The sequence below is a fragment of the Streptosporangium roseum DSM 43021 genome (genome assembly GCF_000024865.1).
Classification (GTDB): Bacteria; Actinomycetota; Actinomycetes; order Streptosporangiales; family Streptosporangiaceae; genus Streptosporangium; species Streptosporangium roseum.
In genome coordinates this window covers 6,628,173-6,743,515 of sequence record NC_013595.1, presented here as the reverse complement: position 1 = coordinate 6,743,515, position 115,343 = coordinate 6,628,173, and the positions used below count along the sequence as shown (strand labels likewise).

Genomic DNA, 115,343 nt, shown 5'->3' with positions numbered 1-115,343 from the left:
GGCAGAGCACCCGGCTGACCGCGGTGGGCTTGGCAGGGTCGGACACGTCGAACACGCTGAAGCCGTCGTAGTTGCCGACGAACGCGTGGTCGCCCTGGAAGGCCAGGTCGGTGCCCCAGGCCTGGGGGCCGTCGAGCGGGGCCTGCGGCGGCACGTTGGCCACGTGCGTGACGTTGGCGCTGTGCGTGACGTCCCCGGAGGCCGTCGCGCCCGCCGAGGCGGCCGCGGCCGGCGCGGTGGCCGTGGTGGAGGCGGCCCGGGGGACGGCGGGTTCGGCGTCCGCGCCGCATCCGGCCACAACGAGTAACGCCACCAATCCGAATGCCACGCTTGATCGCACAGTGCCCCCATTACACCGATTACCTTGCCCCATTATTGAAGGTATGCGGGGAATGCGTTGGTTGTATGGGGTTATCGTCACGATCTCGATGACATCGGTCCTCGCCGGCTGCGCGGCGGGCGGGACCGGAGAACGGGCCCCGCTGGTCGCGGGCACCGGAGCCCCGGTGATCATTCCGGGAGGGCCGGGCGACGCGGGCCGTACGGCGGAGCCGGGGGAGCGGCTCGGGGCGTCGGAGGCCCGCGTGTCGGCGGCCGACGTGCGGTTCGCCGAGGGGATGATCCCGCACCACCGGCAGGCGCTGGAGATGGCGGCGCTGGTCGCGCCCCGGTCGTCGTCGGCGGTCCTGCGGACGCTCGCCGGCAGGATCACCGCCGCGCAACGGCCCGAGATCGCGGCACTGTCCTCATGGCTGAAGGCCGTGGGCAGGCCTCCGGAGGGGCACGCCGATCACACGGTCACCCTGGAGCAGATGAACCGGCTCAGGGCGGCCAGGGGCGCGGCCTTCGACGAGCTCTTCCTGAACCTGATGATCGCCCACCACGAGGAGGCGATGACCATGGCCAGGCGGCAGCTCAAGGACGGCACCGACCGGGCGATGCTGGCCACGGCCAAGGACGTGCTGTCCGGGCAGGGGGTCGAGATCGCCCGGATGAGGAGGCTGCTCCGGGGCTAGGTGCAGCCAGGTCCCGGAGCCGGGGGCGCGGACACCGGGGCGCCGGCGTGGACCGGCCGCCCTGCGGGCCGCGCGCGTGGGGTCAGGAGCTCCAGAGCATGTTGCTGAGCTCGGCGTCGAGGTCCATGAAGTCGGTCTCGCGACCGGCGGGGACCAGCTCGTAGGTGCGGTGCAGGAACTCCGTGAGCGGAGCCAGAGGCACCTCGAACAGGGCCTGTCCGAACGGTGACGTGAGACTGATGTGCAGGGTGCGCTCGCCGTCGGCGCGCGCGGGCCACACCTGGACGTCTCCGTCGCCGACCCGTCGCACGATGCCGACTGTCAGCAGTTCGCGGGCAAAGATCCACTCGACCGGTTCGTCGTTCCCCACATGGAAGGCCATTCTGATCGCGTAAGGATCATCGGCCGTGTAGCTGAGTCCGGCGAGCAGGGGGACGGTGGTACGGTCGGGGACCACAAGCCGAAGGCCAAGCTCGGCAGAGACGGTGGCGCTGTTCATCGTCAGCCAAACCTTTTTCGTCGTCGGTCCCCTCTTCGGGGCTTTCACTGCTCTGACGGACTCTGTCCCGAGCTATGACGCGGAACAAAGAAACCTGTAGGAAAGATTCCGCCTCCAGGCCCTTCTGTAACACACATCACAGCGCGACATTTGGGCATCTACCTGGCTAAACATCGCCAACAGGGCCTTATTTGCAAGGGTTTTGCGTATCGTTTTGGTCACCGTCGACTCCCCTGTAGGGGCGTCTCGGGCGATAGAGGTCCAGCTTGGGTCGTTCGGTGCTTCTGCGGATCAGGACGATGCTATGACACCGTAGCCCCCCGCCGGACGCATCCCCAGACCTTTGGTTCATGACCGTGTCGCCCCTCGTGATCATCTCTGGTCCCGGCGCCGCTTCGCCAGCGCTCCCGGATTGCGGTATGGTTTTCCACGTCGGCACCGCGAGGAGCCAGACGGGGCGGGCGATTAGCTCAGCGGGAGAGCGCTTCGTTCACACCGAAGAGGTCACTGGTTCGATCCCAGTATCGCCCACAGGTAGTAGACGCAGGTAGAGGCCCGGAGGTTGCCAACAATCTCCGGGCTTTTTGCTTTCCGGGGCCGATCGATGTCCGATTTTGGGAGCCTTGCGGGGGTAGATCTCGAAAACCCGCCCTCAGCGGTACGGCTCCTCTCGTCATGGTCATCCTTCCGCCTCCGCCGGAGGCGGACCCCGGCCGGCCGCGGTCACCCCGCGCCACCGAGGGCGTCGGCCACGGCGCCGCCGAGTGGGTGACCGGCGAGCGGGCATCCCTCACACCGAACGTCGCCGAGGAAACAGGACACAGGACACCGTCGGCTTGCGTGCTTTTGCGTTAGCGTGTCCTCCCTCAGCTGGGGACTCACGGGGAGAAGACGACCGTTGGCTGGCAGAGGAAACGATCCCGTCGTGGTGGTCGGGCTCGGCAGGTTCGGCAGCTCGCTCGCCGTGGAGCTCGCCCGCAGGGGCACCGAGGTGCTGGCCATCGACAGCCGCCCCAAGGTGGTGCAGAGCCTGGCGGGCAAGCTCACCCATGTCGTCGCCGCGGACTCCACCGACCTGGAGGCCCTGCGCCAGCTCGGCGTGCCCGACTACTATCGGGCGGTGGTCGCCATCGGCACCGACATCGAGTCCAGCATTCTCACCACGTCCCTGCTGGTCGAGCTGGAGATCGAGGACGTCTGGGCCAAGGCGGTCAGCCGCGATCACGGGCGCATCCTGGAGCGCGTGGGCGCCCACCACGTGATCCTTCCCGAGCACGACATGGGGGAACGCCTGGCCCGCCTGCTGAACGGGCGGATGCTCGACTACATGGGGGTGGACGGCAACTACGCGCTGGTCAAGACCAAGCCTCCCCGGGAGTTCGTCGGCGTCCCCCTCGCGCGGTCCGGCCTGCGCCGCAAATACGGGGTGACCGTGGTCTGCGTCAAGGGCCAGCACGACGAGTTCACCTACGCCGCGGCGGACACCGTCCTGAGCTACGGGGACGTGATCATCATCGCGGGCACGGTCGAGCAGGTGGAGCGGTTCACCGAGCTGCCGTGACCGGCCGCCCGCGGCCGCGGACCACGCGGTTCCACCGTGAAACACGCGTTCCCGGGCTGGAGACCGTCCACTCCTGGCCGTGAACCGGGATCCGGCCGCCGGCCACGCACTCCCGGCCGCGCGGGGAGGGGCGACTCTGTCCCCCCGTCACATCGCGCGCTCCCCGTTTTTGGCGGGAGGCCATAGATCGGGGCCGGTGAACGCGATCACAATCGCCTCCTGACCGCTGTGGCACCGGCCTGCCGGGAGGGACCATGCCCGACCTCCGTCACGTTCCCCGAGCGCTCGCGGTGGCCGCGGTCCTGGCGGCCGCGCTGCTGCGTCCCCCCGCGACGGCCGCCGGCGAAGGCCCCGGCCACCCCTGGCTGGACCCCGCCAGGCCCGTCGCAGAGCGCGTGGAGCTCCTGCTCGGCGCGATGACGCAGGACGAGAAGCTGAACATGGTCCGCGGGCACGGCCTCGGGCTGATCCCCCGGGGACGGGTGGCGCCCGTTCCCCGCCTGGGCATCCCCGAGCTCCGCATGCACGACGGCCCGCACGGCGTGAGCGACGTGAGCGGTGTGACCGCCTTCCCCGCGCCGGTCACCCTGGCCGCCACCTGGGACACCTCCCTCGCCCGCCGGTTCGGGGCCGCGCTCGGCGCCGAGGCGAGGGGCAAGGGCGTCAACGTCCACCTCGCCCCCGCCGTGGACATCCTGCGGGTGCCGCAGTCGGGAAGGGCCTGGGAGAGCTTCGGGGAGGACCCCTATCTCGCCTCCGCGATGGCGGGGGAGGAGGTCGCCGGGATCCGGGGGCAGAACGTCATCGCCGCCGTCAAGCACTACGTCGGCAACAACCAGGAGACCGACCGCATGCGGGTCGACGCCGTGATCGACGAGCGGACGCTGCGGGAGATCTACTACCCGCCCTTCGAGGCCGCCGTCACCGCCGGGGCCGGCGCGGTCATGTGCGCCTACAACAGGGTCAACGGCCCGTTCGCCTGCGAGAACCCCCAGACGCTCACCGCCGCTCTGAAGGACTCCATGGGCTTCGGGGGCTGGGTCATGTCCGACTGGCTGGCCACCCGGAGCGGGCAGAAGGCCGCCCTGGCCGGCCTGGACCAGGCGATGCCGGACGACCCGCTGTTCGCCGCGAACCTCAAGGTGGGGATCGCCCTGGGGACGTTCCCCGCCGCGCGGCTCGACGACATGGCCCGGCGCGTGCTCACGCCGATGTTCGCCGACGGGCTCTTCGAGACCGGGTACGGCGCGCCGGACCGGGACGTCCGCACCCCCGAGCACACCGCCCTGGCCCGCGACATCGCGGTCTCCGGCACCGTCCTGCTCAAGAACCGAGACGGGATCCTGCCGCTCACCGGCGGCCGGATCGCCGTCATCGGGACCGCCGCGCACGACAACGTCGAGATCACCTCCGCCGGCTCCGGCCGGGTGCTGCCGCCCTACGTGGTCACGCCGTACCAGGGCCTCGACGCCAGGGCCGGAGGCACCGCGACCTACTCGCCGGGAGACGCGGAGGGGGCGCTGCCCTGGGATGTCGACAAGCGGCTGCGCGACGCCGCCGACGCGGCCCGGCGGGCCGACGTCGCCGTGGTCGTGGTGGGCCTGTCCTCCCAGGAGGGGGAGGACAGGCCGGACCTCGGGCTGCCGGGCAACATGGAGACGCTGATCGAGACCGTCGCCGCGGCCAATCCGCGTACGGTCGTCGTGCTGACCTCCCCCGCGCAGGTCCTCATGCCCTGGGCCGGCCGGGTCAAGGGCGTGGTCTCGGCCTTCATCGGGGGGCAGGAGCTCGGCAACGCGCTCGCGGCCGTGCTGTACGGCGACGCCGACCCCGGCGGTCGCCTGCCGATGACGTTCGCCGCCCGTGCCGCCGACTACCCGGCGAGCACTCCCGAGCAGTTTCCCGGGGTCGGTCACCGGCAGGTCTACAGCGAGCGGCTGCGGGTCGGCTACCGGCACTTCGACGCGACCGGCCTCACGCCGCTGTTCCCCTTCGGGCACGGCCTGTCCTACACGAGCTTCTCCTACGACTCCCTGTCGATCTCCGGGGCCACGGTGCGGGCCAGGGTGACCAACACGGGCTCACGCGCGGGCGTCGCCGTACCGCAGCTGTATCTCGGGTTCCCGCCGGAGGCGGGAGAGCCGCCCCGGCAGCTCCGCGGGTTCGCCAGGCTCCGGCTCGCGCCGGGGGAGTCGGCGACCGTCGCCTTCCGGCTCCCGGAGCGGGCCTTTCAGGTCTGGACGTCCCAGGGGTGGAGTACCGTGCGCGGCGACCACACCGTCCAGGTGGGCGCCTCCTCGCGGGATCTCCCCCTCAGCGGGACGTTGACCCGCTGAACAGCCGATGCCGCCGGGGGCGCGCCCTAGACTGGGCGCAACTACTAGAATGGAGTTCGGTAGTCATGCGGATCGGACTGTTGATCGACGAGCCCCAGGGGCAGGACGTGCTGGGCAGGCTCCGGGGGCGGATCGCCCGCGCCGCCGACGACGGCTTCTCCTCGGCGTGGATGTCCAACATCTTCGGCCTCGACGCGCTGACCGCGCTGGCCGTGGCCGGCAGCCAGGTGCCGGGGATCGAACTCGGCACCGGCGTCGTCCCCACCTACCCGCGCCACCCGGCGGTGCTCGCCCAGCAGGCGCTCACGGCCAACGCCGCCCTGGACGGGCGGCTCGCGCTCGGCATCGGCCTGTCACACCAGATCGTCATCGAGGGCGTGTACGGCTACAGCTTCGACAGGCCCGCCCGGCACATGCGCGAATACCTGTCGGTCCTGGTGCCGCTCGTGCGCGGGGAGCAGGTGGCGTTCGAGGGGGAGACCCTCAAGGCGCAGCTCGGGCTGACCACGCCGGGCTCCGGGGACATGCCCGTGCTCATCGCCGCGCTGGCCCCGCGCATGCTCGGGCTGGCCGGCGAGCTGGCCGACGGCACCGTGCTGTGGATGACCGGTCCCAAGACCGTGGCCGAACACGTGGTGCCCGCCGTCACCGAGGCCGCCCGCGCCGCCGGGCGGCCCGCGCCGAGGATCGTCTGCACGCTCCCGATCTGCGTCACCGGCGACGTGGAGGCCGCCAGGGCGCGCGCGGGCGAGGTGTTCGAGATCTACGGCCAGCTGCCGTCCTACCGGGCGGTGCTCGACAGGGAGGGGGCCGCGGGCCCGGCCGACGTGGCGATCGTCGGCGACGAGGACGCGGTGGCCGCCCAGATCGAGTCGCTCGCCCAGGCGGGGGTCACCGACTTCGTGGCCGCCGAATACACCTCGGACCGCCGGACCCGGGAGTTCCTCAGAACCCTGCTCTAGGAGCTCGCCCCGGAGGGCCCCGCCCCGCCCGCGCGGGATCGCGGGGCCCGCCTCCCGGACCACCAGGACATGACGGCCCAGCGGGTGAGCGCCGACAGGGTCGAGCCGACCGACAGCGCCGAGCCGATGGAGAAGGCCGACGTGGCCGAGCCGATCGACCCGACCGACAGCGCCGATCCGATCGAGAAGGCGGAGGCGACCGAGCCGATCGACCCGACCGACAGCGCCGAGCCGGCGGATCCCAGGGATCCGACGGACAGGATCGAGCCCGCGGACCCGACGGACAGGATCGAGCCCGTCGACCCGACGGACAGGATCGAGTTCTTGGAGCCGATGGACCACAGCGAGTTCTGATTTTCCGGCATGGAGGCAATCATGCTCCATCCGCGGCCGGTCGTGATCTACAGGCGGCCCGTGATCCGCGGACGGTCCGCGTCACGCGGGTGATCGGCGGTCTACGGGCCGTCCGTGGCCCGCAGGTGGTCGCGGACGAGGGCCCCGAACTCGGCCTCGAACAGGTCGTAGCGGTGCCTGAGGCCGTCGCCGGGCCAGTCGCCGGGCAGCAGGCCGGCCGGCAGCAGGGGGTCGGCCAGCAGGTGACGCAGCGCGGCGGCGGCCAGGGCGAACCGGCCGGAGATGGTGGCCGCCGCGTCGAAGGCGCTCTGCAGCGCCCGCGCGTGCCGGGCCCAGGCGGGCAGGTCCCACAGGGATCCCGCCAGCCGGGCGGGGTCCTCCTCCGGGACCGCCCGCAGGAAGGCGCACTGGCCGGCGACGACGGCGGGCCGGTCCCTGCTCAGGTTGTCCGGCCGCATCCACACGCCCTCGCGGATCTCGGCCAGGCGCAGCGCCGCCATGGCCTCCCGGAGCGCGGCCCGTTCGGCGGCGGGCCGCCGCTCGGCGGTCACGATCGCGACCTCCCACGCGCCGTCCCAGGCGCGGGTGCTGGGCGAGCGGCTCTCGTCCTGGCGGGCCTGCCGCAGGCGGAGGCGCTCGCTGAGCTCGTAGAAGCCGTCCGGCTGGCCGAGGTCGCCCGCGGCGACCATGCGTGACAGCGCGACCCGGACCGTGCCCTCGGAGATGCCGAACAGGGCGCCCACGCGGACCAGGCGGCCTGCCCTCAGCCGCGGGGGGTGGGTGCCCAGCAGCGTGCTGAGGATGACCGAGCGCGCGGTCAGCGGCCGGAGCCCGAGCGGGTCGTCTTCGTTCGTCATCGCTAGCCGCCGAGTTTAGTCGTCCATCCGGGGATTACATCTTTTCTCCATGTGTCGGAGAAGCGTAATGTCCAGGCATGGCTTCCTACCTCATAGAGCCGGTCGACCGGCTGCCCTTCGGCGGCCCGGACAAGGCCCGGCGTTACGCCACCGAGCGCTACCGGGGCGCGGCCGGCCTCAACTGGTACGGCTCCGACCCCACGCTGCGCTTCCTGATGCACCGCCACCTCGGCGCCGGCGCCCTGGAATGGGCGGCCCCCCACCTGGAACGGGCGGGTGCGCTGATGGGCGGCCCCATCCTCGAACACGCCGAGGAGACCGACCGGAACCCGCCCCGGCTGGAGAGGTACGACCGGTGGGGCCACGACGTCAGCCGGATCGTCATGCCGCCCTCCTTCGAGGCGGCCCGCCGCGAGCTGGTCGCGGGCTCCTTCACCCGCCCGGAGTTCGCGCGGGAGGCCAAGGCCGCCGGCGCCGACCCGGTGACCATGGGGCTGGCCTGGAACTACCTGCTCTACCAGGCCGACATCGGGATGGGCTGCGCGCTCGGCACCGGTGGCGACATGGTGGTGCTCATGGCCGAGGCCTTCGCCCCCCAGGACGTCAAGGAACGGGTCCGGGAGATCTTCGCGGACGGGATGTTCTCCGGCGAGGCCGCGCAGATGTTCACCGAGCGCACCGGCGGCTCCGACCTCGCCGCCCTGGAGTCCACGGCCACCCCGGCGGGGGACGCCTGGCGGCTGAACGGCCTGAAGTGGTTCGCTTCCAACGCCAACGGCTCCGCCTTCGTGGTGCTGGCCAAGGCCGAGGGCGGCCCCGACGGCAGCCGGGGCGTCGCGCCCTTCCTCGTGCTGCGCGAGCGCCGCGACGGCGGCCACAACGGCATCCGGGTCCGCAGGCTCAAGGACAAGCTGGGCACCAGGTCGGTGGCCTCGGCGGAGATCGAGTTCACCGATGCCGAGGCGTTCCTGCTGGCACCGGAGAGCACCGGCACCGGCGACGGCAAGGGCCTGGGCCGGATGATGGAGCTGACCAACGGCGCCCGGCTCGGGATCGCCACGATGGGCCTGAGCTGTGCCCGGCGCGCCCTGGTCGAGTCGCTCTGCTACGCCCGCAGCCGCGAGGCCTTCGGCGCCGCCCTCATCGACCAGCCGCTCATGCGCCGCAAACTGGCCGAGCTGATCGTCGAGGTCGAGGCGGCCCAGGCGCTGGTGTTCGACGGGTTCCACACCAGGCTGCGGCTCGGCCCGGCCCTGATCAAGCTCAGGGCCGCCCGCCTGGGCGTCACCGCGGCCAGCGACGCGATCGAGGTGCACGGCGGCAACGGCTACATCGAGCAGTGGCCGGTCGCCCGCATCCTGCGCGACGCCCAGGTCAACCCGATCTGGGAGGGCGGGGACAACATCCTCTGCCTGGACGTGCGCCGGGCCGTCAAGAAGGACCAGCACCTGCCGTTCTTCGACCGGCTGGCGGAGGCCGTACGGCATGCGCCGCCCGGTGACGACCCCACCGCGCTGCTGGTGTCGGACCGGATCGACCGGCTGCGCGAGGCCCTGGGCCGGTGGCGCGGCCTCGACCCGGTCACCGCCGAGGCCAGGCTCTTCCCGCTGGCGCAGTTCATGGCCGACGTCTACGCCGCCGCGCTGCTGCTGGAGCAGGCCGGATGGGAGCGCCGCGAGCTCGGCGCCGACCGCAAGGCACTGGTCGCCCGCCTCTACGCCCGCGCCCACCTCGCCGACCAGGGCCCGTTGCGCGGCATCGACCACGCCGCCGAGGACCTCGAACGGTTCAAGGACCTCGCCGACGGCGCCTTCGCCGACGACCGGCCCTGACCCGGCCCCCACGGACGCCCGCGCCCCGCCGTGACCGGCGCGAGGGAGCCCGCGCCCCGCCGCCTCAGCCGTCATCATGGGCCGGGCCGGGAGCGGGCCGGTCGCCGATACCCCGGCGGGACTCCCTCCGGCACCGCCGTCGCCGGTCCGGATCACCGATAACGTCGGACCGTGCACCACCCCCGCAACGCCCTGCAGGCCCTCGCCGGGCGGCCGCTGCGCTTCCTGCGGTCGGCGTGGCCGTGGCGCTCGCTGGCGTACCTGCTGTCGGGCGCGGTGTTCGGCGTCGTCGCGTCCCTGGTGGTCTACGTCGCGCTCACCGCCGGAGTGATGGCCGCCGTGGCGCTGGCGGCGGTCGCCGCCGTGCCCGGCGGGCTGGTGGCGGGCCGCTTCGAGCGGTGGCGGCTGCGGCTGGTCGACGGGGTGCCTGCCGCCGACCCGCACGAACGGCCCGGCGCTCCCGGCCCTCGCGGCTGGCTGCGCACCCGGCTGCGGGAGCAGGCCACCTGGCGCGAGGCCGGCTACGCACTGCTCTCGGTCCTCGCGCTGTGGTGGGTCGACCTGGGGGCGATCGGCGTCGGCGGCGTGCTCCCGGGCGTGCTGCTCACCGCGCCGCTCCAGCCGGACACGCCCCTGTCCCTCAGCCTGCCCCTGGCCCTGGCCGGAGCGGTGATCATGCCGACCGCCGCCTACCCGATCACCGCCTGGGCCGGGGCCCGCGCCACCATGGCCAGGGCGCTCCTCGGGTCTCCCGACCCCGAGCTGGCCGAGGTCGTCCGGTCCCGGGCCCGACTGGTCGACGCCTTCGAGATCGAACGGCGCAGGATCGAGCGGGACCTGCACGACGGCGCCCAGCAGCGGCTGGTCGCGCTGACGCTGAAGCTCGGCATGGCCCAGCTCGACCTGGAGCCCGGTTCCCCGGCCGCGGAGCGGGTCGCCGAGGCGCACGAGGAGGCCATGCGGGCCCTGGCCGAGCTGCGGGAGCTGATCCGCGGGGTGCACCCGCGGATCCTCACCGACCTCGGGCTGCCCGAGGCGGTGCTTGACGTGGCCGGGCGCTCACCGGTCCCGGTGGAGGTGGACATCGTGCTCGCGCGGCGGCTGCCCGCGGCGACCGAGACGACCGCCTACTTCGTGGTCAGCGAGGCGCTCGCCAACGTGGCGAAGCACAGCCGAGCCGCCCGCTGCCTGATACGCGGCCGCCTCACGCGGGAGAGCCTGGTGATGGAGATCAGCGACGACGGCGAGGGCGGAGCCGATCCGGTCTCGGGCACCGGGTTGGCCGGGCTGGCCGACCGGGTCGCGGTGCTCAGCGGCACGATGTCACTGTCCAGTCCGGCCGGAGGGCCGACCACACTGAGGGTGGAGATCCCATGTGCGTAGTCCCGGCCGGCGGCTCGTCGCCGTGGTGGGTGGAGGTCCCGTGCGGGTAGTCCTGGCCGAGGACGCGGTCCTGCTCCGGGAGGGGCTGGTCGGCCTGCTGGAGCGCTTCGGCCACACCGTGGCCGCCGCCGTCGGCGACGCGCCCTCGCTGATCGCCGCCGTCGAGGAACACGCGCCCGACATCGTGGTCACCGACGTGCGGATGCCGCCCGGATTCACCGACGAGGGACTGCGCGCCGCCGTCACCCTGCGTGCCAGGCGGCCCGGCCTGCCGGTGCTGGTCCTCAGCCACTACGTCCAGCAGGCCTATGTCGCCGAGCTCATGGACGCCGGCGTCGGCTACCTGCTCAAGGACCGGATCGGCCATGTCAAGGAGTTCGCCGACGCCCTGGACCGGGTGGCCGCCGGCGGCACCGTCGTCGATCCCGAGGTGGTCAGGCAGCTGCTGACGCGCCGTCGCGACCCGCTGCTGCGCCTCACCCCCAGGGAGCGCGAGGTGCTCGCCCTCATCGCCGAAGGCCGCTCGAACGCCGCCATCGCCCGGACCCTCGTGGTCACCGAGGCCGCGGTGGCCAAGCACATCGCGAGCATCCTCGCCAAACTCGACCTCCCTCCGGCCGGGGACGACCACCGCCGGGTCCTCGCCGTCCTCGCCTATCTCCGCGGATGAGCCGGCCTCCGGCTCCATGGCGGCCAGGCGGGCCCTCGCGGGCCTTCCGCGGCCCCCGGGGGAGATCAGAGGCCGAAGGCGCTCAGGGCCGCCCAGGCCGAGCCGGCGCCGACGACGGCCCCGGCGGCGACCTGGGCGGGTGTGTGGTGCCTGAGCCGCACCCGGGCCCAGCACACCGTCGCCACGATCAGCATGCCCGCCACGAGGGTCGGGGCGGCGGGCAGCACCTGGGCCAGCACCACCACGGTGCCCGCCGACACCGCCGCGTGGAAGGAGATCTTCCATCTGAGGGTGATCGGGACCGTCAGCGCGAGCGCGGCCAGCATCGCTGTCACCGTGGCGACCAACAGCCGGGGCGCGCCCAGGGAGGCCAGCAGCACCAGCGTGACGAGCACCGCCATGACCGCCACCAGCAGCGGCTTCGTCCGGCTCGCCCGGTCGACCAGGTGATGGGAGTCCAGCCGCCCGGAGCGGACGCCGGCCAGGATCACCCCGGCGGGGATCCCGCCGCACAGCGCCGACGCCACCAGCCCCCACCCGGCGCCCGGCCAGCCGTCCGCCACCAGCCCGACGGCCGGAGGCAGCGCGATGACCAGCACCTGGGGCGCGAACAGTCCGGTGACCCACCGCGCGAGCGCCGTCGTGTCCCTCTCGCCGTGCGCCGCATCCCGACCGGTCATTCCACTCCCATCGCCACAGGGTCCGTGGCACAAGCCTGTCAGGTGCGCGGCTCCGAGATGAACTTCCGGAAGTCGTCGATCCTGGCGGGTTGGGGCGGCTGCCCCTCGGTGCCGGGCCGGGGGAGGCGGTCCAGCATCTGGGTGCCGACGATGTGCCGGCCCACCACGGCGTGCAGGCGCACGACGCCGCCGGACAGGTTGCGGAAGCCGTGCGGGGTCCCCGCGGGAACGAAGATCACCGTACCGGGGCCGACGACACGCCGCTCATCGCCCAGGCGGGCCTCGGCCTCGCCCTCGTCGATGATCAGCAGTTCCTCGGTGGTGTGGATGTGGAGCGGGATGCCCTCGCCGGAGGCGAGCCGCTCGAAGCCGACGACGAGATCCTTGACGTAGTCCCCGTCGGGGGAGACGGGGTCCATCACGGCCCACATGGACGACCCCGGCTTGTAGTTGTCCGGATCGCTCTCGGGAAAGGGCAGGTAGTCGGGCGTGTCGATGATTGCCATGAGCATCAGCCTCCCCGCCGGGAGGCGATGGCGGAAGAACGCACTTCCGTGTGCGCCGGTGACGCGCGGATAACCGTCCAGCTCACCGTGCCGGGGCGCCGGAGAACGGCGCGCGGTCAGGACGCGCGGCCCCGGCGGGCTCAGTCGTTGGCGTGCAGGGCGCTGTTGAGCTCCACGCCGGTGCCCTGGCGGGACACGACCTCGACGGCGCCGGTGGTGGAGTTGCGGCGGAACAGCAGACCGGAGGCGCCGGAGAGCTCGGCGGCCTTGACGGTCCGGCCGTCGGGGAGGGCGACCTTGGTCCCGGCGGTGACGTAGAGGCCGGCCTCCACGACGCAGTCGTCGCCGAGGGAGATGCCGACGCCGCTGTTGGCGCCCAGCAGGCAGCGACTGCCGATGGAGATGACCTGCTTGCCGCCGCCGGACAGGGTGCCCATGATCGAGGCGCCGCCGCCCACGTCGGAGCCGTCGCCCACCACCACGCCCGCCGAGATGCGCCCCTCGACCATGGAGGCGCCGAGCGTGCCGGCGTTGAAGTTGACGAAGCCCTCGTGCATCACGGTCGTGCCGGTGGCCAGGTGCGCGCCGAGGCGGACGCGGTCGGCCTCGGCGATCCGGACGCCGGAGGGCACCACGTAGTCGACCATCCGGGGGAACTTGTCCACGCCGTAGACGGTCACCTGGCCGCGGGCCCGCAGGCGCAGCCGTACCGACTCGAAGCCCTCGACCGGGCACGGGCCGTGGTTGGTCCACACCACGTTGCTCAGCACGCCGAACAGCCCGTCCAGGCTCTGGCCGTGCGGCTGGACGAGGCGGGCCGACAGCAGGTGGAGGCGGAGGTAGGCGTCGTGGGCGTCGGCGGGCGGCTCCGACAGCTTGGCGATCCCGGTGTGGACCGCGACCACCTCCACACCGCGGTCCTCGTCCGGGCCCAGCAGGGCGGCGACCGCGGAGCCGAGCGCCTCGACGGCCTCCTCCGGGGTCAGCCGCCTGGTGCCCGGAGTGGAGGGCTCACCCAGTCGGGGGGAGGGGAACCAGGTGTCGAGCACCGTCCCGTCCGGAGTGATGGTCGCGATGCCGGCACCGTGGGCGCCTGATGTCTGTGCTGCTGCGTTCACGCCGACCAAGCCTAGTCAAAGCCGGTGCAATGGCAGTACGCCGAGGGAGGGTTGGACGTGTGCGCGTGTCGCCGGGGTCATTAGCGTGGCCGCCATGTTGCGTGGCATCGATGTGTCGAACTGGCAGGGCGCCGTCGACTGGGACCGCCATGCCAACAACGGGGTCTCCTTCGCTTTCGCCAAGGCGACGGAGGGAAGCACCTTCACCGACAGGTGGTTCGGCAGGAACTGGACCGGCATGCGGGAGAACTGGATGGTCTGCGGGGCCTACCACTTCGCCCGCCCCGCCGGCGATCCCGAGTCGCAGGCGGGGCACTTCCTGCGGGCCGTGGAGCGGGCGGGCGGCATGCGCCGCGGCGACCTGCTCGCCCTCGACCTGGAGACCAACGACCACCTGCCCGCCCGCCGGGTGGCCGGCTTCGCCCGCCGCTGGTGCCAGGCGGTCACCGCCCAGGCCGGGGTGCGTCCGGTGATCTACACCTTCCTGACGTTCGCGCTGAACGGCAACTGCGCCGGGCTGGAGGAATACCCCCTCTGGATCGCCGCGCCCGACGACCCGCGGGGCAGGCCGGATGTGCCGGGGCCGTGGGACAGGTGGACCATCCACCAGCACTCCAACGTCCCCGTGGACCGCAACGTCTTCCGGGGCACCCGGGCCGATCTCACCTCGCTCGGCTACCGCCGGCGCCGCAACCTCAGAGATATCCTGTAGCGGACACCGGTAGCATCGATGGCCAGACCTAAATGTCGCCGTCTTTCAGGGAGTCATCGTGTCCGCCGTGCCAGAACTTCGTATCACCCTCGCCGGAGCCGAGCGTGTGGTGGCGGAGGGCACGACGTACGGCGAAGCGCTCCAGGCCGACGGCCGCTCCGTGGTCGCCGCCCGCGCGAACGGCGAGCTGAGGGACCTGGCGGCCCGCGTGGCCGAGGGGGACGAGGTCGAGCCGGTCGAGGTCGGCAGCCCCGACGGCCGGGCGATCGTGCGCCACTCCACCGCCCACGTGATGGCCCAGGCCGTCCAGGAGCTGTTCCCCGAGGCGAAGCTGGGCATCGGCCCGCCGGTCGACAACGGCTTCTACTACGACTTCGACGTCAAGAACCCGTTCACCCCCGAGGATCTCAAGCGCGTCGAGAAGCGCATGCGCGAGATCGTCAAGCAGGGGCAGATCTTCTCCCGCCGGCCCGTCTCCGACGAGGACGCGCTCGAGGAGCTGGCGGCCGAGCCGTACAAGCTGGAGCTCATCGGCCTCAAGGGCGGTGCCGGCGCGCAGGCGGACGGGGCCGACGTCGAGGTGGGCGGCGCCGAGCTGACCATCTACGACAACCTCGACCCGAAGACCGGCGACCTGTGCTGGAAGGACCTGTGCCGCGGCCCGCACGTGCCGACCACCCGGTCCATCCCGGCCTTCAAGCTGATGCGCTCCGGCGGCGCCTACTGGCGGGGCAGCGAGAAGAACCCGCAGCTCCAGCGGATCTACGGCACCGCCTGGGAGTCGCGCGACAAGCAGGACGAATACCTCCACATGCTGGAGGAGGCCGAGAAGCGCGACCACCGCAGGCTGGGCGCCGAGCTGGACCTGTTCAGCTTCCCGTCCGAGCTGGGCAGCGGCCTGCCGGTCTTCCATCCCAAGGGCGGGATCATCCGCAAGGAGATGGAAGACTACATGCGCAGGCGGCAGGGCGAGGCGGGCTACGAGTTCGTCAACACCCCGCACATCACCAAGTCGCAGCTGTTCGAGACCTCCGGTCACCTGCCCTGGTACGCCGAGGACATGTTCCCGCCCTTCGAGCTGGAGGGGGTCGAATACCGCGTCAAGCCGATGAACTGCCCGATGCACAATCTGATCTTCCGGGCGCGCGGGCGGTCCTACCGTGAGCTGCCGCTGCGGCTGTGCGAGTTCGGCTCCGTCTACCGCTACGAGAAGTCGGGCGTCGTCCACGGCCTGACCCGGGTGCGCGGCATGACGCAGGACGACTCGCACATCTACTGCACCCGGGAGCAGATGGTCGGCGAGATCAAGAGTCTGCTCACCTTCGTGCTCAGCGTGCTGCGCGACTTCGGCCTGTCGGAGTTCTACCTGGAGCTGTCCACCCGCGACGACTCCGACAAGTTCATCGGTGATCCGGCCGACTGGGACGAGGCCACCGACGCGCTGCGCCAGACGGCCCTGGAGTCGGGGCTCGAACTGGTCGACGACCCGGGCGGCGCGGCCTTCTACGGCCCCAAGATCTCGGTGCAGGCCAAGGACGCGATCGGCCGTACCTGGCAGCTGTCCACCATCCAGCTCGACCTCAACCAGCCCAAGCGGTTCGAGCTCGAATACCAGGCCGCCGACGGCAGCCGGCAGACGCCCGTCATGATCCACCGGGCGCTGTTCGGGTCGATCGAGCGCTTCCTCGGCGTCCTCACCGAGCACTACGCCGGCGCCTTCCCCCCCTGGCTCGCCCCGGTCCAGGTCGTCGGCATCCCGATCGCCGAGGCTCACGCGTCCTACCTGCAGGACGTGGCCAAGAGGGCTCGCGAGCGGGGCATCCGGATCGAGGTGGACGCCTCCGACGACCGGATGCAGAAGAAGATCCGCAACGCGCAGAAGTCGAAGGTGCCGTTCATGCTCCTGGCGGGCGACGAGGACATCGCCAACGGCGCGGTCTCCTTCCGTTTCCGCAACGGTGAGCAGAAGAACGGCGTGCCGGTCGACGAGGCGATCAACGAGATCGTCGACGCGATCGAGCGTCGCATCCAGGTCTGACCCGGGCCGATCCGGTCTGATCTGTCACGGGGAGTACGGCGGGCCGCCGCGGCGGCCCGCCGTACCGCTGTCCGGAGGTCCGCTCCGGGGTGGGCGGGTCCGGCCGGGACGGTCCGCCGTAGGCCCGTCTGAGGCCGCCGCCGGGGCGGCGGGCCTGAACGCGGCGGCCCGCCGTACCGGGTGGCCTGGGCTCTCTCAGGGCTCGGCAGGCGCCTCCGGGTGGTCCTCGCCGGGCAGGCGCACGTCGTCCACGTTGACGTTGACCTCGACGACCCGCATGCCCAGCATCCGGCTGACCGTGCGGGCCACGTTCGTCTTGACCTCGTTGGCCACGTCCATGACCACGTGGCCGTACTCCGCCACGATCGCCACGTCCACCGCGACCGTGCGGTCCTGGACGTGGGCGCTCACGCCCCGGGGGCCGCGCCTGGCGCCGGCGCGCTCGCGGATCGGCACCACCGCGTCCGTGAGACCCGAGCCCAGGTCGGCGACGCCGGCCACCTCGAGGGCGGCGAGGGCGGCGACCTTCTCCACGACCTCGTCGGCCACCTTGATCCGTCCCTTGACCACGGCCGCGGCGACCGCCTCGGCGACCGGCTCCGGATCGGCCGCGGAGGCCACAGGCGCCACGGGGGGCACCGAGGGGATGGTGATGGGAGGCGTGGAGGGGATGGAGGAGGTGGACAGGCTCAGGGAGAACGGGCGGGCGGCGGTGGTCGTCTCAGCGGGAGAGTCGGTCTCCTCGGTGATGTCCTCGACGGAGACGTCGGTCATGGGGTGCTCCTCGGCTGTTGATGGTCACGCTCGCTGGGATTCTGCCGGAAATCTGCACCTTTTGTTCGCCGCGGCCGCCCGCGGGCACCCCGGGCACTCTGACAGGAGTCGCCAAACCGAACAAATCCGCTTGGCAATATGCTGATCGCCATGAACGAAGAGCCAGAGGCGCAGCAGGGGGCAGGGACGCCGGACGCGTTCGAAAGACTCTGGACTCCTCACCGGATGGCCTACATCAAGGGGACGAACAAGCCGACGGGGCCGGGCCCGGACGACGGCTGCCCCTTCTGCGAGATCCCCGCGATGAGCGACGAGGACGGGTTGATCATCGCCCGGGGCCGCTCGGTCTTCGCGGTGCTCAACCTCTACCCGTACAACTCCGGCCACCTGATGGTCTGCCCCTACCGGCACGTCGCGGACTACGCGGACCTGGACGACGGCGAGACCGCCGAGCTCGCCGACTTCACCAAGCGGGCGCTGGCCGCCCTGCGCAAGGCCAGCGGCGCGCAGGGCTTCAACGTGGGAATGAACCTCGGCGGCGTGGCGGGCGCGGGCATCGCCGCCCACCTGCACCAGCACGTGGTGCCCCGCTGGGGCGGGGACACCAACTTCATGCCGGTGGTCGGCCACACCAGGGTGCTGCCTCAGCTGCTCCGCGACACCAGGGAGCTGCTCGCCGATTCCTGGCCCGCGTCGCCGTAGCGGCCCGCGCCGTCGCGGAGGACCCTGACGCCCACCGACAGCGTGAGCGGCACCCCCAGGGCGAGCGCCATGGACAGCACGGCCGCGCCCGAGTCGTTGACCAGCATGCCGACGACCCCGCTGACCAGGGTGCCGATCAGGCCGGCCCGCAGCGCGGGGGAGTGGCCGAACGCGGCAGGGAGGACCCCGGCGCTGGCCGCCCCCGGCCGCAGCAGCGCGTAGACCAGGAACGCGGCCGCGGCGATCACGATCGGCATCAGGTTGGGGCTGAGCAGCGTGCCCAGCATCGCCCCCAGCTTGCGGCCGATCACCTCCATCGCCTCGCCGGTGAACACCTGGCCGACGAAGCGGCCCAGATGCGTCTGGGAGCCCGGCGGGCGCATGTAGTCGAGGTAGGCGATGGCCATCACGGTGACGCCGCCCGCCACGCAGAACGCGCCCAGCTTGACCACCGAGACCCGCCTGCCCGCGATCAGCAGGGCGGTGACCGCGATGCCCGGCACGAACGCGATCACGCCGCCGAAGTCGCTGCCCACCCCCGGCCAGCCGCCCAGGATCATCGCCGAGCACCCCAGCACGGCCACGACGGCGACCGCCGCAGTCCTGCGGCCCCGGCCCGCCAGCCGGTGCGCGATCGCGGTGGCCAGCAGCAGCACCGAGGTGGCGAACAGCGCGAACGGGATGTTGCCCAGCCCGTAGTAGCGGGCACCGACCACGGCGGTGTATCCCATCACGCTGTTGAGCTGCAGGGTCGTGCCTGTCAGCAGGTCGCCGGCGAGCACCGCCGCGGTGACCCCCGCCACGAGGGCCAGCGGCCCGAGCGGGTTGCGCCGCCACGGGCCGGCCAGCGCCACCGCGGCCAGCAGCAGCGCCGCACCGGCGATCCCGCCGATCAGGGCGAGCACCGGTGTCCCGCTGTGGTGCCAGGGAAGGAGGTTGACCAGGTAGGTCGACACGGGAACGGACGCCAGCGCCAGCGCCGCCACCCGGATCTCGGCGAGCCCGCGCCCGCGGCGTAGCAGCAGGAACGCGGTGAGGTAGAAGAGGACCTGGAGCGCGGCGACGGTGGTGAAGAAGATCCCGCCCACGTTCCTGATCGTCTGCCCGGCCACGTCGGCGTTCATCAGCGCGGTCCGCGCCGCCTCCGTGCCGCCGGTGCGGCTCCCGCCCGCCTGCCAGGGCGCCCCGATCACGGTCACCGGCGTGGGGATGCCCGTCACCGCGAGCATCGTGGCGGTGATGTCGGGCAGGATCGTGACGTCCTCGCGGTGGGTGGAGGCCGCCCCCAGGAACCGGCCCGAGGTGTCCGCGGCGCGCATCATGGCGGCGCGCAGGTGCGGAACGGCCCCGTGGTCGGCCAGGCCCGCCAGCAGCACGGTGACGTCCTGGGGCAGGGCGTCCAGCACCGCCCCCGCCTTGGCGTCGGCCAGCCGCAGCGCCGCCGCCCGCTGCGGCGGGGTGAGGCTCTCCTCCACCGCGGGCAGCCGCCCGTCCGTCACGTAGGGCCTGATCAGGTCGTCCACGTCCACGGCGATCACCCGGCACGCGGTGAGCGCGCCGGGGCCGATCCGTTCGGGGGAGGGGGCGTAGCGGTCCACCTTCCCCGTCCGGTCGGCCAGTGCCAGCGCCGCGCCGGGGCCGACAGCGGAGGTGCACTCCCCGGCGGCGTGCACGGCCTCGCCGAGCGTCCCGGCGTTCTTCTGCCGGGCGACCTGGTGCAGGTAGGCGTAGTCGGGGATGACCGCGCCGGCCGTGCCGGGGACGGGCTCCGGTGGGAGCCCGCAGCCGTAGCCGACCGCGGACCTGGTCCCGGCCGACACCGTCAGCCATCCGTCGTAGGGGCACGTCACCCGGCCGACCGCGCGCACCGACAGCGAGCCGACCGCGCTCTGCCCGGCCAGCCGCCACAGGTTGGGCGTGCTCTCGGGGCTGAGATCGCTCCACTGCAGTCCGGGAACCCCGATCAGCGCCACCCGCCCGCCCGCGGGCGCGGCGGCCTGCGCCGCCGTCGGCCACAGAACGCTCAGGACCAGCGCTAACGCGGCAAGCGTCTGCCTCACCGGTGACCTCCCCGACCTCGCCAAATGTTGGCACCGTAGGGGAACATTGTCCCCCCGTCCAGCGGATCCGTTGATCGGCTTCCGTGTCGGGTGGGGCGGTTCGGTGCCCCCGGCGCCCGGCCGGCACAGGGGGCGCGGATGTCGGCTCAGCTCAGCGGCGCCCCCGGGATGCGGCGGCTCGGAGGGAGGCAGGTGTCAGCGCTGTTCCCCCGGGATCCGGCGGCCCGGGGGAGGCGGGTGTCAGCGCTGTCCCCCGGGGTCCGGGAGCCCCGGGGGAGCCGGCTCAGGGCGCGGCCTTGGCGGGGGCGCTCTCGTTGTGCAGGCGGTCCAGGGCGCTGACGAGGTAGGCGCCGCCGCCCGAGGCGGGGAAGGACTGCCGGTCGCCGCCCGCCGCGGGGACGACCGCGACGAGGTTGCGGGCATCGGCGGTGGCGCACTCGCCGACCTTGCCGGAGGGGATCTGGTAGACGGCGTAGGAGGCGGCGCCGGGAGAGCCCTTCCAGCTGAGCGCCGTGCCCTGGATCTTCACGTCGGCGGGCTGGGCGGGCGCCTGGCCGCCGCGGTCCTTCATCAGGGGCAGCAGCGCGGGGTGGGAGTAGTGGTCCTTGATGATCAGGTCCAGCACGCCCAGCGGGTTGGTCAGCAGCTGCTTGGCGTTGAAGTAGACGTCGCCCTTGACCTGCTTGTGCTTGCGGTTCTTGGTGAGGTGCGAGGGCAGCTCGCCGGGCCTGGTCCAGGCGGGGGTGTCGGTGCTGCCGACCCGGTAGAGGGCCTGTCCGATGTAGAGGTGCACGTCGGTGCCCTTGACCTCCTTCGCCCACCACGGCATCAGCACGTCGTAGTCGGCGGCCTTGAAACCGCTCGGCCAGTAGAGCTGCGGCGCGACGTAGTCGACCGTGCCCTTGCGGATCCAGTGACGGGCGTCGGCGTAGATGGAGTCGTAGGCCGACATGCCCGCGGTGGCCGAGCCGGTGGGGTCCTGGGCCTTGTTGCGCCAGATCCCGAAGGGGCTGATGCCGAACTTCACGTGCTGCTTCGTTCCGTGCACGGCCTCGTCGACCTGCGCGATCAGCTTGTCGACGTTGGAGCGGCGCCAGTCGGCCAGCTTCTCGCCCTTGCCGTACTTCCTGAAGGCGGCGCCGTCGGCGAACTGCGCGCTCCCGCCCGGGTAGGGGTAGAAGTAGTCGTCGAAGTGGACCCCGTCGACGTCGTAGCGCTTGACCACGTCCGTGATGACCGAGGTGACGTGGTCGCGGACCGCGGGCAGGCCCGGGTTGTAGTAGACCAGGCCCTCGTGCTTGACGATCCAGTCGGGGTGGACCCGGGCCGGGTGGTCGGCCGGGAGCTTGCTCACGTCGCCGTCGTAGGAGGCGCGGTAGGGGTTGAACCAGGCGTGGAACTCCAGCCCGCGCTTGTGGGCCTCGGCGACCAGGAAGGGCAGCGGGTCCCAGCCCGGGTCCTTGCCGGCCGTACCGGTCAGGAACTTCGACCAGGGCTCCAGCGACGACTTGTAGAGGGCGTCGGAGGCGGGCCGGACCTGGACGAACACCGCGTTGAGGCGGCGCTTGACCGCGTTGTCGAGGATCCTGACGTATTCGGCCTGCTGCTTGGCGGCGGAGAGCCCGGTCCGCGAGGGCCAGTCGATGTTCTTCACCGTGGCGATCCAGACGCCGCGCAGCTGCCGCTTGGGATACCTCACGTCGGTGGTGCACGACGTCGTCCGGGAGGCCGCGGTCGTCTCGGAGGTCGTGGTGGTGGTGGCGCCGGGCGCGCGCTTGAGTGCCGTGGGCTTGGTCACCTGGGCATCCGGGCCGAAGGCGTAGGCGGCGCCGGTGGTGGCGACGGCGAGGGCGGCGGCGGCGAGCAAAGGGCGTCCGGTTCGCATGGTTCCTCAGTGTGGCATCGGGACCGGCGTGCTTTGGCCGGAAAAAAGAAATCGTTTCGTGACGTCACCGTTACGTGGGGAACTTTTTGGGAGGCGTGAGCCGGATGCTTCACGCCTCCCCGGGGCGATCAACCGGCGACCTTGTCCACCAGGTGGGCCGGGAGCGGCTCATAACGCAGGAAGGTGCGCTGGAACGTCCCCGTGCCGTGTGACATCGATCTCAGATCGATGGCGTAGCGGGTGATCTCCAGCTCGGGCACCTCGGCCCGGACGAGGGTACGGCCGATGCCGACCTGCTCGGTGCCGAGGACCCGGCCGCGGCGGGAGGACAGGTCGGACATCACGGCGCCGACGTGGTCGTCGGAGACCAGCACGGCCACCTCGTCGACCGGTTCCAGCAGCAGGGTCGGCACCTTGGCCGCGGCCTCCTTCAGCGCGAGGGCCCCGGCGATCTGGAAAGCCATGTCGGAGGAGTCGACCGAGTGGGCCTTGCCGTCGTACAGCGTCACCCGCACGTCCACCATGGGATAGCCGGCCACCACGCCGCGCTGCATCTGGGTGCGGACGCCCTTCTCCACCGAGGGGATGAACTGGCGCGGGACCACACCACCGACGATCTTGTCCACGAACTCGAAGCCCTCGCCGGAGGGCAGGGGCTCGACCTCCAGATGGCAGATGGCGAACTGCCCGTGACCGCCGGTCTGTTTGACGTTGCGTCCCAGCGCCTGGCACCTGCCGCCGAAGGTCTCCCGGAGCGGGACCCGCAGCTCGATCTTCTCCACCTCGACGCCGTGCCGCTTGCTCAGCCGGTCCAGCAGCACGTCGGCGTGGGCCTCGCCCATGCACCACAGCACGAGCTGCCGGGTCTCGGCGTTGTTCTCCAGCCGGAGCGTGGGGTCCTCGGCGACCAGCCGCTGCAGCGCCTGGCCCAGTTTGTCGTCGTCCGCCTTGGACCTGGCCTGGATCGCCACCGGCAGCAGCGGATCGGGCATCGTCCAGGAGGTCATCAGCAGCGGCCGGTCCTTGTCGGAAAGGGTGTCGCCGGTCTCCGCGCGCGACAGCTTGGCCACCGCCACGATGTCGCCGGCCACGCATTTGCCGGTCGTCCGCTGCAGCTTGCCCAGGGGCGAGGACAGCGCGCCGATGCGCTCGTCCACGTCGTGGTCCTCGTGGCCGCGGTCGGCCATGCCGTGCCCGGAGACGTGGACGGTCATGTCCGGGCGCAGCGTCCCGGAGAACACCCGCACCAGGCTGATCCGGCCCACGTAGGGGTCGCTGGTGGTCTTGACGACCTCGGCCACCAGCGGTCCGTCGGGGTCGCAGGTGATGCCGGCGACCGGCGCGCCGCCGATCTCGGTGATCTCCGGCATCGGGTGCTCCAGGGGGGAGGGGAAGCCCTGGGTGATGAGTTCGAGGACCTCCGTCGCGCCCACGCCGGTCCCGGTGGCGAGCACCGGGTAGAAGCCGCCGCGCGCGACCGCCTTCTCCAGGTCGTCGATGAGGACCTTGGTGTCGATCTCCTCCCCGGAGAGGTAACGGTCCATCAGGGACTCGTCCTCGCTCTCCTGGATGATCCCCTCGATCAGGGCGCCGCGGTACTGCTCGATCTGGTCCTCGTAGGAGGGCCCCGGGGCGTTCTCGGTCCGGGTCCCGGTGGCGTAGTTGTAGAACTTCTGGGTCAGCAGCCCGATCAGGCCGTTCATCCGGCCGTTGGTGACCACCGGCAGGTACAGCGGGGCCACTCCCTCGCCGAAGAGGTCCTGGCAGGCGGTGAGGGCCTCCTCGAAGTCGGCCCGCTGGTGGTCGATCTTCGTGATCACGACCGCCCGCGGCATCCCGACCGTCGCGCACTCCTCCCACAGCATCCGCGTCAGGCCGTCCACGCCCTCGGACGCCGAGACCACGAACAGCGCCGCGTCGGCCGCGCGCAGCCCGGCGCGCAGGTCGCCGACGAAGTCGGCGTAGCCGGGGGTGTCCAGTAGGTTGATCTTGATGTCGTTGTGGACCATCGGGGCGACGGTCAGGTTCACCGAGCGCTGCTGGCGCACCTCGACCTCGTCGAAGTCGCTGACCGTGGTGCCGTCCTCGACCCGGCCGGGCCGCTGGACGGTCCGGGTAGCGGCCAGAAGCGCCTCCACGAGCGTCGTCTTCCCCGCGCCGGAATGGCCGACCAGCACGACATTCCTGACCATGTCCGGCCGGTCGGCCGCAGGTGCCCTCCCCGCGGCTCCCGCTGCCCCGCCGGTTGCTTTCTCTGCCACGTCGCCTCCCGCGTCGTTGCCGGAGCGCGGCCAGGTGCGGCCACACCCTCGGGTCCGCTGCCGCGTCCGTCCACTGCGAGGACGCGGTCTGTTCACCAAATACCCATGTGGCGAATATCACAAGAGCTCCGGGCCAAACCGCTTGCGGAGCGTTGGATGCACGCTCACAAGCGGATTGGCCTACGATCAGAGCGCGATGCTGAAACTTCTGCGCCCCGCCGTAACCCGAGTCTTGACCCCCCTGGGCAGGGCACTCGCCCGCCGAGGGATCAGCCCCAACGTGGTCACCGCGGTCGGCACGCTCGGCACCGTCGCCGCAGCCCTCTTCTTCTACCCCCGGGGAGAGTTGTTCCCCGGCACGGTGGTGATCACGTTTTTCGTGCTGGCCGACCTTCTCGACGGGGTCATGGCCAGGATGGTCGGGCAGGGAAGCGTCTGGGGCGCCTTCCTCGACTCCACCCTCGACCGGGTGGGCGACGCCGGGATCTTCTCCGGGCTGGTGATCTGGTTCATGGTGAGCGACCAGCCGGTGCTGGCCGGGGTCGCGCTGTTCTGCCTCGTGGCGGGCGCGGTGGTGTCCTACGTCAAGGCCAGGGCCGAGGGGCTGGGCCTGACGTGCGACGTCGGCCTCGCGGAACGGCCCGAGCGCCTGGTCGTCGGCCTGGTCTCCGCCGGTCTCGGCGGCCTCGGCGTGCCCTACATCCTGGCCGCCGGGCTCTGGCTGCTCGCCGCCGCCAGCGCGGTCACCGTCGCTCAGCGCCTGCTGCACGTCCACCGCCAGGCCGTCTCCGTCCCGCCCCAGACCCTCCGCTGATCGGGAGAGCGATGACCGACAAGCCGTCCTTGCAGGATCGTCTCGTCGCCGCCGGGTTCGGCGCCGGCTGGACGCTCGTGCCCCGCCTCCCCGAACGGCTCACCGCCTGGGCCTTCCGCAAGGCCGCCGACCGGCTCTGGAAGCGCCACGGCGGCTCGGTCCGCCGCCTGGAGTCCAACCTCGCCCGGGTCAGGGGCACCTCGCCGGACGATCCGGCGATCCGGGAGCTGAGCCGCGAGGGCATGCGCTCCTACTTCCGCTACTTCCACGAGGTGTTCCGGCTGCCCTCCATGCCCGCCGAGGAGATCCTCTCCCGGATGAAGGTCGTCGGCGACGAGCAGGTCTACGACAACCTGGCCAAGGGGCGGGGCGTGGTGCTGGCCCTGCCGCACATGGGAAACTGGGACCAGGCGGGCGCCTGGTTCGTCGCCAAGGGGCACCCGTTCACCACCGTCGCCGAGCGGCTCAGGCCAGAGTCGCTGTTCCACCGCTACACCGCCTTCCGCCAGGGGCTGGGCATGGAGGTGCTGCCGCTCACCGGCGGGGAGAGCCACACCTTCGGCACCCTGGCGCAGCGGCTGCGGGCCGGCCGCCCGGTAGCCCTGCCCGCCGAGCGCGACCTGACCGCCAAGGGCGTCGAGGTGCAGTTCTTCGGCTCGGCCACGCGCATGCCCGCCGGTCCCGGACTGCTGGCGGTGCACACCGGAGCCGCCCTGATCCCGGCGATCCTCTACTTCGAGGGGCGCGACTGGGGCCTGCAGTTCCACCAGGAGATCGCGGTCCCCGCCGAGGGCACCCGCAAGGAGAAGGTGGCCGCCGTCATGCAGGACCTGGCCACGGTCTTCGAGAAGGGCATCACCGAGCACCCGGAAGACTGGCACATGCTCCAGCGGCTCTGGCTTGAGGATCTGGAGCCCCGCGGATGAGCAGGCGCGGCCGGGCCCGGCACGGTGAGCGGAGGGGGCACGACGGAGCAGGCTCTCCGCGAGGCGGACGAGGGACGGTGGAAGAGCAATGAGGGTCGGCATCGTCTGTCCCTACATGTGGGACGTGCCGGGCGGGGTGCAGGTGCACATCCGCGACCTCGCCGAGGCGCTGATGGAGGACGGTCACCAGGTTCAGGTGATCGCGCCGGCGGGCGACGACGCGTCGCTGCCGCCGTACGTGACCTCGGTCGGCCGTGCGGTCCCCGTCCCCTTCAACGGGTCGGTGGCCAGGATGTCGTTCGGGTTCCTGTCGGCCAACCGGGTGCGCCGCTGGGTGCGCGAGGGCCGCTTCGACGTGCTGCACGTGCACGAACCGTTCATCCCCTCGGTGGGCCTGCTCGCCTGCTGGGTGGCCAGAGGGCCGATCGTGGGCACCTTCCACGCCTCCTACGGCCGTTCCCGCGCGTTCTCGGTCGCGTCGCCCGTGATCACGAGCGCGCTGGAGAAGATCACCGCCCGGATCGCGGTGTCGGACGCGGCCAGGAAGACCCTGGTCGAGTTCATCGGCGGCGACGCCGTGCTCATCCCGAACGGGGTGACGGTCAGCCGCTACAGCGAGGCGGAGCCGCTGCCGGGCTGGGACGAGGGTGAGGTGATCGGCTTCCTCGGCCGGATGGACGAGCCCCGCAAGGGCCTGCCGGTGCTACTGGAGGCGTTCACCCTGCTGGCGGCCGAGCGGCCCGGGCTGCGCCTGCTCATCGCCGGGCCCGGCGACGCCGGCGAGGTGCTGGAGAAGGTCCCGGCCCGCTTCCACGACAGGATCGGCCTGCTCGGCATGGTCAGCGAGGAGGACAAGGTCCGCGCCTACCACTCGGTCGACGTGTTCTGCGCGCCCAACCTGGGCGGTGAGAGCTTCGGCATCGTGCTCACCGAGGCGATGTCGGCCGGGGCCGCGATCCTGGCCAGCGACATCCCGGCCTTCCGCAAGGTGCTCGACGACGGCCAGGCCGGGGCGCTGTTCGAGACCGGCGACGCCGGGTCGCTCGCCCGCGAGGCCGCCGCCCTGCTCGACGCCCCCGAACGCCGGGCCAAGCTGTCGCAGGAGGCCCGCCAGGCCGTCCGGAAGTACGACTGGTCCACGGTCGCCCGCGACGTCCTGCGCGTATACGAGACCGTGGCCAGCACGGCCGGGGTGGAGGAGGACGACACGCCGTGACCACCACGCTGATCCTGGTGGTGGGTGCGATCGTGCTGCTCACCGCCGTCTACATCTCCTGGCGGGCGGGCCGGCTGGACCGGCTCCACATCCGGCTGGAGCTGGCCCGCGAGTCCCTGGACGCCGCCCTGGTACGGCGGACCGCCGTCTGCCTGGAACTGGCGGCGTCCCGCGTCCTGGACCCGGCGACGAGCCTGGTGCTGGCCGCGGCGGCCCACGAGGCCCGTACGGCGGGGCCCGAGGAGCGCGAGCACGCCGAGAGCGACCTGTCGCGCACCCTGCGGGCGGTGGTCGACCAGGAGCGCTTCCGCGACCGGGTGGCCGCCACCCCGGCGGGCCCCGACCTGCTGGAGGAGCTCGGCGCCGCGGTGGCCAAGGTGCTCTACTCGCGCCGCTTCTACAACAACGCGGTCGGCGTGACCCGCGCGGCCCAGCGCCGCTGGCTCGCGCGCACGCTGCGACTGGCCGGGCACACGGAGTATCCGGACTTCTTCGAGATCGACGACACGCCCCCGCAGGCCCTCGCCGCCGAATAGGGCGCGCAGACGGCCAGATATCGGTCGGGTGAATAGGACGCACACAAAGGGGGGTATCCGGCAAGTCGGGCACAGGTAAGCTCTTGGGCGTTTCATGGCCGATTTGAGGAGATGAGCCGTGCGGGTGCCCCGGATGATCGCCGTCACGCTGGCGGGAGTCGCCGTTCTGGCTCCGGCCGCGGCCTGTTCCTCCGATGAGCCGGCCCCAGGGAAGAACCCGCAGGCGGCCACCGCTCCGCCCGCGGAGGCGACCCCGACCCCCGAGCCGGCCCATCCCTTCACCGGCCTGCCCGGGGCCGCCCGCAGGGCCGTGCTCGCGGCGAAGATCGAGAACACCTCGGCGGGCAAGCCGCAGCTCGGCCTCAAGAGCGCCGACATCGTCTACGTCGAACAGGTCGAGGCGGGTCTGACGCGCCTGATGGCGATCTTCTCCTCGAAGATCCCGCCCAAGATCGGCCCGGTCCGCAGCGCCCGGATCTCCGACCTGCACATCGTGCCGCAGTTCGGCAAGCCCGCCTTCGCCTACTCGGGCGCGCAGACCAAGATGCTTCCGATCATCGCGCAGTCGTCGCTGTTCGACGTCTCCGACAGCCGGGCGCCGGGCGCCTACTTCCGCCAGCCCGGCCGTTACGCGCCCTACAACCTGTTCGCCAACACCAAGGAACTGCTCGCCCAGGCACCCAAGGCGACCAAGGCCAAGGACGTCGGCTTCACCTTCGGCGACGCCCCCGAGGGGGGCGTGCCCAAGAAGATGTTCAGCGTGAAATATCCGGCCGCCCGCTTCACCTTCGGCTGGTCGGAGGCCGCCGGCAAGTGGCTGATCTGGCAGGACGGCGAGAAGGACATGGCGGCCGAAGGCGGCCAGCTCGGCGCGCCGACGATCGTCGTGCAGTACACCAAGACCGAGCGCTCGGAGTTCCACGACAAGAACCAGAGCTACACGCCCCTGGTGCACAGCACCGGCAAGGGCAGCGCGATCGTGCTCCGCGACGGCAAGGCCTTCAAGGCCAGGTGGTCGCGTGAGACGGAGGAGGACGGCACCGTCTTCACCACCGACGCGGGGGAGCCGATGAACTTCGCCCCCGGGCAGGTGTGGGTCGTCCTGGCCGCCCGCAAACCCGTCATCCCCTGACCTCCGGGCCCGCCGCCGCCGGCCTGCCGGCGCTCCCGCCGTACACGATGTCCAAGAAGATCGCCCGATGGCGACAAGTTGTCGTGTAAGGGGACAGGCGGATCAGCGCCTACCATGGAGACGTGGTGGCCGTCCCCGCGGACGGCCCATGTTCCGCAACCAGCCGTCGTGAGGTAGAGACCGTGTCCAGCAGCACGCCCGAAGTCACCGAGACCGCCGTCACCGGAACCGCCCGGGTGAAGCGCGGCATGGCAGAGATGCTCAAGGGCGGCGTCATCATGGACGTCGTCAACGCCGAGCAGGCCAAGATCGCCGAGGACGCCGGAGCCGTCGCCGTCATGGCGCTCGAGCGGGTCCCCGCCGACATCCGCGCCCAGGGCGGTGTCTCCCGGATGAGCGACCCCGACATGATCGACGGCATCATCGCCGCCGTCTCGATCCCGGTCATGGCCAAGGCCCGCATCGGTCACTTCGTCGAGGCCCAGGTGCTCCAGTCGCTCGGCGTCGACTACGTCGACGAGTCCGAGGTGCTGACCCCCGCCGACTTCGCCAACCACATCGACAAGTGGCAGTTCACCGTGCCCTTCGTCTGCGGGGCGACCAACCTGGGCGAGGCGCTGCGCCGCATCACCGAGGGCGCGGCGATGATCCGCTCCAAGGGCGAGGCGGGCACCGGCGACGTCTCCAACGCCACCACCCACATGCGCAAGATCCGGGGTGAGCTCAAGCGCCTGTCCTCGCTGCCCGAGGACGAGCTGTTCGTCGCGGCCAAGGAGCTGCAGGCGCCGTACGAGCTGGTCGCCGAGGTCGCCAAGACCGGCAAGCTGCCGGTCGTGCTCTTCACCGCCGGCGGCATCGCCACCCCGGCCGACGCCGCGATGATGATGCAGCTCGGCGCCGAGGGCGTGTTCGTCGGGTCGGGCATCTTCAAGTCCGGCAACCCGGCCCAGCGCGCCGCCGCGATCGTCAAGGCCACCACGTTCTACGACGACCCGGACGTCATCGCCAAGGTCTCCCGCGGCCTGGGCGAGGCCATGGTCGGCATCAACGTCGACGACATCCCGGCCCCGCACCGCCTCGCCGAGCGCGGCTGGTAGGAAGTTTCGAAAAAGGCGACATCCGTGAAGGATGTCGCCTTTTTCATGTCCGGGGGAGTTCACTCCGCCGTCATGATCCTCCGCGAGGCTGACGGGCGTCCGTGCCCGATCATCCTGGGAGGCCCCCATGTCCCGGCTCACCCGACGTTCCTTCCTTGTCACCGGCATCGCGGCGGGAGCGGTGGCGAGCGTCCCCGCCGCCGCGAACGCCGACCCCGAGCCCGCCTCCGAGAGCGCCGCGTCCCTGGCCTCCCGCGGCCTGCGCGCCGACCCCTTCACCCTCGGCGTCGCCTCCGGGGACCCCGACTCCGACGGCTTCGTGATCTGGACCCGGCTGGCGCCCCAGCCCCTGGCCGAGGACGGCCTGGGCGGCATGCCCGACCGGCCCTTCCCGGTCCAGTGGCAGGTCTACGGCGACGCGGCCGGCCGCCGCGTCCTGCGGCGGGGCGTGGCCCTGGCGACCCCGGAGTGGGGGCACAGCGTCCACGTCGAGCTGGACGGGCTCCCCTCCGACCGGGAGTACTGGTACCGCTTCAAGGTGGGCCCCTACCTCTCGCCGACGGGCCGGGCCAGGACCGCCCCCCACGCGCTCTCCTACGGCTCCGGCCTGGCGATGGCGTTCGTCTCCTGCGCCCAGTACGAGCACGGCTACTTCACCGCCTACCGGCGCCTGGCCGAGGAGCACCCCGACCTGGTCCTGCACCTGGGCGACTACCAGTACGAGTACCGGCGCGACACCTACACCATCCCCGGCGGCAACATCCGCCACCACGAGGGGCCCGAGACCGAGAGCCTGGCGAACTACCGCCAGCGGCACGCCCAGTACAAGACCGACCCGGACCTGCAGGCGGCGCACGCCGCCGCGCCCTGGCTGGTCGTCTGGGACGACCACGAGCTGGACAACAACTGGGCCGACGAGGTGCCGGAGAAGCCGGAGGTGCCCCAGCCGGACTTCCTCGCCCGGCGCGAGGCGGCCTTCCGGGCGTACTACGAGAACATGCCCCTGCGCCGCGGGTCCATCCCGCGGGGCGTCGACATGCAGCTCTACCGGCGGGTCCGGTGGGGCAGGCTGGCCACCTTCCACATGCTCGACACCCGGCAGTACCGCAGCGACCAGGGCTGCGGCGACGGCTACCGCGACTGCCCGGCCGCGGTGGACCCCGCGCGCTCGATCACCGGCGACGCGCAGGAGCGCTGGCTGCTGGACGGCTTCCACCACTCGCGGGCGCAGTGGGACATCCTCGGCCAGCAGGTCTTCTTCGCCCAGCGTGACAACAACGCCGGACCGGCCAAGATCACCAGCCAGGACGCCTGGGACGGCTACGTCGCCTCGCGGCAGCGGATCACCCAGGGCTGGCTGGACGCCGGGGTGCGCAATCCCGTCGTGCTCACCGGCGACGTGCACGCCCACTGGGCCAGTGACCTCAAGCTCGACTACGACGACCCCACCACGCGCACGGTCGGCTCGGAGCTGGTCGCCTCCTCCATCACCACGGGCGGCGACGGCCGCGACTCCGATCCGAAGACCCACCCCTACCTGACGATCAACCCGCACCTGCGGTTCTACAACAACCAGCGCGGCTACGTGGTCACCCGGATCGAGCGCGAGCTGCTCACCGCGGACTTCAAGGTGCTGCCGCAGGTCACCCAGGCGGGCGCGGCGGCGCACACCAAGGCGACCTTCGTGATCGAGGACGGGGTCCCCGGCGTCCAGCAGACCTACCTGCGCCCGCTCGACCCGTCGGCCGGCAGGGCGCCCGAGGTGCCGGCGGCCGAGCAGATCCAGGAGACCGTGGACTGGGAGACCAGGCGTCCCTGACCGTCCGAGGGCGGCGTCCCGCGGGGCGCCGCCCTCTGTCCGGGGCAATAGTTAGCCAGACTAAGTTAGACTGGCTAACTATGACGACGGACGATCTGGCGCAGAGGCTTTCGAGGGAGCTGCGGCACCTGGTGCTGCTGCTCCGCCGCGTGGCGGCCGGGCAACCCATCACCAGCCAGCAGTACGCCGTGCTGGGCTCGCTGGAGAGCGGCCCCCGCCGGATGACCGGGCTGGCCGAGGAGCACGGCGTCCAGCTGCCCACCATGACCGTGCAGATCAACCGGCTGGAGGAGCCCGGCCTGGTGGCGCGCGGCACCGACCCGTCCGACGCCCGGGTCCGCACGGTCGAGCTCACCGAGGAGGGACGCGCCCGCCTGGTGGCCGTCCGCCGTGCCCGCGTCGCCTACCTGGCCGAGCAGCTGGAGGCGCTGACGGCCGAGGAGCGCGCCGCCATCGGCGCCGCGCTCCCGGCCCTCGCCAAGCTCGGCGACGTCTGACCCGGGGCGCCGCCGCCGCTCCCGCCGCCGGCCGCGCCCCGCGACCCACCGGAGAAGACCGCACGATCGGACCGCCCGGCCCCCGCGCCCGCCCCGTCCGAGAAGGAGTTCACCCCCATGTCAGCACAGAGCGGCGGCAGCATCCTGCGCCAGCCGATGTCCGTCTGGGCCACCGCGTTCGCCGCGGTCGTCGCCTTCATGGGCATCGGCCTGGTCGACCCGATCCTGCCCTCCATCGCCCAGGGGCTGCACGCCGGCCCGAGCCAGGTCTCCCTGCTGTTCACCAGCTACTTCCTGGTCACCGCCGTGGCCATGCTCGTCACCGGGTGGGTCTCCAGCCGGATCGGCGGCAAGCGCACCCTGCTGCTCGGCCTGGCCCTGGTCGTGGTCTTCGCCGCCCTGGCCGGAACCTCCGGCAGCGTCGGCGAGCTGATCGGCTTCCGGGCCGGCTGGGGCCTGGGCAACGCCCTGTTCGTGGCCACCGCCCTGGCGGTCATCGTCGGCGCGGCCAGCGGCGGCGCCGAATCCGCCATCATCCTCTACGAGGCGGCCCTCGGCCTGGGCATCTCCATGGGCCCGCTGGTCGGCGCCGCCCTCGGCGACTGGAACTGGCGCGCGCCCTTCTTCGGCACAGCCTCCCTCATGGCCGTCGGCTTCGTCCTCATCGCCACCCTGCTGAGGACCACCCCCACGCCGGCCGTGAAGATCCGCCTGGGCGACCCGCTCCGCGCCCTGGCCCACGGCGGCCTGTCGACCACCGCCTTCACCGCGTTCTTCTACAACTTCGCCTTCTTCACGATCCTGGCCTTCACCCCCTTCATCCTGGGCATGTCGCCCTACGGCATCGGCGCGGTCTTCTTCGGATGGGGCGCCTGCGTCGCGCTCGCCTCGGTCTTCGGCGCTCCCGCCCTGCAGCGGCGGCTCGGCTCGGTCAAGGTGCTCCACCTGTCCCTGGGGGTGCTGGCCGCCCTGCAGGTCGGCATCGCGCTGTCGGGCCACGCCGGCATCGTCGTCTTCGTCATCCTGTCGGGCATCCCGATCGGCCTGAACAACACCGTGTTCACCGAGGCGGCCATGGAGGTCTCCGACGCGCCGCGGCCGGTCGCCTCCGCCGGATACAACTTCGTGCGCTGGATGGGCGGGGCCCTCGCGCCGTTCATCGCCACCAAGCTGGGGGAGGACGTCGCCCCCGCCCTGCCGTACGTCCTCGGCGCGCTCTGCTGCCTGGCGGGCATGGCCGTCCTGTACGGCAGGCGCCACCACATGCGGAGCCTGGAGCGCGTCGACGCCGACCACGCCTTCCGGGACGCCCCCGTGGCGGCCTGACCGGTTTGGGGAGACCTGCGCAGTGGCCATACGCTGAGAGGGCATTCCGAGCACCTTGAAAGGACCACTGGTGACCATCGCCCCGACGATCGGTGTGTTCGCTCTGCAGGGAGATGTGCGCGAGCACGCCCGCTCCCTGGAGACGGCGGGCGCCAAGGCGGTAGCCGTACGGCGGCCCGGTGAGCTGGAGGCGGTCGACGCCCTGGTCATCCCCGGCGGGGAGTCCACCACGATGTGGAAGCTCGCCGAGACCTTCGACCTGCTCGAACCGCTCAGGCTCAGGATCAAGAACGGCATGCCCGCCTACGGCTCCTGCGCCGGCATGATCATGCTGGCCGACCGGATCGAGGGCGGCATCGAGGGCCAGCAGACGATCGGCGGCATCGACATGGTGGTCCGCCGCAACGCCTTCGGCCGCCAGGTCGACTCCTTCGAGGCCGACGTCGACTTCGCCGGCCGCGGCCCGCTGCGCGCGGTTTTCATCCGCGCCCCGTGGGTGGAATCCGTCGGTTCCGACGTCGAAGTGCTGGCTCGGGCCGAAGCTGGGGATAGGATCGTCGCGGTCCGCCAAGGACCGCTGCTCGCCACGTCCTTCCATCCGGAACTTACCGGGGATGTCGGTGTGCATTCATACTTTGTTGAGATGGTGAGGGAGCTCTAGGCGATGTCCGGCCACTCCAAATGGGCGACGACGAAGCACAAGAAGGCCGCGCTCGACTCCAAGCGCGGCAAGCTGTTCGCCAAGCTCATCAAGAACATCGAGGTCGCGGCCCGGACCGGCGGCCCGGACCCGGACGGCAACCCGACGCTGTACGACGCCATCACCAAGGCGCGCAAGAGCTCGGTCCCGATCGACAACATCGAGCGCGCCCGCAAGCGCGGCGGTGGCCTGGAGGCCGGCGGCGCCGACTGGCAGACCATCATGTACGAGGGCTACGCCCCGGGCGGCGTGGCGGTGCTGATCGAGTGCCTCACCGACAACCGCAACCGTGCGGCCTCCGAGGTCCGCGTCGCCCTGACCCGCAACGGCGGCTCCCTGGCCGACCCCGGCTCGGTCTCCTACATGTTCAACCGCAAGGGCGTCGTGCTCGTCCCCAAGGGTGAGCTGTCCGAGGACGACGTGCTGACCGCGGTCCTCGACGCGGGCGCCGAGGAGGTCAACGACCTGGGCGACCAGTTCGAGGTCGTCTCCGAGGCCACCGACCTCGTCCCGGTCCGCAAGGCCCTGCAGGAGGCCGGGATCGACTACGACTCGGCCGAGTCCAGCTTCCTGCCGACGATGAACGTCCCGCTCGACGAGGACGGCGCCCGCAAGGTCTTCCGGCTGATCGACGCCCTTGAGGACAGCGACGACGTCCAGAACGTCTGGGCCAACTTCGACGTGTCCGACGAGGTTCTGGAGAAGCTCGACGCCTGACGGCACCCGGAGCGCCCGCCTCCCCGGCGAGGCGGGCGCTCTGCCGTCTGATGCGCATTTCGAGTTGTCTGCGAGGTTTGCCCCCTGGGGCGGGGGCAGCTCAGGCGGACGATGGGGAATCCTGATCTGATCTTCGCGCTGGCAGGCGCCGGAGCCCTGCTCGCGGCCGTCCTGCCCCGGCTGCTCAACCGGCGGCCCTTCTCGCTGCCGCTGGCCTGCCTGCTCGGCGGGATCCTGCTCTACCTCCTGCCACTGGACCTGCCCAGGCCCGACCCCGTGGCCCACCGGGCCCTCGTCGAGCACGCCACCGAGATCTGCGTGCTGATCTCGCTCATGGGCGCCGGGCTCGCGATCAACCGGCCCTTCGGGCTGCGCGGCTGGGCCTCCACCTGGCGTCTGCTGGGATGGACGCTCCCGCTGACCGTCGTAGGAGTGGCCGGCGCCGCCTGCCTCCTGCTGGGCTGGCCCCCGGCCGCGGCACTGCTGCTGGGCGCAGTGCTCGCCCCGACCGACCCGGTGCTCGCCTCCGACGTGCAGGTCGGCGAGCCCGTCGACTCCGAGAAGGCGGACGACGAGGTCAGGTTCACCCTCACCTCCGAGGCGGGGCTCAACGACGGCCTGGCCTTCCCCCTGGTGTTCGCCGCCATCGCGATGGCGGCCGCCGGCGGCTTCGGCTGGGCCGGGGAGTGGGTCCTGGTGGACCTGCTCTACAGGTGCGGGGCGGGACTGCTCTGCGGCCTGCTGGCCGGAAAGCTGCTGGGCCGGCTGTTCTTCCGCGCCCAGGTGTCCGACCTGCGGCTCGCCGAGCACAGGGACGGCTTCGTCGCGCTGGCCGCGACGTTCCTGGCGTACGGCCTCACCGAGCTGGTGCACGGATACGGCTTCATCGCGGTGTTCGTGACCGCGTGCACCATCAGGGCCGCCGAGCGCAGCCACGGCTACAACGGTGTGCTGCACGGCTTCATCGAGCAGATCGAGCGGCTGTTCACCGCCTGGCTGATCCTGCTGCTCGGCGGGTTCGTGGCGGTCGGCGGCCTGGCCGCGCTCACCTGGCGGGGCGCGGCCGTCAGCCTGCTCCTGCTGCTGGTGATCCGGCCGCTGACCGGCTGGGTCGCCCAGCTCGGCGGGCGGGCGGGGCCGCGCGAGCGCGGCGTGACGGCGGTCTTCGGCATCCGCGGCATCGGCTCGCTGTTCTACCTCGCCTACGCCCTCGGGCACGCCGACTTCGGCGTGCCCGCCGAGGAGCTCTGGGCGGTGGTCGCCTTCACCGTGCTGGCCTCCCTGGTCCTGCACGGGGTCACCGCGACGCCGATCATGACGCGGCTGGACCGCCTGCGTGACAGGGCGGGGGACGCGGAGACCGAGCCCGCCGCCCGCCACCTGTAGGGGCCGATTCGCCTTTCCGGACCCGCCCTGCCTAGGTTGGGGGCTTGTGGAGCTACGTGATCTGACCATCGACGACCTCGACGCGGTGCTGGACAACCGCAAGCGCGCCTTCGGGCCCATCTCGGGAGGGGCTCTGGAGACCTGGCGCAAGCTGGTCACCCCGGCGCTCGAAAAGGGAAGATATCTCGGGATCGTCGACGGCTCCCGGCTGGTCGCGACCAGCCGGGTCAACGACTTCACCCAGTGGTGGCACGGCAGGCCGATCTCCATGGGCGGCGTGGCGTCGGTGACCGTCGCCCCCGAGGAGCGTGGACGCGGCGTCGGCCGGACGCTGATGCGGGCCACCGTCGACCGCTGCGCGGAGCTGGGCCATCCGGTCTCGGCGCTCTACCCGGCCACCACCCACATCTACCGGTCGCTCGGCTGGGAGCACGCCGGCGCCATGCACCGGGCCACCCTGCCGGCCGAGGCCCTGCGCGCGATCAGGACCACCGGGCGGGTCGAGATCCGCCGGATGGGCCCCGCCGACGCCCCCGAGGTGGTCGCCGTCCTCGGCCGCGTCCACGCCGCCACCCGCGCCTCCGGCCCCGTCTGCTGGGACGAGGGGACCTGGCGCCTGCACCTGGAGGAGAAGGACGACTTCCTCTACCTGGCCGACGACGGCTTCGTGATCTACCGCTGGCACGGCGGCGACATCGAGGTCTCCAACCTCGTCGCGGGCTCGGAGGCCACGGCGCGGGCGCTGTGGGCGATGGTCGGCTCGTCGGCCTCCATCGCCAAGTCGGTCCGGGCGGTCGTCGCCCCCGACGACCCGGTGTTCTGGCTGATCGGGGACCGTCCCAGAGACGAGGTCGGCCAGACCCGCTGGATGTTCCGCGTCGTCGACCTCGCCCGGGCCGTCGCCGGACGCGGCTTCCCCGCGGGCGTCACCCTTGATGCCGTCGTCCGGGTCGACGATCCCCAGCGCCCCGCGAACTCCGGTCCGTGGCACCTGTCGGTCTCCGGCGGATCCGGTACGGCCGAGCCCGCCGGCACCCTGCCGGAGTCCACCCCCACCTTCACCGCTGGCGGCTTCTCCGCCCTGTTCGCCGGAGTCCCGGCGGCCACCCTGCGCCGCTCGGGCCTCCTCACCGGCCCGGCGGACGGAGACGACGCCCTCGACGCCGCCTTCCAGGCCAGACCCCACATGCTCGACTACTTCTGAGCGGCGGTCAGGTAGCCGTGCGTGGCGCGCTCCCACGCGGTAGAGTCGGGCACCGAACAGGTGTTCGGCGAGCGGAGGCGTGTCGGTGCGGTTGCCCGAGCTGCGGGTGATGGGGGTCGATCCGGGGCTGACCCGGTGCGGGCTCGGGGCGGTCGAGGGACGGCCCGGAGCGCCGCTCAGCCTCGTCAAGGTCGGAGTCGTCCGGACTCCGGCCGACGACGAGATCGGGGCCAGGCTGGTGGCGATCGAAGCGGGCATCGAGCAGTGGCTCGACGAGATCCGGCCCGACGCGGTCGCCGTGGAGCGGGTCTTCGCCCAGCACAACCTCAGGACCGTGATGGGCACCGCGCAGGCGTCCGCCGTGGCGATCCTGTGCGCCTCCCGCCGGGGGCTGCCGGTGGCGATGCACACGCCGTCCGAGGTCAAGGCCGCGATCACCGGCAGCGGCACGGCCGACAAGCAGCAGGTGGGGACGATGGTGACCCGGCTGCTGCGGCTGGACGCGATGCCCAAGCCCGCCGACGCCGCCGACGCGCTGGCGCTCGCGATCTGCCACGTCTGGCGGGGCGGGGCGCAGAACCGGCTGGCCGAGGCCGTGGCCAGGACCAAGACCGGGCCGGGGACGACCGCCGCCGCCTACTTCCGGGGGCGGGGCCGGGCCGGATATTCGAGAGGAACCACGCAGTGATCGCCTCGGTACGGGGACGGGTGGCCGCGATCGCGCCCGACGGCGCGGTGGTCGAGGTCGGCGGGGTGGGCATGCTGGTCCACTGCACGCCGGGCACGCTGGCCACGCTCAGGGTGGGCGAGGAGGCCCGGCTGGCCACCTCGCTGGTGGTCCGGGAGGAGTCGCTGACGCTGTTCGGCTTCGGAAGCGACGACGAGCGCGGCGTCTTCGAGATGCTGCAGACGGCCAACGGGGTCGGACCCAAGGTCGCTCTGGCGATGCTGGCCGTCCACACCCCCAACGCGCTCCGGATGGCCGTGGCGAGCGCCGACGTCAAGGCGCTGACCAGGGTTCCCGGGGTGGGGCCCAAGGGGGCCCAGCGGATCATCGTCGACCTCAAGGACAAGCTCGGCACGCCCGATCAGGCCGTCAACGCCGCCCTCAACGGCGGTGCGGCCGCGCCCGCCTGGCGGGACCAGGTGCACTCCGGGCTGGTGGGCCTCGGCTACTCGGCCCGGGACGCCGACGAGGCCGTCGCGGCCGTCACCCCCCAGGCCGACATCGAGGTGGCGGAGGGCCGCTCCCCGCAGGTGGCGACGTTGCTCAAGGCCGCGCTCCGCGCCCTGAGCGTGCGGTGAGCACGGGGTCTGCGATGCGGATCCCGGAGGGACACGGCGGGCTCGGCGGGACAGCGGTCGTCCGCGCGGGCCGGGACGGCAGGGGCGGTTCAGGTGAGACGGGGAAGACCCGCGTGAGTGAAGGTGGACCGGCGTGAGCTTCGATCGGGATCTGGTGGCGCCGGACGCCGAGGGCGACGAGCGGCTGATCGAGGCGGCGCTGCGGCCCAAGCGGCTGGAGGAGTTCATCGGCCAGGCACGGGTGCGCGAGCAGCTGTCGCTGGTGCTGCAGAGCGCGCTGCGGCGCAACCGGCCGCCGGACCATGTGCTGATGAGCGGTGGTCCCGGCCTGGGCAAGACGACCCTCTCCATGATCATCGCCACGGAGCTCTCCGTGCCGCTCCGGATCACCTCCGGGCCCGCGCTGGAGCGGGCGGGTGACCTCGCGGCGATCCTGTCGACCCTCTCGGAGGGAGAGGTCCTCTTCATCGACGAGATCCACCGGATGGCCCGTCCGGCGGAGGAGATGCTCTATCTCGCGATGGAGGACTTCCGCGTCGACATCGTGGTGGGCAAGGGGCCCGGGGCGACCGCGATCCCGCTGGAGGTCGCGCCGTTCACCCTGGTCGGGGCGACCACGCGGGCCGGGCTGCTGCCCGCTCCGCTGCGCGACCGGTTCGGCTTCGTCGCGCACATGGAGTTCTACGACGTGGCCGAGCTGGAGCAGGTGCTGCACCGCTCCTCACGGCTGCTCGGCCTGCAGCTCCCCGGTGACGCGGCGCACGAGATCGCCGGCCGGTCGCGGGGCACGCCCCGCATCGCCAACCGGCTGCTGCGCCGGGTCCGCGACTTCGCCGAGGTGCGGGCCGACGGGGTGGTCACCCGGGACGTCGCCTCGGCGGCGCTGAACCTCTACGAGGTCGACGCCGAGGGGCTGGACCGGCTGGACCGGGCGGTGCTCGGGGCGCTGCTGCGGAAGTTCGGGGGCGGCCCGGTGGGACTTTCCACACTGGCGGTCGCGGTGGGGGAGGAGCCGGAGACGGTCGAGGTGGTCGCGGAGCCGTTCCTGGTCCGCCAGGGTCTGCTGGCGCGCACTCCCCGGGGCCGGGTCGCCACCGCCGCGGCCTGGGTCCATCTGGGGCTGACGCCGCCGCCGGACGCATTCGGCGCCTCGATGGTCGTTGATCTTGAGGATGATCTGGGGCACGCCTGACGTTGGGTTTTGATGGGGAAACCGTACAGAGTTGATCACAGATCGGTGACAACGGTATCGAAATGGGAACTTCCCTGCGCGCCTGTCCGTGACTTCGTTGCCGCGCTCTAACAGCTCGCCTAAACTCCGTGCCTTGGCTGGCTGTGTAGGCTGACGTGCTGAGCGGCGTGGCCGCATACGACGTCCGGCCCCAGGCCGGTCATTCTTAAGCCTAAGGAGCGGCCCTATGGGCGACTATTCAAGCCTTATCATGATCGCTCTGATGGTCGTGGTGTTCTACTTCCTGCTTATCCGGCCGCAGCGCAAGCGGCAGCAGGAGCAGGCTCAGATGCAGAACTCCCTGACCTCCGGAACCCGCATCATGACCACGACGGGGCTTTTCGCGACCGTGGTGGCGATCGACGCCGACGACGTGATCCTGGAGATCGCCCCCGGTGTCGAGACCCGCTGGGTCAAGGCCGCGATCGGCCGTGTGCTGACCCCGGTCGACGACGTCGATCAGGAAGAAGATGTCAAGGCCGTCGACGTCGTGGACGACAATGTGGTGGACACCGTGAAGCCGCACGACGACCAGGACTCGCCGAAGAAGTGATGACCAGGCTCACCGACCATCCCCTATAGCCGAAAGAACTGACGACCAGTGGCCCGACCGACCAGCGGCCAGAGCAGACCGGGGCGCATGCTCCTGGCGCTTCTGGTGATTATTCTCGCCATGGGCGGGGTGATGTTCTTCAACAAGGCATACGCCCCGGAATATGGCCTCGACCTCGCCGGCGGCACGACAGTGACGCTGCAGCCCGTGACCCCGAACGGCACTCCTCCCACCGAGGAGAGCCTCAACCTCGCCGTGGGCATCATCCGGAACCGGGTGAACGGCAGCGGAATCTCCGACGCCGAGGTCGCCAAGTCCGGTGACAACATTGTCATCTCCGTCCCCGGAGCCGGGCAGGAGGAAGTCGTCAAGCTGGTCGGCACCACCGCGGAGCTGCGATTCCGCCAGGTGATGGCGGTCGCGGCCGGGTCGCCGCCGCCCCCCGGTCAGATGCCCACCCAGGCGCCGACACCGGCGCCGTCCGCCTCTCCCACGGCCACCGGCAAGCAGAACTCCAGGGCTCCCAAGCCGGGGCAGACGGCCACGCCGAGCCCGACCGGCTCGCCCGCCGGCCGCGCCCTGTCCTCGGCGCTCACCAACCCGAGCCCGGGGGCCACGCAGGCCCCGTCGGACAAGAAGCCGGCCAAGAACGCGTCTCCGTCCGCGGAGCCGAGTCAGAGCGCCGCCCCGACGGCGCAGCCGACGGCCCCGGCGATGGACCCGAACGACCCGATGGCGGGCGTGGACCCGGCCGGGATCGACCCGGCGGTGCTCAAGCAGTTCCAGGAGCTCGACTGCGCCAAGGACAACGGCCAGGGCGCCCAGGACGACCCCAACAAGCAGTTCGTCGGCTGCAGCCAGGACAGCAGCACCAAGTACGTGCTCGACAAGGCGGCCGTGACCGGCACCTCGATCGACACCGCGACGGCCGGGGTGGACCAGACCACCGGCGAGTGGCTCGTCCAGCTCTCCTTCAAGGGCGAGGGCCCGACCCAGTGGTCGAAGGTCACCACCACCGCCTTCAACTCGCAGCCGCCGCGCAACCAGGTCGCCATGGTCCTGGACGGCGTGGTGATCTCCGCGCCGGTCATCCAGGAGCCGATCACCGGCGGCCGGGCGCAGATCTCCGGCAGCTTCACCCAGGTGACGGCCGACGAGCTGGCCGGTCAGCTCAAGTTCGGCGCGCTGCCGCTGAAGTTCAAGAAGGGCTCCATCGAGGAGGTCTCCTCCACCCTGGGCGCCGACCAGCTCCGCGGCGGCCTGATCGCCGGTGCGATCGGCCTCGGCCTGGTGCTCGTCTACTCGATGCTCTACTACCGGGGCCTGGGCATCGTCTCGGTGCTGAGCCTCGTGGTCGCCTCGGTCCTGACCTACCAGGCGGTGGTGATCCTCGGTACGTTCGCGGGCTTCCGCCTGTCGCTGCCGCACATCATCGGCCTGATCGTCTCGATCGGTATCACCGCGGACTCGTTCATCGTCTACTTCGAACGCATCCGTGACGAGATGAAGGAGGGGCGCCGCTCGCTGCGGACGGCCGTCGAGGTCGCCTGGGTCCGTGCCCGCCGCACGATCCTGATCGCGGACGCGGTCATGTTCATCGCCGCCGTGGTCCTGTACTTCCTGGCGGTCGGCGGCGTGGCCGGATTCGCGTTCGCGATGGGCCTGACCACCCTGATCGACATCGCCGTGGTGTTCATGTTCACCAAGCCGTTCGTCGCGCTGCTCGCCAAGAGGAAGTTCTTCGCCAGGGGCCACAAGCTCTCCGGTCTCGACGCCGAGCGCATGAGCGTCCAGACGTCCGTCGGCTCCAAGCCCACCCCGCAGGAGGCCTGATGTCCGGCATCGCGCGCCGGCTGTACCGAGGCGAGGTCAATGTCGACTTCGTCGGGCGCAAGAAGCTCTGGTACGGCCTCTCCGCCGTCCTCCTGCTGATCTCCATCGCCGGCCTGGTCGTCAACGGCCTGAACCTGGGCGTGGAGTTCAAGGGCGGGTCGGTGTTCTCCTTCAAGGCCCCGGCCGCCGACATCCAGGAGGTGCGTACCACCTTCAACGACGCGGGCGTCCACCAGGTCATCGCGCAGACGACGAACAACGGCTGGCGGGTCACCACCGAGAGCCTCCCCGAGGAGGAGGTGACCACGGTTCAGAAGGCGGTCGCCAAGGAGTTCGGCCTGCAGCAGAACCAGGTCAACCTCCAGGTGATCGGCGCCTCGTGGGGCGGCCAGGTGGCCGACAAGGCGATCATCGGCCTGATCGTCTTCATGCTGGCGATCATCCTGTACCTCACGCTCGCCTTCGAGTGGAAGATGGCGCTGGCCGCCGTCGTGGCGCTGCTCCACGACCTGGTGATCACCGCCGGTGTCTACGCGTGGTCCGGATTCGAGGTCACGCCGGCGACCCTGCTGGGCTTCCTGACGATCCTCGGATACTCGCTGTACGACGCGGTCGTCGTGTTCGACATGATCAAGGAGGTCACCGCCAAGCTCGGCACGACCTCCAAGATGACCTACACGCAGGCCGCCAACAACGCGCTGAACCACACGCTGATCCGGTCGCTGAACACCACCCTGGTGGCGATCCTGCCGGTGGCCGCGATCCTGTTCATCGGCACCACGCTGTTCGGCGCCGGCACGCTGAAGGACCTGTCGCTGGCCCTGTTCGTCGGCATGATCGTCGGCACGTACTCCTCGCTGTGCGTGGCGACGCCGCTGCTGGTCACGTTGAAGGAGCGGGAGTCGCGCTACCAGGCGATCGCCCGCAGGCTCGCCGCCCACGGCGGCGCGGCCGGGACGGCGGCCAAGAGCGCCCGCCAGCCGGTCACGGCGGGGGCCGCCAACGGCTCCGTGCCGGACGCCGAGAAGCGCAAGAAGAAATAGGCGGAACAGATCACGCCTCCGCTCCCTCCCGGGGGGCGGAGGCGTTTTCGTAAGGGATGTGATCATGAGTGACCTGCAGCAGCTGATCCTCGACAGGATCCGCGACGTACCCGACTACCCCCAGGCGGGAGTGCTGTTCAAGGACATCACCCCACTGCTCGCAGACCCGCCCGCCTTCGCCGAGGTGGTGAACGAGTTCGCCGGGCTCCACCGGGTCGACAAGATCGTCGGCATCGAGGCGCGGGGCTTCATCCTGGCCGCCCCGGCCGCCTACAAGGCGGGCGCCGGGTTCGTCCCGGTACGCAAGAAAGGCAAACTGCCCTCCGAGACGCTTGAGGCGTCCTACGATCTGGAGTACGGCTCCGCCACCATCGAGGTCCACCGGGACGCCTTCGCCCCAGGAGACCGCGTCCTGATCGTCGATGACGTGCTCGCCACCGGAGGTACGGCGTGCGCGGCGGTGGAGCTGGTCCGCAGGGCGGGCGCCGACGTCGTCGCCATCGCCGTGCTCATGGAATTGGCCTCCCTCAAGGGGCGCGAGCGGTTGGACGGCGTCGAGCTGCACTCCCTCGTGATCGTCTGATTCCACCCCACCGGGGTAAGCATTGAAGCCGGTCTGGATACACTTGGGGGATCTGGACTCGAATGTGAGGAGTCTGAGTGCCCCGTGATGTGGTCGTCCCCGACGTGACCGCCGACGGCGGCGGTCCCGTGACGGCCGTCCCGGCCGGCGATGCCGGTTCCGCCATGTCCGGAGCCACCGAAGAGAAGCCTGCGGTGAGGCGCAGACTCGCGCGCTTTGGGGGGCAATGGGGTGGCGCCATGAACCCGGTGCTGGAGCCGCTGTTCCGGACGGTCCGTGCGACCCATCCGAAGGCAGACCTGCGGCTGATCGAGCGTGCCTACGATGTGGCCGCCTACCACCATCGCGATCAGAAGCGCAAGAGCGGCGACCCCTACATCACCCACCCCCTGGCGGTGGCGACGATCCTGGCCGAGCTCGGCACCGACGACGAGACGCTGTGCGCCGCGCTGCTGCACGACACCGTCGAGGACACCGCCTACGGCCTGGACGAGCTGCGCTCGGACTTCGGCGACAACATCGCGCTGCTGGTCGACGGCGTCACCAAGCTCGACAAGGTCAAGTTCGGTGACGCCGCGCAGGCCGAGACCGTGCGCAAGATGGTCGTGGCGATGTCCCGCGACATCCGGGTGCTGGTGATCAAGCTCGCCGACCGGCTGCACAACATGCGCACCATGCGCTACCTCCCCGAGCACAAGCGGCAGCAGAAGTCCCGCGAGACGCTGGAGATCTTCGCGCCGCTCGCCCACCGGCTGGGCATGAACACCATCAAGTGGGAGCTGGAGGACCTCGCGTTCGCCATGCTCTACCCCAAGCGCTACGACGAGATCGCCAGGATGGTGTCGGAGCGGGCCCCGCGCAGGGACCTGTTCCTGCAGGAGGTCATCGAGAAGGTCTCCGGCGACCTGCGCGAGGCCAAGATCCGCGCGGTGGTCAAGGGACGCCCCAAGCACTACTACTCGGTCTACCAGAAGATGATCGCCAGGGACGTCGCCTTCGACGACATCTACGACCTGGTCGGCATCCGGGTGCTGGTCGACACGGTCCGCGACTGCTATGCCGCCCTCGGAACGATCCACGCGCGATGGAACCCGGTGCCCGGCCGGTTCAAGGACTACATCGCGATGCCCAAGTTCAACATGTACCAGTCGCTGCACACCACGGTGATCGGCCCCGAGGGCAAGCCGGTGGAGCTGCAGATCCGCACCCACGCCATGCACCACAGGTCCGAGTACGGCGTGGCCGCGCACTGGAAGTACAAGGAGGACATGACGGCCGCCGGTCCTCCCGGAGCGAAGCTGAAGCCCGGCAACGACATGGCGTGGCTCCGCCAGCTCCTGGACTGGCAGAAGGAGACCGCCGACCCGGGGGAGTTCCTGGAGTCGCTCAGGTTCGACCTGTCGGTCTCGGAGGTGTACGTCTTCACCCCGCGGGGCCAGGTGATCGCCCTCCCCGAGGGTGCGACGTCGGTCGACTTCGCCTACGCCGTCCACACCGAGGTCGGGCACCGCTGCATCGGGGCCCGGGTCAACGGCCGCCTGGTGCCGCTGGAGTCGCGGCTGGGCAACGGCGACACCGTCGAGATCTTCACCTCCAAGTCGCCCGACGCGGGCCCGTCGCGTGACTGGCTCAAGTTCGTCAAGTCCGGCCGGGCCCGCAACAAGATCCGTCAGTGGTTCTCCAAGGAGCGCCGCGAGACCGCGATCGAGGCGGGCAAGGAGGCCATCGGCCGGGCCATGCGCAAGCAGGGCCTGCCGCTGCAGCGCATGATGTCCGGAGAGTCCCTCCTGACCCTCGCCAGGGACCTGCGCTATCCCGACGTCTCCGCGCTCTACGCGGCCGTTGGAGAGGGCCACATCGCCGCCCAGGCGGTCGTGCAGAAGCTGGTGCACTCCCTCGGCGGGGTGGACGGCGCGGAGGAGGACATCGCCGAGGCCTCGGTGCCCACGAAGGTGCGGGGCCGGCCCCGCGGCAGCGGCGGCGCGGGCGTGGTGGTGGCGGGTGACTCGGACGTGTGGGTACGGCTGTCGCGCTGCTGCACCCCCGTGCCCGGTGACGAGATCATCGGCTTCGTCACCCGTGGGCACGGCGTGTCGGTGCACCGCACCAACTGTCCCAACGTGGAGCAGCTGAAGTCCCAGCCGGACCGGCTGGTCGAGGTGGCCTGGTCGGCCGCGGACGACTCGGTGTTCCTGGTCGCCCTGCAGGTCGAGGCGCTCGACCGGCCACGTCTGCTGTCGGATGTGACCCGGACCCTGTCGGACCAGCACGTGAACATCCTGTCGGCGTCGGTGACGACGTCCAGGGACCGGGTGGCGATCAGCAAGTTCACCTTCGAGATGGGCGACCCCAAGCACCTGGGGCACGTCCTGAAGGCCGTGCGCAACATCCCCGGTGTCTACGACGTCTACCGGGTGAGCGGCGCCGGAGCCTGACCCGCCGCCCCCGCCGGGGCGAGACGAGGTCCCCGCACCCACCGCGGGTGCCGCTGCCCCGTCCCCCGGCCGGGCGAGGTCCACGTACCCGCCGCGGGTGCCGCTGCCTCCGGCGCCGTGCCGCCGCGTGGCGCCCTGGGGGCGCCGGCTGCGCCGTACGGGGGAAAGCCGGAGGGCGTGTCCCCGCAAGCGGGGACACGCCCTCCAGGGTCTCTCAGCGCGTCAGGAGAACTCGGCGAGCGTGCGCTCGGCCTCCTCCAGCCAGGAACGACGGGCGATCAGGGCCTCCTGGGCGTCCTTCACGTCCTTGTCCTTGCCGGCCGCCTCCGCCTTGGCCAGGCGGGTCTCCAGCTGCTCGATCGACTTGTGGAGCTGGTCGACCGTGTTCTGGGCACGCGCGCGGGCCTCGGGGTTGGAGCGCTTCCACTCCGCCTCCTCGGCCTTGCGGACCGCTTCGTCGATCTTGCGCAGCCCGCCCTCAAGGCGGTCGCGCTGCTCGCGCGGGACCTGACCGGCGGCCTCCCACCGCTCCAGGATGCCGCGCAGCGCGGCCCTGGCGGAGCGGGCGTCGGAGACCGGGACGATCTTCTCGGCCTCGGCGAGGAGCTGCTCCTTGACCTCGGCGTTGGCCGCCAGCGAGGCGTCACGCTCGGCGAAGACCGCGGAACGGGCCTGGAAGAACTGGTCCTGGGCGCCCTTGAAACGGCCCCAGAGCTCGTCCTCGACCTCACGGGAGGCCCGGCCCGCCGTCTTCCACTGCTGCATCAGGTCGCGGTAGGCGGAGGCCGTGGCGCCCCAGTCGGTGGAGGAGGCCAGCGCCTCGGCCTCGGCGACGATGCGCTCCTTGGATGAGCGCACGCCCTCACGCTGCTCGTCCAGCCCGGCGAAGTAGGCCTTGCGCCGCTTGGCGAAGGCCGTACGGGCCGCGGACAGCCGCTTCCAGAGCGCCGCCTCGGTGACGCGGTCGATGCGCTCGGCCGCCTTCCACTCCTCGACGAGCTGGCGCAGCCGCTCGCCGCCGGTCTTCCAGTGGGTGGTGTCGTCGGCGATGCGCTCGGCCTCGGCGACGATCCGCTCCTTGATGCCCTTGGCCTCCGCGCGGGCCACGTCACGAGCGGCCTTGACCTCCTCGCGGCGCTGGGCGACCAGCTCCGTGAGGACGCCCAGCCGGTTCAGCAGCGCGTCGAGATCGCCGACCGCATGCGCGCCGGTGATCGCTTCGCGGAGCTTGACGATGGTCGCCTCGGCCTGGGCGGGTGGCAGGTCGGTGCCGCGGACCCGCTGTTCCAGCAGCGTCACCTGCCCGGCCAGCTCGTCGAACTTGCGATGGAAGTAGGCAAGTGCCTCCTCCGGCTCGCCGGCCTGCCAGGACCCGACGGCCCGCTCTCCCTCAGCCGTACGCACGTAGACGGTGCCGTCGTCGTCTACCCGGCCCCACGGGTCGGTGCTCACCGTGTCCTCCCGCACTTTCATCAGCCTTTCGAGGCTAACCGCCCCTTGGTTGTATTACGTCAGCTCTTGTTGGACATTGTCACGTTTTTGATTTCGACGGTTTCCTTCGGGGCTCCGGTCCCGTCCGGCCCGGGGGTGATGACACCGCCCTTGTTGACCTTGTCGATGATCTCCAGTCCCTTGGTGACCGTACCGAACGGGGTGTACTGCGCCGGCAGCTGGGTGTCGCCGTAGACGATGAAGAACTGGCTGCCGTTGGTGTCGGGGCCGCTGTTGGCCATGGCCACGACGCCGCGGGTGTACTTCGCGCCTTCGAGGTTCTCGTTGACGAAACGGTAGCCGGGGCCGCCCTGGCCGTCGGTCTGGCTCTTGCCGTCGGCCTTGGCCAGCGGGTCGCCGCACTGCAGCATCGGGAACTGGTCGGAGCCGAGGCGGTGACACTTGGAGCCGTTGAAGAACTTCTTCTCCGCCAGGAAGGCGAAGGAGTTGACCGTGCAGGGCGTCTTCCCGGCGTCCACCGCGATCACGATGTCGCCCTGGTTGGTCTTCAGGGTCATCGTCTTGGGCTTGGTGTCCACCTTGGCCGGAGGGGTGCCCACGCTCTTCGCGGGGCTGCCGTCGGCGTCGGCGACATAGCCGCAGGTGCCGCTGGCGGGGTCGAAGGCCGTCGGCTTGGCGGCGGTGCCCGTCTCCGACGGGTTCGCCGAGGCCTCGGCGCTCACCGACGTCTCCGGGCTGGCCGTGGCCGGTGAGTCACCGCCCCCGAGCAGGGTCGTCGCGGCGACGACACCGCCGATGACCACCACGACGCCCACGCTGGTACCGATGATCGCGTTGCGCTTGGCCCGGGCCTCCCGCTCGATGCGCCGCTGATTCTGCCGCTCGTAGTGCTCGCGCGCCAGCTGCTTCTGGCGGTCCTTGCCGCTCACCGCTTCGCCCTCCCGAGTGCCGGAGTATTACTTAATGAGGTGGGCGAATCGTATCGGCCAAAGGGTAATGGTTCGCAGCCCGCCGACCCGCACCGGTACCCTTCGGTTACATTCCCATCCGTATTCTTGACGAGATCAGCTGAGGCAGATGCTCATCGCCGGCTTTCCCGCAGGGTCGTTTCAGACCAACTGTTACGTCGTCGCGCCCGCCGCGGGCGAGGAGTGCGTCATCGTCGACCCTGGGCAGAACGCCGTCGGCGACCTGGACGACGTGCTGCGCGAGCATCGGCTCAAGCCGGTCGCGGTGCTGGTCACCCACGGTCACATCGACCACATGTGGTCGGTCGCCCCGGTCTGCGGCGCGCGTGACGTTCCCGCGTGGATCCACCCGGAGGACCGTGATCTGCTCTCCGATCCGGGTAAGGGACTGTCGTTGGCGACCAAGCAGCAGCTGTTCGGCGGGCTGACCTTCACCGAGCCCGACGACGTGCGCGAGCTGGCCGACGGCGAGGTGCTGCGGCTGGCGGGCATGGAGCTCACGGTCGACCACACCCCGGGCCATACCAGGGGGTCGGTGACGTTCAGGCTGCCCAGCACCGAGGAGATTCCGGACGTGCTGTTCTCGGGCGACCTGTTGTTCGCCGGCTCCATCGGACGCACAGACCTCCCGGGCGGCGACTACCCGACCATCCTGCGCAGCCTGGCGACCAAATGCCTGCCGCTGCCGGAGGACACGGTGGTCCTGCCCGGCCACGGACCACAGACCACGATCGGCCACGAGCGCGCGACCAACCCGTATCTCGCGGAAGCCGCGCCGTACGCCGGTCCCACCAGGGGAATCTGAAGATGACTTTGCAGGCGCCGAAGGGCACCTTTGACTGGCTCCCGCCGCGTTCGGAGCAGGCGCTCGCCGTGCGGGAGGCGCTGACCGCCCCGGTCCGCCGCGCGGGGTACGGCTACATCGAGACGCCGGTCTTCGAGGACACCGCGCTGTTCGTCCGCGGTGTCGGCGAGTCGACCGACATCGTCTCCAAGGAGATGTACACCTTCGAGGACAAGGGCGGGCGCTCGCTCACGCTGCGCCCCGAGGGCACCGCGTCGGTCGTGCGCTCGGTCCTCCAGCACGGCCTGCACAACGGCCAGCTCCCGGTGAAGCTCTGGTACTCCGGCAGCCAGTTCCGCTACGAGCGCGCGCAGAAGGGCCGCTACCGCCACTTCTGGCAGATCGGCGCCGAGGCCCTGGGAGCCGAGGACCCCGCGCTGGACGCCGAGCTGATCGTGCTGGCCGCCGACGGCTACGCCGGGCTGGGCCTCACCGGCGTGCGGCTGCTGCTCAACACGCTGGGCGACAAGGAGTGCCGTCCCGGCTACCGGACGGCGCTGCAGGACTTCCTGCGCGCCCTCGACCTCGACGAGCCCACCCGGCAGCGGATCGAGATCAATCCGTTGCGCGTCCTCGACGACAAGCGCCCCGAGGTGCAGGCCCAGCTCGCCGGCGCCCCGCTGGTCGTCGACCACCTGTGCGAGGCCTGCAAGGCCTACCACGAGGAGGTCCGCTCGCTGCTGACCGCCGCCGGCGTGGCCTACACCGACGACCCCCGGCTGGTCCGCGGTCTCGACTACTACACGCGCACCACCTTCGAGTTCGTCCACGACGGGCTGGGCTCGCAGTCGGCGGTCGGCGGCGGCGGCCGCTACGACGGGCTGAGCGAGATGCTCGGCGGCCCCGCCCTGCCCAGCGTCGGCTGGGCGCTCGGCGTCGACCGGACGCTCCTGGCAATGGAGGCCGAGGGGCTGGCCGGTGCCGAGACCGCCGAGTCGCGTGTCCAGGTGTACGGTGTGCCGCTGGGTGAGGAGGCGCGCCGCCGGATGTTCCTGCTCATGACCGAGCTGCGCCGGGCCGGTCTCGACGCCGACATGTCGTTCGGCGGCAAGGGCGTCAAGGGTGCCATGAAGGGCGCCGACCGGTCGGGTGCGAGCTATGCCGTGATCCTCGGCGAGCGAGATATCGCCGCCGGGTCCGCGCAGGTCAAGGACCTGGCCAGCGGTGACCAGACCGCCGTACCGCTCGCTGAGATCGTCACGACCTTGAAGGAGAGACTGAAGAAATGATCCGCACGCACGAAGCGGGATCACTGCGCAAGGAACACGCCGGGCAGCAGGTGACGCTGGCCGGTTGGGTGGCGCGCCGCCGCGACCACGGCGGTGTGGTCTTCATCGACCTGCGTGACGCCTCCGGCTCCTCCCAGGTGGTCTTCCGCGAGGAGGACGACGCGCACGGCCTGCGCGCGGAGTACTGCGTCAAGGTCGTCGGAGAGGTGCGGGTCCGTCCGGAGGGCAACGAGAACCCCGAGCTGCCGACCGGTGCGATCGAGGTCGTCGCCTCCGAGGTCGAGGTGCTCAGCGAGTCCGCGCCGCTGCCGTTCCCGATCGAGGGCAACGCGGGGGTGTCGGAGGAGGCCCGGCTCAAGTACCGCTACCTCGACATCCGCCGGCAGCAGGTCGCCAACGCCATGCGGATCCGCTCCAAGGCCACCTACCTGGCCCACGAGGTGATGAACGAGCACGGGTTCAACTACATCGAGACCCCGACGCTGACCCGTTCCACCCCCGAGGGCGCCCGCGACTTCCTGGTCCCGGTCCGGCTGCAGCCCGGCAGCTGGTACGCCCTGCCGCAGTCGCCGCAGCTGTTCAAGCAGCTGCTCATGGTCGCCGGCATGGAGCGCTACTACCAGCTCGCCCGCTGCTTCCGCGACGAGGACCTGCGCGCCGACCGGCAGCCGGAGTTCACCCAGATCGACGTCGAGATGTCCTTCGTGGACCAGGACGACGTCATCGCCCTGGGCGAGGCCCTGGTCGGCCGCATCTGGAAGGAGACGATCGGCTACGAGCTGCCGACGCCGCTGCCCCGGATGACCTACTGGGACGCCATGTCCCGCTACGGCTCCGACAAGCCGGACCTGCGGTTCGGCCAGGAGCTCGTCGAGATGACCGAGTACTTCGCCGACACCACCTTCCGCGTGTTTCAGGCGCCGTACGTGGGCGCCGTGGTCATGCCGGGCGGCGCCTCCCAGAGCCGCAAGGAGCTGGACGGCTGGCAGGACTGGGCCAAGTCGCGCGGCGCCAGGGGCCTGGCCTACGTGCTCGTCGGCGAGGACGGCGCGCTCGGCGGCCCGGTCGCCAAGAACCTCTCCGAGACCGAGGCCGCGGGCCTGGCCGCCAAGACGGGTGCCAAGCCCGGTGACGCGATCTTCTTCGCGGCCGGTACGGCCGCCGCCTCGCGTGACCTGCTCGGCGCGGCACGCCTGGAGATCGGCCGCCGCTGCGGTCTGATCGACGAGTCGGCGTGGAACTTCCTCTGGATCGTCGACGCCCCCATGTTCGAGGAGGACGGCGAGGGCGGCTGGACCGCGGTCCACCACCCGTTCACCGGGCCCAAGCCCGAGTGGGCCGACAACTTCCAGGACCACCCCGGCGAGGCCCTGGCCTACGCCTACGACATGGTCTGCAACGGCATGGAGATCGGCGGCGGCTCGATCCGTATCCACCGGGCCGAGATGCAGCAGCGCGTCTTCGACGTGCTCGGCATCTCCAAGGAGGAGGCGGAGAACAAGTTCGGCTTCCTGCTGGAGGCGTTCAAGTACGGCCCGCCGCCGCACGGGGGCATCGCCTACGGCTGGGACCGGATCTGCATGCTCCTGGCGGGCGGCGACTCCATCCGCGACGTCATCGCCTTCCCGAAGACGGCGTCCGGCTTCGACCCGCTGACCGGCGCGCCCACTCCCATCACGGGTGAGCAGCGCAAGGAGGCGGGCGTGGACGCCAAGCCGAAGGCGGAGGCCTAGGTCCGAGCGGTGCGGGCCCCCGGAACGACCCGTTCCGGGGGCCCGCACCGTACCGGCGGCTAGAAGCGGACCGGCAGTGCCCGCAGCCCGCGGATCAGCGAGCCGTCCTGGCGCCAGGAGAGCTCGTCCGGCGGGCAGCCGAGGGCGATGTCCGGCAGGCGCCGCAGAAGCGTCCCGAAGGCGACCTGGGCCTCCAGGCGGGCCAGCGGAGCCCCCAGGCAGAAGTGGATGCCGTGCCCGAAGGCCACGTGACGGTTGTCGGCCCGGGTGATGTCGAGGGTGTCCGGATCGTCGAACGCCCCGGGGTCGCGGTCGGCGGCGCCGAGGGAGACGTGGACCAGGCTGCGCTTGGGGATGTGGACGCCCGCGATCTCCATGTCGGCGGTGGAGAAGCGGAAGGTGGCCCGCTCCACCGGGCCCTCGTAGCGCAGGAACTCCTCGATCGCCGAGGGCAGCAGCTCGGGCTGCTCCCGCAGCAGCCGGAGCTGGCCGGGGTCGGAGAGCAGGGCCAGCATGCCGTTGCCGATCAGGTTGACCGTGGTCTCGTGCCCGGCGATGAGCAGCAGGGTGAGCGTGGAGACCAGCTCCTCCTCGCTGAGCAGCTCCTCCTCGTCGCGGGCGAGGACCAGCGCGCTGATCATGTCGTCGCGGGGTTCGGCCCGGCGCCCGGCGATGGTCCGGAGGAAGTAGGCGCGGATGGCGGCGTTCGCCTCGACGCGGAGCAGGATCTGCTCGTCGTCGAACGGCGGGGTGATCAGGGCGGTCGACCACCGGCGGAAGTCGTCGCGGTCCTCGACGGGGACGCCCAGAAGCTCGCAGATCACCGTGATCGGCAGCGGGAAGGCGAAGTCGTCGAGCAGCTCGGCGTGGCCCTTGACGGCCATCGCGTCGATGAGACGGTCGGTGATCTCCTGGACCCGGGGGCGCAGGCTCTCGGTCCGCCGCGGGGTGAAGGCCTTGGCGACCAGGCGGCGCAGCCGGGTGTGGTCCGGCGGGTCGCTGTTGAGCATGTTGTGGGCCAGGACCGGGTTGCCCTGGCCCAGGATCGCGCGGAACGCCTCGGGCCCCTCGAACGGGTTCTTGCTCAGGCGCGGGTCGTTGAGGGCCCGGCGGCCGTGCTCGTAGTCGACCACCAGGAAGGCCTCGACGCCCGGCGGGAACTCGATCGGGTGGACCGGCCCCTTCTTCCGGAGCGCGGCGTAGGCGGCGTAGGGGTCCCTGCCGAATTCGGGATTCCACACGAACTCGACGGGCAGCTTCTCCGGCATCCGGTCCCCCTCGGTGAGATGGATCACACTCCCTCTGCTCCAAGTGTGGCTCCGGAGACCCGGGGATCGCCCGACTGTGATCGGGATCACAGCCCGCGAGGGGTCGTTCCGCCCGGAAAGACGGAACGCCCCGGCGGCCGACCGGCCACCGGGGCGTCCAGCCCGCACTCCGCTAGGCGAGCTTCACGTCCTTGATGATCACCGGGATCTTGGGGGCGTTGGAGCCGCCGTCGCCGGTGATGTCGTCGGGGTTGGTGATCCACCCGCCCTTGTAGACCTTGTCGAGGATGTCCGCGCCCTTGGAGACGACGCCGAAGGGGGTGTACTCCGGGCCCAGCTGGGCGGTCTCGTCGCCGAGCGAGATCCAGAACTGGCTGCCGTTCTGGTTGACCGCCTCGGCGGGCTGGGCCATCGCGACCGTGCCCTTGGTGAAGGGGATGCCGCCGAGGTTCTCGTCGTCGAAGACGTAACCCGAGCTGCCCTGGCCGTCGGTGGGGTTCTTGCCGTCGGCCTTGGCCTGAGGGTCACCGCACTGGAGCAGGGCCAGGCCGGAGTTCTCCGGGGTGGCCAGGCGGTGGCACTTGGTGTTGTCGAAGAAGTTCTTCTTGGCGAGGAAGGCGAAGGAGTTCACCGAGCAGGGCGCCTGCGCCGTCGCCAGGTCGATCACGATGTCACCGTGGTTGGTGGCGATCGTCATGGTCTTCAGCTTCAGGTTGGGCTTGCCCGGTGGCATGCCCACCTTCTTGGCCGGGCTGCCGCTGGTGTCCTTGCGGTAGGAGCAGCTCACCTTGGACGGGTCGACGGGGGCGCTGGTCGTCGCGGACACCGTCGGTTGCGCGGTCTCGGAGGGGGCGGGAGTGCTCGCGGCCGCGGGCTTGCCGTCGTCGCCTCCTCCGAGCAGGGTCGTCGCGGCGATCAGGCCGCCCACGACGACGACCACCGCTGCGCCGGCTCCGATGAAGGTGCTCCGCTTCGTCTTGGTCGCCTGCTCAGCACGCTGGGCCTGGCGCTCTTTGTGCTCCCGCGCCAGCTGGCTCTGGCGGTCCTCGCCGCTCACCGGTATGTCCTCCAGGATTACTGTTACTTGACTGTCAACTGGCCGAAAGCGTACCGGCCTGAGCGTGTGCTGAAGGTAAGTGATGGAATCCACCGGATGGGGCAGATGTGAAAAACGCCTGGCATCTGGTGTATTTCAGAACCATTCGTGGTGAGATTCCGTACTTGGTGATGACGAGCCACGGATGACCGGAGCCCCCGCATGTTCGACGAGATCCTGGGCCTGCCCGCCCACCCGCTGATCATTCATGCCGCGGTGGTCCTGACACCGCTCCTGGCGGTGCTGGCCGCCGTCTACGCGCTGGCGCCGCGCACGCGCGCCGTGCTGCACTGGGCGGTGGCGGCCCTCGCGGTGGCCGTCCCGGTCGCCGTCCTCGCCGCCAGGCAGAGCGGCGAGGCGCTGAAGGACAAGCGGTTCTCCTCGGTCGACGGCCAGCTCGGCCGGCGCATCGCCGAGCACGAGGGATTCGCCACGCCGCTGCTGCTGGCCGCCCTCGCCCTGGGCGTGCTCTCGCTGGCGCTCGTCTACGTCTCGCGGGCAGAGCGGTTCGGCCGCCCGGTGGGGACGGTCGTCTCGGCGCTCACCGTGGTCGCGGCCGTCGTGGCGGGCTACTACGTGCTGCGCGCCGGGCACAGCGGGGCGACGGCGGTCTGGGGGAGCTGACGGCCGGCGGCGGCCTCCCCGTCCGCCGGATCCCCGGTCCCGCCGGGGACGGGGCCCATGGCGGGGTGGATCCGGGACGGGTGGCCTGACGGTACTGTCGGAGCGTGGACAGCCTGTTCGACTCCGCGGCGGAGGAAGCCCACCGCGGCCATGAGCCCCTGGCGGTGCGGATGCGCCCGCGCGGCCTTGACGAGGTGATAGGCCAGCGCCACCTGCTGGGCCCCGGCACGCCGCTGCGCAGGCTCGTCGAGGCCGAGGCGCCGATGTCGCTGTTCCTGTGGGGCCCGCCCGGCACCGGCAAGACCACCCTGGCCTACGTGGTCGCGGGCGTCACCAAGCGCCGCTTCGTCGAGGTCTCCGCGGTGTCCGCCGGGGTCAAGGAGGTCCGCGCGGCCATCGAGCAGGCCCGGCGCGAGCTGGGCATGTCCGGCCGCCAGACCGTGCTGTTCGTGGACGAGGTGCACCGCTTCAACAAGGCCCAGCAGGACGCCCTGCTGCCCGCCGTGGAGAACCGCTGGGTCACCTTCATCGGCGCCACCACCGAGAACCCGTTCTTCTCCGTCATCTCCCCGCTGCTGTCCCGCTCGCTCCTGCTGACCCTGGAGTCGCTGTCGGAGGACGACATCCGGATGGTGCTGGAGCGCGCCGTCGCCGACCCGCGGGGCCTGGACGGGAAGGCGAAGCTGGCGCCCGAGGCCGCCGAGCACCTGGTCCGGCTGGCCGGGGGAGACGCCCGCAGGTCGCTCACCTACCTGGAGGCCGCCTCGCTGATCGCCGACGGCGAGATCACCGTCGAGGTGGTGGAGCGCGCGGTGGACAAGGCGGCCGTCCGCTACGACCGCCAGGGCGACCAGCACTATGACGTGATCAGCGGCTTCATCAAGAGCATGCGCGGCTCCGACGCCGACGCCGCGCTGCACTACCTCGCCCGCATGGTCGAGGCGGGCGAGGACCCGCGCTTCATCGCGCGCAGGATCGTCATCTTCGCCTCCGAGGACGTCGGCATGGCCGACCCGACGTGCCTGCAGGTCGCGGTGGCCGCGGCCCAGGCGGTGGAGTTCATCGGCCTGCCCGAGGGGCGGCTCAACCTCGCCCAGGCGGTCATCCACTGCGCGCTGGCCCCCAAGTCCAACGCGGTGATCAACGCCATCGGCGCGGCCTCCGAGGACGTACGGCGCGGCAGCATCGGCCACGTCCCCGCCCATCTGCGCGACGCCCACTACGGCGGGGCCAAGAAGCTCGGCCACGGCAAGGGCTACAAATACCCCCACGACTTCGAGCACGGCCTGGTCCGCCAGGACTACGCCCCGGAGGAGCTCCGGGACCGCCGTTACTACCAGCCCACCCGCCACGGCGCCGAAGCGGCCTTCGCCGACCGCTGGTCCAGGATCCGTTCCTTCCTGCGAGGTCAGTAGCCGCTGTGGGGCGGGGGCCCGGGAGGCTGCCGGTCACCGGGGCCGGAGCGTGCCGCGGCCGGTCTCCCGGCGGCTAGCCTGGATACCCGCCCCGCGCGGGCGGGGCGGCCCGACGGTGAGGGCCGGCCCCGGCGTCCCCCGGCCCGCCCGGCGGAGACGGCCACCGTACGGCGGCATGCCGGGGGAACAAGGCGGGACACGATAGGGTCTTGCCATTCCAGCCGGGTGAACTAAGGAGATCGGCGCATGCTTACCGCGGGAGAGGTCGCCGGACTGATCGTGGCCACGGCGTGGGCGGTGCTCGTCTGCTTCCTGGCCATGGTCCTGGTGAAGCTGGCCCGGCTGCTCACCGAGACCACCAAGATGGTCTCCGACCTGGGCGAGCGCGTGGTGCCGTTGCTGGAGGACGTCACGGCCACCGTTGGCGAGACCAACCGCCAGCTGGTCGCCGTCGAGGCCATCGCCAAGGACGTCAAGCAGGTCAGCGGGCACGTCGCGAAGGTCAGCGATGTCACGCAGAGCCTGGTCACCGGGCCGTTGATCAAGGTCGCGGCACTGAGCCACGGCATCCGGCAGGCCCTGCACGTCCGCGGCAGATCGAACCTTCGGATGCTGGAGAGGCGGCGGCGATGATCCGGCGGCTGTTCTACATGTCCCTGGGCGCGTTCGGCGCGGTGTGGGTCATGCGTAAGCTGCAAGCACTGCATCCGAACCACCTGGCCCGGCGCGCCGTGCACAACGCCGCCGGAGCCCTGGACCAGGTGCGGGAGTTCGCCGGCGACGCCCTGGACGGCGCGGCCAAGAGGGAAACCGAGTTGCGATCCAGGTTCGGGCTCGACACTGTTGAGAAGACCTATCACTACGACGTAAAGGATGGCCGCTGACATGGAGTCGGCAGAGATCGCCCGCCGCTTCCTGCGCTTCTTCGAGGAGCGTGGGCACACCGTCGTGCCCTCGGCCAGCCTGATCGCCGAGGACCCGACGCTGCTTCTGGTCCCCGCGGGCATGGTGCCGTTCAAGCCCTACTTCCTGGGACAGCAGAAGCCGCCCTTCAACCGGGCCACCAGCGTCCAGAAGTGCGTGCGCACCCCCGACATCGACGAGGTCGGCAAGACCACCAGGCACGCCACGTTCTTCCAGATGCTCGGCAACTTCTCCTTCGGCGACTACTTCAAGGAGCAGGCGATCCCGCTCGCCTGGGAGCTGCTGACCAAGCCCGAGTCCGAGGGCGGTTTCGGCTTCCCCCAGGAGCGGCTCTGGGTCACCGTCTACCAGGACGACGACGAGGCCTACGGCATCTGGCACGACAAGGTCGGCGTCCCGTCCGAGCGCATCCAGCGCCGCGGCCTGGAGGACAACTACTGGCACATGGGCGTCCCGGGCCCCGGCGGCCCGTGCTCGGAGATCTACTACGACCGCGGCCCCGAGTACGGCAGGGACGGCGGGCCCGTCGCCGACGAGAACCGCTACCTCGAGGTGTGGAACAACGTCTTCATGCAGTTCCAGCTCAGTGCGGTCCGCAGCAAGGTGGACTTCGACGTCGCGGGCGAACTGCCCGCCAGGAGCGTCGACACCGGCATGGGCCTGGAGCGCATGGCGGCGATCCTGCAAGGCGTCGACAACATCTACGAGATCGACACCACCTACAAGATCCTCGACCGGGCCGCCGAGCTCACCAAGACGCGCTACGGCCGCGACGAGCGCGCCGACGTCTCGCTGCGGGTCATCGCCGACCACGTCCGGACCGGCGTGATGCTCGTCGCCGACGGCGTGCTGCCCTCCAACGAGGGGCGGGGCTACGTCCTGCGCCGCATCCTGCGCCGGGCCATCCGCAACCTGCGCCTGCTGGGCGCGGGCGAGGAGCGCTACATGCACGAGCTCACCGCGGTGACCATCGACGTGATGGGCGAGCAGTACCCCGAGCTCAAGGCCGACGCCCCGCAGATCCACGGCGTCATCGACGCCGAGGAGGCCTCGTTCCTGGGCACCCTCCGCACCGGCACCGCGATCTTCGACGTCGCCGTGGAGGAGACCAGGCGCAAGGGGAAGGGCACCCTCGCCGGGGAGCAGGCCTTCCAGCTCCACGACACCTACGGCTTCCCGATCGACCTGACCCTGGAGATGGCCTCCGAGCAGGGGCTCAAGGTCGACGAAGAGGGCTTCCGCCGGTTGATGAAGGAGCAGCGCGACCGGGCCAAGGCCGACGCCGCCGCCAAGAAGACCGGCAACGCCGACATCTCGGTGTTCGGCCAGATCCTTGAGAAGACCGGCCGGGTGGAGTTCCTGGGCTACGACCAGGTGACCGCCGAGGCCGAGGTCATCGGCCTGCTCGTCGGCGGGGCCCCGGTCCCGGCCGCGGGCGCCGGCACCGAGGTCGAGGTCGTGCTGGGCCGTACCCCCTTCTACGCCGAGGGCGGCGGCCAGCTCGCCGACCAGGGCGTCATCCGCACCGACGGGGCCGAGGTCGAGATCGTGGACGTGCAGTCCCCGGTCTCCGGCGTCGTCGTCCACCGCGGGAAGGTCCGCGCCGGCGAGATCCGGGTGGGCGACCAGGCCCAGGCCGAGATCGACGTCGAGCGGCGCCGCGCCATCTCCCGCAGCCACACCGCCACCCACCTGGTGCACCGCGGCTTCCGCAACGCGCTGGGCGAGACGGCGGCGCAGGCCGGTTCGGAGAACTCGCCCGGTCGCTTCCGCTTCGACTTCACCGCCGCCGGCGCCGTGGCGCCCAGCATGCTCCGCGACGTCGAGGACGAGGTCAACGCCGTCCTGATCAACGACCTCACGGTCAACGCCTTCCACACCTCCCAGGCCGAGGCGCGGGCGATGGGCGCGCTGGCCCTGTTCGGCGAGAAGTACGGCGAGACCGTCCGCATCGTCGAGGTCGGCGACTACTCCCGCGAGCTCTGCGGCGGCACCCACGTCTCCAGCTCCGGCCAGCTCGGTCTGGTCAAGGTGCTGGGCGAGGCCTCGATCGGCGCCGGGGTGCGCCGGGTGGAGGCTCTGGTCGGCCTGGACGCCTTCCGCTTCCTGGCCCGCGAGAGCGTGCTCGTCGCCCAGCTGTCGGAGCAGCTCAAGGCGCGCCGCGAGGAGCTGCCGGAGCGGATCGACGGCATCGTGACCCGGCTGCGCGCCGCGGAGAAGGAGCTGGACAAGCTCCGTTCCGCCCAGGTGCTCGCGATGGCGGGCGAAATGGCCGCCGGTGCCCGTGACCTGCACGGAGTCTCTGTCGTGACGCGCCGCGCGCCTGATGGAACCTCCCCCGACGACCTGCGTAAGCTCGCCCTTGACGTGCGTGGCCGGTTCACGGGTGAGCAGCCCGCGGTCGTCGTCGTGGCCGGTGTCCCCAGCGACCGGCCCGTCGTCGTCGCCGTGGTCAACGACGCGGGGCGCGGACGGGGCCTGAAGGCGGGGCAGCTCGTCGGCGTCGCCGCCAAGGCGCTCGGCGGTGGCGGTGGCGGTAAGGATGACGTCGCCCAGGGCGGTGGAGCCCGTCCTGAGGCGATCGACGACGCGCTTGTCGCCGTCGAGCAGGCGATCGCGCAGACGGTCGTCTGACGATGGACGCCCGCGAGTCGCCGGCGGCTCGGAGGCGGGGATGATGATGAGAAACGGCATCCGGCTGGGTGTCGACGTCGGCTCGGTCCGCATCGGCGTGGCCCGCAGTGACCCTTCGGGACTGCTGGCCACGCCGGTGGAGACCGTACGGCGCGGCAGAGGCGACCTGGACCGGCTCGCGGAGATCGCGGCCGAGTACGAGGTCGTCGAGATCGTCGTAGGCCTGCCGACCTCGCTGTCGGGCCGCGAGGGGCAGGCGGCCGAGGCCGCCCGCGACTTCGCGACCCGGATCTCGCTGCGGCTGGCACCCATCCCCGTCCGGCTGTTCGACGAGCGGCTGACGACCGTCACCGCCCAGCAGGGCCTGCGGGCCAGCGGGGTCAAGGCCAAGAACCAGCGGGCCGTGGTGGACCAGGCGGCGGCCATCGTGCTGCTCCAGGCGGCCCTGGACGCCGAACGCGCCACAGGCAGGCCCCCGGGCAGGGCGCTCGTCCCGCCGGGTGGGCAGCCGGACGGCGGGGCCGCCCGGTGAGCCGCCTGCGGACAAGGACACCGAAGTGAGATCGCCGTACGACACCTGCCTGAGGCATGGCGTGCCGCCGGGGCCCATCGCGGATCCGGGAGAGAAGGCGTTATGTGCGGTTCTCCACCCAGACCAAGGAGATTGGTTCCGGTTTGTCACAACCGCTCCGGAGCATAGAATCACGAAATTCACTGACAAAGAGAGTGAGTTCGTGAGATACCGGGAAGACCTAAACAGCTACCTCGGGACGTGTTGATGTCCGGCGGAACACCCCTCGTTCCACCGCGTGCGGCGACTCGTGCCGAGAGGCCAGGAGAAGGCGCCCGGCGGACCGGGACGTCTGGCATGGTGTCCCCCCTCGGTTCGGCATACCCGCTTGACGGCAGGCCGCCTCTACCGGGAGATTGGCGGGCGACTCTATGAACGATCTCGATATGGACTTCCTGGTCGGCGACGACGACGGCAGGTCGCGGCGCGGCTCACGCACATCTTCAGGCTCCGGCGGCCGGCGCGGACGCCGCCGCCGGCGCCGCCGCAACCGGGGTGGCTTCCTCGCCCCCATGCTCGCGGTCATCGTCCTGCTGGGCGGTATCGGCGCCGGGGGCTTCTACGGCTACACCTGGCTGCGCGACGCGATGACCGTCGAGGACTACACCGGACAGGGCGCCGGCGAGGTCGTCGTGGAGATCAAGACCGGGCAGAGCGCCTCGGACGTCGCCCGGACCCTGCAGGAGCAGGGGGTGGTCAAGAGCGCAGAGGCGTTCGTCAACGCCGCCGCCGCCGCGGATATGAGCGCCTCCCTGCAGCCGGGCGAATACACCCTGCGCAAGCAGATGTCGGCCGCCGCCGCGGTCAAGCTGCTCGACCCGGACAAGCGGCTGCGGGAGACGGTGACCCTCAAGGAGGGGCTGCGCCTGTCCGACACCCTGACGCAGCTGGCCAAGCAGACCGGCAAGCCGCTCAGGGAGTTCCAGCGGGCGGCCAGGGACGGCAAGGCGCTCGGCCTGCCCTCCTACGCCAGGGGCAAGCTGGAGGGCTACGCCTTCCCGGCCACCTACGAGATCTCCCCCAAGATGGAGCCCGTCGACATCCTGACCGCGATGGTCGACCGCTTCCACCAGACCGCCGGCAAGGACGGGCTGGAGAAGGAGGCCAAGGCACTCGGCCACACCCCGCACGAGATCATGACGATCGCCAGCATCGTCCAGGCCGAGTCCGGCAGCGTCGAGGACATGGGCAAGGTGGCCCGCGTCATCTACAACCGCCTCGACGGCAATCCGCCGCGCAAGCTGGAGATGGACAGCACGGTGATGTACGGGCTGAACAAGTACGGCGTCGCGGCGACCAACGCCGACCTCGAGAGCACATCGCCCTACAACACCTACGCGCGGGAGGGTCTGCCCCCGGGGCCGATCGCCAACCCCGGCGACCACGCCATCCAGGCCGCGCTCAACCCCACCAAGGGCGACTGGATCTTCTTCGTGACCACCGACACCAAGCGCGGCATCACCAAGTTCACCGCGTCCGAGGCCGAGTTCTTCAGGTTCAAGGCGGAGTTCGAGAAGAACCAGGCGGGCGGGTGATGAGGGCGGCGGTGCTCGGGTCGCCCATCGTCCACTCGCTCTCGCCCCATCTGCACCGCGCCGCCTACGAGGGCCTCGGCCTGTACGGCTGGCGCTACGAGGCGATCGAGTGCGACGAGGCCGGGCTGCCCGGCCTGATCGGCAGGCTGGGGTCCGGGTGGGCGGGGCTGTCGCTGACCATGCCGCTCAAGCGGGCCGTGCTGCCACTGCTCGACACCGTCTCCGACCTCGCGGTGGCGGTGGGTGGGGCCAACACCGTGATCTTCTCGGACGGCGCCCGCCACGGCGAGAACACCGACGTCCACGGCATCGTCCAGGCGCTCGCCGAGGCGGGCGTGGCGCCGCCCCGGGCGGCGACGGTCCTGGGCGGGGGAGCGACCGCGGCCTCCGCGCTGGCCGCGCTGCGCGAGCTTGGCCTGCGCGAGGCGACCCTGGTGGTCCGCGACCCGGACAGGGCCGGGGAGACCGCCGCGGTGGCCGAGCGGCTGGGCACGGCCCTGACGGTGCAGACCTTCGACAAGCTCGACACCGTCCTGGACGTGGACCTGGTCGTCTCGACCCTGCCGGCGGGAGCCGCCGACGGTCTGGCCGGCCTGGTGGCCGGGGTGCCCGCCCTCTTCGACGTGGTCTACGCGCCGTGGCCCACCCGACTGGCCGCGGCCGTGGCCGAGCGGGGCGGGACCGTGATCGGCGGCTTCCCCATGCTCCTGCACCAGGCGGTCCGGCAGGTCGAGCTGATGACCGGCCGGACCGACGTGCCGGTGGAGGCGATGCGCGCGGCGGGCAAGGCCGAGATCGTCAGACGATCCGCTCCGGAGAGCTGACCGTCCCGGTGCCGTAGGGCTGGAAGCCGCGCCGGGCGACGATGAAGACGGTGACGACGAGCAGTGCCTGGACGGCCAGAAGGGGCCAGTCGGCCCCGCCGGGCCCGTCCGGCGGGGCGCCGCCGTAGATCATCGCCAAGAGCGGGACCATGAGCGAGACGGCGCGGCGGCCGACCGGGGTCCGGCTGCCGGCACCGCAGGCCATGGCGATCAGTGCCATGGTGGCCAGCCCGTCGGTGAATCGGCCGGGGACGAACAGGTAGGTCAGGGCGGCGCTCGCGTTCAGCGTCAGGATCGCCGCGAGGGCCCAGCGGAGCAACCGCCGGTGGCCGATCAGTGCCGCTCCTCCGGCGGGATGCGGCGCGAAGGTCAGCAGGAGGGCGACGATCAGGCCGGGGAGCGCGTGGAACGCCAGGCCGAACGGGCTGAACAGGAAATTCGAGGAGAAGGAGCCCGGGCCGAGATATACGACCGCGTCCAGGCTCATCTGCAGGTTGATCGCGGGGCTCGCGACGGCCCAGATCCACGCGCAGGCCGCCGCGGCCCATCGCATGCTCCGCAGAGCCAGGCCGATGATCAAGGCTTGCGGTAGCGCGAACGCGAGTGGCACCAGCGTGAGGAACAGGGGCAGCGCGTCCGCCACCCAGAGGGCCATGCCCCACGCGCCGGCTTCGAGGACGAGCAGGGAGAGCGGGGCGACGATCGCGGCGACGTTCAGCGCGTCGCGCCAGTGCGAGGCGGCCTCGGGGCCGAGAGACCTCTGGAGGCGGATCCGCAGGCCGCCCATGATCAGGTCGAGGACGTCACGTGGATCCGGATACCTGCGCCCGGGCTCCGCTCCGGCGAGCATCACGCCGATCATCTCCTCCTCGTGGCGGGCCCTGTGCCCGCGGGGGTAGCAGGCCATGAGCCTGCGGTAGCGCGCCTCCAGGGAGCTCACCCCGCACCTCCTGCGAGGCCGCGGCGGAACAGTGCCCCACCGGCCGGGCGGACGCGCAGGCGCGTTGAGGCCGCCTCGGCGTTCCTGCGCAGCCGTTCGGCCTCGGCGGCCAGGCGGCCGGCGCCGTCGCCGGTCAGCCGGTAGTAGCGCCGGAGGCGGCCGTCCACCACCTCTTCGCGGTCGGCGGCGACCAGCCCCTCGGACTGGAGACGGTCGAGGGCGGCGTAGAGGGTGCCCGCGCGCAGCCGTACCCGGCCGCCGGAGATCTCCTGAACGTCGTTGATCACTCCGTAGCCGTGCTGGGGTCCGGCCGCCAGGGCAGTGAGGATCAGGAACGTGGGTTCCTGCATCGATCGCTCGCTCATACCTTCTTTATATACAGATCATCGGTACGTCGCGCAACGGGTGCGGGGGAATGCGGCTCCTGCGGGGATGTCGCGGGATGATTCAGTGGACGCAGGTGGTTGTGGTAATGTAACTACTCGATCGGTCCGGCGTGCCTGCTGGACGCGCAAGCGGAGGGCCACCTCCCACCTGGTCGACCGAGAGGTCGGCAGGTCAAGGATCACACCGGGTAACTCCGGAGGGCTTACGGCGTCAAAGCTGATGAGCTCATGTGGCCCCGCATGCGCGACGTGTGGGGCATTTCGTGTATCCAGACCTGAAAACGGCCTGCGTTCCGCGACCTCCCGGCACGATCGAGCATGTGGCAACCGCCCCCAAAGACGGCGGCGGATCGCAACCTAGGAGGCCCCATCAGCGCCGAGCCCCGCATCAACGACCGTATTCGCGTCCCCGAGGTCCGCCTCGTCGGCCCGAACGGCGAACAGGTTGGCATCGTCTCCATCGGCGATGCTCTGAAGCTGGCTCAGGAGTCCGACCTCGACCTCGTTGAGGTCGCGGCCACGGCTCGCCCGCCCGTGTGCAAGCTCATGGACTACGGCAAGTTCAAGTACGAGTCCGCGATGAAGGCACGTGAGGCGCGGCGTAACCAGGCGTACACGATCATCAAGGAGATCAAGCTCCGACCGAAGATCGACCCGCACGACTACGAGACCAAGAAGGGTCACGTGGTGCGGTTCCTCAAGGCCGGGGACAAGGTCAAGGTCACGATCATGTTCCGCGGGCGGGAGCAGTCCCGGCCCGAGCTGGGCTTCCGGCTCCTGCAGCGCCTGGCAGAGGACGTCACGGACCTCGGTTTCGTGGAGTCCCAGCCCAAGCAGGACGGCCGAAACATGATCATGGTGATCGGCCCGCACAAGAAGAAGGCCGAGGCCAAGGCCGAGAAGGCGGCGGCCAAGGCGCGGCGCGACGAGGACTCCGTGGAGGAGCAGGCACCCGTCGGCGACGAGGTGGCAGCTCCGCAGGAGTGACTCGCATAGCCTGAACCGTCAGGTAGTCGCGAGATTAAGCCGAGACCGGGTCCGGTCTCGCAGTCAGGCATGCCCTTGACTTGGGTTACCGGCCCGGGACATCGGCACGATCGAGGGAGAGACGGCTGAGATGCCGAAGATGAAGACGCACAGCGGTGCGAAGAAGCGATTCCGGCTCACCGGCACCGGCAAGATCAAGCGTCGCCGTGCCAACCGCGCGCACTACAACGAGTGGAAGTCCTCCACCTTGACGCGTCGTCTCAAGTCCGAGGTCGTGCTCTCCGATGCCGACGCCAAGAAGATCAAGAAGCTGCTCGCTAAGTAACGGCCCCCGGGGAGATAGATACACATGGCACGCGTGAAGCGGGCGATCAACGCCAAGAAGAAGCGCAAGGTCGTTCTTGAGCGGGCGAAGGGCTACCGGGGCCAGCGGTCCAGGCTGTACCGCAAGGCCAAGGAGCAGATGCTCCACTCGATGACCTATGCCTACCGCGACCGCAAGGACCGCAAGGGCACCTTCCGCCGTCTCTGGATCCAGCGCATCAACGCCGCTGCCCGCCAGAACGGCATCACCTACAACCGGCTCATCCAGGGTCTGCGCCTGGCCTCCATCGAGGTCGACCGCAAGATCCTCGCCGACCTCGCGGTCAACGACGCCGCCACGTTCGCGACGCTGGTCGAGGCCGCCAAGAAGGCGCTTCCGGCCGACGTGAACGCGCCGGTCGCCGGCTGAATCCGGCACTGACGAGCGTGCGGCCCACAGCGATCACGCTGTGGGCCGTATTCGCATTCTTGGGGGGACAGGCATGGCCGGATCTGAGCTGACCAACATCAAGTCGCCGAGGGTCAAAGCCGTGCGGCGGCTGACCAAACGGGCCTTCAGGGACCGTGACCGCTCCTTCCTCGCGGAGGGACCCCAGGCGGTCCGTGAGGCGCTGGCGCTGGAAGGCGTCGTGGTGGAGCTGTTCGCCACGGCCGAGGCCGAACAGCGGCACGCCGACATCGTCGCCGCGGCCACCGCCGCGGGACTGGCCGTCCACCGGGCCAGCGGCGAGGTCATGGCCGAGCTCGCCCAGACCGTCACGCCGCAGGGGCTGCTGGCCGTGTGCCGGTTCGTGCACGTGCCCCTGGACGGAGCCGTCACCGCCGGCGCCAGGCTGGTGGCCGTGCTCGCCCACGTCCGCGACCCGGGCAACGCCGGGACCGTGCTGCGCACCGCCGACGCGGCCGGCGCCGACGCCGTCGTCTTCACCGACGCCTCGGTGGACCCCTACAACGGCAAGTGCGTCCGCGCCAGCGCCGGCAGCCTGTTCCATCTCCCCGTCACCACGGGGGTCCCGGTGGCGCAGGCCGTACAGCGGCTCAAGGACGCCGGGCTGCGGGTGCTCGCCGCCGACGGCGCGGGCAAGCAGACGCTGGACGACGTGGACCTGTCCGGTCCGACCGCCTGGATCTTCGGCAACGAGGCCTGGGGGCTGCCCGAGGAGATCCTGCGGCTGGCCGACGAGGTGGTCCGGGTGCCGATCCACGGACGGGCCGAGAGTCTCAACCTCGCGACCGCCGCCGCGGTGTGTCTGTACGCATCTGCCCGGTCTCAGCGGGCCGGTTCCCCGGCCCCCGCCCCGAGGCTGCCGTAGAACGCGGGAAACCCGCTATTGTCGGCGTTGTAGCGTCGAGGAGGCGGGGTCGTGCACGGCGAACACACCGACGAACGGAGCGCTGACTCCGCCTGTGTGATCGACGTGGACGACCTTCCCGACGGGCTCGTCGTGACCGATCGGGACGGCCACGTGCTGGCCGTCAACCGGGCCGCGACCCGCCTCACCGGGGTCACCCGCGACCAGGCCGCCGGACGGCACCTGCGCGACGTGTTCTCCTTCCGCGACCATGACGGGCGCGACTGGTGGAAGTGGCTCGACACCTACGGCGGGCTGCCCACCCGCAGCCGCCAGCCCGAGCTCCCGCTGCGCACCCCCGGCGGCCAGGAGATGCTCGTGGCCGCCCGCCTGGTGCGCAGGCCCGAGCGGGGCGGCGAGGTCGTCCGGGTGGTCATCACGCTCCGTGACGCCGGCGCCCGCGCCCGCCTGGAGCGCAGCCGCGCCGACCTGGTCTCCACCGTCGCCCACGAGCTCCGCTCCCCGCTGACCAGCGTCAAGGGCTTCACCGCGACCCTGCTGGCCAAGTGGACCCGTTTCACCGACAACCAGAAGCTCGTCATGCTGGAGACGGTCAACGCCGACGCCGACCGGGTGACCCGGCTGATCACCGAGCTGCTCGACGTGTCCCGCATCGAGTCCGGGCGGCTGGAGATCCACCGCCAGGTGGTCGACATCCCGGCGAGGGCCCGCAAGATCATCGCCGGCCGGGTCGCGGCGGGGGAGCCGGAGGACCGTTTCCGGCTGGAGGTGGACGGCGAGCTGCCCGAGACCTGGCTCGACCAGGACAAGATCGACCAGGTGCTGGCGAACCTGATGGAAAACGCGGTGCGTCACGGGCGCGGTACGGTGACAATAGCCATCGAGCCGAACGAGTGGGGAGTGACCGTGTCCGTCCGTGACCAGGGAGAGGGAATCCCTCCTGAGCTGGCCACGCGCGTGTTCCGGCAGTTCTGGCGGGGCAACGCCCGCCGCCGCGGTGGCACCGGGCTCGGCCTGTTCATCGTCAAGGGACTGATCGAGGCCCATGGCGGCACCATCTCCGTGCAGCGGGGGCCCGAGGGCGGGGCCGAGTTCCGATTTATGGTGCCCACCGGCACCCCCGACTTCGCCTGAGCGCGGATGCAGGCCCGGTGGGCTTCCCCGACTAGACTCGTTGCCGCTTAAGCCCTGGATTCGGAGCTCTCTTGTCTAACTACGACCCGGTTGAGGTGACCCCGCTGCACGCCGATGAGATGGCGAGCATGCAGGCCGACGCGCTCGACGCCATCAAGGCGGCGCGCGACCTCGACGAACTCAAGCAGGTACGGCTCGCACACGCCGGTGACCGCTCGCCGATCGCCCTGGCCAACCGCGAGATCGGCGCGCTGCCCCCGGCGGCCCGCGCCGAGGCGGGCAAGCGCATCGGCGGCGCCCGCAAGGCCGTCGCCGACGCTCTCGCCCAGCGCCAGGCCGAGCTGGAGGCCGAGCGTGACGAGAGGGTCCTCGTCGAGGAGACCGTCGACGTCACGCTGCCCGCCGACCGCGCCCCGCGCGGCGCCCGGCATCCCCTGACCACCCTGCAGGAGCGCGTCGCCGACGCGTTCGTCGCGATGGGCTACGAGGTGGCCGAGGGGCCCGAGCTGGAAGGCGAGTGGTTCAACTTCGACGCGCTGAACATCTCGCCCGACCACCCGGCGCGCTCGGAGCACGACACCTTCTTCGTGGAGTCCGTCGAGTCCGGGAAGGTGCTGCGCACGCAGACCTCGCCGGTGCAGATCCGGGCCCTGCTCAGCCGCCGGCTCCCGGTCTACGTGATCTCGCCCGGCAAGGTGTTCCGCACCGACGAGCTCGACGCCACCCACACCCCGGTCTTCCACCAGGTCGAGGGGCTGGCGATCGACGAGGGCCTGACCATGGCCCACCTCAAGGGCACCCTGGACCGTTTCGCCGAGGTCATGTTCGGCGAGGGCATCACCACCAGGTTCCGGCCCAACTACTTCCCCTTCACCGAGCCGTCCGCCGAGATGGACCTGAAGTGCTTCGTCTGCCGGGGCGCCTCGGCGGTGCCGGGCAACCCGCCCTGCCGCACCTGCAAGTCCGAGGGCTGGATCGAGTGGGGCGGCTGCGGCATGGTCAACCCGCGGGTGCTCATCGCCTGCGGCGTCGACCCGGGCCGCTACAGCGGCTTCGCCTTCGGGATGGGCATCGAGCGCACGCTGATGTTCCGTCACAACGTCGAGGACATGCGCGACATGGTCGAGGGAGACGTCCGCTTCACGCTCCCGTTCGGAATGGAGATCTGATGAAGGCCCCGCTTTCATGGCTGCGGGAGTACGTCGATCTCCCCGCCGTCACCGCGCACGAGATCGCCGACAGGCTCACCGCCGCCGGGCTCAAGCTGGAGGCCGTCACCTCCTACGGCTACGACGTCAAGAACGTGGTCGTCGGCGAGGTGCTGGCCATCGAGGAGCTGCAGGGCTTCAAGAAGCCCATCCGGCACTGCCAGGTCGAGGTGGGGGAGGCCGCGCCGCGTGAGATCGTCTGCGGCGCCACCAACTTCGCGGTCGGCGACCGGGTGCCGGTCGTGCTGCCCGGGGGCGTGCTGCCCGGCGGGTTCGAGGTCGGCGCCCGCAAGACCTACGGCCGGATGTCCGAGGGCATGATCTGCTCGGAGCGCGAGCTCGGCCTGAGTGACGAGCACGCCGGCATCATGGTGCTGGCCGAGGGCACCCCGATCGGGGCCGACGTGGTCGAGCTGCTCGGCCTGCGCGACGACGTGATCGAGATGGAGATCACCCCGGACATCGGCTACGCGCTGTCGATCCGCGGCGTGGCCCGCGAGGCGGCCACCGCCTTCGACTCGGCGTTCCTCGACCCGGCCGACGTCTCCCCGCCCGCCGAGGCAGGCCCGTCCTACCCGGCCTCCATCGCCGACCCGACCGCCTGCGACCGTTTCGTGCTGCGCGAGGTCCACGGCTTCGACCCGTCGGCGCGGAGCCCGCTGTGGATGCGGACCCGGCTCACGCGGGCCGGCGTCCGCCCGGTCTCGCTGGCCGTCGACGTCACCAACTACGTGATGCTGGAGACGGGCCAGCCCCTGCACGCCTTCGACGCCGGGAAGCTGACCGGTGAGATCGTGGTGCGCCGGGCCGAGCCGGGCGAGACGCTGGAGACGCTCGACCACGTCGTCCGCGAGCTCCACCCGGAAGACATCCTGATCACCGACGGATCGGGCGCGATCTCGATGGCCGGGACCATGGGCGGCCTGCACACCGAGATCTCCGACACCTCCACCGACATCGTGATCGAGGCCGCGCACTTCTCCGCCAGCGGCATCGCGCGCGAGTCCCGCCGCCACAACCTGGTCAGCGAGGCCTCCAAGCGCTTCGAGCGGGGCGTGGACCGGGAGCTGCCGCTGTACGCCTCCTGGCGCGCGGCCCAGCTCCTGGCCGAGCTCGGCGGCGGCACGATCCAGCCGGGCGTGACCCACGCCGAGGTCGAGGTCGAGCCGGTCCGCATCTCCATCCCGAGCGGTCACCCCGGCAGGGTCGCCGGAGTCGGCTACGACCGCGAGACCGTGATCCGCCACCTGGAGCAGGTCGGCTGCACGGTGGTCGCGGGTACGGTCGCCCCCGCCGACGAGCTCGCCGCCAAGCTGGCGGTCACCGGCGACGACATGCTGACGGTCACCCCGCCCTCGTGGCGGCCCGACCTGACCGACCCGAACGACCTCGCCGAGGAGGTCATCCGGCTCGAGGGCTACGAGAACCTGCCCTCGATCCTGCCCGCCGCGCCGGCGGGCGCCGGTCTCAGCGAGAGCCAGCGGCTGCGCCGCCGGGTGGGCCGGGCGCTGGCGGCCTCCGGCTACGTCGAGGTCCTGGCCTACCCGTTCGTCGGGGAGCGCGACTTCGACAACCTGCAGCTGCCCGCCGGCGACGCGCGCCGCCGGGCCGTACGGCTGGCCAACCCCCTCAGCGAGGACGAGCCGCTGATGCGGACCACGCTGCTGCCGGGGCTGCTCAAGACGCTGGTCCGCAATGTCGGCCGGGGCTTCGGCGACGTGGCGCTGTTCGAGACGGGCCTGGTCTACCGGCCCTCGCAGGACGCGCCCGCGACCGCGCCGGTGCTCGGGGTGGACCGCAGGCCGACCGAGGAGGAGCTCGCCTCCATCGAGGCCGCGCTGCCCGCCCAGCCGCTGCGGGTGGGCGCCGTGCTGGCCGGGGAGTTCGAGCGGTCCGGCTGGTGGGGCAAGGGGCGTGCGGGCACCTGGGCGGACGCCGTCGAGGCGGCCCGCACGGTGGCCCGGGAGGCCGGGGTCACCCTCGACGTCCGCGCCGACCGGCACGAGCCCTGGCACCCGGGCCGCTGTGCGGCGCTGTACGCCGGGGACGTGCTCGTCGGTCACGCGGGTGAGCTGCACCCGCGCGTCATCGAGGCGTACGGCCTGCCCGCGCGGACCAGCGCGATGGAGCTGGAGCTGACCCGGCTGGAGTCGCCGTCGGCCGGTCCGGTGGCGGCGCCCGCGATCTCCGCTTATCCGATCGCCACGCAGGACGTCGCGCTCATCGTCGACGCCGCCACCCCGGTGGCCGCGGTGGAGGCGGCGCTGTGCGAGGGAGCGGGCGACCTGCTGGAGTCGGTCCGGCTGTTCGATGTCTACACCGGGGCCCAGGCCGGAGAGGGCCGGAAGTCCCTGGCCTACTCCCTGCGGTTCCGGGCGCCGGACCGGACGCTGACCGCCGAGGAGGCCAGCGCGGCCCGTGACGCGGCCGTGGCGCTCGCCGGAGAGCGCACCGGAGCCCAGCTCCGCGGCGTCTGATCCACAGTGGTGAAGGCCCCGGCGGTCCTGCCGCCGGGGCCTTCACCATGGGATCGGGGCCTTCACCTTCGGGAGGGATGATGAGACACCTGCTGGTCTTCGCCGATCGCGGCGACGCGGAGGAGGTCGCGGAGACCGTGGCCGAGGAGTTTCCGCGGATGGGCACGCCCGCCGTCGTACGGGAGACCCTCGCGGGCGAGGACGACGCCGAGGACGCCCAGTGGGTCGTGGTCGTCGAGGACCCCGACGGGGTGCTGGGGACGGATCACCTGGCGCGGCTGGAGGCGCTGGCGGAGGAGTACGAGGGCTGGCGCGAGGCCGGCTGAGGCGCGGACCCGCGGGCCACCCGGTCTCCCGGTGGAGCGGGTCGTCCGTTCCGGGGCGCCTGGCGCGGCTGGAGGGACCGAGTGGCTGGAGACCCGCCGGGGGAGAGGCCTGGGGCGCTCCCGCGGACGGCCGTCAGGTCTCGGCCCCCGCGTGGGCCTCGCGGCGGGCACGCTCCCGGACCGCGTGCTCGTCGGTGCGGGCGTCGTAGTCGCGGAACCTGGGCAGCAGCCCGGCCATCGCGACCACCGCGCCGACGCACAGCAGGCCGCCCGCGCCCAGGGAGAAGCGGGTCCCGCCGAGCTGGCCCATCAGGCTCGCCCTGGCGTTGCCCAGCATCGGGCCGCTGGTGTAGGAGAGCAGCTCGATGCCTGCCAGACGGCCACGGAACTCGTCCGGGATGGTCTGGTTCCAGATGGTGGAGCGGAAGACACCGCTGATCATGTCGGCCGCCCCGGCCAGGGCCAGGCAGGCGAAGATGCCCCAGACGGTGGGCATGACGGCCGCCAGCGCCACCGCGGCGCCCCACCCGATCGCCGCCACGACGACGCCCAGGCCGTGGCGGTGGACGTGGCTGGTCCAGCCGGAGGTGACCGAGGCGATCAGCGAGCCGACGGCCGAGGCGGAGAAGAACAGGCCCTGAGCCTCGGGGACGCCGAGCTCGTCGGCGAGGAAGGGGTACAGCGCGGTGGAGAACGCGAAGACCATCGCGGCGATGTCCACCAGGTAGGTGCCCATCAGGTCCGTGCGGCCCACGGCGTAGCGGACGCCCTCGACCAGCGCCCTGATCGACGCCGGGGGAGCGTCCTCGGACTGCGGCGGGGCCTTCACCAGCCAGAGCAGGGCCAGGGAGAACAGGAAGGTCGCCACGTTGATGCCGTAGGCGGCGGCGAAGCCGAACCAGATGACGATCAGGCCGCTGAGACCGGGGGCCACGATGGCGCCGAGGTTCCAGCGGAAGCTGGTCAGCGCGGCGGCCGCGGTGAGCTGGTCGTGCCTGACCACGCGCGGCATCAGCGACTCCAGGCTCGGCCGCTGCAGGCTGCCGAGGCCGGCGGAGAGCGCGCCGACCACGTACAGCACCCAGATCTGCGGCTCCGGCAGCATCGCGTTGACCATCAGGGCCACGACCGTGACGCAGAGCCCCACCTCGGTGTAGAGGATGATCTTCCGCCGGTCGAGCGCGTCCGCGATCGCCCCGCCCCAGAGCCCGCACACCACCATCGGCACGAATTCCGCCACGCTGACCAGGCCGACCGCCAGGTAGGAGCCGTGGGTGAGCTCCTTCATCTGCAGCGGGACCGCGACCAGCGTGAGAAAGGTGCCGAACATCGTGATCATTCCCGAGCCGAAGAGCAGCCGGAAGTCGCGGGAGTCGCGCAGGGGGCCCAGGTCCATTTTCAGCCGGCGGACCAGCGTTCTGAGCGATCGGTCAGAAGTTTCAGGCACGGACAGACAGTCTTGGCGGTGACCTGCGCCAAGGCAAACGATTTTACGCCGGTCACCGCCGGTCCCGGATCAGGAGCCCAGGACCTCCTTGCGGAGGTGGGTCTTGAGGATCTTGCCGCCGGGGTTGCGGGGGAGCTCGGTCTCGCGGACCCAGAACCGGACCGGGATCTTGAACGCCGCGATCCGCTCGCGCAGGAAGGCCTGCAGCTCCTCGGCGCTCGCCGGGGCCGCCAGCCGTACCACCGCGCCGACCTCCTCGCCGAGCTCGTCGTGGGGGATGCCGATCACCGCGACGTCGTCCACCGCCGGATGCTCGAACAGCGCGGCCTCGACCTCTGCGCAGTAGACGTTCTCGCCGCCGCGGATGACCATGTCCTTGGCCCGGTCCACGATGAACACGAAGCCCTCCTCGTCCACCCGCGCCAGGTCGCCGGTGTGCAGCCAGCCGCCGATGAAGGTCTCGGCGGTGGCCTCGGGGCGGTTCCAGTAGCCGAGGATCACGTTCGGGCCGCGCAGGCAGAGCTCGCCGACCTCGCCGGCCGGGAGCTCGTCGCCGAGCGGGTCGGCGATCTTCACCTCGACCACGGGCATCGGCAGGCCGATGCTGTCGGGCTTGGCCAGGTAGTCCACGCCGCCGTTGTTGATGGTGAGCGCGGTGGTCTCGGTCATGCCGTAGCCGTTGGAGGGGGAGCGGCTGGGCAGCAGCTCGGTGATGCGCTCCAGCAGCTTCGGCGGGGCCGGGGCGCCGCCGTACCCGAGGGAGTTGAGGCTGGAGATGTCGTGCTTGTCCAGGCCGGGGTGGGACAGGAGCTGCCACACGTTGGTGGGCACGCCGCTGAACGTGGTGACCTTCTCGCGCTCGATCAGCTCCAGGGCCCGCCCGGCGTCCCACTTGTACATCAGCACCAGGCCGCCGCCGGTGAACATGGTGGTGGTCATCACCGCGAAGCAGCCGGTGACGTGGAAGAGCGGCACGGTGAGCAGGGTGACGCGGCGCTGCCCGGCCGACTCCGCCGGGTCCTTGCCCGCCCGGACCACGCTGCGCAGCAGGCCGTAGGCCACGGTCATGGGGGACTGGCCGAGGTTGCGGTGGCTGCCGAGGGCGCCCTTGGGGCGGCCGGTGGTGCCCGAGGTGTAGAAGATCGTGGCCGGGTCCTCCGGGGACAGCTCGACCGTCGGCAGCGTCACGTCGGCCTCGACGGCGCCCAGCACGTCCTCGAACGAGCGGGCACCCTCGGGAGCCTCGCCCCGGGCCACGATCAGCGACTGCGCCAGGCCGCCGAGCCTGGCGGCGCGCTCGCCGTCGGCGATCAGCACCTTGGCCCCGGAGTCCGACAGCCCGAACTCCAGCTCCTGGGCGGTCCACCAGGCGTTGAGCGGTACGGCCACCGCCCCGGCGGCCAGCGTGGCGGAGAACGCGACCACCCACTCGGGGTAGTTGCGCATGGCGATGGCGACCCGGTCGCCCTTGACCACGCCGTAGTCCTCCACCAGGCGCCGTGCCAGCGTCGCCGCCCGCCGGAAGTGCTCCTCGTAGGTGATGTGCTCGTCCTCGTACGTCAGGAAGACCTTGTCGCCGTGGAACCGGCTCATCTCGAGGAGCGCGCGGAAGTGGCCGGGAGCGTGTTTCCACGTCCTGACGGTGCCGCCGTGGCCGGCGACCTCCTCCATCTCGAAAAGCTGTCCTGGACCGGTGAGCTGGGCCTGGACCTGGTCATGCGTGACAGTCATGTGTTCGTACTCCCCGGGGGCGGAGGGACCGGAAACGTAACGATACCGACCGGTAGGTACGGGCAACAGTGCCGAAACATCGCCGACATCCTGGACGCATGATCATGCATGGTTAAATGTAGCTATTTATGCAGTTTTCGCCCTTTTGTCTCGCCTGGAGTACCCGGCGCCGCCGCACCGGCTACTTGCATGACAATCCTCGAAGATGCATAATCTCTCTAGTAAGTTCATAAGCAGAAGCGCATGACTATGCAGCGTTGGGGGACGGATGAGAGCGGCGATCGCCGGTGCCAGCGGCTATGCCGGGGGCGAGTTGCTACGCCTGCTGCTGTCCCACCCCGAGATCGAGATCGGCGCGCTGACGGCGGGATCCAACGCGGGCACCGCTCTCGGCGCCCACCAGCCGCACCTGGCCCCGCTGGCCGACCGGATCCTGCTGGACACCACGGCCGACACCCTCGGCGGCCACGACCTCGTCTTCCTCGCCCTCCCGCACGGCCAGTCCGCGGCCGTCGCCGCGCAGCTCGGCGACGACACGCTGGTCGTCGACTGCGGCGCGGACTTCCGCCTCACCGACCCCGCGGCCTGGGAGCACTTCTACGGCGGCGTCCACGCGGGCGCCTGGCCGTACGGGCTGCCCGAGCTGCCCGGCCTGCGTGAGGGGCTCCGCGGCACCAGGAGGATCGCCGTCCCCGGGTGCTACCCGACGGCCGTCACCCTGGCGCTGTTCCCCGCCTTCGCCGCCGGCCTGGCCGAGCCCGACGTGGTCGTGGTCGCCGCCACCGGCACCAGCGGGGCGGGCAAGTCGCTCAAGCCGAACCTGCTGGGCAGCGAGGTGATGGGCTCGGTCAGCGCCTACGGCGTCGGCGGCGTCCACCGGCACACCCCCGAGATGGAGCAGAACCTCTCCCCCCTGGCGGGTGAGCCGGTGAAGGTCTCCTTCACCCCCATGCTGGCCCCCATGAGCCGCGGCATCCTCGCCACCTGCACGGCACCGGCCAAGCCCGGCGTCACCGCGCAGGTCCTGCGCGAGGCCTACGAGACCGCGGCCAAGGACGAACCGTTCCTGCGGCTGCTGCCCCAGGGGCAGTGGCCCGCGACCTCGATGACCCTCGGCGCCAACACCGCCGCCCTCCAGGTGACCCTGGACGAGCGCACCGGACGTGTCGTCGCCGTCATCGCCATCGACAACCTGACCAAGGGCACCGCGGGAGGCGCGATCCAGAGCGCCAACCTCGCCCTCGGCCTGCCAGAAGAGCTCGGCCTTCCTCTCAATGGAGTTGCCCCATGAGTGTGACCGCCCCCCTCGGCTTCCGGGCGGCGGGTGTCGTCGCCGGAATCAAATCCAGCGACGCCCGCGACCTGGCGCTCGTCGTCAACGACGGCCCGTCGCGCGCCGCGGCGGGTGTCTTCACCCGTAACCGCGTCAAGGCCGCGCCGGTGCTCTGGTCCCAGCAGGTGCTGGCCGGAGGGCGGGTCCACGCGGTCGTCCTCAACTCCGGCGGCGCCAACGCCTGCACCGGCCCGCTCGGCTTCCAGGACACCCACGCCACCGCCGAGAAGGTCGCCGGGGCGCTCGGCGAGTCGGCGGGCGAGATCGCGGTCTGCTCCACCGGCCTGATCGGCGAGCGGCTGCCGATGGAGGCGCTGCTGAGCGGGGTGGACCTCGCGGTCTCCCAGATCAGCAGGGACGGCGGCCTGGCCGCCGCCGACGCCATCCGCACCACCGACACCGTCTCGAAGATCTCCTTCAGGCGGGGCGAGGGCGGCTACATGGTCGGAGGCATGGCCAAGGGAGCGGGCATGCTCGCCCCCGCCCTGGCCACCATGCTCTCCGTGATCACCACCGACGCCGACGTGCCCGCCGAGCAGCTCGACGCGGTGCTCCGCAGGGCGACCGCCGTCACCTTCGACCGGCTCGACGCCGACGGCTGCATGTCCACCAACGACACCGTCCTGCTGCTGGCCAGCGGCGCCTCCGGCGTCACCCCGGACCTCGCCGAGTTCGAGCAGACGGTCCGCGCCGTCTGCGCCGATCTCGCCCGCCAGCTCCTGGTGGACGCGGAGGGCGCGACCAAGGCGATCGCCATCGAGGTCGTCGGCGCGGCCTCGGAGGAGGACGCGGTCCTGGTCGGCCGTACCGTCTCCCGCTCGAACCTCCTCAAGTGCGCCATCCACGGCGAGGACCCCAACTGGGGCCGGGTGCTGGCGGCGGTCGGCACCACCGACGCCGTCTTCGAGGCCGACCGGCTCAACGTGGCCATCAACGGCATCTGGATCTGCAGGGGCGGAGCGGCCGGGGACGACCGCTCCAAGGTGGACCTGCGCCCCCGCGACGTGACGATCACCGTCGACCTGTCGGCGGGCCCGCACTCGGCGACGGTCCACACCACGGACCTCACCGCGGCCTACGTCCACGAGAACTCGGCGTACTCCTCATGAGGACCGGCGACGCCCTGGCCAAGGCGCACACGCTGATCGAGGCGCTGCCCTGGCTCGCCCGCTTCAACGGCGCGACCGTCGTCATCAAGTACGGCGGCAACGCGATGACCGAGGAGCACCTGCGGGAGAAGTTCGCCGCCGACGTCGTCTTCCTGCGCTACGCCGGGCTCAAGCCGGTCATCGTGCACGGCGGCGGACCGCAGATCAACGCCCAGCTCGACAGGCTCGGCATCGAGTCCACCTTCACCGCCGGGCTCCGGGTCACCACCCCCGAGGCCATGCAGGTGGTCAGGATGGTCCTGGTCGGCCAGGTCAACCGGGACGTGGTCGGCCTGATCAACCGGCACGGGCCGTTCGCCATCGGCATGTCGGGCGAGGACGCCCACCTGTTCACCGCCGTCCGCAAGCACGCCGTCGTCGACGGCGCCCGGGTGGACATCGGCCAGGTCGGCGACATCGTCAACGTCGAGGCCGGAGCCGTCCAGGCACTGCTGGACGACGGGCGGATCCCGGTGATCTCCTCGATCGCGCGCAGCGACGACGGCACCGTCTACAACGTCAACGCCGACACCGCCGCCGCCGCGGTCGCGGTGGCACTCCAGGCGTCCAAACTGATCGTCCTGACCGACGTCGAGGGCCTCTACCGCGACTGGCGTCCCGACGCCGGGGACGGCGGCAACGAGGTCATCAGGCAGCTGTCGGCCACGGAGCTCGGCAAGCTCCTGCCCGGCCTGTCCAGCGGCATGGTGCCCAAGATGGAGGCGTGCCTGACCGCCGTCCGGGGAGGCGTGCCGCAGGCGCACGTGCTCGACGGCAGGGTGCCCCACTCGGTGCTGCTGGAGATCTTCACCGACGAGGGCATCGGAACCATGGTGCTGCCGGACGTCGCGAAGGCGCCGGCCGTGCCGAACCTGGTCAATCGGCGGCTGACCGCCACCATCCAGCTGAACGGGAGCGACAAGTGATGTACGAGCGCCCCGCCTCCGACGCGCTCAGCAAGCGCTTCGAGGCCGCCTTCATGCCGAACTACGGCGTCCCCCCGGTCGCGCTGGCGCGCGGCGAGGGCTCGAAGGCCTGGGACGTCGACGGCCGTGAGTATCTCGACCTGATCGGCGGCATCGCGGTCAGCTCGCTCGGCCACGCCCACCCGGCCCTGGTGGCGGCCGTCTCCGCGCAGGTGGCCACGCTCGCGCACACCAGCAACCTGTTCCTGCACGAGCCGGAGGTGCTGCTCGCCGAACGGCTCCTCGGCCTGCTCGGCGCCCCGGCCAGGGTCTTCCTCACCAACTCGGGCACCGAGGCCAACGAGGCCGCGCTCAAACTCGCCATCAAGTACGGCAAGTCGACCGGCCGCGGCTACTTCGTGGCCGCCGAGAACGCCTTCCACGGCCGTACCCTCGGCGCGCTCTCGCTGACCGGCAAGCCGTCCATCCGCGACCAGTTCGGCCCGTTCCCGGCGGACGTCCGCTTCGTCCCCTACGGCGACGCCGACGCGCTGAAGAACGCGGTCACCGCGGAGTGCGCCGCGGTCTTCCTGGAGCCCACCCAGGGCGAGGCCGGAGTCGTGCCCCCGCCCGACGGCTACTTCAGGGCCGCCAGGGAGATCTGCGACGCGACCGGCGCGCTGCTGGTCGCCGACGAGATCCAGTCCGCGATCGGCCGCACCGGCCACTGGTTCGCCCACCAGCACGACGGCGTCCTGCCCGACGTGCTGACCCTGGCCAAGGGCCTCGGCGGCGGCATGCCGATCGGCGCCTGCGTCGGCTTCGGCCCGGCGGGCACGATCTTCGCCAAGGGCGACCACGGCTCCACCTTCGGGGGCAACCCCGTCTCGGCCGCCGCCGCGCTCGCCGTACTCGACACCATCGACCGGGACGGCCTGCTGGACCATGTCCGGACGGTCGGCGCGCAGCTCGCTGAGGGCATCGCCGCGATCGACCACCCGCTGCTGAAGGGCGTCCGCGGCCGAGGCCTGTGGCTGGCCATCGTGCTGACCGCCGACCGCTCCGCACAGGTCCAGGCGGCGGCGCAGCACGCCGGCTTCCTGGTCAACGCCCTCCAGCCCGACGCGGTACGGCTCGCGCCCCCGCTAGTGATCACCTCCGAGCAGATCGCCGCCTTCGTGGCCGCGCTCCCCGCCATCCTTGACGAGGCAGCCGATGACTGAGCACCACACCGGCTCCGCGCCGGTCAGGCACTTCCTCCGGGACGACGACCTGTCGCCCGCCGAGCAGGCCGAGGTGCTCGACCTGGCCGGGGCCATGAAGAAGGACCGCCACGGCTACCGACCCTTCGACGGCCCGCAGACCGTCGCGGTGCTCTTCGACAAGCCGTCCACCCGGACCCGGATCTCCTTCGCCGTCGGCATCGGCGAGCTCGGGGGCCTGCCCCTGGTCATCGACGCCGGATCCTCGCAGATGGGCCGGGGCGAGTCCATCGAGGACACCGCCCGAGTCCTGGAGCGCCAGGTTGGCGCCATCGTGTGGCGGACCGCGGGACAGGAGAGGATCGAGGCCATGGCCTCCGTGTCCTCGGTGCCCGTGGTCAACGCGCTCACCGACGAGTTCCACCCCTGCCAGATCCTCGCCGACCTGCAGACCGTCAGGGAGCAATTCGGCAGGACCGCCGGGCTCACCCTGACCTACCTCGGCGACGGCGCCAACAACATGGCCCACTCCTACCTGCTCGGCGGGGCCCTCGCCGGCATGCACGTGCGGATCGCCGCCCCGCCCGGCTACCAGCCCGACCCGGAGATCCTGCGGCAGGCCGGCCTGCTCGCCGCGGAGACCGGCGGATCGGTCGCCGCGCTGCCCGACCCGGCCGTGGCCGCCGCCGGCGCGGACGTGATCGCCACCGACACCTGGGTCTCGATGGGGCAGGACGGCAAGGAGCAGCGGATCGCCGACCTGACGCCCTTCCAGGTCAACGCCGAGCTGATGAGCCACGCGGCCCCCGGCGCGATCGTGCTGCACTGCCTGCCCGCCTACCGGGACCTGGAGATCTCCGCCGACGTCCTCGACGGCCCGCGCAGCCTGGTGTGGGACCAGGCCGAGAACCGGCTGCACGCCCAGAAGGCCCTGCTGCACTGGCTGGTCTCGGCCACCCGGAGCGCGGGGAGCGCCGACGGGCGTGGCACGCTTGCCATGAGGCCCGCGGAAGCGGAAGAGGCCACCTGATGATTCCCATGACCAAGGTCGCCCGCCAGGCGCGGATCGCCGAACTCCTGGAGCGCCAGCCGGTCCGCTCCCAGCCCGACCTCGCCAGGCTCCTGCTGGAGAGCGGGGTGGAGGTCACCCAGGCAACCCTCTCCCGTGATCTCGACGAGCTCGGCGCGCTCAAGCTGCGCGCCGAGGACGGCTCCCTGGTCTACGCCCTGCCCGGTGAGGGCGGCGGCCGGATCCCGCTGGCCAGGCTCGGCTCCGGGGAGTCCCCGGCCGCCCGGCTGGGCCGCCTCGCCGAGGAACTGCTCGTCTCCGCCGAGGCGTCCGCCAACCTGGTGATCGTCCGCACGCCGCCGGGAGCGGCCCAGTTCCTCGCCTCCGCCATCGACCACGCCGACTGGAAGTCCATCCTCGGCACGGTCGCCGGAGACGACACGATCCTCGTCATCAGCCGGGACCCGATGGGAGGGGACGCGGTCGCCGAGGCCCTGCTCCGGCACGCCGACCGACGTATCTAGCCCGCGAAGGCGGGCCGCCCCGATTCCACCCGAACGCTGTGACGAAAAGACTTCTGGAGAAACTGATCATGAATGACCGGGTCGTACTCGCCTTCTCAGGCGGCCTCGACACCTCTGTCGCCATTCCCTTCCTCGCCGAGAAGACCGGCGCCGAAGTCATCGCCGTGGCCGTCGACGTCGGCCAGGGCGGCGAGGACATGGAGGTCATCCGGAAGCGGGCCATCGACTGCGGCGCCGTCGAGTCCGTCGTCGTGGACGCCCGCGAGGAGTTCGCCTCCGACTTCTGCGTGCCCGCCCTGCAGGCCAACGCCCTCTACATGGACCGCTACCCGCTGGTCTCCGCGCTGTCGCGGCCGCTGATCGTCAAGCACCTGGCCGCCGCGGCCAAGGAGTTCGGCGGCACCCACGTCTCCCACGGCTGCACCGGCAAGGGCAACGACCAGGTCCGGTTCGAGGCCGGCCTGGCCGCGCTCTTCCCCGAGCTCAAGGTCATCGCCCCCGCCCGCGACTACGCGTGGACCCGCGACAAGGCGATCGCCTACGCCGAGGAGAAGAACCTCCCGATCGAGACCAGCAAGAAGAACCCCTACTCGATCGACCAGAACATCTGGGGCCGGGCCGTCGAGACCGGCTTCCTGGAGGACATCTGGAACGGCCCCGTCGAGGACGTCTACTCCTACACCGCCGACCCGGCCGAGCCGCGCGAGGCCGACGAGGTCATCGTCAGCTTCGTCAAGGGCGTCCCGGTCGCGCTGGACGGGCGTCACCTGACCCCGTTCCAGGTCATCGCAGAGCTCAACCGGCGCGCCGGCGCCCAGGGCGTCGGCCGGCTCGACATGGTCGAGGACCGGCTCGTCGGCATCAAGTCCCGCGAGGTCTACGAGGCGCCCGGCGCCATCGCGCTGATCACCGCGCACATGGAGCTGGAGAACGTCACCGTCGAGCGCGACCTCGCCCGGTTCAAGCGGTCGGTGGACCAGCGCTGGGGCGAGCTCGTCTACGACGGCCTCTGGTTCTCCCCGCTGAAGAAGGCCCTGGACGTCTTCATCGCCGAGGCCCAGCAGCATGTCACCGGTGAGATCCGGATGACCCTGCACGGCGGCCGGGCCACGGTCACCGGCCGGCGCTCCGAGGCCTCGCTGTACGACTTCAACCTCGCCACCTACGACACCGGCGACACCTTCGACCAGTCGCTCGCCAAGGGTTTCGTCGAGCTGTGGAGCCTGCCCTCCAAGATCGCGTCCGCCCGGGACGCCCGACTGGTCTGAGTGGGCTATGGTCGCGGATTGAACTGGGAGGGAGAACAACGGTGACTGATGGTGGTAAGCCGATGCGGCTGTGGGGCGGCCGGTTCGAGGGAGGTCCGGCCGACGCGCTGACCAGGCTCTCGGTGAGTGTGCACTTCGACTGGCGGCTCGTGCCGTACGACCTGCTCGCCTCGCGCGCGCACGCCCGGGTGCTGCACCGCGCCGGGCTGCTCACGGAGGAGGAGCTGGGGCGCATGATCGGCGCCCTGGACGACCTCGAGCGGGCCTGCAAGGCGGGTGAGTTCCGGCCGACCGTGGCCGACGAGGACGTCCACACCGCGCTGGAGCGCGGTCTCCTGGAGCGTCTCGGCACGCTCGGCGGCAAGCTCCGCGCCGGGCGCAGCCGCAACGACCAGGTGGCCACCGATCTCCGGCTCTACCTCCGCGACCACGTCAGGCACATCGTGTCCCGGCTGGTCGAGCTGGAGACCGCGCTGATGAGCCAGGCCGAGGAGCACGCCGAGACGGCCGCTCCCGGCATGACCCACCTGCAGCACGCCCAGCCGGTCTCCTTCGGCCACCAGCTCCTGGCCCACGTGCACGCCTTCGCCCGCGACATCGATCGGCTGCGCGACTGGGACAGGCGGGCGGCGGTCTCCCCGCTCGGCTCCGGCGCGCTGGCCGGATCGTCGCTGCCGCTGGACCCGCAGGCCGTGGCCAGGGAGCTCGGCTTCGACTCGGCCGCGCCCAACTCGATGGACGCGGTCGCCGACCGTGACTTCGCCGCCGAGTTCCTGTTCGACGCGGCGATGATCGGCATGCACCTGTCACGGCTGGGCGAGGAGATCGTCCTGTGGGCCTCGCAGGAGTTCCGCTGGATCGAGATGGACGACGCCTACTCCACCGGCTCGTCGATCATGCCGCAGAAGAAGAACCCGGACGTCGCCGAGCTCGCGCGCGGCAAGAGCGGCCGCCTCATCGGCAACCTCATGTCGCTGCTGACGACGCTCAAGGGCCTGCCGCTGACCTACAACCGTGACCTGCAGGAGGACAAGGAGCCGGTGTTCGACTCCGTCGACACCCTGCTGCTGGTCCTCCCGGCCGTGGCCGGCCTGGTCGCCACCATGCGCGTCAACACCGCCAAGATGGAGGCCTCGGCCCCCGACGGGTTCGCGCTGGCCACCGACCTGGCCGAGCTCCTGGTCCGCAGGGGCGTCCCGTTCCGCGAGGCGCACGAGGCGGTCGGCCACCTGGTGGTCTGGTGCCAGGTCAACGACAAGGACTTCGACGAGCTCACCGACGAGGAGCTGGCCAAGGTCTCGCCGCACTTCACACCCGACTCGCGCGAGGTTCTCTCGGTGCCGGGCGCGCTGGCGGCCCGCAAGGCGCACGGCGGCACGGCCCCCGACAGGGTCCGCGACCAGCTCACCGAGCTGCGCGAGACCGTCGACGCCCAGGCGGCCTGGGCGAGCGGCAACTGATGCGGGCCGGCGGACCCGGCGAGCCGGTGTTCGCCGGGTCCGTGCCCCTGAGGCGGGAGTTCTTCGACCGGCCAGGCCCCGAGGTCGCCCCGGACCTTCTGGGGCGGGTGCTCGTGCACGGGCCGGTCTCGGTCCGCATCACCGAGGTCGAGGCGTACGGCGTGCCCGGAGAGGACCCGGCGTCCCACACCTACCGGGGCCGGACGCCGCGCAACGCGGTGATGTTCGGGCCGCCGGGGCACCTGTACGTCTACTTCACCTACGGCATGCACTTCTGCGCCAACATCGTCTGCCTCCCCGAAGGGGTGGGCTCGGGCGTGCTGCTCCGGGCCGGCGAGGTGGTCTCCGGCGCCGAGGTGGCCCGGGCCCGCCGGACGGCGGGTGCGAGCCGTACCGTCGCCGCGCGTGACCTCGCACGCGGGCCCGCCCGCCTGGCGGTGGCACTCGACTTCACCCGGGAGCACGACGGGCTCGACGTCTGCCCGCCCGCTCCGGCCGACGCACCCTCCACGGCCGGCCTGCCCGGTCCGGCCGGCGTGCTGGACGGAGATCCTCCCGGGGCCGGGGCGATCCGGTCGGGGCCGCGCACCGGGGTCTCGTCTGCCCGGGAGACCCCCTGGCGTTTCTGGATCGACGGAGACCCCACGGTCTCGCCGTACCGGCCACACGTCCCGCGCCGCCGGTAGATCCTTCGGCAGGACATGCTTGTCCTGCCGGTCACGGGGGAGATTCCGGGTGGCGGAGCGGTGCCGGGATCGGGCAGGCTGTACGGGAGCGGTATATGTCCCTTCGAACATTGGAAAGCAAGGATCGTGACCGACATCCTCGATGAGCTCGAATGGCGCGACGTCATCGCGCAGACCACCGATGCCGACGCGCTGCGTACGGCACTCGCCGAGGGGCCGATCACGGTCTATGGGGGCTTCGACCCGACCGCTCCGTCGCTGCACGCCGGAAACCTGGCCACGCTGCTGATCCTCACCCGCTTCCAGCGGGCGGGTCACCGCCCGATCGGCCTGGTCGGCGGGGCCACCGGTCTCATCGGCGATCCCAGCGGCCGCAGCACCGAGCGATCGCTGAACTCCTCCGAGGTCGTCGCGGAATGGGTCGCGCGGATCCGCGTCCAGGTGGAGAGATTCCTCTCCTTCGACGACGGGCCCACCGGTGCCACCCTGGTAAGCAACCTCGACTGGACGTCGGAGATGTCGGCGATCGACTTCCTGCGTGACGTCGGCAAGCACTTCCCGGTCAACCGCATGCTCGCCCGGGAGTCGGTGTCCGCGCGTCTCGGCGGCGACGGGCTCAGCTACACCGAGTTCAGCTACCAGATCCTGCAGGCCAACGACTACCTGGAGCTCTACCGCCGGCACGGCTGCACGCTCCAGCTCGGTGGCAGCGACCAGTGGGGCAACATCACCGCCGGCGTCGACCTGATCCGCCGGGTGGAGGGCGCGCACACCCACGCCCTGACCGGCAAGCTGATCACCAAGGCGGACGGCACCAAGTTCGGCAAGACCGCCGGTGGCGCCATCTGGCTCGACCCGGCCCTGACCTCGCCGTACGCGTTCTACCAGTACTGGCTGAACGCCGACGACCGGGACGTCGTCCGCTTCCTCAAGGTGTTCACCTTCCGCACCCAGGACGAGATCGCCGAGCTGGAGAAGGCCGTCGCCGACCGGCCGGCGGCCCGTGAGGCGCAGCGGACACTGGCCGAGGACGTCACGACCCTCGTTCACGGCGCCGACGAGCTGGCACGGGTGGTGGCGGCGTCGCGGGCGCTGTTCGGCCAGGGCTCGTTGGAGGAGCTGGACGCCCGGACGCTCGGCTCGGCACTGGCCGAGGTGCCGCGCGCGGAGGTCCCCGCGCTGGGGGCCTCGTTCGTCGATCTGCTCGCCGAGAGCGGACTGGTGGAGTCGAAGTCCGCCGCCCGCCGCGCGGTCAAGGAGGGCGGCGCGTACCTCAACAACGTGAAGATCACCGACGAGGCCTACGTGCCTTCGGCCGATGACCTGCTGCACGGCCGTTTCCTGGTGCTGCGCCGTGGCAAGCGCTCCATCGGCGGTGTCGAGGTCACGGCCTGACACCCGCGTACGGCCGGCGCCCGGGTATGCGCGGCCGACGGTGGGACCGACGTCGTGATCTGTCTGACGAGCGCTCCGGCTCCGGCCGGGGCGCTCGTCGTCTGTTTCTGTAACGTTCGGGTAGCGAAGAGCGCGGGTCTTCCCGCGAGCCGCCGCTGACCTGCGGGTTCTCCCGGAGGGGTTGATTTGACGGGGCTCCGGAGGCCGCCTAATGTTCTCAATGCCCCGGGAGCGAGCCGGACGCCGAATCCGGCGGACGGGCCCCATGGGCAAGACTCCCACCGAACGAGCCTGAGCCTTCTGTGGTCGCGCAACCCCCTGAAAACCAGGTGGTTTGACGAGGCCCGGATGACAGGGTAGGTTTAGAGGGTTGCCCTTGAGAAGGGGTAGTCAAAATCCTAGACAAGCTTGACCAGGTAGTGGCAAATAGCTCGAGATGAGCGGTTTGACACGAAAACGGCAGGCGAGCTAAGATCGAAATAACGAACGGAACGCCCCGGACGCCGGGCCTCTTGGCCGGGAAGACGGAGAACGCGTCCGTTTCTTGAGAACTCAACAGTGTGTTAAAAGCCAGTGCATGAAGCACAACCCCGTCCAACCCATTTTTAGTGGGGGACGGATTCCTTTGGTTGATACATCCGATGCGAATCGGGTGCTTTCAGCTGGGAAAACCTTTCAAACATTGTTTGGAGAGTTTGATCCTGGCTCAGGACGAACGCTGGCGGCGTGCTTAACACATGCAAGTCGAGCGGAAAGGCCCTTCGGGGTACTCGAGCGGCGAACGGGTGAGTAACACGTGAGTAACCTGCCCCTGACTCTGGGATAAGCCCGGGAAACTGGGTCTAATACCGGATACGACCACTTCTCGCATGGGATGGTGGTGGAAAGTTTTTTCGGTTGGGGATGGACTCGCGGCCTATCAGCTTGTTGGTGGGGTAACGGCCTACCAAGGCGACGACGGGTAGCCGGCCTGAGAGGGCGACCGGCCACACTGGGACTGAGACACGGCCCAGACTCCTACGGGAGGCAGCAGTGGGGAATATTGCGCAATGGGCGAAAGCCTGACGCAGCGACGCCGCGTGGGGGATGACGGCCTTCGGGTTGTAAACCTCTTTCAGCAGGGACGAAGTTGACGTGTACCTGCAGAAGAAGCGCCGGCTAACTACGTGCCAGCAGCCGCGGTAATACGTAGGGCGCAAGCGTTGTCCGGAATTATTGGGCGTAAAGAGCTCGTAGGTGGCTTGTCACGTCGGGTGTGAAAGCTTGGGGCTTAACTCCAGGTCTGCATTCGATACGGGCTGGCTAGAGGTAGGTAGGGGAGAACGGAATTCCTGGTGTAGCGGTGAAATGCGCAGATATCAGGAGGAACACCGGTGGCGAAGGCGGTTCTCTGGGCCTTACCTGACGCTGAGGAGCGAAAGCGTGGGGAGCGAACAGGATTAGATACCCTGGTAGTCCACGCTGTAAACGTTGGGCGCTAGGTGTGGGGACCTTCCACGGTTTCCGCGCCGTAGCTAACGCATTAAGCGCCCCGCCTGGGGAGTACGGCCGCAAGGCTAAAACTCAAAGGAATTGACGGGGGCCCGCACAAGCGGCGGAGCATGTTGCTTAATTCGACGCAACGCGAAGAACCTTACCAAGGCTTGACATCGCCCGGAAACACTCAGAGATGGGTGCCTCTTCGGATCGGGTGACAGGTGGTGCATGGCTGTCGTCAGCTCGTGTCGTGAGATGTTGGGTTAAGTCCCGCAACGAGCGCAACCCTTGTTCAATGTTGCCAGCACGCTCCTTCGGGGGTGGTGGGGACTCATTGGAGACTGCCGGGGTCAACTCGGAGGAAGGTGGGGATGACGTCAAGTCATCATGCCCCTTATGTCTTGGGCTGCAAACATGCTACAATGGCCGGTACAGAGGGTTGCGATACCGTGAGGTGGAGCGAATCCCAAAAAGCCGGTCTCAGTTCGGATTGGGGTCTGCAACTCGACCCCATGAAGTCGGAGTCGCTAGTAATCGCAGATCAGCAACGCTGCGGTGAATACGTTCCCGGGCCTTGTACACACCGCCCGTCACGTCACGAAAGTCGGCAACACCCGAAGCCCGTGGCCCAACCAGCTTGTCTGGGGGGAGCGGTCGAAGGTGGGGCTGGCGATTGGGACGAAGTCGTAACAAGGTAGCCGTACCGGAAGGTGCGGCTGGATCACCTCCTTTCTAAGGAGCATCGACTGCGGCCACCTGGTGGTCCGTGGTCCATGTCATGTCTGCAGGCGAACGTTCTGCACGTGACGCGCTCATTAGTGGAGCACTGGCTACTCAACCGGACCGCATTCGCCGGGCCGCTAGTACCGCCTGTCTCTTCTTCGGAGGAGCTGGGAGTGGGAACGCCGGCTGCGGAGGGTCGGACTGGTTGGACACACTGTTGGGTCCTGAGGAAACGGACCGGGCGGGCCCGCTGAGGCGGGCTTGCTGTCTGTTTGACCTCGTGCGGGACCGGCCTTCTGTCACATCGGCCTGGGTGTTGTCCCGGGTGTCTGGTGGCGGGTGCGGTTCGGTCGCTGTTTGTTGTTTGAGATTTGCATAGTGGACGCGAGCATCTTTGTGGCCAAGTTTTTTAGGGCACACGGTGGATGCCTTGGCATCAGGAGCCGATGAAGGACGTGGGAGGCTGCGTTAAGCCCCGGGGAGTCGCCAACCTGACTTTGATCCGGGGATGTCCGAATGGGGAAACCTAGCACCAGTCATGTGGTGTTGCCTCCGCCTGAATGTATAGGGCGGTTGGTGGTAACGCGGGGAAGTGAAACATCTCAGTACCCGTAGGAAGAGAAAACAAATAGTGATTCCGTGAGTAGTGGTGAGCGAAAGCGGAAGAGGCTAAACCGTATGCGTGTGATAGCCGGCAGGCGTTGCGTGTGCGGGGTTGTGGGACCCTCTGGGAGAGGCTGCCGCTTCTCCAAGCAGTGAGAAATCGATGGGATAGCCGAAGTTTCTGGGAAGTTGCGCCGTAGACCGTGAGAGCCGGGTAGGCGAAATCTTGTCGACTGTTTGAGGGGATCCCAAGTAGCACGGGGCCCGAGAAATCCTGTGTGAATCTGCCAGGACCACCTGGTAAGCCTAAATACTCCCTGATGACCGATAGTGAACAAGTACCGTGAGGGAAAGGTGAAAAGCGCCCCGGTGAGGGGTCGTGAAATAGTACCTGAAACCGTGTGCCTACAAGCCGTAGGAGCGTAGACGTCTTCGGGCGTCTGTGATGTGACTGCGTGCCTTTTGAAGAATGAGCCTGCGAGTTATGGTGTGTGGCGAGGTTAACCCGTGTGGGGGAGCCGTAGCGAAAGCGAGTCTGAATAGGGCGTTTGAGTCGCATGCTGTAGACCCGAAGCGGAGTGATCTAGGCATGGGCAGGTTGAAGCGCGGGTAAGACCGCGTGGAGGACCGAACCCACCAGGGTTGAAAACCTGGGGGATGACCTGTGTTTAGGGGTGAAAGGCCAATCAAACTCCGTGATAGCTGGTTCTCCCCGAAATGCATTTAGGTGCAGCGTTGCGTGTTTCTTGCCGGAGGTAGAGCACTGGATGGCTAATGGGCCCGACAAGGTTACTGACGTCAGCCAAACTCCGAATGCCGGTAAGTGAGAGCGCAGCAGTGAGACTGCGGGGGATAAGCTCCGTAGTCGAGAGGGAAACAGCCCAGACCACCGACTAAGGCCCCTAAGCGTGTGCTAAGTGGGAAAGGATGTGGAGTCGCAGTGACAACCAGGAGGTTGGCTTAGAAGCAGCCATCCTTGAAAGAGTGCGTAATAGCTCACTGGTCAAGTGATTCCGCGCCGACAATGTAGCGGGGCTCAAGTACACCGCCGAAGTCGTGGCATTCACGCATTAACCTGGCAGCTTGTCTGTCTAGGTGTGTGGATGGGTAGGGGAGCGTCGTGCGGCCGGCGAAGCAGCAGAGTGATCTAGTTGTGGAGGCCGTGCGAGTGAGAATGCAGGCATGAGTAGCGAATCAGAAGTGAGAAACTTCTGCGCCGGATGACCAAGGGTTCCTGGGCCAGGCTAATCCGCCCAGGGTAAGTCGGGACCTAAGGCGAGGCCGACAGGCGTAGTCGATGGACAACGGGTTGATATTCCCGTACCCGCTACGATGCGCCAATACTGAATCCAGTGATACTAAGGGTCCTTAACTCGGTTGTCCCTTCGGGGACGGCGTCAGAGTGAACGCCTGGCCTGATCTGGTAGTAGGTAAGCGATGGGGTGACGCAGGAAGGTAGCCCAGCCCAGGCGATGGTAGTCCTGGGGTAAGCATGTAGGGAGAGAGGTAGGCAAATCCGCCTCTCATGTATCCTGAGATGTGATGCCGAGCCGATTGTGGCGAAGTGGGTGATCCTATGCTGCCGAGAAAAGCCTCTAGTGAGTGTCGTGGCGGCCCGTACCCGAAACCGACTCAGGTGGTCAGGTAGAGAATACCAAGGCGATCGGGTGAACTGTGGTTAAGGAACTCGGCAAATTGCCCCCGTAACTTCGGGAGAAGGGGGGCCTTCGCTGGTGATGAACCTTTGCGTTCGGAGCTGGTGGGGGTCGCAGAGGCCAGGGGGAAGCGACTGTTTACTAAAAACACAGGTCCGTGCGAAGTCGTAAGACGATGTATACGGACTGACGCCTGCCCGGTGCTGGAACGTTAAGGGGACCGGTTAGCTGCAGTAATGTGGCGAAGCTGAGAACTTAAGCGCCAGTAAACGGCGGTGGTAACTATAACCATCCTAAGGTAGCGAAATTCCTTGTCGGGTAAGTTCCGACCTGCACGAATGGCGTAACGACTTCCCCGCTGTCTCAACCGCAGACCCGGCGAAATTGCACTACGAGTAAAGATGCTCGTTACGCGCAGCAGGACGGAAAGACCCCGGGACCTTCACTACAGCTTGACATTGGCGTTTGGAACGTCTTGTGTAGGATAGGTGGGAGACTGTGAAGCTGTCACGCTAGTGGCGGTGGAGTCATTGGTGAAATACCACTCTGGTCGTTTTGAACGTCTAACTTCGGTCCGTGATCCGGATCAGGGACAGTGTCTGGTGGGTAGTTTAACTGGGGCGGTTGCCTCCTAAAGAGTAACGGAGGCGCCCAAAGGTTCCCTCAGCCTGGTTGGCAATCAGGTGTCGAGTGTAAGTGCACAAGGGAGCTTGACTGTGAGACCGACGGGTCGAGCAGGAGCGAAAGCTGGGACTAGTGATCCGGCGGTGGCTTGTGGAAGCGCCGTCGCTCAACGGCTAAAAGGTACCCCGGGGATAACAGGCTGATCTTCCCCAAGAGTCCATATCGACGGGATGGTTTGGCACCTCGATGTCGGCTCGTCGCATCCTGGGGCTGGAGTAGGTCCCAAGGGTTGGGCTGTTCGCCCATTAAAGCGGTACGCGAGCTGGGTTTAGAACGTCGCGAGACAGTTCGGTCCCTATCCGCTGCGCGCGCAGGAGACTTGAAAGGAGCTGTCCCTAGTACGAGAGGACCGGGACGGACGAACCTCTGGTGTGCCAGTTGTTCCGCCAGGAGCACGGCTGGTTGGCTACGTTCGGAAGGGATAACCGCTGAAAGCATCTAAGCGGGAAGCTCGCCTTGAGATGAGGTCTCCCACCACGTGAGTGGGTAAGGCCCCCAATAGACGATTGGGTTGATAGGCCGGAGGTGGAAGCACAGTAATGTGTGGAGCTGACCGGTACTAATAGGCCGAGGACTTGACCACAAAGCTTTTTGCTCGCGTCCACTATGCGATTCTGAAACAGCAGGCACCGTGTGTGTTTGACAGTTTCATAGTGTTACGGCGGTTATGGCGAAGGGGAAACACCCGGTTACATTCCGAACCCGGAAGTTAAGCTCTTCAGCGCCGATGGTACTGCACCGGGGACGGTGTGGGAGAGTAGGTCGCCGCCGGACAATCTTTGGAAAGGGCCGCTCCTTGTGGGGCGGCCCTTTCTGTTTTTCAGCCCCTTTTCAACCAGGGCCCTTTCCTCCATGAACGACGATGGCCGCCCAGCCCGTTACGGCCCAGCTCGATGGTCGTCTGTTCCTTTGGGGAGCAGTGACGGCCTGATCGAACACCAGAGATTCTTGATCTTGGTTGGTTCGCGCTCACTCCGATGTATGTGATCAATCCGCACCTACGTAGGCAGAAGGCGTACGGACTTTGGGCGACTTGCTAGGCTGGAGGAGCCGGGCCACCCCCACTGAGGGTGGCCTTCGTCGCGCTAGACCACGATAGGGCGGGGCAGCGATAGCGAACGGGGCGCACCCCGCGGCCGGAGACCGCCCGCACAGCGAATCGTCCCATGCAGGTAAGAAGAGGACGCGCTCGCCGAGTGAGCAAACGAATGGACCAGAAGTGAACAGTGATAACGGGCGTGACGGCGCGGGCCGGCGCGACGAAGGCGAGAACCGCGGATCTGGCGGTCAGGGAGGCTACCGCGGCGATCGCGCAGGTAGCGACAGAGGGCGTCCGGGAGACGGCCCTCGATATGGCGAGCGCCGCGAGGGGCGTTCGGGCGGGTCGTATGGTTCTCGCGATCGAGGCGACCGTCCGGCCGGCGGTTACCGCGACAGCCGCAGTGGAGGCGACCGGCCTCCGTTCAATCGTGACGACCGTCCAGGCGGTGGCGGTCAGCGCTCCTATGGCTCTCGCGACGGGGGCCAGCGTCCCTCCGGGCCGCGTGACAGCGGGGAGCGTCGCTCCTACGGCGACCGCGACCAGTCCCGCGGCACCTCCTATGGTTCGCGTGACGGCGGCCAGCGTCCGCCGTTCAACCGTGACGACCGTGGTGGGCGTCCTGGTGGGGAGCGTCGTTCCTACGGTGACCGTGATGGTGGTCAGCGTCCGCCGTTCAACCGCGATGACCGTCCCGGTGGTGGGGAGCGTCGTTCCTACGGGGATCGTGACCAGGCGCGTAGCCAGTACGGTTCGCGTGACGGCGGCGGGCGACCCCCGTATAACCGTGATGACCGTCCCGGTGGCGGTGGGCGGCCTCCGTTCGATCGTGACGATCGTGGTGGGCGGCCTCCGTTCAATCGTGACGATCGTGGTGGGCGTCCGCCGTTCAACCGTGATGACCGTCCCGGTGGTGGGGAGCGTCGTTCCTACGGTGACCGTGATGGTGGTCAGCGGCCTCCGTTCAACCGCGATGACCGTGGTGGGCGTCCGCCGTTCAATCGTGACGATCGTGGTGGGCGGCCTCCGTTCAATCGTGACGATCGTGGTGGGCGTCCGCCGTTCAACCGTGATGACCGTCCCGGTGGTGGGGAGCGTCGTTCCTACGGGGATCGTGACCAGGCGCGTAGCCAGTACGGTTCGCGTGACGGCGGCGGGCGACCCCCGTATAACCGTGATGACCGTCCCGGTGGCGGTGGCGGTGGGCGGCCTCCGTTCAATCGTGACGATCGTGGTGGGCGTCCGCCGTTCAACCGTGATGACCGTCCCGGTGGTGGGGAGCGTCGTTCCTACGGTGACCGTGATGGTGGTCAGCGGCCTCCGTTCAACCGCGATGACCGCGGTGGGCGGCCTCCGTTCAACCGTGATGACCGTCCCGGTGGTGGGGAGCGTCGTTCCTACGGGGATCGTGACCAGGCGCGTAGCCAGTACGGTTCGCGTGACGGCGGCGGGCGACCCCCGTATAACCGTGATGACCGTCCCGGTGGCGGTGGCGGTGGGCGGCCTCCGTTCAATCGTGACGATCGTGGTGGGCGTCCGCCGTTCAACCGTGATGACCGTCCCGGTGGTGGGGAGCGTCGTTCCTACGGGGATCGTGACCAGGCGCGTAGCCAGTACGGTTCGCGTGACGGCGGCGGGCGACCCCCGTTCAATCGCGATGACCGTGGTGGGCGGCCTCCGTTCAACCGTGATGACCGTCCCGGTGGTGGGGAGCGTCGTTCCTACGGGGATCGTGACCAGGCGCGTAGCCAGTACGGTTCGCGTGACGGCGGCGGGCGACCCCCGTTCAACCGCGACGACCGTGGTGGGCGGCCTTTCGGTGCCCGTGAAGGCGGATTCCGCGGTGAAGGCGAAGGTTCTCGTGCCCGTTACGGCCGAGACGACCGGCCTACCGGCCATGACGAGGCGCCGAGCCGAGAGCGTGAGGAGCTGCCTCCTCTCGCTCCGGACATCACGGCGGAGGAACTCGACAAGGAGGTCAGGGAGGAACTGCGTTCCCTCCCGCTCGACCTTGCCGATCTGATCTCTCGCCATCTCGTGGCGGCTGAGCGTGCCCTCGGTGAGGGCGACGCAGAGCAGGCCTATGAGCACACCAAGGTGGCCCGTCGCTTCGCTGCCCGGATCGGTGTGATCCGCGAGGCCGTCGGCATCGCCGCCTACCACGCCGGGCACTTCGCCGAGGCGCTGAGCGATCTGCGCGCGGCGCGTCGTATGACGGGCTCCGACGCGTTCCTGCCGATCATGGCGGACTGCGAGCGCGGCCTCGGCCGTCCTGAGCGGGCCCTCGATCTGGTCCGTTCCAAGGAGGCCGAGCGTCTCGACCGGATGGGCAAGATCGAGCTCGCCATCGTGGAGTCTGGCGCCCGCCGGGACCTTGACCAGAAAGACGCCGCGGTCATCACCCTGCAGCGTCTGCCGGAGCTGCGCGACACCCGTCCGCAGCCCTGGTCGGCACGCCTCGCCTTCGCCTACGCCGATGCTTTGGCCGACGCCGGCCATGAGGAGCCCGCCACCGAATGGTTCGGCCGGGCCATGGCCTTCGACGAGGACGGGGAGACCGACGCGGCCGAGCGCTATGCGGAGCTGACCGGTGCGGTCATCGAGGATCTCGAAGAGGACGAGGACGACGAGGACGTCGACAATGAGCTCGATGTCGATCTCGAAGACGTAGAGGTCAACGACGAGTTCGAGGACGCGGACGAGGACGAGGACATCGAGGACGAGGCGGACATCAAGATTGACGATGTCGCCACTCTCGACGCGGAGATCGAGGCCGAGGACGAGCTCGACGAGAACGAGCCCCTCATTGACGAGCTTCGTGACGACGAGGCTCCCGCCGTCGAGGAGAAGGTCCAGGACAAGCCCGGCGAGAAGGTCGAAGCCGGTGTCGGGCCGGCCTTCATCGAGCCTGACTTCGGTGACATCCTCGACGACCCCGCGGATGTCGACGGCGATGACGAGGACGAGGACAAGGCCGAGAAGAAGAAGTGATTGCGTTCCGTCTCGGGTGAACCAGTCTGTTCACCCGAGACGGAAGGCCTTCTACGGCTGCACCCGGTTCAGCCAGTGAAGGATTCCGGCCACGTTGGACGGGGCGCCGCTGAGGAGTTCGAACTGCTCAGCGGTCGCGTCGTCGGCCCTCAGCGCCGCGTAGCGTTCCTGCGTCCTCTCCTTGACCATGGCCACCGCGTGGTCCAGGTCCATGCCTTCCGAATGGGCCTGGCGGGTCAGGTCGACCCAGACGCGGAGCTCCTCCGCCGAGCGTCCCAGGGTTTCATCCACGTCCGTGACCGGGCCGTAGTGGCTGAACAGCAGCCGCTGCGGGCCGAGCGCCTGGAACAGGCCGATCGAGTCCAGCGCGATCTGCAGGTCGAAGTCCGGCGGCGGAGTGGCCGGGCGCAGGTCGCCCGTCTGCGGGAGGTAGACGCCGGCGGCGTCTCCGACGTAGAGGTCGCCGGTGCCCGAGTCGATCAGCCCCACGTGGTGCTTGGCGTGGCCGGGAGAGTAGTGGCTGTTCAGCGTGCGCCCGTTGCCGAGGTCGATGGCCCCCGTGTCTCCCAGCGCGCGGATCCGTGAGGCCTCCGTGGGGGACAGTTCGCCGAACAGGGTGTCCAATTTGTCACCCCAGACCATCCGGGCACTGGCCATCAGCCGGGACGGATCGGCGAGATGCCGCGCTCCCTTCTCATGGACCACGATCTCCGCTTCCGGGTAGAACCCGGCGATGTCGCCGACTCCGCCCGCGTGATCCAGATGGATGTGTGTGACGACGACAGTGGCGAGATCGCCCGGACCGACCCCCAATGAGGTCAGGGCGTCACGCACCACCGGGGCGGAGGTGGAGGTGCCCGTCTCCACCAGGCAGGGACGGTCTCCGAGGATCAGATATCCCGCCGTGATGCCGGAGTATCCGGCCATTCTCGTGTCGATCTCATAGACGTCGCCGCCGAGGGCGGTGATGTTGTCCACAGGCCACCTCAGAACTGGAACCAGCGTCCCCAGAACGGCGTTCGGGCCATCCTGGCATAGCTCACATCGTAAAGAGTCGTCCTCGATCGGCAGAGATCGGAGGAGGATTCGATGGATCGCAATGAGGTCGTCCTGGTGGGCCGTCTGCCCGAGGCGGTGCGGATCAGGTCGCTGCAGAGCGGGAGCACCCTCGGCAGCTGGAGAGTGATCGTCCGACGGCAGCAGCGCGGCCGCGGGACGCGCGTCGACACCATCCCGTGTGTGTCGTTCGAGCCCGAGGTCACCGTGGTCGTGGCCGAATGGCTGCCTGACGACATGGTCGAGGTGGTGGGCTCCCTGCGCCGCCGATGGTGGGGGAGTGAGGGATCCAAGTCGTCGGGCTACGAGGTCGAGGTCCGCTCGGTGAGACGTCTCGAACGCCGGGTCACCGTGGTCCTGGCCGCTGACGAGGAAGGTCAGGCTCCGATCCCCGTCCCGCCCCGGCCAGTGCGGTCGCTTACCCACGCCGAGACCGGTCCGGCAGAGACCGGGACCGCTATGGCAGGGGAGGATCGAGGGCTCACGGCCGTAGATCTGGAGCCGCCCCATGCTGCTGAGGGAAACACGCCGGCACCCGTGCTGCGACGTGTGGAGGTGCCGTCCTTGAGATGACCCCTCGGCCGGAGCCGGGCAGCCACTTGTCCTGTGATCGCTCGGCCGGAGCCGGGTGGCCGTCGCTCTCACAGGTATGCGCCCTGAGCCGGGTGACCACTTGTCCGGCGGTCGCTCGGCCTGAGCTGGGTGAGCACTTGTCTTGTGATCGCTCGGCAGGAGTCGGGCAACCGCTCGCCGTACGACCGCTCGGCCGGAGCCGGGCAACCGCTCGCCGTACGACCGCTCGGCAGGAGTCGCGGATCAGTCGAAGGCGAACGTGCGCAGGACCAGTCCGGTGCGGGGCTTGGGGCCGAAAGAGGTGGACTTACGGGGCACTCGCTCCCTCTGAGCCGCGACCGCGAGCACATCGTCGACCGTCAACGGGTTCAGCAGCACCGCGGTCCCTCCGGACTCCTGCGCCAGCCGTACCGCCGTCTCCGGGTCATGGTGCACGATGCGCACCGAACGCTCGTCGTCGTTCATTCCCCAGACCTTCGGCAGCAGGAACTCCGAGAGAACGGAGGTGTTCAGCGCACGCCAGCGGGCGGACCGGTGGGCGGGCATGGCGTGTTCGACCTGGACGGGGTCGGGGTCGGTGAGGAGATGCGCCGGGCCTCCGGCGGACAGCAGGTAGGCCGGGCCGGTGGTGTCCTTCAACGCGGCCAGCCCTTCGGCAAGGTCTGCGTGCTCGTGCACCCGCCAGGCGCCCTTGGCCTTGGCCAGTGCCTCCTCCAGCGGTAGTTCCGCGATGACCCGGTGGATGGCCTTCAGATCCGGGGGATAGGAGGTGGAGTCCACCAGGAGCGCCAGGCCGAAGTCCCAGGGACCCGGGTTCACGGGGCCTTCGGGAGCGGTCGCCCCGGCCGAGTCTCGGTGCTCCCGCTGCAGGGTGTGGTGCTCGTGCTGGAGGGCGAGGTAGGTGGCGTAGCGGTGGTGACCGTCGGCGATGAGGGCCTGACGGGTACGGAGATCGGCGTTGAGGGAGGCGAGCTCCTGGGGATCGGTGACGGCCCACAGCCGGTGCCTGACCCCGTCACGGGTCTCCGCCTCGATCAGTGGCGGCTGGGAGAGGGCGATCCGGTCGACGAGGAGCGTGGCGGCGCCGCCGTCGCCCTCGTAGAGGAGGAAGATGGGCTCCAGGTTGGCCTCGGTCGTGCGCATGAGGGCCAGCCGGTCGGCGACCGGTCCGGGCATGACGTCCTCATGCGGCAGGATGACCTGCTGCTCCGGACCCGCCAGGCCCACATCGCCGATGAGCCCTCGCTGCAGGATCCCCGGTCCGGTCTGCTCGTAGACGTACACGGCGGGCGTCTCGTCGGGCACCAGCACACCGGAGGAGAGCCAGGCCTGAAGAGTCTCCCGAGCCTCGGCGTACCGGTGGCGGTCGGCGCCGGGAAGGATCAGCCGCACCACGTTGTTGGGATGTGAGTCGAGCAAGTCTCGCACGTCGGCTTCTTCGACCAGGTCATAGGGCGGAGAGGTCACCTTTGCCAGATCGTCGACCGTGAACCTCACACCGCGGAACGGGCGTAGCACCAGCCCGTCGGGTACCGGCAGTTCAGGATTCGCCATAGGGGGCATGCTGCCATAAAGGCCTGAAACGTCCAGGGACCGCTCCGATGGCGCGGTGGTGCCCGGGCCGTCAGGAAATCGGTCAGATCTGTCGTCTGTCGATGAAGGAGGCCTCACGTATGGTCCAAGGACGTAGCGGTCCGTCTGATTCCCCCAGCCCCGAGACGGGCGCTCCGGCCGGGGACGTCTATGACTGGTTCCAACGAGGGATGAAGCTCCTGGCAGAGGGGAGCCCGGCGGCGGCTGTCGCGCTGCTGGAGCGTGCCGCCGACGCCGAGCCGGAATCACGGAGTATTCGAGAGGCGCTCGCCCGCGCCCAGTTCAACTCCCGGCAGTACGCCGAAGCGGTTGACAGTTTCCGCTGGATCGTCGACGCCAATCCGGCCGAGGACTACGCCTATTTCGGTCTCGGTCTCGCCCTGTGGCGCACCGGAGACATGGAAGCAGCGCAGGAGCCGCTGGCCATCGCCGCGGCCATGCGTCCCGACCAGCGGCACTACGTGACGGCGCTGAAAAGCGTCCGTGCCACGTTACGTGCCCGCCGGATGTGATCCTCGTGGGTGATGGAATGGAGGCGTGGACATACAGACGCTGATCGACCCGTATGACACCCTTCTCCTTGATCTCGATGGGGTGGTGTATCTCGGGCGCGACGCCGTACCTGGGGCTCCCGAGTCGTTGCGTGAGGCGGCGGGGCGTGGTGTGCGGCTCGCCTACGTCACCAACAACGCCTCGCGCACTCCGGGTGCGATCGCCGAACACCTGAGCGCGCTCGGAGCTCCGGCCACCCCCGAAGACGTCGTCACCTCGGCCCAGGCCGCCGCGCGTCTGGTGGCCGAGCGGGTCGCCCCCGGCGCGGCGGTGCTGACGGTCGGCGGGATGGGACTGCGCAGCGCCCTGCGCGCGCACGGCCTGCGTCCGGTCAGCACCGCCATGGACGGTGCGGTCGCGGTGGTGCAGGGCATCGCGCCGGGCCTGTCCTACGGTCTGCTGTCGGAGGGCGCGCTGGCCGTGCGGCAGGGGGCGTTGTTCGTGGCCGCCAACGCCGACTCGACCATGCCGACCAGCCGGGGCGAGCTGCCGGGAAACGGCGCGATGACACGGGTGATCGCCACTGCTACCGGGGTGGAGCCGATCGTCGCGGGGAAGCCCGAGCCGCCGCTGCACCGTGAGTCGATGCTGCGGACCGGGTCGCGACGGCCACTGGTGGTCGGTGACCGGCTCGACACCGACATCGAGGGGGCGACCAACGCGGGAGTGGACAGCCTGCTGGTGCTGACCGGTGTGGCGAGCCCTCTCGATCTGCTGACCGCCGGCCCCCGGCACCGGCCCACCTACGTCGCCGCCGGCCTGTCGGCCCTGCACAGGCCCTACCCCCAGGTGCGGCGGGACGGGGACGGATGGGCCTGTGAGGGATGGACGGCACGGTGGGAGGAGGGCCGTCTCCGCCTCGATGGGCGGGGGGATCCGCTCGACGGGCTCCGGGCGGCCGCCGCCGCGACGTGGGAGGCGGCCGGAGAGGGGCAGGCGGACGAGGACGCGGTGAAGGCCGTCCTCGACTCCTCCCTTTCCGGCGGCACCCCCTGAACCTTTTCGGCCACGCCCCCTGACGGCCATGGGTCTTCTCGGCGGGGCGGGTGCTCCGACTGGCTCGCCTGATGGTGGCGGGCCGTCCGTGCGTTTTTCGCCGGGGTCGTGGGTTTCTTGGGCGAGGGTGTCCTGGCGGTGGTGTGTCGCCGGGACGGTGGCGGACGGTCAGTGCGTTCCCTGGGCGGACGGTCAGTGCGTTCCCTGAGGGAGCATGCCCCGGGACAGGGGGCATGTCTCCTGGCTGGGGACGCCGACGTGCTCTTCCCTCACTCTCCGGAGCCGGACCGTCCGGAGCGGCTCGTTCAGAGGAGCTTGCGGAGGCGGAGGAGGTCGCCGAAGCTGGCATCGATCTTGACCCGGCCGCTGAACACGGCGCGTCCCATGTCGAGCTCGCCGTTGACCAGGGAGACCAGGTCGTCGCTGCCGATGGTCAGCTTCACCTCGGCGGGTCCGCCGCCGGCGGGAGGCGAGTCGTCGAAGGGGCCGAGGCCACCGTGGTGGATGCGGCCGTAGAAGGTGACACCGAGGTCGCGGATGTGGCAGCTGATGCTGCGCTCGACCACGTGTTTGCTACGGCTCGCCTGGTCAACCTCGTCGAACTGCTCACCGAGTTTGCGCAGTGCCACCCGGCACTCGTCGACGGTCGCCATCGCGTGGCGCTCCTTTCTGTTCGGACCGGCTCTGTTCGGACCGGCCCGAATCCCTTGGACCTACGGACGGTAGCGTTCCACATGAATACAACGTGCGATCCGGCACGCGGGGATGCGCCGGAGGAAGGAGTCTCCTGTCATGGCGTTCGAAGCGCTGCGGGGATATGTGCAGGCGGCTACGGGTCTCACGGAGATGACAACGAGCAGAGCCCGTGCGGTAGTTCGCGAACTGCTCTCCTCAGGCGAGACTGGTCTGTCTCAGATGTCCGGCCAGGTCGACAAGATGGCCAAGGAGCTCGTCGCGACGGGCAAGGCCAACCGGGAGCAGCTCGACGAGCTTGTCAGGCTGGACGTGAACCGGCTGCTCGGCGCGCTCGACCTGGCTCGCACTGAGGACGTCGACCGGCTGCGGGCCCGGGTGGGGGAGCTGGAGGCCAGACTCGCCTCCGCGGAGGAGGCGCTCGGGAAGGTCTCGGCCGAGCGGAGCCGTACGACGGCCGAGGGCGACGCCTCGGACCGGCCCGCGGCAGGGAGCCGTACGGCGGCCAAGGCCGATTCTCCCGGCGGGCCCGCCGCAGGAAGCCGTACGGTGGCCCAGGGCGACGCTTCCGGCAGGCCCGCCAAGGGGGCCGCGAGGGTGCGGAAGGCGACCAAGGACACGGGCAAGGACACGACCAAGGACACCGGCAAGGACACGACCAAGGGCACGGGCAAGGGCACGGGCAAGGGCACCAAGGCGACGAGCGCCGTGGCTTCCGATACGGTCAAGGCGTCCACGGGCAAGGCGGCTCGCGCGCCGCGTGCCCGGACGACCACCAAGTCGGCGAAGAGCACCTCCGGAGGGGGCGCATGACGGACCTGCCGGAAGAGACCGGCGAGGAGCGGGTCGACACCGCGCTGGGCGGGCTCGCCCGGCTCGGCGCGATGCCCGTCTCGGCGCACGTGAGCGTGTTCGAGGAGGTGTTCACCGGGCTCGAGCAGGCACTCGCCACGGTGGACGGCACCCCGGACCGGCAGCGGTGAGCCGGCGGACGCGCCTCGACAGCGAGCTCGTGCGCCGGAAACTGGCCCGGTCCCGGGAGCAGGCGGCCCAGCTCATCGAGGCGGGCCGGGTCAGCGTCGGCGGCCAGTTGGCAGCCAAGCCCGCGACCCAGGTGGACACCGCCTCCGCCATCGTGGTCGCCGAGGCCGCCGAAGGCCCCGACTACGTCTCGCGGGGGGCGCACAAACTTCTCGGCGCCCTGGAGGCCTTCGGCCCCCGGGGGCTGACCGTCGCGGGACGGCGCTGCCTGGACGCGGGGGCCTCGACGGGAGGCTTCACCGACGTGCTGCTGCGCAACGACGCGGCGCACGTGCTCGCCGTCGACGTCGGGTACGGCCAGCTCGCCTGGTCGCTGCGGACCGACGAGCGCGTCACGGTCATGGAGCGGGTCAACGTCAGGGACCTGACACCCGACATGGTGGGCGAGCCTCCCACGCTGATCGTCGGTGACCTGTCCTTCATCTCGCTGCGCCTGGTGCTGCCCGCCCTGACGCTGTGCGCCGCCGAGCGGGCCGACTTCGCGATGCTGGTCAAGCCGCAGTTCGAGGTCGGCAAGGAGCGGGTCGGCGCCGGCGGGGTCGTGCGTGACCCCGTCCTGCGGGCGCAGGCCGTACGGGACGTCGCCGGGGCCGCGCAGGCGCTCGGCCTCACCGTGCGGGGCGTCACCGCGAGCCCGTTGCCGGGCCCGTCGGGAAACGTGGAGTACGTCATCTGGCTCGGCAAGGGAGAAGGCGCGCTCCCGGTGGCGGACATCGGCGCCGAGGTCGAACGCGCGGTGGCAGAAGGCCCTCAGTAGTGGCTATCCCCCGAAAGAGTGGAACATGACTACCAAGCGCACCGTGCTGGTCACCGCCCACACCGGGCGGGAGGCGGCTGTCGACACCGCTCGGACGGTGATCGGCCGCCTGGTGGAGGCGGGGCTGACCGTGCGCGTTCTCAACGCCGAGGCCGAGGCGATCGCCTGCGCGGGCGCCGACGTGGTGCCCGCGAGCGCCGCCGCCGTCCAGGACGCCGAGATGATGATCGTGCTCGGCGGTGACGGCAGCCTGCTGCGGGCCGCCGAGCTCGCGCGTCCGGCGGGCGTGCCGCTGCTGGGCGTCAACCTCGGGCACGTCGGCTTCCTGGCCGAGGCGGAGGTGGAGGACCTGGCGGTCACGGTGGACTGCGTGGTCCAGGGCCGCTATGACGTGGAGGAGCGGATGACCATCGAGGTCACCGCCCGTCTCAACGGCCAGTTGCTGGCCGACACCTGGGCGCTCAACGAGGCCACCGTGGAGAAGAGCGACCGGATGCTCGAGGCGGTCGTGGAGATCGACGGGCGGCCGCTGTCGCGCTGGGGGTGTGACGGGGTCATCTGCGCCACTCCGACCGGTTCCACCGCCTATGCCTTCTCGGCCGGCGGGCCGGTGGTCTGGCCGGAGGTGGAGGCGCTGCTGCTGGTGCCGATCAGCGCCCATGCGCTGTTCTCCCGGCCGCTGGTGATCTCTCCCCGATCCACGCTGGCGCTGGAGGTTCAGCCGGAAACGGCGGGGGCGGTGCTGTGGTGCGACGGCCGCCGCCGCTTCGATCTGCCCGCCGGAGCGCGGGTCGAGGTCCGCCGGGGCGAGGTGCCGGTACGGCTGGCGCGGCTGCACGGCCTGGAGGACACCGGGGCGCCTTTCACCGACAGGCTGGTCGCCAAATTCGATCTCCCTGTACAGGGGTGGCGTGGCCGGGTACGGCCGTAGCGCGTCCGGGCGATTCCTGTCCCAAGCGCGTAGGATCGTGCCCGCGCACCGCACTGATGTTCGGTGAATTCGATGTGACGGGAGGGACCAGTGCGACCCAGGGTCGAGGAGGTCCGCATCCAAGGGCTCGGCGTGATCGACGAGGCCGTCCTGGTGCTGTCGCCGGGGTTCACCGTGCTCACGGGCGAGACCGGTGCGGGAAAGACCATGGTGGTGACCGGTCTGGGGCTGCTGTTCGGCGGCAGGGCCGATCCCGCTCGGGTCCGTCCCGGCTCGGACAAGGCCACCGTCGAGGGCACGCTCGTGGTCGACCCGGCGGGCCGGGTGGCCCAGCAGGTGCAGGACGTGGGCGGTGAGATCGAGGACGGGGAGCTGATCATCTCGCGGACCGTCTCCGCGGAGGGCCGCAGCCGTGCCTGGCTGGGCGGCCGCACGGTCCCCGTGGGCACGCTCACCTATCTCGCCGAGGACCTGGTGGCCGTGCACGGCCAGATGGACCAGCAGCGGCTGCTCCAGCCCGGCCGCCAGCGGGCCGCCCTCGACCGCTACGCGGGTGAGGACCTGGTCAAGCCGCTGCGCGCCTACGAGCACGCCTACAAACGGCACAAGCAGGTCGCCGACCAGCTGACCGAGCTGACCGCCCGGGCGAGGGAGCGGGCTCAGGAGGCCGACCTGCTCAAGTTCGGGCTCGACGAGGTCGAGAAGGCCGACCCCAAGCCGGGCGAGGACACCGAGCTCCGCGAGGAGGTGGACCGGCTCTCCCACGCCGACTCCCTCCGGAACGCGGCGGAGACGGCGCACCGGGCGCTGCTGGGCGATCCCATGTCCGGCGAGCAGGTCATGCAGGACGCCATCACGCTGGTCGGCCAGGCCCGCACGGCCGTCGAGGCGGTGCGGGAGTTCGATCCGGTGCTGGCCGGGCTCGCCGACCGGCTCGCCGAGGCGGGTTATCTCATCTCCGATGTCGCCACCGAGCTGGCCTCCTACGCCGAGTCGGTCGAGGCCGACCCGGTCCGGCTCTCGGTCGTGCAGGAGCGCCAGGCCGTGCTCGCCCATCTCGTCCGCAAGTACGGCGAGGACACCGGCGCGGTGCTCGCATGGGCCGCCCAGGCGGCGCAGCGCGTCGCCGAGCTCGAAGGCGACGACGAGCGGATCGGCGACCTCGCCCGGGAGCACGAGGAGCTGACCGGCCGCCTCACCGAGCTGGCCGCCGAGCTGACCCGGATCCGGTCCGCCGCCGCCGAGCGGTTCGGTCAGGCCGTCACCGAGGAGCTCACCGCGCTGGCCATGCCGCACGCCCGGGTGGTGGTCGGCATGACGGCCGCGGCCGACTTCGGCCCGCACGGCGTCGACGAGGTCGAGCTGCGCATGTCCCCGCACCCGGCCTCGCCGCCGCTGCCGCTGAACAAGGGCGCCTCCGGCGGTGAGCTCAGCCGGGTGATGCTCGCCATCGAGGTCGTGTTTGCCGGTGCCGATCCGGTGCCGACGTTCGTGTTCGACGAGGTCGACGCAGGTGTGGGTGGCAAGGCGGCGGTGGAGATCGGCCGGCGGCTGGCCCGCCTGGCCCGCACCGCCCAGGTGATAGTCGTCACTCATCTGCCCCAGGTGGCCGCCTTCGCCGACCAGCATCTGGTCGTGGAGAAGGCCGGCGACGGCAGCGTGGTGCGCAGCGGGGTGGTCGCGCTCGACAAGGACGGCCGGGCACGGGAGCTGTCCCGGATGCTCGCGGGGCTGGAGGACTCCGAGCTGGGTCGCGCGCATGCGGAGGAGCTTCTCTCGATCGCCGCCGCGGATAAGGCGTAAAAGAAGGACTGTTTTCGGATGCTCGGGGGAGCAGAGGATCGTGGGGATCTTCCGTGACGAATCTGGCATGCTGCCGTGGGTTTGGCTTTCCTGGTCATTCGCTCTGGCAGGATGGTCGTGATGAAGGTGCCGATTGACGAGCTTCAGAGCAGGCTCACCGGTTACCTCCGCCGCAGGAAGGTCACGGACCTTCCCGGGGTGACGGCAGTGGCGAGAATCGATCGGCGGACCAAGGGGCTGACCAAACGCCTCCGGCCCGGGGAAATCGCGATTATCGATCACGTTGACGTTGACCGGGTGAGCGCGGAGGCGCTTGTCGCGTGCGGCGCGGCGAGCGTGGTCAACGTGGCCGCGGGCATCAGCGGCCGCTACCCCAACCTGGGCCCGCAGATCATCGTCGAGGCCGGGGTGCCTTTCGTCGACAACGCCAGTCCCGAGCTGTTCGAGCGGGTCAAGGACGGCGATCTGGTCCGGGTGCACGAGGGGGTCGTCTACCTCGACGACGAGCTGGTCGGCAAGGGCGACGTGCAGACCGCCGAGGCCGTCGAGGCCGCGATGGTCGAGGCACGGGCCGGGCTGACCGTCCAGATCGAGGCCTTCGCGGCGAACACCATGGAATACGTCCGGCGCGAGCGCGACCTCCTGATCGACGGGGTCGGCGTGCCCGACGTCCGGACCGTCATGGAGGGGCGGCACGTCCTCATCGTGGTGCGCGGTTACCACTACAAGGAGGACATCGCCGCCCTCCGGCCCTACATCCGTGAATACCGCCCGATCATGATCGGGGTGGACGGCGGGGCCGACGCGCTCGTAGAGGCCGGCTACATGCCCGACATCATCGTGGGCGACTTCGACTCGGTCTCCACCAAGGCCCTCACCTCCGGCGCCGAGCTGGTCGTGCACGCCTACCGGGACGGCAGGGCGCCGGGCCTGGAGCGCGTCCAGCAGCTCGGCCGAGATGCCGTGATCTTCCCGGCGATCGGCACCAGCGAGGACATCGCGATGCTGCTCGCCGACGACAAGGGGGCCGACCTGATCGTCGCCGTCGGCACCCACGCGACCCTGGTGGAGTTCCTCGACAAGGGCCGTTCGGGCATGGCCAGCACCTTCCTCACCCGGCTCCGGGTGGGCAGCAAGCTCGTCGACGCGAAGGGCGTCAGCCGGCTCTACCGCAGCCGGATCTCCACCCCGTCCCTGCTCCTGCTCGTCGCCACCACGCTGATCACCATGGGGGTGGCGATCATCGTCTCCCCGGTGGGCAAGATCTGGCTCGACAGCGTCCGCGACGGCTGGAACGGCTTCATCTTCTGGCTGGTCGGACTCTTCTCGTGATCGATTTCCGTTATCACCTCGTCTCCATCGTCGCGATCTTCCTCGCGCTGTCGGTCGGCATCGTGCTGGGCACCAGCTTCCTGGAGGACCCCGTCATCAAGGCGACCGAGAGCCTCGCCAACCAGCTCCGCGTGGGCAACGACGAGCTCCGCGGCCAGGTCGAGGCGTTGCAGAGCCGCGAGGCGGGCAACGACGCCCTCCTCACCTCCAGCACCCCCCGGCTCGTCCAGGACGCCCTCGCCTCCGAGCGCGTGGTGATCGTGGAGGCCCCCGGGGTGACGGCGGGCATGCGTGAGACGGCGCAGCAGGTGATCGTCGCGTCGGGGGCGACCGTGACCGGCAGGGTCACCCTCACCGACCGATATGTCGACCCCAGCCGGTCGGCCTCCATCGACGCGCTGGTCACCGAGGCCAAGCCCGCCGACATGACCCTCCCCGTCGAGGGGACGACCTATGACAAGGCGGCCGTGCTGCTCGCCAGTGCAATCGTGACCAGCGATCCCGCACAGCTGGGCAAGGTGAATCCCACCGCGACCGGGATCCTGGAAGCCTTCCAGCGCGGCGGCCTGCTCACCATCACCGACCAGCCCGCCAAGCGCGCGGACCTGGCCGTGCTGATCGCCCCCCCGGAGCCCTACACCGGCGACGACGCCGCCCAGCAGGCGGGCGCGATCGTGTCGATGGCCCTCGGCCTGGACGAGGGCGGACGGGGCGCCGTGCTGACCGGCGCCCTGACCGGAAGCGCGGCCGGTGGCGCCATCGCCGCGCTCCGCGAGGACACCGCCGTCGCGGAGAAGGTCTCCAGCGTCGACAACCTCGATATGCCCGCGGGCCGGGTCGTGGTGGTCTACGCTCTGCGGGAGCAATTGTCCGGGGTTGCCGGGCACTACGGCATCGGCCCCGGCGTCTCGGGCATCGAGCCCAGTGCGCCCCCCGCCCCTACGGCCACCTCCGGAGGATGACCCGATGGCCCGTCGTGCTTTTCTCGGCGCTCTGGCCGGCGCCTTTCTCGGCGCGGCGGCCGCCCGCGCCGCCTACGCCGCCTTCACCCGCAGGCCGCCGATCGGCGACGCGGAGACCTGGGACCGGACCAATCACCGGGGCGAGCCGATCACGCTGCTGGAGGGGCCTGCTTTCGTCGCGGGCGCCGGTGCGGCCGGGGCCGTGCTGCCCGGCCTGCCCGTCAGGGTCCGGGCGGCCGTCCTGGTGGCCGTGGCCGGCAGCGGTGCTCTCGGCGCCTACGACGACCTGTACGGCGCGACGTCCTCCAAGGGGTTCAAGGGCCATCTGAGCGCCCTGGCCAAGGGCGAGGTCACCAGCGGCGCCGTGAAGATCCTGGGCATCGGCGTGACGGGCCTGGCCGCGGCCGCCCTGACCTCCCGGGGCCCTGTCGACACCGCCGTCAACGGAGCGCTGGTCGCAGGCGGCGCCAACCTGGCCAACCTCTTCGACCTGCGCCCGGGCCGCGCCATCAAGGTCGGCCTGCTCGCCGGCGCGCCCCTGCTCACCGCAGGCCTCTGGCGTGACGCCCCGGTCCCGGCCGCCCTGGCCGCCCTGCCGATCGGCGCCGCCGTCGCGCTCCTGCCCGAGGACCTGGGGGAGCGGGCGATGCTGGGAGACGCGGGAGCGAACGCGCTGGGCGCGCTGCTCGGCCTGGCCGCCTCTGTCGCTCTCGGCCGTCCCGGACGCCTGGCCGTCCTCGGCACCGTGGTCGCGCTGACCGCCGCCTCGGAGAAGGTCAGTTTCACCAAGTTCATCGCCGGTAACCCCGTGCTCAACCGCATCGACATGCTCGGCCGCCGTCCAGTGGAGCAGGCGCTCGGCAACTGATGATCAAAAAGATCGGGCAGGGGGTCGCCGGGGCGGCACTCCTCATCGGGATCGTGACCGTCGCGGCCCGGCTCGTCGGGTTCGGCCGCTATCTCGTCCAGTCCCAGACCGTCGGCAACCTCTGCCTGAGCACCGCCTACAACACCGCCAACTACGTCCCCAACATCGTCTTCGAGCTGGTGGCCGGGGGCGCGCTGGCCGGGATGGTGGTGCCGGTGCTGGCCTCGGCGGCCTCCCGGGCGGGAGAGGACCCCGAGGCCAGGGCGGAGGTCGGCTGGACCACCTCCGCCCTGCTCACCTGGGTGATGCTCGCGCTGGTGCCGCTGACCCTGCTCATCGCCGCGTTCGCCGGGCCGATCGTCACGCTGCTGACCGGCAATCCCGGCGAGTGCGACGTGGCCGAGGTCGTCAGGGCCGGCACGGACATGCTCGTCGTGTTCGCCCCGCGCATGATCTTCTTCGGCGTCGCGGTGGTCCTGTACGGCGTGCTCCAGGCCCACCGGCGGTTCATGGGGCCCGCCCTGGCGCCGCTGGTCTCCAGCCTGCTCATCGTCGCCTCCTACCTGGTGTTCGAGCCGGTCGGCAACGGGGCCGCCGCCGACCTGTCGAACCTCACGACGGCGGGGCAGCTGACGCTCTCGCTCGGCGCGACGATCGCCGCCGCGGCGATGGTGCTCACCGTGGCCGGCCCGGTGGGCCGCCTCAAGCTGCGGCTGCGGCCCTCGCTGTCGTTCCCCCCGGGGGTCGCCGCCCGCGCGCGGCAGCTCGCCGTCGCGGGCATCGCCGTGCTCATCGCCCAGCAGGTCGCGCTGACCGTCGTGGTCCGCCTGGCCAACGACCTGGGCGGCGCGGGGGCGACGGGGATCTACACCTACTCCTGGGCGCTGTACCAGCTCCCCTTCGCGGTGCTCGTGGTGCCGATCGCCACCAGCTCGTTCCCGGTGCTGTCGGCCCGGGCGGCCGACGGGGACCGGGCCGGTTTCGACAGCCTGGCCTCGTCCAGCACGAGGGTGATCCTGCTGGTGACAGGGCTGGCGGCCGGGGTGATGGCGGCGGTCGCCATGCCCGTGTCCCGGGTGTTCGTGGAGGGCACGCCGGGCGGCGATCCCCGGGAGATGGCCGGGGCCGTCGCGCTGTTCGCGCCGGGTCTGGTGGGATACGCGCTGATGCTCCATCTCGCGAGGATTCTGTACGCCTGTGGCCGGGGCCGGTCGGCGGCGGTCGCCTCGGTGGCCGGATGGGCCGTCGCGCTGGTGGCGCAGATCCTGCTGGCCCAGGCCGCGCACGGCCCGTCCGACGTCGTGGGGCAGCTGGCGCTGGGCAGCACCGTCGGCATGACCGTCGGCGGAGGGCTGCTGGCGCTCGCGGTGTCCAGGGCCGCGGGCACGGCCGCGCTGGAGGGGGCCTGGCGGGCCCTGTCCGCCGGGCTGCTCGGCGGGGTGGCCGCCTACGGGGCCGGTCTGGCCGTGGTCACGGTCTCCGGCGAGGTGTCACGGTGGATGTGCGTGGTGGTCGGAGCGGCGGCGGCGGTCGCCGGCTCGGCGGTGTTCGCGGCCGTGGCCGCGGTGATCGACAGACCGGATACCCGGCTGCTGCTGGAACGGCTCAGACGGATGTCCACTCCAGGAGGGAACCGTGGCGATGACTGAGGCGGGCTCACGGCTGGCGTTCGTGCTGGGGACCAGCGCGGGCGGGGTCGGCCGGCATGTGGCCATGCTGGCGGAGGGCCTGGTGCGGCGGGGGCACCAGGTGGTCGTGGCCGGGCCGCCGGAGACCGAGGAGGCCTTCGGGTTCGGCCGGCTCGGGGCGCGGTTCGTGCCGGTGCCGATCTCCGACCGGCCCCGTCCGCTGAACGACCTGCGGGCGGTGCGGGCGCTCAGGGCGCTGCGCGGGGCGCACGCCGTACACGCTCACGGGCTGCGGGCCGGGGCACTGGCCGCTCTCGCGCTGACCGGGACCCGGACCGGGCTGGTGGTGACCCTGCACAACGCCGCCACCGCGGGCGGTGCGATCGGCGCGGTCTACGGGGTCCTCGAACGGATCGTCGCCCGCCGCGCCGATCGGGTCCTGGTGGTCTCCCCCGACCTGGGGGAGCGGATGGCCGGGCTGGGCGCCGGGCACGTCGAGGCGGCCGTCGTCCCGGCGCCCGTGCTGACCCCCTCCGGACGCGGGCCGCAGGAGGTCCGTGACGAGCTCGGCGCGGGGGACCGGCCGGTATTCCTGACCGTCGCCAGGCTCGCCCAGCAGAAGGGCCTGGAGACCCTGCTCGATGTCGCGGCCGCCTTCGGCCCCGGCCGGGCACCCGCCGGATCCGCGCCGCGGGCGGTGTTCCTGATCGCGGGGGAGGGGCCGTTGCGCGCGGAGCTCCAGGGGCGCGTCGACCGGGAGAACCTGCCGGTGCGGCTGCTCGGCAACCGGAGCGACGTAGGAGACCTGCTCGGGGTCGCGCGGGCCCTGGTGGTGCCCAGCCGCTGGGAGGGGCAGCCGCTGACCGTGCAGGAGGCGCTGCGAGCGGGGACACCGGTGATCGCCACCGCGGTGGGCGGCATCCCGCCGATGGTGGGCGAGGGCGGGCTGCTGGTGCCGTACGGCGACGTCGCCGCGCTGCGTGAGGCGGTGGACAGGGTGCTCGCCGACGACGAGCTCGTCCGGACCCTGGCCGGGGCGGCCGCCCGGCGGGGCGCCGGGCTGCCCGGGCAGCAGGAGGCGCTGGAGGCTGTGATGGCGGTGTACGCGGGCATCTCGCGGGCCGGAACATCGGGCCGCGCCTGATTGTTGAATTAGGCGCTACCAAGCCACACACCTATACTGGCTTGGTTAGGGGGGGAGTATCCCTTCGTGACAGTCTCGTCATCACGGTGCTGCCTCGCTCCACGAGGCCCCCGGGGCTGTCGGTCCGCGCCAGAGTTTCGCGGGCGGGAGAGACCTCCGGCAGTCAGTCGTGCACGCCGCCGGAGGGTTATCAATCGTGACTGTTCCACTCTGGGCATGGATCGCCGTTATCGGCGGTCTTCTCGTCGTCCTTGCCTTTGATCTGTGGATCGTCGACCGGGGCGAGCCTCGAGAGTTCTCCATGAAGCAGGCCGGTTACTGGGTCGCCTTCTATGTCGCCCTCGCGGTCGTTTTCGGCATCGTGCTGTGGATCTTCGCCGGGCCGACCCCGGCGGGCCAGTTCTTCGCCGGCTACATCACCGAGTACAGCCTGAGCGTCGACAACCTTTTCGTCTTCTACATCATCATGACCCGCTTCGCGGTGCCCAAGATCCATCAGCACAAGGTGCTGCTGGTCGGCATCCTGATGGCGCTGGTCATGCGGGGCATCTTCATCGCCGTCGGCGCCGCCGCGCTGGCGAGCTTCGGGTGGCTGTTCTACGTCTTCGGCCTGTTCCTGATCTACACCGCGGTGCAGCTGATCCGCCAGCACGGTCACGACGACGACGACGTCCCGGAGAACGCGGTCCTGCGCTGGGCGCGCCGGGCGCTGCCGCACACCGACGACTACGTGGGCTCCAAGGTCGTCGTCAAGGTCGACGGCAAGCGGATGGTCACCCCGCTGCTGATCGTGATGATCGCGATCGGCACCACCGACCTGCTGTTCGCGCTCGACTCGATTCCCGCGATCTTCGGTCTCACCACCGACGCCTTCATCGTCTTCAGCGCCAACGCGTTCGCCCTGATGGGGCTGCGTCAGCTCTACTTCCTGCTGGGCGGTCTGCTGCAGCGCCTGGTCTACCTGAGCTACGGTCTCGCGTTCATCCTTGGTTTTATCGGGGTTAAGCTGATTCTTGAGGCGCTGCACTCCAGTGGCGTGTCCTGGGCACCCGAGGTGCCGATCTGGCTGTCGTTGTCGGTCATCGGCGTCACCATGGTGATCACCACTGCGGCCAGCCTGATCAAGGCCCGTCGCGACGGACGCGAAAGCAAGGAAATCACCACCTCCGCGAGTGGTAAGCAGGGCTAGCGGATCGGCGTGTGAGCGGCTTTGCTTGTCTAGTTGCGCCGTATAAGGGCTGAGAGATGGGTAGCATCCTGCCCCAAGGCAGGTAGACATACCGGTCTAATGCCGCAAGACATCACAAAGGTTCCCTGTGTCCCACGATTCAGCAAGCCACCAGCCAGGCCGGGTACGGCTGGCACGTGGCGTCTCCCCGTGGTTGCTCCCGACTGTGACCGCCGCCGCAGTGACCTCACTGCTCAGCCGCCGTGACCGGCGCTGGGCGCTGGCGGCGGCCCCCCTGGCCGCGCTCACCGGTGGCATGCTCTGGTTCTTCCGCGATCCCGAGCGCACGCCGGGGTCGGCGCGGATCCTGTCGCCCGCCGACGGCGTGGTGCAGAGCATCGACCCCTGGCCGGACGGCCGCACAAGGGTGGCCATCTTCATGAGCCCCCTGGACGTGCACGTCAACCGTGCGCCGCTGGCCGGCACGGTCACCTCGGTGGAGCACGTGGCCGGAGGGTTCGTGCCCGCCTTCAACAAGGACAGTGACAAGAACGAGCGGGTCGTGTGGCACCTGGACACCGCGCTCGGCGACATCGAGCTGGTCCAGATCGCCGGCGCGGTCGCGCGCCGCATCGTGCCCTACCTGGCGGCCGGGGCGAAGGTGGCCAAGGCCGAGAGGATCGGGCTCATCCGGCTCGGCTCGCGCGTGGACCTCTATCTTCCCGAGGGAATCGTCCCCGCCGTGTCGGTCGGCCAGCGGACCGTCGCGGGGGTGACGGCTCTTGACCACGGCTGACGCGAGCTGGCCGCTGGACGAGACGGACGACGAGCCCCGGGGGCCCGTCGGCAAGGCGTTCCGGCTCTCGGCGGCTGACTCCCTCTCCCTCGGCAACGCGCTGTGCGGCTTCCTCGCGGTCTGCGTGCTGGCCTGGTCGGCGATCAACCAGCTCCAGACGAACGGGAAGTTCGCGGCCGTTCCCCAGTTCTTCGGCACCGCGGTGGTGCTGCTCCTGATCGGCGCCACCTGCGACCTGTTCGACGGGCTGGTGGCCCGCAAGTTCCGCGCCTCGGCCATGGGAGCCGAGCTGGACAACCTGGCCGATGTGATCAGCTTCGGCTTCGCCCCCGCCTTCATGGTGGTCATCTGGGGCGGCTTCACCCAGAAGGTGCCGTTCCCGCTGGTGATGGTCGCCGCGGCGTCGGTGCTGCTGGCCGGAGTGATCCGGCTTGCCCGCTTCGCCTGCGTGAAGACCACGAGCGGCGACTTCATGGGCCTGCCCATCCCGATGGGCGCCATGACGGTGGTCTCGATCGTGCTGCTGTTCCCGCCGTCGATCGTGACCCTGCTGCCCATCTTCGGCGTGGCCTACCTCATGGTGAGCCGGATCGAGTATCCCAAGCCCAAGGGCAATCTGGCCGCCGCGGTGCTGGCCTGGATGATGATCAACGTCGCCTGCCTGACCATCTGGGCCGCGGGCCTGCCCGGCGGCGACACGCTGATCAAGGTCGGTGCCATCATGCAGGTGGCCATCGTGGCCGCCATCCCGCTGCGCATCCTGATGTTCAAGCGGGAGAAGCGCAAGGAGCGCAAGGAGTCCGAGAGCATCAGCTGACGGCACACGGCCCCGGAGACGGGCCGCCGTGTGCCGAGGTCCGTACCGTCCGCGCGGCGGGCCGGCGGCCGGGTCCGCGCGGTCGCCGCGGCGGATCGGGCCGTGCGGGCCTGTGGCCGCCCGCACGGCCGACGCCCCGGGCGCCGGCCGTGCGGGGACTACCAGCCGCGCTCCCGCCACTCCGGCAGGGAGGGGCGCTCGGCGCCCAGCGTGGTGTCCTTGCCGTGGCCCGGGTAGACCCAGGTCTCGTCGGGCAGCCGGTCGAAGACGCGCTCCGACACGTCCGTGAAGAGCCGGGCGAAGCGCTCCGGGTCCTTGTTGGTGTTGCCGACGCCGCCGGGGAACAGCGAGTCGCCGGTGAACAGGTGGCCGGGGTGGTGCAGGGCGATCGAGCCCGGCGTGTGGCCGCGCAGGTGGATCACCTCAAGTGCGACCGCTCCGACGGTGATCCGGTCGCCGTGTTCCACCTCCAGGTCCACCGGCACCGGCAGCGCCGCCGCGTCGAGCGGGTGCGCGATCACCGTCGCGCCCGTCGCCGCGGCGACCTGTTCCAGGGCCTGCCAGTGGTCGCCGTGCTGGTGGG

General features: G+C 70.4%; 102 protein-coding genes, 1 tRNA gene and 3 rRNA genes (2 of these 106 cut by a window edge). 83 read left to right on the top strand and 23 right to left on the bottom strand.

Translation table 11 applies throughout. The features are described from left to right. A protein-coding gene (locus SROS_RS29670) for an LVIVD repeat-containing protein (protein ID WP_012892612.1) crosses the window boundary here: on the bottom strand, positions 1-298 show its start. Its footprint begins 1,055 nt before the window's first position; the window shows 298 of its 1,353 coding nt (coding positions 1-298); the start codon lies at positions 296-298; its stop codon lies beyond the left edge, outside the window. Positions 299-428: 130 nt separating this feature from the next. Here SROS_RS29670 and SROS_RS29665 point away from each other — a divergent pair, with 130 nt between their 5' ends. Further along, positions 429-1,016, top strand: a complete 588-nt coding sequence (locus tag SROS_RS29665; protein ID WP_148269241.1) for a DUF305 domain-containing protein — start codon at positions 429-431, stop codon at positions 1,014-1,016. An 82-nt stretch (positions 1,017-1,098) separates the two neighbouring features. Here SROS_RS29665 and SROS_RS29660 read toward each other — a convergent pair whose 3' ends face one another. Further along, a complete protein-coding gene (locus SROS_RS29660; RefSeq protein ID WP_012892610.1) occupies positions 1,099-1,515 on the bottom strand; it encodes an SsgA family sporulation/cell division regulator in 417 nt (138 codons plus the stop codon). A gap of 459 nt (positions 1,516-1,974) precedes the next feature. Here SROS_RS29660 and SROS_RS29655 point away from each other — a divergent pair. From SROS_RS29655 to SROS_RS51285, 5 genes are all read left to right on the top strand, one after another. Further along, positions 1,975-2,046, top strand: a tRNA-Val gene (locus tag SROS_RS29655). A 367-nt stretch (positions 2,047-2,413) separates the two neighbouring features. Continuing rightward, positions 2,414-3,076 carry a potassium channel family protein gene (locus SROS_RS29650; RefSeq protein ID WP_012892609.1) on the top strand — a complete coding sequence of 221 codons (663 nt, stop codon included), beginning with the start codon at positions 2,414-2,416 and terminating at the stop codon, positions 3,074-3,076. Positions 3,077-3,330: 254 nt separating this feature from the next. Continuing rightward, positions 3,331-5,412: a beta-glucosidase family protein gene (locus SROS_RS29645; RefSeq protein ID WP_012892608.1), complete on the top strand. Its 2,082-nt coding sequence runs from the start codon at positions 3,331-3,333 to the stop codon at positions 5,410-5,412. Between the two features lie 65 nt (positions 5,413-5,477). Next, positions 5,478-6,374: a TIGR03564 family F420-dependent LLM class oxidoreductase gene (locus tag SROS_RS29640; RefSeq protein WP_012892607.1), complete on the top strand. Its 897-nt coding sequence runs from the start codon at positions 5,478-5,480 to the stop codon at positions 6,372-6,374. Positions 6,375-6,443: 69 nt separating this feature from the next. After that, complete coding sequence (locus tag SROS_RS51285) at positions 6,444-6,728, top strand: hypothetical protein (protein WP_012892606.1); 285 nt, start codon at positions 6,444-6,446, stop codon at positions 6,726-6,728. 101 nt (positions 6,729-6,829) lie between these two features. Here SROS_RS51285 and SROS_RS29630 read toward each other — a convergent pair whose 3' ends face one another. Next, on the bottom strand, positions 6,830-7,585 hold the full coding sequence (locus SROS_RS29630; protein WP_012892605.1) for a PaaX family transcriptional regulator C-terminal domain-containing protein: 756 nt from the start codon (positions 7,583-7,585) through the stop codon (positions 6,830-6,832). Positions 7,586-7,662: 77 nt separating this feature from the next. Here SROS_RS29630 and SROS_RS29625 point away from each other — a divergent pair, with 77 nt between their 5' ends. The 3 genes from SROS_RS29625 (at position 7,663) to SROS_RS29615 (ending at position 11,470) form a co-directional block, all read left to right on the top strand. Beyond that, on the top strand, positions 7,663-9,417 hold the full coding sequence (locus SROS_RS29625) for an acyl-CoA dehydrogenase family protein (protein WP_012892604.1): 1,755 nt from the start codon (positions 7,663-7,665) through the stop codon (positions 9,415-9,417). A gap of 171 nt (positions 9,418-9,588) precedes the next feature. Beyond that, entirely contained in the window at positions 9,589-10,800 is a 1,212-nt protein-coding gene (locus tag SROS_RS29620; protein ID WP_012892603.1) for a sensor histidine kinase, read from the top strand. 40 nt (positions 10,801-10,840) lie between these two features. After that, on the top strand, positions 10,841-11,470 hold the full coding sequence (locus SROS_RS29615) for a response regulator (RefSeq protein WP_012892602.1): 630 nt from the start codon (positions 10,841-10,843) through the stop codon (positions 11,468-11,470). A gap of 65 nt (positions 11,471-11,535) precedes the next feature. Here the strand turns inward: SROS_RS29615 and SROS_RS29610 are convergent, their stop codons facing one another. The 3 genes from SROS_RS29610 to dapD all read right to left on the bottom strand — a co-directional run bounded on the left by SROS_RS29610 (position 11,536) and on the right by dapD (position 13,774). Next, entirely contained in the window at positions 11,536-12,150 is a 615-nt protein-coding gene (locus SROS_RS29610) for a hypothetical protein (protein ID WP_012892601.1), read from the bottom strand. Positions 12,151-12,188: 38 nt separating this feature from the next. Continuing rightward, positions 12,189-12,656 carry a cupin domain-containing protein gene (locus SROS_RS46290; RefSeq protein ID WP_012892600.1) on the bottom strand — a complete coding sequence of 156 codons (468 nt, stop codon included), beginning with the start codon at positions 12,654-12,656 and terminating at the stop codon, positions 12,189-12,191. A 140-nt stretch (positions 12,657-12,796) separates the two neighbouring features. Then, on the bottom strand, positions 12,797-13,774 hold the full coding sequence (gene dapD / locus SROS_RS29600; RefSeq protein ID WP_012892599.1) for a 2,3,4,5-tetrahydropyridine-2,6-dicarboxylate N-succinyltransferase: 978 nt from the start codon (positions 13,772-13,774) through the stop codon (positions 12,797-12,799). 94 nt (positions 13,775-13,868) lie between these two features. On the opposite strand from dapD, the gene SROS_RS29595 reads away from it, so the two are divergent. Next, positions 13,869-14,486 (top strand): glycoside hydrolase family 25 protein, encoded by a 618-nt coding sequence (locus SROS_RS29595; protein WP_169369400.1) that lies wholly within the window; start codon positions 13,869-13,871, stop codon positions 14,484-14,486. Between the two features lie 58 nt (positions 14,487-14,544). After that, positions 14,545-16,524, top strand: coding sequence for a threonine--tRNA ligase (gene thrS, locus SROS_RS29590; protein WP_012892598.1), 1,980 nt, complete (start codon positions 14,545-14,547; stop codon positions 16,522-16,524). Positions 16,525-16,719: 195 nt separating this feature from the next. Here thrS and SROS_RS29585 read toward each other — a convergent pair whose 3' ends face one another. Next, a complete protein-coding gene (locus tag SROS_RS29585; protein WP_012892597.1) occupies positions 16,720-17,298 on the bottom strand; it encodes an Asp23/Gls24 family envelope stress response protein in 579 nt (192 codons plus the stop codon). 150 nt (positions 17,299-17,448) lie between these two features. On the opposite strand from SROS_RS29585, the gene SROS_RS29580 reads away from it, so the two are divergent. Further along, a complete protein-coding gene (locus tag SROS_RS29580; protein ID WP_218919714.1) occupies positions 17,449-18,000 on the top strand; it encodes an HIT family protein in 552 nt (183 codons plus the stop codon). Here the strand turns inward: SROS_RS29580 and SROS_RS29575 are convergent. The 3 genes from SROS_RS29575 to SROS_RS29565 form a co-directional block, all read right to left on the bottom strand. Further along, on the bottom strand, positions 17,943-20,060 hold the full coding sequence (locus SROS_RS29575; protein ID WP_012892595.1) for a hypothetical protein: 2,118 nt from the start codon (positions 20,058-20,060) through the stop codon (positions 17,943-17,945). The two genes, SROS_RS29580 and SROS_RS29575, sit on opposite strands and share 58 nt — an antisense overlap. A gap of 283 nt (positions 20,061-20,343) precedes the next feature. Next, positions 20,344-21,945 carry a glycoside hydrolase family 10-like protein gene (locus SROS_RS29570; RefSeq protein WP_012892594.1) on the bottom strand — a complete coding sequence of 534 codons (1,602 nt, stop codon included), beginning with the start codon at positions 21,943-21,945 and terminating at the stop codon, positions 20,344-20,346. A 128-nt stretch (positions 21,946-22,073) separates the two neighbouring features. Beyond that, positions 22,074-24,206: an elongation factor G-like protein EF-G2 gene (locus SROS_RS29565; RefSeq protein ID WP_012892593.1), complete on the bottom strand. Its 2,133-nt coding sequence runs from the start codon at positions 24,204-24,206 to the stop codon at positions 22,074-22,076. Positions 24,207-24,402: 196 nt separating this feature from the next. On the opposite strand from SROS_RS29565, the gene pgsA reads away from it, so the two are divergent. From pgsA to SROS_RS29460, 21 genes are all read left to right on the top strand, one after another. After that, the gene (gene pgsA, locus SROS_RS29560; protein ID WP_012892592.1) at positions 24,403-25,020 is read left to right on the top strand and encodes a phosphatidylinositol phosphate synthase; all 618 of its coding nucleotides are present in this window, start codon (positions 24,403-24,405) and stop codon (positions 25,018-25,020) included. 11 nt (positions 25,021-25,031) lie between these two features. After that, positions 25,032-25,946, top strand: a complete 915-nt coding sequence (locus tag SROS_RS29555) for a phosphatidylinositol mannoside acyltransferase (protein ID WP_012892591.1) — start codon at positions 25,032-25,034, stop codon at positions 25,944-25,946. Between the two features lie 88 nt (positions 25,947-26,034). Continuing rightward, entirely contained in the window at positions 26,035-27,162 is a 1,128-nt protein-coding gene (locus SROS_RS29550; RefSeq protein WP_012892590.1) for a glycosyltransferase family 4 protein, read from the top strand. Then, a complete protein-coding gene (locus tag SROS_RS29545) occupies positions 27,159-27,698 on the top strand; it encodes a hypothetical protein (RefSeq protein ID WP_012892589.1) in 540 nt (179 codons plus the stop codon). The genes SROS_RS29550 and SROS_RS29545 overlap by 4 nt, the downstream gene beginning before the upstream one ends. Before the next feature lie 118 nt (positions 27,699-27,816). Further along, positions 27,817-28,830, top strand: coding sequence for a DUF3048 domain-containing protein (locus SROS_RS29540; RefSeq protein ID WP_012892588.1), 1,014 nt, complete (start codon positions 27,817-27,819; stop codon positions 28,828-28,830). Positions 28,831-29,012: 182 nt separating this feature from the next. Then, positions 29,013-29,927: a pyridoxal 5'-phosphate synthase lyase subunit PdxS gene (pdxS, locus tag SROS_RS29535; protein ID WP_012892587.1), complete on the top strand. Its 915-nt coding sequence runs from the start codon at positions 29,013-29,015 to the stop codon at positions 29,925-29,927. Positions 29,928-30,054: 127 nt separating this feature from the next. Beyond that, positions 30,055-31,746, top strand: coding sequence for an alkaline phosphatase D family protein (locus tag SROS_RS29530; RefSeq protein ID WP_012892586.1), 1,692 nt, complete (start codon positions 30,055-30,057; stop codon positions 31,744-31,746). Between the two features lie 80 nt (positions 31,747-31,826). Further along, entirely contained in the window at positions 31,827-32,243 is a 417-nt protein-coding gene (locus tag SROS_RS29525; protein ID WP_012892585.1) for a MarR family winged helix-turn-helix transcriptional regulator, read from the top strand. 117 nt (positions 32,244-32,360) lie between these two features. Further along, on the top strand, positions 32,361-33,569 hold the full coding sequence (locus SROS_RS29520; RefSeq protein ID WP_012892584.1) for an MFS transporter: 1,209 nt from the start codon (positions 32,361-32,363) through the stop codon (positions 33,567-33,569). A 70-nt stretch (positions 33,570-33,639) separates the two neighbouring features. Further along, positions 33,640-34,230, top strand: a complete 591-nt coding sequence (pdxT, locus tag SROS_RS29515; RefSeq protein WP_012892583.1) for a pyridoxal 5'-phosphate synthase glutaminase subunit PdxT — start codon at positions 33,640-33,642, stop codon at positions 34,228-34,230. 3 nt (positions 34,231-34,233) lie between these two features. Next, entirely contained in the window at positions 34,234-34,986 is a 753-nt protein-coding gene (locus tag SROS_RS29510; RefSeq protein ID WP_012892582.1) for a YebC/PmpR family DNA-binding transcriptional regulator, read from the top strand. 111 nt (positions 34,987-35,097) lie between these two features. Continuing rightward, entirely contained in the window at positions 35,098-36,372 is a 1,275-nt protein-coding gene (locus SROS_RS29505; RefSeq protein WP_012892581.1) for a cation:proton antiporter, read from the top strand. Positions 36,373-36,418: 46 nt separating this feature from the next. Continuing rightward, positions 36,419-37,576 carry a GNAT family N-acetyltransferase gene (locus tag SROS_RS29500; RefSeq protein ID WP_012892580.1) on the top strand — a complete coding sequence of 386 codons (1,158 nt, stop codon included), beginning with the start codon at positions 36,419-36,421 and terminating at the stop codon, positions 37,574-37,576. A gap of 100 nt (positions 37,577-37,676) precedes the next feature. Continuing rightward, complete coding sequence (ruvC, locus tag SROS_RS29495; protein ID WP_043657002.1) at positions 37,677-38,264, top strand: crossover junction endodeoxyribonuclease RuvC; 588 nt, start codon at positions 37,677-37,679, stop codon at positions 38,262-38,264. Continuing rightward, positions 38,261-38,881, top strand: a complete 621-nt coding sequence (ruvA, locus tag SROS_RS29490; protein WP_012892578.1) for a Holliday junction branch migration protein RuvA — start codon at positions 38,261-38,263, stop codon at positions 38,879-38,881. Before ruvC ends, ruvA begins: the two co-directional genes overlap by 4 nt. A gap of 133 nt (positions 38,882-39,014) precedes the next feature. After that, positions 39,015-40,073: a Holliday junction branch migration DNA helicase RuvB gene (gene ruvB, locus SROS_RS29485; RefSeq protein ID WP_012892577.1), complete on the top strand. Its 1,059-nt coding sequence runs from the start codon at positions 39,015-39,017 to the stop codon at positions 40,071-40,073. A 226-nt stretch (positions 40,074-40,299) separates the two neighbouring features. Then, on the top strand, positions 40,300-40,665 hold the full coding sequence (gene yajC, locus SROS_RS46285; RefSeq protein WP_012892576.1) for a preprotein translocase subunit YajC: 366 nt from the start codon (positions 40,300-40,302) through the stop codon (positions 40,663-40,665). Positions 40,666-40,752: 87 nt separating this feature from the next. Beyond that, positions 40,753-42,498, top strand: coding sequence for a protein translocase subunit SecD (gene secD / locus SROS_RS29475; RefSeq protein WP_012892575.1), 1,746 nt, complete (start codon positions 40,753-40,755; stop codon positions 42,496-42,498). Next, on the top strand, positions 42,498-43,541 hold the full coding sequence (gene secF / locus SROS_RS29470) for a protein translocase subunit SecF (protein WP_012892574.1): 1,044 nt from the start codon (positions 42,498-42,500) through the stop codon (positions 43,539-43,541). Before secD ends, secF begins: the two co-directional genes overlap by 1 nt. A gap of 64 nt (positions 43,542-43,605) precedes the next feature. Next, on the top strand, positions 43,606-44,124 hold the full coding sequence (locus SROS_RS29465; protein WP_012892573.1) for an adenine phosphoribosyltransferase: 519 nt from the start codon (positions 43,606-43,608) through the stop codon (positions 44,122-44,124). Positions 44,125-44,363: 239 nt separating this feature from the next. Continuing rightward, positions 44,364-46,559: a RelA/SpoT family protein gene (locus tag SROS_RS29460; RefSeq protein WP_086012432.1), complete on the top strand. Its 2,196-nt coding sequence runs from the start codon at positions 44,364-44,366 to the stop codon at positions 46,557-46,559. A gap of 222 nt (positions 46,560-46,781) precedes the next feature. Here SROS_RS29460 and SROS_RS29455 read toward each other — a convergent pair whose 3' ends face one another. Together SROS_RS29455 and SROS_RS29450 are read right to left on the bottom strand one after the other, a co-directional pair. Further along, complete coding sequence (locus tag SROS_RS29455) at positions 46,782-48,032, bottom strand: DUF349 domain-containing protein (RefSeq protein WP_012892571.1); 1,251 nt, start codon at positions 48,030-48,032, stop codon at positions 46,782-46,784. 38 nt (positions 48,033-48,070) lie between these two features. Continuing rightward, positions 48,071-48,940 carry a peptidylprolyl isomerase gene (locus SROS_RS29450; protein WP_012892570.1) on the bottom strand — a complete coding sequence of 290 codons (870 nt, stop codon included), beginning with the start codon at positions 48,938-48,940 and terminating at the stop codon, positions 48,071-48,073. 148 nt (positions 48,941-49,088) lie between these two features. Here SROS_RS29450 and SROS_RS29445 point away from each other — a divergent pair, with 148 nt between their 5' ends. The 3 genes from SROS_RS29445 to aspS are packed head-to-tail and all read left to right on the top strand — an operon-like array spanning position 49,089 to position 52,785. Next, a complete protein-coding gene (locus tag SROS_RS29445) occupies positions 49,089-49,784 on the top strand; it encodes an MBL fold metallo-hydrolase (RefSeq protein WP_012892569.1) in 696 nt (231 codons plus the stop codon). Between the two features lie 2 nt (positions 49,785-49,786). Further along, complete coding sequence (gene hisS, locus SROS_RS29440; RefSeq protein WP_012892568.1) at positions 49,787-51,052, top strand: histidine--tRNA ligase; 1,266 nt, start codon at positions 49,787-49,789, stop codon at positions 51,050-51,052. Next, positions 51,049-52,785, top strand: a complete 1,737-nt coding sequence (aspS, locus tag SROS_RS29435) for an aspartate--tRNA ligase (protein ID WP_012892567.1) — start codon at positions 51,049-51,051, stop codon at positions 52,783-52,785. The genes hisS and aspS overlap by 4 nt, the downstream gene beginning before the upstream one ends. Positions 52,786-52,844: 59 nt before the next feature. Here aspS and SROS_RS54000 read toward each other — a convergent pair whose 3' ends face one another. Together SROS_RS54000 and SROS_RS29425 are read right to left on the bottom strand one after the other, a co-directional pair. Next, on the bottom strand, positions 52,845-54,080 hold the full coding sequence (locus SROS_RS54000; RefSeq protein WP_012892566.1) for a cytochrome P450 family protein: 1,236 nt from the start codon (positions 54,078-54,080) through the stop codon (positions 52,845-52,847). A 145-nt stretch (positions 54,081-54,225) separates the two neighbouring features. Next, complete coding sequence (locus SROS_RS29425; RefSeq protein WP_012892565.1) at positions 54,226-55,110, bottom strand: peptidylprolyl isomerase; 885 nt, start codon at positions 55,108-55,110, stop codon at positions 54,226-54,228. Positions 55,111-55,311: 201 nt separating this feature from the next. Between SROS_RS29425 and SROS_RS29420 the strand changes: the two genes are divergently transcribed. The 9 genes from SROS_RS29420 (at position 55,312) to SROS_RS29385 (ending at position 63,676) form a co-directional block, all read left to right on the top strand. After that, positions 55,312-55,773: a DUF2231 domain-containing protein gene (locus SROS_RS29420; RefSeq protein WP_012892564.1), complete on the top strand. Its 462-nt coding sequence runs from the start codon at positions 55,312-55,314 to the stop codon at positions 55,771-55,773. Between the two features lie 104 nt (positions 55,774-55,877). Continuing rightward, positions 55,878-57,188, top strand: a complete 1,311-nt coding sequence (locus SROS_RS29415; protein WP_012892563.1) for a replication-associated recombination protein A — start codon at positions 55,878-55,880, stop codon at positions 57,186-57,188. Positions 57,189-57,434: 246 nt separating this feature from the next. Then, positions 57,435-57,821, top strand: coding sequence for a DUF948 domain-containing protein (locus SROS_RS29410; RefSeq protein ID WP_012892562.1), 387 nt, complete (start codon positions 57,435-57,437; stop codon positions 57,819-57,821). Continuing rightward, a complete protein-coding gene (locus tag SROS_RS29405) occupies positions 57,818-58,072 on the top strand; it encodes a hypothetical protein (protein ID WP_012892561.1) in 255 nt (84 codons plus the stop codon). The genes SROS_RS29410 and SROS_RS29405 overlap by 4 nt, the downstream gene beginning before the upstream one ends. Before the next feature lies 1 nt (position 58,073). Next, on the top strand, positions 58,074-60,746 hold the full coding sequence (gene alaS / locus SROS_RS29400; protein WP_012892560.1) for an alanine--tRNA ligase: 2,673 nt from the start codon (positions 58,074-58,076) through the stop codon (positions 60,744-60,746). 46 nt (positions 60,747-60,792) lie between these two features. Continuing rightward, the gene (ruvX, locus tag SROS_RS29395) at positions 60,793-61,278 is read left to right on the top strand and encodes a Holliday junction resolvase RuvX (protein WP_043656990.1); all 486 of its coding nucleotides are present in this window, start codon (positions 60,793-60,795) and stop codon (positions 61,276-61,278) included. Beyond that, positions 61,247-61,525, top strand: coding sequence for an endolytic transglycosylase MltG (locus SROS_RS47955; protein ID WP_081453242.1), 279 nt, complete (start codon positions 61,247-61,249; stop codon positions 61,523-61,525). The genes ruvX and SROS_RS47955 overlap by 32 nt, the downstream gene beginning before the upstream one ends. A gap of 163 nt (positions 61,526-61,688) precedes the next feature. After that, a complete protein-coding gene (gene mltG, locus SROS_RS29390) occupies positions 61,689-62,852 on the top strand; it encodes an endolytic transglycosylase MltG (protein ID WP_012892558.1) in 1,164 nt (387 codons plus the stop codon). Next, complete coding sequence (locus SROS_RS29385; RefSeq protein WP_012892557.1) at positions 62,852-63,676, top strand: shikimate dehydrogenase; 825 nt, start codon at positions 62,852-62,854, stop codon at positions 63,674-63,676. Before mltG ends, SROS_RS29385 begins: the two co-directional genes overlap by 1 nt. Here the strand turns inward: SROS_RS29385 and SROS_RS29380 are convergent. Continuing rightward, positions 63,651-64,616, bottom strand: a complete 966-nt coding sequence (locus SROS_RS29380; RefSeq protein WP_012892556.1) for a hypothetical protein — start codon at positions 64,614-64,616, stop codon at positions 63,651-63,653. The two genes, SROS_RS29385 and SROS_RS29380, sit on opposite strands and share 26 nt — an antisense overlap. Further along, a complete protein-coding gene (locus tag SROS_RS29375) occupies positions 64,613-64,981 on the bottom strand; it encodes a PadR family transcriptional regulator (protein ID WP_218919713.1) in 369 nt (122 codons plus the stop codon). The genes SROS_RS29380 and SROS_RS29375 overlap by 4 nt, the downstream gene beginning before the upstream one ends. 339 nt (positions 64,982-65,320) lie before the next feature. Here SROS_RS29375 and infC point away from each other — a divergent pair, with 339 nt between their 5' ends. The 8 genes from infC to SROS_RS29335 all read left to right on the top strand — a co-directional run bounded on the left by infC (position 65,321) and on the right by SROS_RS29335 (position 72,771). Beyond that, positions 65,321-65,989, top strand: a complete 669-nt coding sequence (gene infC, locus SROS_RS29370; protein WP_012892554.1) for a translation initiation factor IF-3 — start codon at positions 65,321-65,323, stop codon at positions 65,987-65,989. A 130-nt stretch (positions 65,990-66,119) separates the two neighbouring features. Next, positions 66,120-66,314 (top strand): 50S ribosomal protein L35, encoded by a 195-nt coding sequence (rpmI, locus tag SROS_RS29365; protein ID WP_012892553.1) that lies wholly within the window; start codon positions 66,120-66,122, stop codon positions 66,312-66,314. A gap of 24 nt (positions 66,315-66,338) precedes the next feature. Then, positions 66,339-66,722 carry a 50S ribosomal protein L20 gene (rplT, locus tag SROS_RS29360; RefSeq protein ID WP_012892552.1) on the top strand — a complete coding sequence of 128 codons (384 nt, stop codon included), beginning with the start codon at positions 66,339-66,341 and terminating at the stop codon, positions 66,720-66,722. A gap of 73 nt (positions 66,723-66,795) precedes the next feature. Next, entirely contained in the window at positions 66,796-67,626 is an 831-nt protein-coding gene (locus SROS_RS29355; protein WP_012892551.1) for a TrmH family RNA methyltransferase, read from the top strand. Between the two features lie 51 nt (positions 67,627-67,677). Beyond that, the gene (locus tag SROS_RS29350) at positions 67,678-68,760 is read left to right on the top strand and encodes a sensor histidine kinase (RefSeq protein ID WP_012892550.1); all 1,083 of its coding nucleotides are present in this window, start codon (positions 67,678-67,680) and stop codon (positions 68,758-68,760) included. A gap of 119 nt (positions 68,761-68,879) precedes the next feature. After that, entirely contained in the window at positions 68,880-69,929 is a 1,050-nt protein-coding gene (pheS, locus tag SROS_RS29345) for a phenylalanine--tRNA ligase subunit alpha (RefSeq protein WP_043656987.1), read from the top strand. Continuing rightward, positions 69,929-72,445 carry a phenylalanine--tRNA ligase subunit beta gene (gene pheT, locus SROS_RS29340; RefSeq protein ID WP_012892548.1) on the top strand — a complete coding sequence of 839 codons (2,517 nt, stop codon included), beginning with the start codon at positions 69,929-69,931 and terminating at the stop codon, positions 72,443-72,445. The genes pheS and pheT overlap by 1 nt, the downstream gene beginning before the upstream one ends. Positions 72,446-72,522: 77 nt before the next feature. Beyond that, entirely contained in the window at positions 72,523-72,771 is a 249-nt protein-coding gene (locus SROS_RS29335) for a hypothetical protein (protein WP_245564320.1), read from the top strand. Between the two features lie 133 nt (positions 72,772-72,904). On the opposite strand, the gene SROS_RS29330 is transcribed toward SROS_RS29335, so the two are convergent. Next, positions 72,905-74,218: an MFS transporter gene (locus SROS_RS29330; protein WP_245564318.1), complete on the bottom strand. Its 1,314-nt coding sequence runs from the start codon at positions 74,216-74,218 to the stop codon at positions 72,905-72,907. A 69-nt stretch (positions 74,219-74,287) separates the two neighbouring features. Continuing rightward, complete coding sequence (locus tag SROS_RS29325) at positions 74,288-75,949, bottom strand: class I adenylate-forming enzyme family protein (protein WP_012892545.1); 1,662 nt, start codon at positions 75,947-75,949, stop codon at positions 74,288-74,290. Positions 75,950-76,217: 268 nt separating this feature from the next. Between SROS_RS29325 and argC the strand changes: the two genes are divergently transcribed. The 13 genes from argC (at position 76,218) to rrf (ending at position 92,794) form a co-directional block, all read left to right on the top strand. Next, on the top strand, positions 76,218-77,240 hold the full coding sequence (gene argC / locus SROS_RS29320; RefSeq protein ID WP_012892544.1) for an N-acetyl-gamma-glutamyl-phosphate reductase: 1,023 nt from the start codon (positions 76,218-76,220) through the stop codon (positions 77,238-77,240). Beyond that, a complete protein-coding gene (argJ, locus tag SROS_RS29315; RefSeq protein ID WP_012892543.1) occupies positions 77,237-78,391 on the top strand; it encodes a bifunctional glutamate N-acetyltransferase/amino-acid acetyltransferase ArgJ in 1,155 nt (384 codons plus the stop codon). The genes argC and argJ overlap by 4 nt, the downstream gene beginning before the upstream one ends. After that, entirely contained in the window at positions 78,388-79,356 is a 969-nt protein-coding gene (gene argB, locus SROS_RS29310) for an acetylglutamate kinase (RefSeq protein ID WP_012892542.1), read from the top strand. Before argJ ends, argB begins: the two co-directional genes overlap by 4 nt. Next, positions 79,356-80,558 (top strand): acetylornithine transaminase, encoded by a 1,203-nt coding sequence (locus tag SROS_RS29305; RefSeq protein WP_012892541.1) that lies wholly within the window; start codon positions 79,356-79,358, stop codon positions 80,556-80,558. Before argB ends, SROS_RS29305 begins: the two co-directional genes overlap by 1 nt. Then, positions 80,551-81,567, top strand: coding sequence for an ornithine carbamoyltransferase (argF, locus tag SROS_RS29300; RefSeq protein WP_012892540.1), 1,017 nt, complete (start codon positions 80,551-80,553; stop codon positions 81,565-81,567). Before SROS_RS29305 ends, argF begins: the two co-directional genes overlap by 8 nt. Then, on the top strand, positions 81,567-82,070 hold the full coding sequence (locus SROS_RS29295; RefSeq protein ID WP_012892539.1) for an arginine repressor: 504 nt from the start codon (positions 81,567-81,569) through the stop codon (positions 82,068-82,070). Before argF ends, SROS_RS29295 begins: the two co-directional genes overlap by 1 nt. A 68-nt stretch (positions 82,071-82,138) precedes the next feature. Beyond that, entirely contained in the window at positions 82,139-83,338 is a 1,200-nt protein-coding gene (locus tag SROS_RS29290) for an argininosuccinate synthase (RefSeq protein WP_012892538.1), read from the top strand. 41 nt (positions 83,339-83,379) lie between these two features. After that, positions 83,380-84,798: an argininosuccinate lyase gene (gene argH / locus SROS_RS29285; protein WP_012892537.1), complete on the top strand. Its 1,419-nt coding sequence runs from the start codon at positions 83,380-83,382 to the stop codon at positions 84,796-84,798. After that, positions 84,798-85,484, top strand: a complete 687-nt coding sequence (locus SROS_RS29280; RefSeq protein WP_012892536.1) for a DNA-3-methyladenine glycosylase — start codon at positions 84,798-84,800, stop codon at positions 85,482-85,484. The genes argH and SROS_RS29280 overlap by 1 nt, the downstream gene beginning before the upstream one ends. 126 nt (positions 85,485-85,610) lie before the next feature. Beyond that, positions 85,611-86,879 carry a tyrosine--tRNA ligase gene (gene tyrS, locus SROS_RS29275; protein WP_012892535.1) on the top strand — a complete coding sequence of 423 codons (1,269 nt, stop codon included), beginning with the start codon at positions 85,611-85,613 and terminating at the stop codon, positions 86,877-86,879. Positions 86,880-87,562: 683 nt separating this feature from the next. Next, positions 87,563-89,087, top strand: a 16S ribosomal RNA gene (locus SROS_RS29270). Positions 89,088-89,476: 389 nt separating this feature from the next. Then, a 23S ribosomal RNA gene (locus tag SROS_RS29265) occupies positions 89,477-92,603 on the top strand. A 74-nt stretch (positions 92,604-92,677) separates the two neighbouring features. After that, a 5S ribosomal RNA gene (gene rrf / locus SROS_RS29260) occupies positions 92,678-92,794 on the top strand. Together the 16S, 23S and 5S rRNA genes form the textbook arrangement of a ribosomal RNA operon. A 262-nt stretch (positions 92,795-93,056) precedes the next feature. On the opposite strand, the gene SROS_RS53265 is transcribed toward rrf, so the two are convergent. Continuing rightward, positions 93,057-95,222, bottom strand: coding sequence for a hypothetical protein (locus SROS_RS53265; protein ID WP_245564316.1), 2,166 nt, complete (start codon positions 95,220-95,222; stop codon positions 93,057-93,059). Here SROS_RS53265 and SROS_RS29255 point away from each other — a divergent pair. After that, the gene (locus tag SROS_RS29255; protein ID WP_245564314.1) at positions 95,187-96,050 is read left to right on the top strand and encodes a hypothetical protein; all 864 of its coding nucleotides are present in this window, start codon (positions 95,187-95,189) and stop codon (positions 96,048-96,050) included. The genes SROS_RS53265 and SROS_RS29255 overlap by 36 nt on opposite strands. A gap of 51 nt (positions 96,051-96,101) precedes the next feature. On the opposite strand, the gene SROS_RS29250 is transcribed toward SROS_RS29255, so the two are convergent. Next, a complete protein-coding gene (locus SROS_RS29250; protein WP_012892533.1) occupies positions 96,102-97,028 on the bottom strand; it encodes an MBL fold metallo-hydrolase in 927 nt (308 codons plus the stop codon). A gap of 111 nt (positions 97,029-97,139) precedes the next feature. On the opposite strand from SROS_RS29250, the gene SROS_RS47950 reads away from it, so the two are divergent. Beyond that, positions 97,140-97,679: a single-stranded DNA-binding protein gene (locus tag SROS_RS47950; protein ID WP_012892532.1), complete on the top strand. Its 540-nt coding sequence runs from the start codon at positions 97,140-97,142 to the stop codon at positions 97,677-97,679. Between the two features lie 243 nt (positions 97,680-97,922). On the opposite strand, the gene SROS_RS29240 is transcribed toward SROS_RS47950, so the two are convergent. After that, positions 97,923-99,233, bottom strand: a complete 1,311-nt coding sequence (locus tag SROS_RS29240; RefSeq protein ID WP_148269240.1) for a DUF1015 family protein — start codon at positions 99,231-99,233, stop codon at positions 97,923-97,925. A gap of 101 nt (positions 99,234-99,334) precedes the next feature. Between SROS_RS29240 and SROS_RS29235 the strand changes: the two genes are divergently transcribed. Both SROS_RS29235 and SROS_RS29230 read left to right on the top strand, forming a co-directional pair. Beyond that, positions 99,335-99,784, top strand: a complete 450-nt coding sequence (locus SROS_RS29235) for a tetratricopeptide repeat protein (RefSeq protein ID WP_342632946.1) — start codon at positions 99,335-99,337, stop codon at positions 99,782-99,784. A gap of 25 nt (positions 99,785-99,809) precedes the next feature. Continuing rightward, on the top strand, positions 99,810-100,820 hold the full coding sequence (locus tag SROS_RS29230) for an HAD-IIA family hydrolase (protein WP_012892529.1): 1,011 nt from the start codon (positions 99,810-99,812) through the stop codon (positions 100,818-100,820). A 305-nt stretch (positions 100,821-101,125) separates the two neighbouring features. On the opposite strand, the gene SROS_RS29225 is transcribed toward SROS_RS29230, so the two are convergent. Beyond that, a complete protein-coding gene (locus SROS_RS29225; RefSeq protein WP_012892528.1) occupies positions 101,126-101,473 on the bottom strand; it encodes an SCP2 sterol-binding domain-containing protein in 348 nt (115 codons plus the stop codon). A gap of 262 nt (positions 101,474-101,735) precedes the next feature. Here SROS_RS29225 and SROS_RS46280 point away from each other — a divergent pair, with 262 nt between their 5' ends. The 13 genes from SROS_RS46280 (at position 101,736) to pssA (ending at position 114,760) form a co-directional block, all read left to right on the top strand. Continuing rightward, positions 101,736-102,326 carry a hypothetical protein gene (locus SROS_RS46280; protein WP_052317058.1) on the top strand — a complete coding sequence of 197 codons (591 nt, stop codon included), beginning with the start codon at positions 101,736-101,738 and terminating at the stop codon, positions 102,324-102,326. After that, positions 102,323-102,496: a hypothetical protein gene (locus tag SROS_RS51280; protein ID WP_165781354.1), complete on the top strand. Its 174-nt coding sequence runs from the start codon at positions 102,323-102,325 to the stop codon at positions 102,494-102,496. Before SROS_RS46280 ends, SROS_RS51280 begins: the two co-directional genes overlap by 4 nt. Then, the gene (locus SROS_RS29215; protein ID WP_012892526.1) at positions 102,493-103,311 is read left to right on the top strand and encodes a TlyA family RNA methyltransferase; all 819 of its coding nucleotides are present in this window, start codon (positions 102,493-102,495) and stop codon (positions 103,309-103,311) included. The genes SROS_RS51280 and SROS_RS29215 overlap by 4 nt, the downstream gene beginning before the upstream one ends. Positions 103,312-103,336: 25 nt before the next feature. Next, entirely contained in the window at positions 103,337-104,242 is a 906-nt protein-coding gene (locus SROS_RS29210) for an NAD kinase (RefSeq protein ID WP_012892525.1), read from the top strand. 90 nt (positions 104,243-104,332) lie between these two features. Further along, positions 104,333-106,045 carry a DNA repair protein RecN gene (gene recN, locus SROS_RS29205; protein WP_012892524.1) on the top strand — a complete coding sequence of 571 codons (1,713 nt, stop codon included), beginning with the start codon at positions 104,333-104,335 and terminating at the stop codon, positions 106,043-106,045. A 120-nt stretch (positions 106,046-106,165) separates the two neighbouring features. Next, on the top strand, positions 106,166-107,377 hold the full coding sequence (steA, locus tag SROS_RS29200; RefSeq protein WP_012892523.1) for a putative cytokinetic ring protein SteA: 1,212 nt from the start codon (positions 106,166-106,168) through the stop codon (positions 107,375-107,377). After that, positions 107,374-108,339: a copper transporter gene (locus SROS_RS29195; RefSeq protein ID WP_012892522.1), complete on the top strand. Its 966-nt coding sequence runs from the start codon at positions 107,374-107,376 to the stop codon at positions 108,337-108,339. The genes steA and SROS_RS29195 overlap by 4 nt, the downstream gene beginning before the upstream one ends. A gap of 4 nt (positions 108,340-108,343) precedes the next feature. Beyond that, entirely contained in the window at positions 108,344-109,207 is an 864-nt protein-coding gene (locus SROS_RS29190; RefSeq protein ID WP_012892521.1) for a hypothetical protein, read from the top strand. After that, positions 109,207-110,856 carry a murein biosynthesis integral membrane protein MurJ gene (gene murJ / locus SROS_RS29185; protein WP_012892520.1) on the top strand — a complete coding sequence of 550 codons (1,650 nt, stop codon included), beginning with the start codon at positions 109,207-109,209 and terminating at the stop codon, positions 110,854-110,856. Before SROS_RS29190 ends, murJ begins: the two co-directional genes overlap by 1 nt. Beyond that, a complete protein-coding gene (locus SROS_RS29180; RefSeq protein WP_043656976.1) occupies positions 110,849-111,979 on the top strand; it encodes a glycosyltransferase family 4 protein in 1,131 nt (376 codons plus the stop codon). The genes murJ and SROS_RS29180 overlap by 8 nt, the downstream gene beginning before the upstream one ends. Positions 111,980-112,175: 196 nt before the next feature. Then, the gene (locus tag SROS_RS29175) at positions 112,176-113,168 is read left to right on the top strand and encodes a TerC family protein (RefSeq protein WP_012892518.1); all 993 of its coding nucleotides are present in this window, start codon (positions 112,176-112,178) and stop codon (positions 113,166-113,168) included. 127 nt (positions 113,169-113,295) lie between these two features. Then, positions 113,296-113,943, top strand: coding sequence for a phosphatidylserine decarboxylase (locus SROS_RS29170; RefSeq protein WP_012892517.1), 648 nt, complete (start codon positions 113,296-113,298; stop codon positions 113,941-113,943). Beyond that, positions 113,930-114,760: a CDP-diacylglycerol--serine O-phosphatidyltransferase gene (gene pssA / locus SROS_RS29165; protein ID WP_012892516.1), complete on the top strand. Its 831-nt coding sequence runs from the start codon at positions 113,930-113,932 to the stop codon at positions 114,758-114,760. The genes SROS_RS29170 and pssA overlap by 14 nt, the downstream gene beginning before the upstream one ends. A 158-nt stretch (positions 114,761-114,918) precedes the next feature. Here the strand turns inward: pssA and SROS_RS29160 are convergent, their stop codons facing one another. Continuing rightward, positions 114,919-115,343 carry the 3' portion of an MBL fold metallo-hydrolase gene (locus SROS_RS29160; protein WP_012892515.1) on the bottom strand. It continues 217 nt past the right edge of the window, so only the last 425 of its 642 coding nucleotides appear in the window; its start codon lies beyond the right edge, outside the window; it ends in the stop codon at positions 114,919-114,921.

What these genes read in the sequence shown, in the direction of transcription:
- SROS_RS29665 (WP_148269241.1), top strand. Translation starts at nt 429, where the DNA reads ATGACATCGGTCCTCGCCGGCTGCGCGGCGGGCGGGACCGGAGAACGG.
- SROS_RS29660 (WP_012892610.1), bottom strand. Translation starts at nt 1,515, where the DNA reads ATGAACAGCGCCACCGTCTCTGCCGAGCTTGGCCTTCGGCTTGTGGTC.
- SROS_RS29645 (WP_012892608.1), top strand. Translation starts at nt 3,331, where the DNA reads ATGCCCGACCTCCGTCACGTTCCCCGAGCGCTCGCGGTGGCCGCGGTC.
- SROS_RS29640 (WP_012892607.1), top strand. Translation starts at nt 5,478, where the DNA reads ATGCGGATCGGACTGTTGATCGACGAGCCCCAGGGGCAGGACGTGCTG.
- SROS_RS51285 (WP_012892606.1), top strand. Translation starts at nt 6,444, where the DNA reads ATGACGGCCCAGCGGGTGAGCGCCGACAGGGTCGAGCCGACCGACAGC.
- SROS_RS29630 (WP_012892605.1), bottom strand. Translation starts at nt 7,585, where the DNA reads ATGACGAACGAAGACGACCCGCTCGGGCTCCGGCCGCTGACCGCGCGC.
- SROS_RS29625 (WP_012892604.1), top strand. Translation starts at nt 7,663, where the DNA reads ATGGCTTCCTACCTCATAGAGCCGGTCGACCGGCTGCCCTTCGGCGGC.
- SROS_RS29610 (WP_012892601.1), bottom strand. Translation starts at nt 12,150, where the DNA reads ATGACCGGTCGGGATGCGGCGCACGGCGAGAGGGACACGACGGCGCTC.
- SROS_RS46290 (WP_012892600.1), bottom strand. Translation starts at nt 12,656, where the DNA reads ATGGCAATCATCGACACGCCCGACTACCTGCCCTTTCCCGAGAGCGAT.
- SROS_RS29595 (WP_169369400.1), top strand. Translation starts at nt 13,869, where the DNA reads ATGTTGCGTGGCATCGATGTGTCGAACTGGCAGGGCGCCGTCGACTGG.
- SROS_RS29585 (WP_012892597.1), bottom strand. Translation starts at nt 17,298, where the DNA reads ATGACCGACGTCTCCGTCGAGGACATCACCGAGGAGACCGACTCTCCC.
- SROS_RS29580 (WP_218919714.1), top strand. Translation starts at nt 17,449, where the DNA reads ATGAACGAAGAGCCAGAGGCGCAGCAGGGGGCAGGGACGCCGGACGCG.
- SROS_RS29570 (WP_012892594.1), bottom strand. Translation starts at nt 21,945, where the DNA reads ATGCGAACCGGACGCCCTTTGCTCGCCGCCGCCGCCCTCGCCGTCGCC.
- pgsA (WP_012892592.1), top strand. Translation starts at nt 24,403, where the DNA reads ATGCTGAAACTTCTGCGCCCCGCCGTAACCCGAGTCTTGACCCCCCTG.
- SROS_RS29555 (WP_012892591.1), top strand. Translation starts at nt 25,032, where the DNA reads ATGACCGACAAGCCGTCCTTGCAGGATCGTCTCGTCGCCGCCGGGTTC.
- SROS_RS29550 (WP_012892590.1), top strand. Translation starts at nt 26,035, where the DNA reads ATGAGGGTCGGCATCGTCTGTCCCTACATGTGGGACGTGCCGGGCGGG.
- SROS_RS29530 (WP_012892586.1), top strand. Translation starts at nt 30,055, where the DNA reads ATGTCCCGGCTCACCCGACGTTCCTTCCTTGTCACCGGCATCGCGGCG.
- SROS_RS29525 (WP_012892585.1), top strand. Translation starts at nt 31,827, where the DNA reads ATGACGACGGACGATCTGGCGCAGAGGCTTTCGAGGGAGCTGCGGCAC.
- SROS_RS29520 (WP_012892584.1), top strand. Translation starts at nt 32,361, where the DNA reads ATGTCAGCACAGAGCGGCGGCAGCATCCTGCGCCAGCCGATGTCCGTC.
- SROS_RS29510 (WP_012892582.1), top strand. Translation starts at nt 34,234, where the DNA reads ATGTCCGGCCACTCCAAATGGGCGACGACGAAGCACAAGAAGGCCGCG.
- SROS_RS29505 (WP_012892581.1), top strand. Translation starts at nt 35,098, where the DNA reads ATGGGGAATCCTGATCTGATCTTCGCGCTGGCAGGCGCCGGAGCCCTG.
- yajC (WP_012892576.1), top strand. Translation starts at nt 40,300, where the DNA reads ATGGGCGACTATTCAAGCCTTATCATGATCGCTCTGATGGTCGTGGTG.
- secD (WP_012892575.1), top strand. Translation starts at nt 40,753, where the DNA reads ATGCTCCTGGCGCTTCTGGTGATTATTCTCGCCATGGGCGGGGTGATG.
- secF (WP_012892574.1), top strand. Translation starts at nt 42,498, where the DNA reads ATGTCCGGCATCGCGCGCCGGCTGTACCGAGGCGAGGTCAATGTCGAC.
- SROS_RS29465 (WP_012892573.1), top strand. Translation starts at nt 43,606, where the DNA reads ATGAGTGACCTGCAGCAGCTGATCCTCGACAGGATCCGCGACGTACCC.
- SROS_RS29460 (WP_086012432.1), top strand. Translation starts at nt 44,364, where the DNA reads ATGAACCCGGTGCTGGAGCCGCTGTTCCGGACGGTCCGTGCGACCCAT.
- SROS_RS29455 (WP_012892571.1), bottom strand. Translation starts at nt 48,032, where the DNA reads ATGAAAGTGCGGGAGGACACGGTGAGCACCGACCCGTGGGGCCGGGTA.
- SROS_RS29445 (WP_012892569.1), top strand. Translation starts at nt 49,089, where the DNA reads ATGCTCATCGCCGGCTTTCCCGCAGGGTCGTTTCAGACCAACTGTTAC.
- hisS (WP_012892568.1), top strand. Translation starts at nt 49,787, where the DNA reads ATGACTTTGCAGGCGCCGAAGGGCACCTTTGACTGGCTCCCGCCGCGT.
- aspS (WP_012892567.1), top strand. Translation starts at nt 51,049, where the DNA reads ATGATCCGCACGCACGAAGCGGGATCACTGCGCAAGGAACACGCCGGG.
- SROS_RS29420 (WP_012892564.1), top strand. Translation starts at nt 55,312, where the DNA reads ATGTTCGACGAGATCCTGGGCCTGCCCGCCCACCCGCTGATCATTCAT.
- SROS_RS29410 (WP_012892562.1), top strand. Translation starts at nt 57,435, where the DNA reads ATGCTTACCGCGGGAGAGGTCGCCGGACTGATCGTGGCCACGGCGTGG.
- SROS_RS29405 (WP_012892561.1), top strand. Translation starts at nt 57,818, where the DNA reads ATGATCCGGCGGCTGTTCTACATGTCCCTGGGCGCGTTCGGCGCGGTG.
- alaS (WP_012892560.1), top strand. Translation starts at nt 58,074, where the DNA reads ATGGAGTCGGCAGAGATCGCCCGCCGCTTCCTGCGCTTCTTCGAGGAG.
- ruvX (WP_043656990.1), top strand. Translation starts at nt 60,793, where the DNA reads ATGAGAAACGGCATCCGGCTGGGTGTCGACGTCGGCTCGGTCCGCATC.
- mltG (WP_012892558.1), top strand. Translation starts at nt 61,689, where the DNA reads ATGAACGATCTCGATATGGACTTCCTGGTCGGCGACGACGACGGCAGG.
- SROS_RS29385 (WP_012892557.1), top strand. Translation starts at nt 62,852, where the DNA reads ATGAGGGCGGCGGTGCTCGGGTCGCCCATCGTCCACTCGCTCTCGCCC.
- SROS_RS29375 (WP_218919713.1), bottom strand. Translation starts at nt 64,981, where the DNA reads ATGAGCGAGCGATCGATGCAGGAACCCACGTTCCTGATCCTCACTGCC.
- infC (WP_012892554.1), top strand. Translation starts at nt 65,321, where the DNA reads ATGTGGCAACCGCCCCCAAAGACGGCGGCGGATCGCAACCTAGGAGGC.
- rpmI (WP_012892553.1), top strand. Translation starts at nt 66,120, where the DNA reads ATGCCGAAGATGAAGACGCACAGCGGTGCGAAGAAGCGATTCCGGCTC.
- rplT (WP_012892552.1), top strand. Translation starts at nt 66,339, where the DNA reads ATGGCACGCGTGAAGCGGGCGATCAACGCCAAGAAGAAGCGCAAGGTC.
- SROS_RS29355 (WP_012892551.1), top strand. Translation starts at nt 66,796, where the DNA reads ATGGCCGGATCTGAGCTGACCAACATCAAGTCGCCGAGGGTCAAAGCC.
- pheS (WP_043656987.1), top strand. Translation starts at nt 68,880, where the DNA reads ATGGCGAGCATGCAGGCCGACGCGCTCGACGCCATCAAGGCGGCGCGC.
- pheT (WP_012892548.1), top strand. Translation starts at nt 69,929, where the DNA reads ATGAAGGCCCCGCTTTCATGGCTGCGGGAGTACGTCGATCTCCCCGCC.
- SROS_RS29335 (WP_245564320.1), top strand. Translation starts at nt 72,523, where the DNA reads ATGATGAGACACCTGCTGGTCTTCGCCGATCGCGGCGACGCGGAGGAG.
- SROS_RS29325 (WP_012892545.1), bottom strand. Translation starts at nt 75,949, where the DNA reads ATGACTGTCACGCATGACCAGGTCCAGGCCCAGCTCACCGGTCCAGGA.
- argC (WP_012892544.1), top strand. Translation starts at nt 76,218, where the DNA reads ATGAGAGCGGCGATCGCCGGTGCCAGCGGCTATGCCGGGGGCGAGTTG.
- argJ (WP_012892543.1), top strand. Translation starts at nt 77,237, where the DNA reads ATGAGTGTGACCGCCCCCCTCGGCTTCCGGGCGGCGGGTGTCGTCGCC.
- argB (WP_012892542.1), top strand. Translation starts at nt 78,388, where the DNA reads ATGAGGACCGGCGACGCCCTGGCCAAGGCGCACACGCTGATCGAGGCG.
- SROS_RS29305 (WP_012892541.1), top strand. Translation starts at nt 79,356, where the DNA reads ATGTACGAGCGCCCCGCCTCCGACGCGCTCAGCAAGCGCTTCGAGGCC.
- argF (WP_012892540.1), top strand. Translation starts at nt 80,551, where the DNA reads ATGACTGAGCACCACACCGGCTCCGCGCCGGTCAGGCACTTCCTCCGG.
- SROS_RS29295 (WP_012892539.1), top strand. Translation starts at nt 81,567, where the DNA reads ATGATTCCCATGACCAAGGTCGCCCGCCAGGCGCGGATCGCCGAACTC.
- SROS_RS29290 (WP_012892538.1), top strand. Translation starts at nt 82,139, where the DNA reads ATGAATGACCGGGTCGTACTCGCCTTCTCAGGCGGCCTCGACACCTCT.
- SROS_RS29280 (WP_012892536.1), top strand. Translation starts at nt 84,798, where the DNA reads ATGCGGGCCGGCGGACCCGGCGAGCCGGTGTTCGCCGGGTCCGTGCCC.
- SROS_RS47950 (WP_012892532.1), top strand. Translation starts at nt 97,140, where the DNA reads ATGGATCGCAATGAGGTCGTCCTGGTGGGCCGTCTGCCCGAGGCGGTG.
- SROS_RS29240 (WP_148269240.1), bottom strand. Translation starts at nt 99,233, where the DNA reads ATGGCGAATCCTGAACTGCCGGTACCCGACGGGCTGGTGCTACGCCCG.
- SROS_RS29235 (WP_342632946.1), top strand. Translation starts at nt 99,335, where the DNA reads ATGAAGGAGGCCTCACGTATGGTCCAAGGACGTAGCGGTCCGTCTGAT.
- SROS_RS29225 (WP_012892528.1), bottom strand. Translation starts at nt 101,473, where the DNA reads ATGGCGACCGTCGACGAGTGCCGGGTGGCACTGCGCAAACTCGGTGAG.
- SROS_RS46280 (WP_052317058.1), top strand. Translation starts at nt 101,736, where the DNA reads ATGTCCGGCCAGGTCGACAAGATGGCCAAGGAGCTCGTCGCGACGGGC.
- SROS_RS51280 (WP_165781354.1), top strand. Translation starts at nt 102,323, where the DNA reads ATGACGGACCTGCCGGAAGAGACCGGCGAGGAGCGGGTCGACACCGCG.
- SROS_RS29210 (WP_012892525.1), top strand. Translation starts at nt 103,337, where the DNA reads ATGACTACCAAGCGCACCGTGCTGGTCACCGCCCACACCGGGCGGGAG.
- steA (WP_012892523.1), top strand. Translation starts at nt 106,166, where the DNA reads ATGAAGGTGCCGATTGACGAGCTTCAGAGCAGGCTCACCGGTTACCTC.
- SROS_RS29190 (WP_012892521.1), top strand. Translation starts at nt 108,344, where the DNA reads ATGGCCCGTCGTGCTTTTCTCGGCGCTCTGGCCGGCGCCTTTCTCGGC.
- murJ (WP_012892520.1), top strand. Translation starts at nt 109,207, where the DNA reads ATGATCAAAAAGATCGGGCAGGGGGTCGCCGGGGCGGCACTCCTCATC.
- SROS_RS29180 (WP_043656976.1), top strand. Translation starts at nt 110,849, where the DNA reads ATGACTGAGGCGGGCTCACGGCTGGCGTTCGTGCTGGGGACCAGCGCG.